Origin of the sequence: Dickeya aquatica, assembly GCF_900095885.1 — a bacterium.
In the GTDB taxonomy this organism is placed as follows: Bacteria; Pseudomonadota; Gammaproteobacteria; order Enterobacterales; family Enterobacteriaceae; genus Dickeya; species Dickeya aquatica.
This window is the reverse complement of the sequence record NZ_LT615367.1, coordinates 1037839-1153181: the sequence shown is the minus strand read 5'-3', so window position 1 is coordinate 1153181 and position 115343 is coordinate 1037839. Positions and strand designations below refer to the sequence as shown.

The 115343-nt window shown below is 52.2% G+C and carries 101 protein-coding genes, 1 tRNA gene, 1 pseudogene and 1 riboswitch (2 of these 104 only partly in view); of the genes and pseudogenes, 38 read left to right on the top strand and 65 right to left on the bottom strand.

The features are described 5' to 3' along the window. Window positions 1–233: the start of a phosphate ABC transporter permease PstA gene (pstA, locus tag DAQ1742_RS05285; RefSeq protein WP_035343462.1), read on the bottom strand. Its footprint begins 1414 nt before the window's first position; only the first 233 of its 1647 coding nucleotides appear in the window; it begins with the start codon at window positions 231–233; the stop codon falls past the left edge of the window. Next, the gene (locus tag DAQ1742_RS05280; protein WP_035343464.1) at window positions 230–2392 is read right to left on the bottom strand and encodes an ABC transporter permease subunit; all 2163 of its coding nucleotides are present in this window, start codon (window positions 2390–2392) and stop codon (window positions 230–232) included. Before DAQ1742_RS05280 ends, pstA begins: the two co-directional genes overlap by 4 nt. Before the next feature lie 295 nt (window positions 2393–2687). Between DAQ1742_RS05280 and ppk1 the strand changes: the two genes are divergently transcribed. The 3 genes from ppk1 (at window position 2688) to DAQ1742_RS05265 (ending at window position 6720) form a co-directional block, all read left to right on the top strand. Further along, window positions 2688–4757: a polyphosphate kinase 1 gene (ppk1, locus tag DAQ1742_RS05275; protein WP_035343466.1), complete on the top strand. Its 2070-nt coding sequence runs from the start codon at window positions 2688–2690 to the stop codon at window positions 4755–4757. A 4-nt stretch (window positions 4758–4761) separates the two neighbouring features. Continuing rightward, entirely contained in the window at window positions 4762–6291 is a 1530-nt protein-coding gene (gene ppx / locus DAQ1742_RS05270; RefSeq protein ID WP_035343468.1) for an exopolyphosphatase, read from the top strand. Window positions 6292–6501: 210 nt separating this feature from the next. Beyond that, entirely contained in the window at window positions 6502–6720 is a 219-nt protein-coding gene (locus tag DAQ1742_RS05265; RefSeq protein WP_071604101.1) for a YfgG family protein, read from the top strand. 136 nt (window positions 6721–6856) lie between these two features. On the opposite strand, the gene DAQ1742_RS05260 is transcribed toward DAQ1742_RS05265, so the two are convergent. Then, the gene (locus tag DAQ1742_RS05260) at window positions 6857–7285 is read right to left on the bottom strand and encodes a universal stress protein (protein WP_035343470.1); all 429 of its coding nucleotides are present in this window, start codon (window positions 7283–7285) and stop codon (window positions 6857–6859) included. A gap of 213 nt (window positions 7286–7498) precedes the next feature. Here DAQ1742_RS05260 and DAQ1742_RS05255 point away from each other — a divergent pair, with 213 nt between their 5' ends. Beyond that, window positions 7499–7900, top strand: coding sequence for a DUF4186 domain-containing protein (locus tag DAQ1742_RS05255; RefSeq protein WP_051124107.1), 402 nt, complete (start codon window positions 7499–7501; stop codon window positions 7898–7900). Between the two features lie 100 nt (window positions 7901–8000). Here the strand turns inward: DAQ1742_RS05255 and DAQ1742_RS05250 are convergent. Continuing rightward, window positions 8001–8088, bottom strand: a tRNA-Ser gene (locus tag DAQ1742_RS05250). Between the two features lie 226 nt (window positions 8089–8314). On the opposite strand from DAQ1742_RS05250, the gene yccA reads away from it, so the two are divergent. Together yccA and tusE are read left to right on the top strand one after the other, a co-directional pair. After that, window positions 8315–8983 (top strand): FtsH protease modulator YccA, encoded by a 669-nt coding sequence (gene yccA, locus DAQ1742_RS05245; RefSeq protein WP_035343472.1) that lies wholly within the window; start codon window positions 8315–8317, stop codon window positions 8981–8983. Window positions 8984–9131: 148 nt separating this feature from the next. Continuing rightward, entirely contained in the window at window positions 9132–9461 is a 330-nt protein-coding gene (gene tusE / locus DAQ1742_RS05240; RefSeq protein WP_035343474.1) for a sulfurtransferase TusE, read from the top strand. A gap of 50 nt (window positions 9462–9511) precedes the next feature. Here tusE and yccX read toward each other — a convergent pair whose 3' ends face one another. Further along, the gene (yccX, locus tag DAQ1742_RS05235; RefSeq protein WP_371327835.1) at window positions 9512–9826 is read right to left on the bottom strand and encodes an acylphosphatase; all 315 of its coding nucleotides are present in this window, start codon (window positions 9824–9826) and stop codon (window positions 9512–9514) included. A 190-nt stretch (window positions 9827–10016) separates the two neighbouring features. Between yccX and hspQ the strand changes: the two genes are divergently transcribed. Beyond that, window positions 10017–10325: a heat shock protein HspQ gene (hspQ, locus tag DAQ1742_RS05230; RefSeq protein WP_035343478.1), complete on the top strand. Its 309-nt coding sequence runs from the start codon at window positions 10017–10019 to the stop codon at window positions 10323–10325. A 76-nt stretch (window positions 10326–10401) separates the two neighbouring features. Here hspQ and DAQ1742_RS05225 read toward each other — a convergent pair whose 3' ends face one another. Continuing rightward, on the bottom strand, window positions 10402–10815 hold the full coding sequence (locus tag DAQ1742_RS05225; protein WP_035346247.1) for a CoA-binding protein: 414 nt from the start codon (window positions 10813–10815) through the stop codon (window positions 10402–10404). 237 nt (window positions 10816–11052) lie between these two features. Here DAQ1742_RS05225 and DAQ1742_RS05220 point away from each other — a divergent pair, with 237 nt between their 5' ends. Both DAQ1742_RS05220 and DAQ1742_RS05215 read left to right on the top strand, forming a co-directional pair. After that, window positions 11053–11700 (top strand): DUF2057 family protein, encoded by a 648-nt coding sequence (locus DAQ1742_RS05220; protein WP_035343480.1) that lies wholly within the window; start codon window positions 11053–11055, stop codon window positions 11698–11700. Window positions 11701–11852: 152 nt separating this feature from the next. After that, window positions 11853–12311 carry a methylglyoxal synthase gene (locus tag DAQ1742_RS05215; RefSeq protein ID WP_035343482.1) on the top strand — a complete coding sequence of 153 codons (459 nt, stop codon included), beginning with the start codon at window positions 11853–11855 and terminating at the stop codon, window positions 12309–12311. A gap of 164 nt (window positions 12312–12475) precedes the next feature. On the opposite strand, the gene helD is transcribed toward DAQ1742_RS05215, so the two are convergent. Next, the gene (gene helD, locus DAQ1742_RS05210) at window positions 12476–14533 is read right to left on the bottom strand and encodes a DNA helicase IV (RefSeq protein ID WP_035343484.1); all 2058 of its coding nucleotides are present in this window, start codon (window positions 14531–14533) and stop codon (window positions 12476–12478) included. A gap of 156 nt (window positions 14534–14689) precedes the next feature. Between helD and DAQ1742_RS05205 the strand changes: the two genes are divergently transcribed. Both DAQ1742_RS05205 and yccS read left to right on the top strand, forming a co-directional pair. Beyond that, entirely contained in the window at window positions 14690–15136 is a 447-nt protein-coding gene (locus tag DAQ1742_RS05205; RefSeq protein ID WP_035343485.1) for a YccF domain-containing protein, read from the top strand. Window positions 15137–15151: 15 nt separating this feature from the next. Then, the gene (gene yccS / locus DAQ1742_RS05200; RefSeq protein WP_145916205.1) at window positions 15152–17359 is read left to right on the top strand and encodes a YccS family putative transporter; all 2208 of its coding nucleotides are present in this window, start codon (window positions 15152–15154) and stop codon (window positions 17357–17359) included. Window positions 17360–17383: 24 nt separating this feature from the next. Here the strand turns inward: yccS and DAQ1742_RS05195 are convergent, their stop codons facing one another. Then, window positions 17384–18025 carry a TfoX/Sxy family DNA transformation protein gene (locus DAQ1742_RS05195; RefSeq protein ID WP_035343487.1) on the bottom strand — a complete coding sequence of 214 codons (642 nt, stop codon included), beginning with the start codon at window positions 18023–18025 and terminating at the stop codon, window positions 17384–17386. A 218-nt stretch (window positions 18026–18243) separates the two neighbouring features. Between DAQ1742_RS05195 and sulA the strand changes: the two genes are divergently transcribed. The 11 genes from sulA (at window position 18244) to trhP (ending at window position 35743) form a co-directional block, all read left to right on the top strand. Further along, window positions 18244–18738 (top strand): SOS-induced cell division inhibitor SulA, encoded by a 495-nt coding sequence (gene sulA, locus DAQ1742_RS05190; RefSeq protein WP_035343488.1) that lies wholly within the window; start codon window positions 18244–18246, stop codon window positions 18736–18738. Window positions 18739–19110: 372 nt separating this feature from the next. Further along, complete coding sequence (gene ompA / locus DAQ1742_RS05185; RefSeq protein WP_035343491.1) at window positions 19111–20175, top strand: porin OmpA; 1065 nt, start codon at window positions 19111–19113, stop codon at window positions 20173–20175. A gap of 361 nt (window positions 20176–20536) precedes the next feature. Then, on the top strand, window positions 20537–21718 hold the full coding sequence (locus tag DAQ1742_RS05180; protein ID WP_035343493.1) for a NupC/NupG family nucleoside CNT transporter: 1182 nt from the start codon (window positions 20537–20539) through the stop codon (window positions 21716–21718). Window positions 21719–21934: 216 nt separating this feature from the next. Next, window positions 21935–23176 (top strand): MdtA/MuxA family multidrug efflux RND transporter periplasmic adaptor subunit, encoded by a 1242-nt coding sequence (locus DAQ1742_RS05175; protein ID WP_035343495.1) that lies wholly within the window; start codon window positions 21935–21937, stop codon window positions 23174–23176. Beyond that, window positions 23176–26325: an MdtB/MuxB family multidrug efflux RND transporter permease subunit gene (locus tag DAQ1742_RS05170; protein WP_180706243.1), complete on the top strand. Its 3150-nt coding sequence runs from the start codon at window positions 23176–23178 to the stop codon at window positions 26323–26325. The genes DAQ1742_RS05175 and DAQ1742_RS05170 overlap by 1 nt, the downstream gene beginning before the upstream one ends. Further along, complete coding sequence (gene mdtC / locus DAQ1742_RS05165; RefSeq protein WP_035343498.1) at window positions 26322–29408, top strand: multidrug efflux RND transporter permease subunit MdtC; 3087 nt, start codon at window positions 26322–26324, stop codon at window positions 29406–29408. The genes DAQ1742_RS05170 and mdtC overlap by 4 nt, the downstream gene beginning before the upstream one ends. 142 nt (window positions 29409–29550) lie before the next feature. Then, window positions 29551–30966, top strand: a complete 1416-nt coding sequence (gene mdtD / locus DAQ1742_RS05160; protein ID WP_035343500.1) for a multidrug transporter subunit MdtD — start codon at window positions 29551–29553, stop codon at window positions 30964–30966. After that, on the top strand, window positions 30966–32333 hold the full coding sequence (gene baeS, locus DAQ1742_RS05155; RefSeq protein ID WP_035343502.1) for an envelope stress sensor histidine kinase BaeS: 1368 nt from the start codon (window positions 30966–30968) through the stop codon (window positions 32331–32333). Before mdtD ends, baeS begins: the two co-directional genes overlap by 1 nt. A 5-nt stretch (window positions 32334–32338) precedes the next feature. Then, window positions 32339–33076: an envelope stress response regulator BaeR gene (baeR, locus tag DAQ1742_RS05150; protein WP_035343503.1), complete on the top strand. Its 738-nt coding sequence runs from the start codon at window positions 32339–32341 to the stop codon at window positions 33074–33076. A 127-nt stretch (window positions 33077–33203) separates the two neighbouring features. Beyond that, window positions 33204–34166 (top strand): glutathione S-transferase family protein, encoded by a 963-nt coding sequence (locus DAQ1742_RS05145; RefSeq protein WP_035343504.1) that lies wholly within the window; start codon window positions 33204–33206, stop codon window positions 34164–34166. A gap of 200 nt (window positions 34167–34366) precedes the next feature. Beyond that, entirely contained in the window at window positions 34367–35743 is a 1377-nt protein-coding gene (gene trhP, locus DAQ1742_RS05140) for a prephenate-dependent tRNA uridine(34) hydroxylase TrhP (RefSeq protein WP_035343506.1), read from the top strand. Between the two features lie 221 nt (window positions 35744–35964). Here the strand turns inward: trhP and psiE are convergent, their stop codons facing one another. The 9 genes and pseudogenes from psiE to guaB form a co-directional block, all read right to left on the bottom strand. Continuing rightward, window positions 35965–36372: a phosphate-starvation-inducible protein PsiE gene (psiE, locus tag DAQ1742_RS05135; protein WP_035343509.1), complete on the bottom strand. Its 408-nt coding sequence runs from the start codon at window positions 36370–36372 to the stop codon at window positions 35965–35967. A 197-nt stretch (window positions 36373–36569) separates the two neighbouring features. Then, window positions 36570–37376 carry a bifunctional hydroxymethylpyrimidine kinase/phosphomethylpyrimidine kinase gene (thiD, locus tag DAQ1742_RS05130; protein ID WP_035343511.1) on the bottom strand — a complete coding sequence of 269 codons (807 nt, stop codon included), beginning with the start codon at window positions 37374–37376 and terminating at the stop codon, window positions 36570–36572. A gap of 160 nt (window positions 37377–37536) precedes the next feature. Continuing rightward, window positions 37537–37637, bottom strand: a riboswitch (TPP riboswitch). Window positions 37638–37744: 107 nt separating this feature from the next. Next, window positions 37745–38143 carry a VOC family protein gene (locus DAQ1742_RS05125; protein WP_035343513.1) on the bottom strand — a complete coding sequence of 133 codons (399 nt, stop codon included), beginning with the start codon at window positions 38141–38143 and terminating at the stop codon, window positions 37745–37747. Between the two features lie 219 nt (window positions 38144–38362). Continuing rightward, a pseudogene (locus DAQ1742_RS05120) lies at window positions 38363–38482 on the bottom strand (DUF2891 domain-containing protein); the annotation flags it as partial. Between the two features lie 236 nt (window positions 38483–38718). Beyond that, a complete protein-coding gene (locus DAQ1742_RS05115) occupies window positions 38719–39162 on the bottom strand; it encodes a hypothetical protein (RefSeq protein WP_035343515.1) in 444 nt (147 codons plus the stop codon). Window positions 39163–39245: 83 nt separating this feature from the next. Continuing rightward, window positions 39246–40001, bottom strand: a complete 756-nt coding sequence (locus tag DAQ1742_RS05110; protein WP_035343517.1) for a DUF3750 domain-containing protein — start codon at window positions 39999–40001, stop codon at window positions 39246–39248. 120 nt (window positions 40002–40121) lie between these two features. Then, window positions 40122–41807, bottom strand: coding sequence for an alginate lyase family protein (locus DAQ1742_RS05105; protein WP_232046590.1), 1686 nt, complete (start codon window positions 41805–41807; stop codon window positions 40122–40124). 540 nt (window positions 41808–42347) lie between these two features. Further along, window positions 42348–43925, bottom strand: a complete 1578-nt coding sequence (guaA, locus tag DAQ1742_RS05100; protein WP_035343520.1) for a glutamine-hydrolyzing GMP synthase — start codon at window positions 43923–43925, stop codon at window positions 42348–42350. Window positions 43926–44017: 92 nt separating this feature from the next. Further along, window positions 44018–45481 carry an IMP dehydrogenase gene (guaB, locus tag DAQ1742_RS05095; protein WP_035343522.1) on the bottom strand — a complete coding sequence of 488 codons (1464 nt, stop codon included), beginning with the start codon at window positions 45479–45481 and terminating at the stop codon, window positions 44018–44020. A 171-nt stretch (window positions 45482–45652) separates the two neighbouring features. On the opposite strand from guaB, the gene xseA reads away from it, so the two are divergent. Both xseA and DAQ1742_RS05085 read left to right on the top strand, forming a co-directional pair. Beyond that, a complete protein-coding gene (gene xseA / locus DAQ1742_RS05090; RefSeq protein WP_035346249.1) occupies window positions 45653–47038 on the top strand; it encodes an exodeoxyribonuclease VII large subunit in 1386 nt (461 codons plus the stop codon). A 108-nt stretch (window positions 47039–47146) separates the two neighbouring features. Continuing rightward, complete coding sequence (locus DAQ1742_RS05085) at window positions 47147–48196, top strand: M4 family metallopeptidase (protein WP_035343523.1); 1050 nt, start codon at window positions 47147–47149, stop codon at window positions 48194–48196. An 87-nt stretch (window positions 48197–48283) separates the two neighbouring features. Here the strand turns inward: DAQ1742_RS05085 and DAQ1742_RS05080 are convergent, their stop codons facing one another. The 10 genes from DAQ1742_RS05080 to ndk form a co-directional block, all read right to left on the bottom strand. Further along, the gene (locus tag DAQ1742_RS05080; RefSeq protein WP_071604102.1) at window positions 48284–48520 is read right to left on the bottom strand and encodes a zinc ribbon domain-containing protein; all 237 of its coding nucleotides are present in this window, start codon (window positions 48518–48520) and stop codon (window positions 48284–48286) included. Window positions 48521–48588: 68 nt separating this feature from the next. Further along, window positions 48589–50079: a ribosome biogenesis GTPase Der gene (gene der / locus DAQ1742_RS05075; RefSeq protein WP_035343524.1), complete on the bottom strand. Its 1491-nt coding sequence runs from the start codon at window positions 50077–50079 to the stop codon at window positions 48589–48591. A 130-nt stretch (window positions 50080–50209) separates the two neighbouring features. Continuing rightward, window positions 50210–51391, bottom strand: a complete 1182-nt coding sequence (bamB, locus tag DAQ1742_RS05070) for an outer membrane protein assembly factor BamB (protein ID WP_035343525.1) — start codon at window positions 51389–51391, stop codon at window positions 50210–50212. A 10-nt stretch (window positions 51392–51401) separates the two neighbouring features. After that, the gene (locus DAQ1742_RS05065) at window positions 51402–52022 is read right to left on the bottom strand and encodes a YfgM family protein (protein ID WP_035343526.1); all 621 of its coding nucleotides are present in this window, start codon (window positions 52020–52022) and stop codon (window positions 51402–51404) included. Window positions 52023–52035: 13 nt separating this feature from the next. After that, the gene (gene hisS / locus DAQ1742_RS05060; RefSeq protein WP_035343527.1) at window positions 52036–53310 is read right to left on the bottom strand and encodes a histidine--tRNA ligase; all 1275 of its coding nucleotides are present in this window, start codon (window positions 53308–53310) and stop codon (window positions 52036–52038) included. Window positions 53311–53490: 180 nt separating this feature from the next. Beyond that, the gene (ispG, locus tag DAQ1742_RS05055) at window positions 53491–54612 is read right to left on the bottom strand and encodes a flavodoxin-dependent (E)-4-hydroxy-3-methylbut-2-enyl-diphosphate synthase (protein WP_035343528.1); all 1122 of its coding nucleotides are present in this window, start codon (window positions 54610–54612) and stop codon (window positions 53491–53493) included. A gap of 31 nt (window positions 54613–54643) precedes the next feature. Beyond that, window positions 54644–55645, bottom strand: coding sequence for a cytoskeleton protein RodZ (gene rodZ / locus DAQ1742_RS05050; protein WP_035343530.1), 1002 nt, complete (start codon window positions 55643–55645; stop codon window positions 54644–54646). Continuing rightward, window positions 55635–56396 carry a type IV pilus biogenesis/stability protein PilW gene (gene pilW / locus DAQ1742_RS05045; RefSeq protein ID WP_035343532.1) on the bottom strand — a complete coding sequence of 254 codons (762 nt, stop codon included), beginning with the start codon at window positions 56394–56396 and terminating at the stop codon, window positions 55635–55637. Before pilW ends, rodZ begins: the two co-directional genes overlap by 11 nt. 221 nt (window positions 56397–56617) lie before the next feature. Continuing rightward, on the bottom strand, window positions 56618–57796 hold the full coding sequence (locus tag DAQ1742_RS05040; RefSeq protein ID WP_035343534.1) for a bifunctional tRNA (adenosine(37)-C2)-methyltransferase TrmG/ribosomal RNA large subunit methyltransferase RlmN: 1179 nt from the start codon (window positions 57794–57796) through the stop codon (window positions 56618–56620). Window positions 57797–57972: 176 nt separating this feature from the next. Next, the gene (ndk, locus tag DAQ1742_RS05035; protein WP_035343536.1) at window positions 57973–58404 is read right to left on the bottom strand and encodes a nucleoside-diphosphate kinase; all 432 of its coding nucleotides are present in this window, start codon (window positions 58402–58404) and stop codon (window positions 57973–57975) included. Between the two features lie 395 nt (window positions 58405–58799). Between ndk and sseA the strand changes: the two genes are divergently transcribed. Continuing rightward, a complete protein-coding gene (gene sseA, locus DAQ1742_RS05030) occupies window positions 58800–59651 on the top strand; it encodes a 3-mercaptopyruvate sulfurtransferase (RefSeq protein ID WP_035343537.1) in 852 nt (283 codons plus the stop codon). 41 nt (window positions 59652–59692) lie between these two features. Here sseA and sseB read toward each other — a convergent pair whose 3' ends face one another. From sseB to trmJ, 11 genes are all read right to left on the bottom strand, one after another. Beyond that, a complete protein-coding gene (gene sseB, locus DAQ1742_RS05025; RefSeq protein WP_035343539.1) occupies window positions 59693–60484 on the bottom strand; it encodes an enhanced serine sensitivity protein SseB in 792 nt (263 codons plus the stop codon). Between the two features lie 185 nt (window positions 60485–60669). Beyond that, the gene (pepB, locus tag DAQ1742_RS05020) at window positions 60670–61965 is read right to left on the bottom strand and encodes an aminopeptidase PepB (protein ID WP_035343541.1); all 1296 of its coding nucleotides are present in this window, start codon (window positions 61963–61965) and stop codon (window positions 60670–60672) included. A 98-nt stretch (window positions 61966–62063) separates the two neighbouring features. Continuing rightward, entirely contained in the window at window positions 62064–62264 is a 201-nt protein-coding gene (iscX, locus tag DAQ1742_RS05015) for a Fe-S cluster assembly protein IscX (protein WP_035343543.1), read from the bottom strand. Between the two features lie 11 nt (window positions 62265–62275). Then, window positions 62276–62611, bottom strand: coding sequence for an ISC system 2Fe-2S type ferredoxin (gene fdx / locus DAQ1742_RS05010; RefSeq protein WP_035343545.1), 336 nt, complete (start codon window positions 62609–62611; stop codon window positions 62276–62278). A gap of 1 nt (window position 62612) precedes the next feature. After that, complete coding sequence (gene hscA, locus DAQ1742_RS05005) at window positions 62613–64463, bottom strand: Fe-S protein assembly chaperone HscA (protein ID WP_035343547.1); 1851 nt, start codon at window positions 64461–64463, stop codon at window positions 62613–62615. Window positions 64464–64637: 174 nt separating this feature from the next. Further along, on the bottom strand, window positions 64638–65156 hold the full coding sequence (gene hscB, locus DAQ1742_RS05000; RefSeq protein ID WP_035343548.1) for a co-chaperone HscB: 519 nt from the start codon (window positions 65154–65156) through the stop codon (window positions 64638–64640). 185 nt (window positions 65157–65341) lie between these two features. Then, window positions 65342–65665, bottom strand: coding sequence for an iron-sulfur cluster assembly protein IscA (gene iscA, locus DAQ1742_RS04995; protein WP_035343551.1), 324 nt, complete (start codon window positions 65663–65665; stop codon window positions 65342–65344). Window positions 65666–65692: 27 nt separating this feature from the next. Next, window positions 65693–66079: a Fe-S cluster assembly scaffold IscU gene (gene iscU / locus DAQ1742_RS04990; RefSeq protein WP_035343553.1), complete on the bottom strand. Its 387-nt coding sequence runs from the start codon at window positions 66077–66079 to the stop codon at window positions 65693–65695. Between the two features lie 24 nt (window positions 66080–66103). Further along, window positions 66104–67318 carry an IscS subfamily cysteine desulfurase gene (locus DAQ1742_RS04985; protein WP_035343554.1) on the bottom strand — a complete coding sequence of 405 codons (1215 nt, stop codon included), beginning with the start codon at window positions 67316–67318 and terminating at the stop codon, window positions 66104–66106. Between the two features lie 78 nt (window positions 67319–67396). Further along, the gene (iscR, locus tag DAQ1742_RS04980; protein ID WP_035343556.1) at window positions 67397–67891 is read right to left on the bottom strand and encodes a Fe-S cluster assembly transcriptional regulator IscR; all 495 of its coding nucleotides are present in this window, start codon (window positions 67889–67891) and stop codon (window positions 67397–67399) included. A 154-nt stretch (window positions 67892–68045) separates the two neighbouring features. After that, on the bottom strand, window positions 68046–68783 hold the full coding sequence (gene trmJ / locus DAQ1742_RS04975) for a tRNA (cytosine(32)/uridine(32)-2'-O)-methyltransferase TrmJ (protein WP_035343558.1): 738 nt from the start codon (window positions 68781–68783) through the stop codon (window positions 68046–68048). Between the two features lie 131 nt (window positions 68784–68914). Between trmJ and suhB the strand changes: the two genes are divergently transcribed. From suhB to DAQ1742_RS04955, 4 genes are all read left to right on the top strand, one after another. Beyond that, complete coding sequence (suhB, locus tag DAQ1742_RS04970) at window positions 68915–69718, top strand: inositol-1-monophosphatase (RefSeq protein ID WP_180706242.1); 804 nt, start codon at window positions 68915–68917, stop codon at window positions 69716–69718. Window positions 69719–69886: 168 nt separating this feature from the next. Then, entirely contained in the window at window positions 69887–71011 is a 1125-nt protein-coding gene (locus tag DAQ1742_RS04965) for an ABC transporter substrate-binding protein (RefSeq protein ID WP_035343562.1), read from the top strand. A gap of 9 nt (window positions 71012–71020) precedes the next feature. After that, window positions 71021–72103: a FecCD family ABC transporter permease gene (locus DAQ1742_RS04960; RefSeq protein ID WP_035343564.1), complete on the top strand. Its 1083-nt coding sequence runs from the start codon at window positions 71021–71023 to the stop codon at window positions 72101–72103. Continuing rightward, window positions 72100–72888, top strand: a complete 789-nt coding sequence (locus DAQ1742_RS04955; protein ID WP_035343566.1) for an ABC transporter ATP-binding protein — start codon at window positions 72100–72102, stop codon at window positions 72886–72888. The genes DAQ1742_RS04960 and DAQ1742_RS04955 overlap by 4 nt, the downstream gene beginning before the upstream one ends. Before the next feature lie 109 nt (window positions 72889–72997). Here the strand turns inward: DAQ1742_RS04955 and DAQ1742_RS04950 are convergent, their stop codons facing one another. The 6 genes from DAQ1742_RS04950 to DAQ1742_RS04925 all read right to left on the bottom strand — a co-directional run bounded on the left by DAQ1742_RS04950 (window position 72998) and on the right by DAQ1742_RS04925 (window position 78805). After that, the gene (locus DAQ1742_RS04950; protein ID WP_035343568.1) at window positions 72998–74119 is read right to left on the bottom strand and encodes an ABC transporter substrate-binding protein; all 1122 of its coding nucleotides are present in this window, start codon (window positions 74117–74119) and stop codon (window positions 72998–73000) included. Between the two features lie 183 nt (window positions 74120–74302). Next, window positions 74303–75346, bottom strand: coding sequence for a nickel/cobalt transporter (locus DAQ1742_RS04945; RefSeq protein ID WP_035343570.1), 1044 nt, complete (start codon window positions 75344–75346; stop codon window positions 74303–74305). Next, window positions 75337–76002 (bottom strand): DUF1007 family protein, encoded by a 666-nt coding sequence (locus DAQ1742_RS04940; protein WP_035343572.1) that lies wholly within the window; start codon window positions 76000–76002, stop codon window positions 75337–75339. Before DAQ1742_RS04940 ends, DAQ1742_RS04945 begins: the two co-directional genes overlap by 10 nt. Before the next feature lie 8 nt (window positions 76003–76010). Then, window positions 76011–77192 (bottom strand): 3-phenylpropionate MFS transporter, encoded by a 1182-nt coding sequence (locus DAQ1742_RS04935; RefSeq protein ID WP_035343574.1) that lies wholly within the window; start codon window positions 77190–77192, stop codon window positions 76011–76013. A 131-nt stretch (window positions 77193–77323) separates the two neighbouring features. Further along, window positions 77324–78577, bottom strand: coding sequence for a serine hydroxymethyltransferase (gene glyA, locus DAQ1742_RS04930; RefSeq protein ID WP_035343576.1), 1254 nt, complete (start codon window positions 78575–78577; stop codon window positions 77324–77326). An 18-nt stretch (window positions 78578–78595) separates the two neighbouring features. Continuing rightward, window positions 78596–78805, bottom strand: coding sequence for a hypothetical protein (locus tag DAQ1742_RS04925; protein ID WP_145916207.1), 210 nt, complete (start codon window positions 78803–78805; stop codon window positions 78596–78598). Window positions 78806–78902: 97 nt separating this feature from the next. Between DAQ1742_RS04925 and hmpA the strand changes: the two genes are divergently transcribed. The 5 genes from hmpA to pemA all read left to right on the top strand — a co-directional run bounded on the left by hmpA (window position 78903) and on the right by pemA (window position 86604). Continuing rightward, window positions 78903–80099, top strand: a complete 1197-nt coding sequence (gene hmpA, locus DAQ1742_RS04920) for an NO-inducible flavohemoprotein (RefSeq protein WP_305790914.1) — start codon at window positions 78903–78905, stop codon at window positions 80097–80099. 615 nt (window positions 80100–80714) lie between these two features. Further along, window positions 80715–81890, top strand: a complete 1176-nt coding sequence (locus DAQ1742_RS04915) for a polysaccharide lyase (protein WP_304412294.1) — start codon at window positions 80715–80717, stop codon at window positions 81888–81890. 641 nt (window positions 81891–82531) lie between these two features. Continuing rightward, window positions 82532–83695 (top strand): polysaccharide lyase, encoded by a 1164-nt coding sequence (locus DAQ1742_RS04910; RefSeq protein ID WP_035343582.1) that lies wholly within the window; start codon window positions 82532–82534, stop codon window positions 83693–83695. A 91-nt stretch (window positions 83696–83786) separates the two neighbouring features. Continuing rightward, a complete protein-coding gene (gene paeY, locus DAQ1742_RS04905) occupies window positions 83787–85442 on the top strand; it encodes a pectin acetylesterase PaeY (RefSeq protein WP_035343584.1) in 1656 nt (551 codons plus the stop codon). Between the two features lie 61 nt (window positions 85443–85503). Continuing rightward, window positions 85504–86604, top strand: coding sequence for a pectinesterase PemA (gene pemA / locus DAQ1742_RS04900; protein WP_145916208.1), 1101 nt, complete (start codon window positions 85504–85506; stop codon window positions 86602–86604). A 114-nt stretch (window positions 86605–86718) separates the two neighbouring features. Here pemA and glnB read toward each other — a convergent pair whose 3' ends face one another. The 5 genes from glnB to purL form a co-directional block, all read right to left on the bottom strand. Then, the gene (glnB, locus tag DAQ1742_RS04895; RefSeq protein WP_067487232.1) at window positions 86719–87057 is read right to left on the bottom strand and encodes a nitrogen regulatory protein P-II; all 339 of its coding nucleotides are present in this window, start codon (window positions 87055–87057) and stop codon (window positions 86719–86721) included. Between the two features lie 85 nt (window positions 87058–87142). After that, complete coding sequence (gene glrR, locus DAQ1742_RS04890) at window positions 87143–88480, bottom strand: two-component system response regulator GlrR (RefSeq protein WP_035343592.1); 1338 nt, start codon at window positions 88478–88480, stop codon at window positions 87143–87145. After that, window positions 88477–89253, bottom strand: a complete 777-nt coding sequence (gene qseG / locus DAQ1742_RS04885; RefSeq protein ID WP_067487235.1) for a two-component system QseEF-associated lipoprotein QseG — start codon at window positions 89251–89253, stop codon at window positions 88477–88479. The genes glrR and qseG overlap by 4 nt, the downstream gene beginning before the upstream one ends. Then, window positions 89250–90689 (bottom strand): sensor histidine kinase, encoded by a 1440-nt coding sequence (locus DAQ1742_RS04880; RefSeq protein ID WP_035343595.1) that lies wholly within the window; start codon window positions 90687–90689, stop codon window positions 89250–89252. The genes qseG and DAQ1742_RS04880 overlap by 4 nt, the downstream gene beginning before the upstream one ends. A gap of 785 nt (window positions 90690–91474) precedes the next feature. Continuing rightward, window positions 91475–95359, bottom strand: coding sequence for a phosphoribosylformylglycinamidine synthase (gene purL, locus DAQ1742_RS04875; protein WP_180706314.1), 3885 nt, complete (start codon window positions 95357–95359; stop codon window positions 91475–91477). A 276-nt stretch (window positions 95360–95635) separates the two neighbouring features. Here purL and mltF point away from each other — a divergent pair, with 276 nt between their 5' ends. Continuing rightward, window positions 95636–97093 carry a membrane-bound lytic murein transglycosylase MltF gene (gene mltF, locus DAQ1742_RS04870; protein WP_083961088.1) on the top strand — a complete coding sequence of 486 codons (1458 nt, stop codon included), beginning with the start codon at window positions 95636–95638 and terminating at the stop codon, window positions 97091–97093. A 1-nt stretch (window position 97094) separates the two neighbouring features. On the opposite strand, the gene tadA is transcribed toward mltF, so the two are convergent. The 3 genes from tadA to DAQ1742_RS04855 all read right to left on the bottom strand — a co-directional run bounded on the left by tadA (window position 97095) and on the right by DAQ1742_RS04855 (window position 99092). Continuing rightward, window positions 97095–97595 carry a tRNA adenosine(34) deaminase TadA gene (tadA, locus tag DAQ1742_RS04865; RefSeq protein WP_035346253.1) on the bottom strand — a complete coding sequence of 167 codons (501 nt, stop codon included), beginning with the start codon at window positions 97593–97595 and terminating at the stop codon, window positions 97095–97097. Window positions 97596–97623: 28 nt separating this feature from the next. Beyond that, window positions 97624–98562: an N-acetylmuramic acid 6-phosphate etherase gene (gene murQ / locus DAQ1742_RS04860; protein ID WP_051124108.1), complete on the bottom strand. Its 939-nt coding sequence runs from the start codon at window positions 98560–98562 to the stop codon at window positions 97624–97626. A gap of 188 nt (window positions 98563–98750) precedes the next feature. Next, window positions 98751–99092 carry a hypothetical protein gene (locus DAQ1742_RS04855; RefSeq protein ID WP_035343603.1) on the bottom strand — a complete coding sequence of 114 codons (342 nt, stop codon included), beginning with the start codon at window positions 99090–99092 and terminating at the stop codon, window positions 98751–98753. A gap of 577 nt (window positions 99093–99669) precedes the next feature. Here DAQ1742_RS04855 and DAQ1742_RS04850 point away from each other — a divergent pair. Both DAQ1742_RS04850 and DAQ1742_RS04845 read left to right on the top strand, forming a co-directional pair. Further along, window positions 99670–101856, top strand: coding sequence for a type I secretion system permease/ATPase (locus tag DAQ1742_RS04850; RefSeq protein ID WP_035343605.1), 2187 nt, complete (start codon window positions 99670–99672; stop codon window positions 101854–101856). Further along, on the top strand, window positions 101843–102682 hold the full coding sequence (locus DAQ1742_RS04845; RefSeq protein ID WP_083961089.1) for an HlyD family efflux transporter periplasmic adaptor subunit: 840 nt from the start codon (window positions 101843–101845) through the stop codon (window positions 102680–102682). Before DAQ1742_RS04850 ends, DAQ1742_RS04845 begins: the two co-directional genes overlap by 14 nt. 29 nt (window positions 102683–102711) lie before the next feature. Here DAQ1742_RS04845 and DAQ1742_RS04840 read toward each other — a convergent pair whose 3' ends face one another. Both DAQ1742_RS04840 and pdeH read right to left on the bottom strand, forming a co-directional pair. Beyond that, entirely contained in the window at window positions 102712–104229 is a 1518-nt protein-coding gene (locus DAQ1742_RS04840) for a sensor domain-containing protein (RefSeq protein WP_035343607.1), read from the bottom strand. A gap of 766 nt (window positions 104230–104995) precedes the next feature. Next, a complete protein-coding gene (gene pdeH, locus DAQ1742_RS04835) occupies window positions 104996–105787 on the bottom strand; it encodes a cyclic-guanylate-specific phosphodiesterase (protein WP_071604104.1) in 792 nt (263 codons plus the stop codon). 348 nt (window positions 105788–106135) lie between these two features. Between pdeH and DAQ1742_RS04830 the strand changes: the two genes are divergently transcribed. Further along, window positions 106136–106396, top strand: coding sequence for a YfhL family 4Fe-4S dicluster ferredoxin (locus tag DAQ1742_RS04830; RefSeq protein ID WP_035343609.1), 261 nt, complete (start codon window positions 106136–106138; stop codon window positions 106394–106396). Window positions 106397–106448: 52 nt separating this feature from the next. On the opposite strand, the gene acpS is transcribed toward DAQ1742_RS04830, so the two are convergent. The 11 genes from acpS to rpoE form a co-directional block, all read right to left on the bottom strand. Then, on the bottom strand, window positions 106449–106829 hold the full coding sequence (acpS, locus tag DAQ1742_RS04825; RefSeq protein WP_035343611.1) for a holo-ACP synthase: 381 nt from the start codon (window positions 106827–106829) through the stop codon (window positions 106449–106451). Continuing rightward, window positions 106829–107560 (bottom strand): pyridoxine 5'-phosphate synthase, encoded by a 732-nt coding sequence (pdxJ, locus tag DAQ1742_RS04820; RefSeq protein WP_035343613.1) that lies wholly within the window; start codon window positions 107558–107560, stop codon window positions 106829–106831. Before pdxJ ends, acpS begins: the two co-directional genes overlap by 1 nt. A gap of 72 nt (window positions 107561–107632) precedes the next feature. After that, the gene (gene recO / locus DAQ1742_RS04815; RefSeq protein ID WP_035343615.1) at window positions 107633–108370 is read right to left on the bottom strand and encodes a DNA repair protein RecO; all 738 of its coding nucleotides are present in this window, start codon (window positions 108368–108370) and stop codon (window positions 107633–107635) included. Between the two features lie 11 nt (window positions 108371–108381). Next, on the bottom strand, window positions 108382–109287 hold the full coding sequence (gene era / locus DAQ1742_RS04810) for a GTPase Era (RefSeq protein WP_035343617.1): 906 nt from the start codon (window positions 109285–109287) through the stop codon (window positions 108382–108384). Next, on the bottom strand, window positions 109284–109964 hold the full coding sequence (rnc, locus tag DAQ1742_RS04805; RefSeq protein WP_035343619.1) for a ribonuclease III: 681 nt from the start codon (window positions 109962–109964) through the stop codon (window positions 109284–109286). Before rnc ends, era begins: the two co-directional genes overlap by 4 nt. Window positions 109965–110144: 180 nt before the next feature. Next, entirely contained in the window at window positions 110145–111083 is a 939-nt protein-coding gene (gene lepB, locus DAQ1742_RS04800) for a signal peptidase I (RefSeq protein WP_035343621.1), read from the bottom strand. A gap of 16 nt (window positions 111084–111099) precedes the next feature. Beyond that, on the bottom strand, window positions 111100–112899 hold the full coding sequence (gene lepA, locus DAQ1742_RS04795; protein ID WP_035343623.1) for a translation elongation factor 4: 1800 nt from the start codon (window positions 112897–112899) through the stop codon (window positions 111100–111102). 246 nt (window positions 112900–113145) lie between these two features. Beyond that, window positions 113146–113628, bottom strand: coding sequence for a SoxR-reducing system protein RseC (gene rseC / locus DAQ1742_RS04790; RefSeq protein ID WP_035343625.1), 483 nt, complete (start codon window positions 113626–113628; stop codon window positions 113146–113148). Then, window positions 113625–114575 (bottom strand): sigma-E factor regulatory protein RseB, encoded by a 951-nt coding sequence (gene rseB, locus DAQ1742_RS04785; protein WP_035343627.1) that lies wholly within the window; start codon window positions 114573–114575, stop codon window positions 113625–113627. Before rseB ends, rseC begins: the two co-directional genes overlap by 4 nt. Beyond that, window positions 114575–115249 (bottom strand): anti-sigma-E factor RseA, encoded by a 675-nt coding sequence (gene rseA, locus DAQ1742_RS04780; RefSeq protein WP_035343629.1) that lies wholly within the window; start codon window positions 115247–115249, stop codon window positions 114575–114577. The genes rseB and rseA overlap by 1 nt, the downstream gene beginning before the upstream one ends. A 48-nt stretch (window positions 115250–115297) precedes the next feature. After that, on the bottom strand, window positions 115298–115343 hold the end of the coding sequence (gene rpoE, locus DAQ1742_RS04775; protein ID WP_035343631.1) for an RNA polymerase sigma factor RpoE. It continues 530 nt past the right edge of the window; only the last 46 of its 576 coding nucleotides appear in the window; the start codon falls outside the window, past its right edge; its stop codon occupies window positions 115298–115300.

Here is a 115343-nt window from a genome sequence, read left to right as displayed (position 1 = left end):
TCCCGCAGTTGCTGATGTGTCAGCGGGTATGCATCGTAACGCTCCCCTAACCATTGCTGCACTGCCCCCTGTGCATCAAGCTGACTAAACAGCCACACCGGCTGCGGCCACAGGTAACGAGCGCTCTGGCTTATCAGCAAGGTGAACACCGCCGCCATTGCGACCAGGCTAAACGTGATGGCCGATGCCGTTAACCACACCCAGGGCGTCCCGGTTGCCAGCCAGCGCTTCATGACATCTCTCCTTCATCCCGGTAGCGACGTCGCAGCCGCTGGCGAATCACCTCCGCCAGCGAATTAACCAGAAAGGTGAAGACAAACAACACCAGCGCCGCTAAAAACAGCACCCGATAGTGGGCGCTGGCAATTGCCGCTTCCGGCATCTCTATCGCAATATTCGCCGCCAGCGATCGCAAACCTTGCAGCAGATTGTTATCGAACACCGGCGAATTACCGCTCGCCATCAGCACAATCATGGTTTCGCCAACCGCGCGGCCAAAACTCAGCATCAGTGCCGCAAAAATCCCCGAGCTGGCCGAGGGCAACACCACGCGCCAGAGGGTTTGCCAGGCGCTCGCGCCCAGCGCCAGCGAGCCTTGGGTTAAGCGGGCTGGCACGCTAAACAGCGCATCCTCCGCCAGTGAAAAAATCAGCGGTATCAGTGCGAAACCGAGTGCGATACCCGCCACCAGCGTATTGCGCTGACTAAAGTCCTCCCCGAGCCATTGCCAGAGGGGTTGACCAAGTAAACGCCACTCAAGCCACGGGCCCAGCGAGCCAGCCAGCGCCAGCATCAACACCATCGACGGAATCAGCCATAGCGCATCCCACCCGGCGCGACGGCCGCGCCATCGGGGCGGTAATTGCTCCAGTAACCAGCCACAACCGGGCACCATCACCCCCCACAAAAGCGGTATCAGTAACAGGGCGCTCAGGTACGTTGCCATATAGGGAGCCAGCCACAATGCGGCTATCAGGCCGACGACCACCGTCGGCAATGCGCCCATAACCTCCATTATCGGTTTAACCCACCGGCGCAGCGCGGCAGACATAAAACAGGCGGTATAGATAGCCCCGGCCAGCGCCAGCGGGGTGGCAAACACCATCGCACACAGCGCCGCTTTAAACGTTCCCGCCAATAAGGGAACCAGACTAAACTTGGCCTGATAACTGTCATCCGCAGCCGTTGGCTGCCACACATAATCAGGGGCGGGATAATTTTCATACCACAACCGTTGCCATAAGCCGCGCCAGCCAAGTTCGGGGTAGGCATTGTCAAGCAGATAGGGCTGCAAGGCCGTGTCGGTTTCCAGCAGCAGTGCACGTCCCTGCGCTGAAAATGCCCCGATCCGCACGCCTGCCACCAGGCGGGTGTTCAATAAAGCATCGGCGGGCTTGCTGGCAAACAGCGAGAAGTCACCTTGAGCATCCAGCGTGGCAAAAACCCGGCGGCGCGGTTCGGGCATCAAGCGGGCTTCGGGAGCGGATGAGGGGAAAGTCCGCGCCTGCCCGAGCCGCAATCCTTCAGCACCGGGCATGACAAACCACTGGCTGAGATGCCCATTGGCATCATGCAGCAGCAATGAATGCCCGCCGGCAAGTAACGACAATGACCAGGGAGCCTGGCCATTCAGAGAGACGCTATCGACCTCAGTAAGCGCTTGCTCACCCCGCTGCCACTGAGTCAGTCGGTTGCCGTTCAGGCTATACAGCGTGTGTCCATCCGGCGTCAGTTGCAGTTGTTCTGCCGCCGAAGCGGCCTGCCAGACCGTCACCTCACCGTCAGCATTCAGGCGGTACAAACGCACCCGCCCTTCTTCTGCGCGGGCCAGCCACAGTCCATCAGCCGCATCGGCTACGGCCAGCGCCGTTGGGCGCACCGGGGGAAGTGAGGATGCAGCCGTACCAAGGCGCAGCGGTAACTCGCCAAACGGATAACGCCATTGTGGTGTTCCCCCTCCTGAGACTGGCATCTCCGGGCGAACCACCTGTATTGCGCCATCAGCCAGAGCCCATGCCATGAGTGGGTGCTCACCCACACTGACCACGACCTGTGCCACCTCAGCCGACGCCAGCCGCTCCCGACTGACCGACTGACCTCGCTCAAGGTCGATAAACTCACCGTAACCGGCAGCAGTAATGCGGTACGCCCAGCGGGCGTTATCGCTCACGCCCAGCGCCCGTGTTGGCTCTGTGGTATTGACAGGTACAGGCATCAGCGGGCGGATGGCGGGCGACGAAAAAAGCGGAGCGACCACATACAGCAGATAACAAAAGATGGCGAGCAGCGCGAGCAACACCAGCCACGCACTTGCTACCACCATCCGGTGTGTCAGACGATCTATCCACACCCGCCGCCCGTCCCGATACGGTAAATCGCCTGTTTCTGCCATGTGCCGCTGTTGTTCCTGCTTATAACGTGAAATATCAGCCCCTATGATGCGACATCACAGGGGAAGTAAAACGCCTTTCCGGCCGTTTCCAGACGACTAGCACGTACCGTACTATCGTGGGTATCAGGGAGAGACATTCAATTTCCCGTCAATGACGGGAGAACATATGTTGCCTTTACCCCCGTAATATGACAATGGTAAGTCGATGCGCGCATTCGCTTTTACCGTCATGTGCGCGCCATAATAAATGTGGATAGTAGCTACACTTAAGTCAAAATAGTGTAACGGAGCGATAATGAGTCAGGACAAACTCTGCATAGACAAAGAGTTGAGTTGGTTATCTTTTAATGAACGTGTATTGCAGGAGGCCGCAGACAAAACCAATCCGTTAATCGAACGCATGCGGTTTCTCGGTATCTATTCCAGCAACCTGGATGAGTTCTATAAAGTCCGTTTTGCTGACCTGAAACGCCGCATCCTGATCAACGAAGAGCAAGGTTACGACGGCGATCTGCGCCACCTGCTCAACAAAATTCAAAGCCGGGTACTGAAAACCGACCAACTGTTTGACAATCTCTATAACGAATTGCTGCTGGAAATGGCCCGTAACCAGATTTTTCTGGTCAACGAACGACAGGTTTCGCCAAACCAGCAAATCTGGCTACGGGAGTATTTCCGGCAAAATCTGCGCCCGCACATCACGCCGATCCTCATCCTGCCGGAAACCAATCTGGTGGAGTTTTTAAAAGACGATTACACCTATCTGGCCATCGAGATCATTCGGGGTGATAAAACCGATTACGCGCTGCTGGAAATTCCGTCAGACAAAGTGCCGCGCTTTGTTGACCTGCCCCCCGAAGCGCCACATCGCCGCAAAACCATGATCCTCATCGATAATATCTTGCGTTATTGTCTGGATGATATCTTCCGTGGCTTTTTCGATTTCGATACGCTCAATGCCTACTCGATGAAAATGACCCGTGACGCCGAATACGACCTGGTCACAGAAATGGAATCAAGCCTGCTGGAACTGATGTCCTCCAGCCTGAAACAGCGACTGACCGCCAAACCGGTGCGTTTCGTTCACCAGCGCGATATGCCCGATGCAATGGTCGAATGCCTGCTGCACAAACTGGGCATCTCCTCCTATGATTCGGTGATTCCAGGCGGTCGTTACCATAACTTCAAGGATTTCATTGGTTTTCCGAATATTGGCCGGGCCAATTTGGTCAATAAACCCTTGCCTCGCCTGCGCCACCATTGGTTTAGTCAATTTCGCAACGGTTTCGATGCCATCCGCCACCGCGATGTGCTGCTCTATTACCCTTACCATACCTTTGAGCATGTGCTGGAGTTATTGCGTCAGGCCTCGTTCGACCCCAGTGTCTTATCGATAAAAATCAATATTTACCGTGTCGCGAAAGACTCACGCATCATCAATTCGATGATCCATGCGGCGCATAACGGCAAGAAAGTCACCGTGGTGGTGGAGTTGCAGGCCCGCTTTGACGAAGAAGCGAACATCCACTGGGCCAAGCGGCTGACGCAGGCTGGCGTGCATGTCATTTTTTCTGTGCCGGGGTTAAAAATCCATGCCAAACTGTTCCTTATCTCGCGCAAAGAGGGAGACAACGTGGTGCGTTATGCCCACATCGGCACGGGTAATTTCAATGAAAAAACCGCACGACTGTATACCGACTATTCTTTGCTAACCGCCGATGAGCGTATTACCAATGAGGTGCGGCGGGTATTCAACTTTATTGAAAACCCTTACCGGCCAGTCAGTTTTGACCATTTGCTGGTTTCACCGCAAAACTCCCGTGAGCGGTTGTACCAACTGATAGACACAGAAATTAACAACGCCCTTGCTGGCCAAGAAGCCAGAATCACTTTGAAAGTCAACAACCTGGTTGACAAAGGGTTAGTAGACCGGCTGTATGCGGCCTCGGGTGCCGGGGTGAAAATCAATCTGTTAGTGCGTGGCATGTGCTCCCTGATTCCAGAACTCCCTGGGATCAGCGATAATATTCGCGTCATCAGTATTCTCGACCGCTACCTTGAGCACGATCGTGTCTATGTGTTCCACAATGGCGGCGATCATAAGGTCTTTCTTTCTTCCGCTGACTGGATGACGCGCAATATTGATTACCGCATTGAAGTCGCGGTGGAAGTGCTGGACCTTCGTCTGAAGGGAAGGGTGCTGGACATTCTGGATATCTTGTTCAGTGATACGGTAAAAGCCCGTGTGGTCGACAAGGAAATGAGCAATCGCTATGTCACCCGGGGTAATCGGCGCAAGGTACGCGCCCAGACAGCCATCTATGACTATATCAAGGCGCTTGAGCAACCCGGAGAACAGGCCTGACCCGATGCCTTTAACAAACGAATATACCGAGCAACCCCAGGAATTTGCAGCCATTGACCTGGGTTCGAACAGTTTTCACATGGTCGTGGCCCGTGTGGTCAATGGCGCACTGCAAGTATTAAGCCGCCTGAAACAACGCGTCCATCTCGCTGATGGGCTGGACAGCCAGAATTACTTAAGCGAGGAGTCCATCCAACGCGGGCTAGGTTGTCTGGCGCTCTTTGCCGAACGCCTGCAAGGGTTTCCGGCAACTAATGTCTCGATTGTCGGCACCCATGCGCTACGACAGGCAGTGAACGCACAGGATTTTCTGCGCCGGGCGGCAAAAATCATTCCCTATCCCATTGAGATTATCTCTGGTCATGAAGAAGCGCGATTGATCTTCATGGGCGTAGAACACACGCAGCCGGAAAAGGGCCGCAAGCTGGTAATCGACATCGGCGGTGGTTCAACCGAACTGGTCATCGGTGAGGATTTCGAACCCATGCTGGTAGAAAGCCGTCGCATGGGGTGTGTCAGTTTTGCCCAGCAATTCTTTCCCAACGGCGAGATAACCGAAGCCAACTTCCGCCGCGCCCGTCTGGCTGCTGCCCAGAAACTGGAAACGCTGGCATGGGAATACCGTATCTATGGCTGGGATTACGCGCTGGGTGCCTCTGGCACCATCAAAGCGACGTGCGAAATTCTGGTAGCCATGGGAGAGAAAGACGGTTTTATCACGCCAGAACGGCTGGAAATGCTGCGTGAGCGCATTCTGCAATTCAAAAACTTTCGTGCACTGAGCCTGCCCGGTCTGACCGAAGATCGCCAGACGGTGCTGGTACCCGGCTTTGCCATTCTGTGCGGCGTGTTTGATGCACTGGCCATCAAGGAGCTTCGGTTGTCCGACGGTGCCCTACGCGAAGGGGTGCTGTATGAAATGGAAGGCCGTTTCCGCCATCAGGATATCCGTATTCGAACGGCGCAGAGCCTGGCAAGCCATTACAACATTGACCGAGAACAAGCCCGGCGAGTGCGTGAAACCACGGAGTTGCTATACGATCAATGGGCCCGGCAAAACGCAGCGCTGGTACACCCACAGTTAGAAGCGCTACTAAAATGGGCCGCCATGCTGCACGAGGTCGGCTTAGGGATCAACCACAGCGGAATGCACCGCCACTCTGCCTACATTCTGCAAAACACCAATCTGCCGGGGTTTAATCAGGAGCAACAGCAGCTACTGGCGCTGATGGTGCGGCTGCATCGAAAAGCCGTCAAACTTGAGGAGTTGCCACGCTTTAACCTGTTCAAAAAGAAACAGTATCTACCGATGGTACAATTACTGCGCCTGGCTACCCTGCTTAACAACCAGCGACAGGCCACGACCACGCCGAAAACGCTGCGTCTTATTGCCGGGGAAAGTAGCTGGACACTGTATTTTCCACCGGGGTTCTTTAGCCAAAACACGCTGGTACTGCTTGATCTGGAACGGGAGCAACTGTACTGGGAAGACGTCAGCGGCTGGAAACTGTCTATCGAAGAGGAGCCAGCCTGACGGACTGGCAAGTTGCCCGGTTACGCCATTTGTGGTTGCCGGGCACGCTTTGCTGCTGTTTTTTCTGTGCTATTCATCACATGTTGTGCACTAACCGCACATCCTGCCACCTTGCCAGCCGCTTTTTCTCCTCTGCGGATTGACCCATCCCCCCGCTTGTGCCTAAATAAAATACAGCGACTGTTCGCGAAAAACGGAGAAAGCCCTTTTATGACGACCTTAACCCATAAACGACGCATCGCTTTGCGTCAGCGACGACGGGCCGGTACGCGCATTGCACGTACTGTACTCATGATAAGTTTTTTGATTCTGTTTGGCCGTTTTGCCTACTCAGCTATTGGTGCGTTTTTTCATCACCAAAGCCTGTCTTCTCCCCGCGTTGAGCAACCTGTTGTCCCTGCACCAGCCGTCACTCCGCTGCGCGAATAGCAGCTGATGGTGGCTGCGTATGACTCACACCAGTGAATACACCCAGACTCAACGTCATTATTTCCATTACACCCCGGTTAGTTCGTGACGACGACATAACGGTAATACCATCACCCATAAATGAGGGTGTACTTTTTCATCTCACCACTAAGACTGAAGTTTGTGCATGACGAACGATCGCCGCGGCATTTGATCCCAACAGATAGGTTTTTACATTGGGGCGACGCGAACCAATCAATATTAGATCTGCGTCAATTTCCTTCGCCAGTGCCAGCACCTCATCCCGGGGAATACCAAAGCTAATACTGTGAGAAAGGCGCTCCGCCGGTAAATCAATGGTTTTTAGCAACGCATGTAACTTGCCATCCGCCTTGATAACCGCTTCATTCTCGAACTCTTTGATACCAAAAGAGTAGGCAGACATAAACGCCGAAGCGTCTGGAAGCACATGGAACAGGTGAAGTGTGGCAGTCGAGCTTTTTGCCAGGGCCATTGCATGTGATAACGCCTTTTGCGTCAGTTCGTCTTCTGCGATATCCACAGGGACTAAAATAGTGTTGTACATCATGACCACCTCGCACAATCAGCACATTGCTGTAGTAAAAGCGTAGTCCTGTTCGAGGCTATGGGCATCCGCTTTTTGCCCCATTTGTGAGGTAACCCAATATTAAAAAAATAAAAATTAGCAATTAAATACAGTAAGTTAGAAATCACTTGTGTGAGAATTATGACAAGAGTAGCCTAAAATTAATGTTGTCTTCTCCCGCTGGCTCCCGCTATGCCTGATTTTGATTTGCTGTTTTCACGCCTGTCACGCTCCCGTTTTCGTCAGCGTTTTCATCTAAAGCACCAGGAGCGTGAATATTGTATTAATAAAGGTAAAGCGGTGATTGCGGCCCATGCCGCCAGCTTTATTACACAACGGCTGATGCCAGCGACCCCCGCCAATGATGGCAAGCAAACCCCGATGCGCGGTCATCCGGTCTTTATTGCCCAACACGCCACAGCCACATGCTGTCGTCGCTGCCTGGAGAAATGGCACGGCATCCCACAGCACGCTGCATTAACCCTGAAACAGCAAGACTATATTGTGAATGCGATTCTGTATTGGCTGGAGCGTGAACTCTCACCATCAGTGCAAGGCCAGGCTGAAAGCAATATGTGGGAGGATACGCGTTGATGCGTTGGTAAAAGCAGTGGCGGCAGGAGCTGCATGCGTCATCACAACAGCGTATTTCAGAAACGAAAACGGGCCAGCGCTAGCTGACCCGTTGGAATTTTGGCGGAGGAGTAGAGATTCGAACTCTAGAACGCTTTCGCGTCGCCGGTTTTCAAGACCGGTGCCTTCAACCACTCGGCCACTCCTCCGCAACGACGCGAACTATAAACAGTGCGATGGTGGTTGTAAAGCACCATAGGGTTCAATCGTCTGAAAAACAGGCAAAACAACCGCGATTGCACATAAAATCATCGTTATATTTGGATTTGGCATCACGGAATAAGTAAAGAAGGGTAAAACGGCTTTAATAACATTGAGCAACTACCTATCTTTAAAGTTACAACAATAACCCCTTAGTGACAGAGAGTCGTTATTATGGATCGAATCATTACCTCTACTACCACGCACGCAGGCAAGCAATCGCTGCTTAATACCCATAAGGTGCTGCGTAATACCTATTTTCTGTTATCGATGACACTCGGGTTTTCCGCTGTCACCGCCACGCTCAGTACGGTACTGAAACTGCCTTCTCCCGGCCTGATTCTGACGCTGGTTGGCTTCTATGGCCTGATGTTTCTGACTTACCGTTTGGCCGAGCGCCCTGCGGGTATTCTGGCAACCTTCGCCCTGACCGGTTTTATGGGGTATACCCTTGGCCCGATGCTAAGTGCCCTGATTGCCGCTGGAGCCAGTGACATTATCATGCTGGCGCTCGGCGGCACCGCACTGGTGTTTTTCTGCTGCTCCGCTTATGTGCTGACCACCCGCAAAGACATGTCGTTCCTGTCCGGCATGTTGATGGCCGGTTTTGTGGTGTTGCTGGTAGCAACCATTGCCAACTTGTTCCTGAACCTGCCTGGCTTGCATCTGGCTATCAGTGCAATGTTTATTCTGTTCTCTGCCGGGGCGATTTTGTGGGAAACCAGCAATATCATCCATGGCGGTGAAACCAACTATATCCGGGCAACCGTCAGTTTGTACGTCTCTATCTACAATCTTTTTGTCAGCTTGCTGAGTCTGCTTGGGATGTCGCGCAGTGAATAACATTACGCGATCGCTTTAACCGCATTTCGAGCATACATCCATTATCAGGCACCGCTATCGGTGCCTTTTTCATTTGATCATCGCTTGCCATGTCACCCACCGCGTTTGCTAAACTACGCGGAGTGTTAGGTTATAAGACCGAGGCAATATGTTTGTGTTTGAAGGCCGGGATATCGAAACGGATGCTCAGGGATATCTGAAAAACAGCCATGACTGGCAAGACGCCATGGCACCGTTACTGGCGGAACAAGAAGGGATTACACTGAGCGAAGCGCATTGGGAAGTGGTGCGTTTCGTCCGGTCGTTTTATCTCGAATTCAATACCTCTCCGGCTATTCGTATGCTGGTTAAAGCTATGGCGCAAAAATATGGTGAAGAGAAAGGAAACAGCCGTTATCTCTATCGGCTGTTTCCCAAAGGCCCGGCCAAGCAAGCGACAAAAATTGCCGGGCTTCCCAAGCCCGTGAAATGTATTTAGTCGCCTATCTACAGGGCTGTTGGCACCGTTGCCAGACACAGACATCGTGCTTATTCACGGATAGAAAAGCCCTGAAAAGCCGCCGCTGGATGAGGTTCAATCAGTACCTTATCCACTCTGGCATACGGTGGGCCACCACATTTTAACCAGTCAATAAGCTGTTCTATCGCCTGTGCTTCACCACAGGCGACCAGCTCAACACTCCCCTCATCACAGTTACGTACATACCCTGTAATACCAAGCGCCTGAGCATGCTGGCGGGTGTGGTAGCGAAACCCAACACCTTGAACCAGACCGTATACCCAACCTTTTACAGAGACTATAGACACGCTATCCTCCCGCCTGACAAGGCTGCAAAATCGCATAAAAAACGCCATGACGCGCGCATTTTTACTACAAAAATGCCTATCATTACCTTATAGCGCATAGCGAAAGGATATCACCATTTGGCCGGATGAACCGGCGACGAAGTGGTAATGGCGTCTTTATCTGACAACTTGAAAAATGCCGGAGATGCCCCACTTAAGGGATGTAACACGTTTCTCAGGAGGTTATATGATTAACTGTAAATTTGCGATTGGACAGCAGATTCGTCATAAGCTACTGGGATTCCCCGGCGTTATCATTGATATAGACTCAGAGTATTCTCTGGCTAAGCCGAAATGGGAAGAACTGTCCGCTAGCGATACGCTACGTACCGCGCCCTGGTATCATGTGGTGATGGAGGATGAATATGGTCGCCCTGTTCATACCTATCTGGCAGAAGAACAGTTGGTCAATGAAGTCTCTAATCCTGTCGGACACCCGTCGCTGGATGCACTGGCAGAGACCATTAAACGCCGCACACCTCGCTTGCTGCACTAAACGCCTGCGGCGCTAAATTGCAGGGTGCGATTGAGCGCCGCAAAAAAGCGGCAATAACACTGCTGATTAAGTATCGTTATTTCTCAAGCCCCAGCCTGGGGATTTCAATTTTAGGGCAGCGATCCATGATGACCGCCAGCCCGGCACTGTGTGCTAATACGGCGGCGGCTTCATTAATCACACCTATCTGTAACCACAACACCTTTGCCCCGACGGCTATGGCTGATTGTGCAACATCAAAAGCCGCGTCAGATTGGCGAAACACATCCACCATATCGACTGGCTCAGCGATTTCCTCAAGCGAAGCGTACGCCAGTTGTCCGAGCACCGTTTGCCCCGCCAGACGAGGGCTAACCGGAATCACACGATATCCCTGCTCAATCAGATAAGCCATAACACCGTAACTAGGCCGGTTTGGCTTCTCACTGGCACCAACAACCGCAACGGTTTTCACCGAACTCAGCACGTTTATCAGTTCACTATCTTGCATCATCATTTCCCCTCGTTATCCGGCCTGCTCATGGTTGCTGACTTCCCGCGTGAACCTTAGGTTGTTCTCAGTGTAACGTAAAACCTCACGATGGGTGCCGACCTCGTGCACGCCATGGCGCTGTCTGGTGCAGCAGGCGGCTTGCCTAATTAATAACCAAATATTTCATTTTTAAAATTTTGACACATTCTGTGCATTACTGAACAATACAGCGATGAAATTCATTACGGGGCCGCTATGAAAACTCTTTCCGTTATCGCTACCACAACACTGTGGTTATTGATGCTGAGTACGCAGGCGATAGCGACCACGCTCAAGCTCAGGCCCGATGTTGAATTAATCATGGTGGATGGAAAAAGAGTCTCGAGCTTGTTGCTCAACGGCGCAGAGAGCCTGGAGCTGGAAAAAGGCTACCATCAGCTTGTTTTTCAGGTTTTACGCCCTCTTTCCTCATCACCCGGAGAAAAACAACTCTACCGCTCCCCGGGCCTCATTGCCGTATTTGATACACGTTATTTAAGTGAGGTGGCAATACGCCTGCCCGCGCTCGACACACGAGAAGCACAAGAGCGCTTTACTCAATTACCTGACTATCAACTGCTGGATAGTAAAAAACTGCCCATTCCAATGCGTATGGATGTGTTGCGCATAAACGACGCCACACCCGGCAGAGAAATAGAAAGACTGATGGCAGAGTATAATCAGGCCAGTCAGCCTGCTTCGGTGAGTGCGTTTGCATTCTCGACCAACCAGCAAGACGCCGCCATGCCTCCCACCACATCTCATCCACTCGATCCGCTCGGTATTATGCAGTATTGGTTCCAGCAGGCAGATAAAGAAACCCGCCAGCGTTTTCTTGAATGGGCACAAAAGGAAAGCCGATAAAACGCGTATCAGCGAAAACGGCTCAGCATGCTGATTTAACAGACAAAAAACACCGTTTTTGGAGAGCTGTTCGCATTTTTTCAGTCTGTCACTTTTCTCTGAAACAGTGTTTCCGTAATCTGTAGCAACCTCACTGTTTTAAGGATGTCACCATGGAGTACACCACCCGCACAATCGAGGTGCATAAGCACATCGCTTTGGTTGCGCACGATCACTGCAAAGAGTCATTACTGGAATGGGTTGCCGCCAACAAAACCCAACTGGCAGAACATCACCTGTATGCAACAGGTACGACCGGAAACCTGATTCAGTTGCATACCGGCCTGCCCGTCAGGAGCATGCTGAGTGGTCCGATGGGGGGTGATCAGCAGGTGGGTGCGCTGATCTCCGAGGGGAAAATCGACATGTTGATTTTTTTCTGGGATCCGCTAAACGCAGTACCACATGATCCTGATGTCAAAGCGTTGCTGCGCCTGGCGACTGTCTGGAATATTCCGGTTGCAACCAATCGCTCCACGGCGGATTTCCTGATTAACTCCGGGCTGTTTGGCAAATCGCTCGAGGTCACCATTCCCGACTATCAGCGCTATCTTCAGGGGCGTTTGAAGTAACATCATCCAGCAACACGGCCAGCGCAAGGGCAACGCCGCCTGCGTTGGTTGTGTGAGTTCATTCCATTCAGGCCTTAACTCTGCGGCCCACAAACATTAATTAATTTCACAAACATTAATCAATTTATTGATATGTTTGAATTCACATCTAAAAGCCATGCCCGTTACCCCGGTTTACGCTGTATAGGCACACCAAGCTGATGCAATTCATCGACAAATATTGAGGGGGCATCGCGCTCAAATAACAGCCAGACCTGCTGCTTTGCCCGGGTCAGGGCCACATACAACAGCCGTCGCTCTTCTGCGTCAGGAAAGGGCTCTGGTTGTGGTAGCAACACAGCGTCGAGGACAGACTCACATGCCGGTGCAGGGAAGCCATCGTGCCCGTCACACAGTCCCAGCACAATAACATAATCCGCCTGCTGTCCTTTGCTGGCATGGATCGTCATGAAATCCAAATGCAGGTGCGGCCAGCGGGTTTTCGCCTTCTGTAACACAGACGGGCGCAGGTGATGGTAACGCGCCAGAATCAAAATTCGCTCACTGGTCGTGACATAGCCACTCATTTTATCCAATAGCGCATCAAGTTGATGTTGCTCCAGCAAAACCACCGACTTCTTGTTGCCACTGCATAAACTGTTGAGTGTTTTCTTCATTTGCAGCGGGTTTTGCTGAATAAAGCGGTTGGCAATATCCGCAATACGTTGATTGAAACGATACGTCGTATCCAGCATGCACTGCGCCCCTTCACCAGCAAGGTGCGTAAATGTGCGGGTTGCCGAGAGTGCGGCACCGCTAAAGCGATAAATCGACTGCCAGTCATCCCCCACGGCAAACAGCGATGTGCCGGGAGAATGCTGTCGCAGAGCGTCCAGCAGCCGGGCTCGCTGCGGTGACATATCCTGAAACTCATCCACCAGAATGTGCTGCCACGGGCTGACAAAACGCCCTTTATTGAGATAATTAACAGCCTGATGAATCAGGCCGGAGAAATCCACCGCACCTTCATCTTTTAGCGCTTTTTTCCAGGCTTTCAGTAAAGGAGCCATCAGGCGCAGGCGCTGCTGAAACACCGGGCGGGTTTCCTCATCAGCCAGCGCCAGCAGTTCGCTTTGTGTTCCACCATGCATGCGGATTAATTCCAGCCAGCGTACCAAACGACTGACGATTCGCGCCGCAATCAACGCATCATGCCAAAAATCACCATCAGGTAACGTCCAGCCCAGCTCTTCACTTAACCACTGACGCCATCCTTTCGCCTGTGCTTTTTTCTCATCACATTGTTGCTGCCACTGTTGCAGTAAAAATGCATGCCGGTCATCATCCTGCGTCTCCAGTTTGCTGATTACCGGCACGTTACGGCTACATTGCTGAATAATCTGTAATGCCAGTGCATGAAACGTTTTGGCCTGGATATCATCTGTCTGTAAGCGCTCACGCATACGCTCACTCATTTCCTGAGCCGCCTGTCGGCCAAAGGCCAACAGCAGAATCTGCGCTGGTAATACTCCCGCTTGTTGCATGAGCCATCCGGCCCGAGCCACCAGCACCGATGTCTTGCCACTGCCGGCTCCCGCCAGCACCAAAACCGCATTCTCGCCATTAACAACGGCATGACACTGGCTGCGATTGAGGGGCGAGCGCTCAACGGTATCGAAAAACATTTTCTGATGAATAATCACCGTCTCGGTCCACTGTTGATTGGCTCGCTGTCGCAGGCTTTCCCCCTTCTCCAGCCATTCCAGACAACACCGGTAATGCTCCCGACAGTTGGCAAACTCCTCAAGGCGTTCTTGCAGCAACGGCAATGCCGCCAGACCAGCGCGAATATTTTGCTGCAAAGCGGCAAGCGCCGCGCGATCAAACCAACACTCTGCACTCGCCTGCTGGGTGACCGCCTCAGCCAGCGGCTGCAAAACCGCGGCACACACCTCGCTCATCTGCTGGCTCCAGTTCTGCCAGATGTTGAAAACATGGCGGAAAAACTGCTGCGTCTGCGGCCACGGTGTACCATGCAGCCGGACAACCTGATGTCCTGGCAGCTCAAACTCCAGCTCTCCCCAAATCAGCCCTTTTTTGCAATGAATTGCCAGTAACTGATTAAAAGGAATAAGATATTCATGTTTTTCGCCACTCACCTGAATACCAGCATTGAGCAACTGCACACGGTTATAGGGATGCTGCGCCAAATGCTTCCCCAATACGGTTGATTTCAGTTCCATGAGCCTTACGCCATTTTTCTGTGAAGAGACTTCAGAGTTGTAGTTTAACCGTTATCCGACCACACGCTCTAGCCGGAAAAACACGTTACAATAACCCGACTAACCATGTGATAATTCGTTTCCCATCATTTGTGTACGACCTGGAGCAGTCGGATTATGCGTACCGTACTCAACGTTTTAAATTTTGTGCTGGGGGGGTTCTTCACAACACTGGCCTGGTTGCTGGCAACCTTTGTCAGCCTCGTATTGGTGTTTACACTGCCCTTGACGCGTTCATGCTGGGAAATAACCAAACTGTCTTTACTTCCTTACGGCAACGAAGCCCTTCATGTTGATGAATTACAGCCTGAACAAAAAAACACCTTACTTAATGCCGGCGGTACGTTGCTCAATCTTTTCTGGGTCATCTTCTTTGGCTGGTGGCTCTGCCTGTCTCATATTCTCAGTGGCATAGCCCAATGCCTGACGATAATCGGCATTCCTGTCGGGATTGCGAATTTCAAGATAGCGGCCATTGCGCTCTGGCCTGTCGGGCGTCGAGTGGTGTCCGTTGAAGAAGCTCGCGCCGCCAGGCAAGCCAACGCCCGTCGGCGTTACCCGTAATCAGAGCAAATCATCATGGTGCAATCGTTTGTGAATACCGGTGTACGACGCTTCTTCTACAACAGCGGTTGGCTGTATAACCTGCGTATTTTGGTCGCGCTTACGGGCACAGCGGTACTGCCCTGGTGGCTCGGTGTCACCACCAGCACCATCCCGCTGACGCTTGGCGTTGTTGCCGCCGCATTAACCGACCTGGATGACCGCTTATCAGGAAGGCTATTTAACTTATTGATTACTTTGGTTTGCTTTCTACTCGCGTCGGTATCCATTGAGTTGCTTTATCCTTACCCTTGGTTATTCATTATCGGGCTGGCACTCTCTACCTGGAGTTTTATCCTGCTGGGTTCGCTGGGTCAGCGCTATGCCACTATTGCTTTTGGCGCACTGCTGATTGCCATTTACACAATGCTTGGGGTCTCGCTTTACAGCAGTTGGTACCAACAGCCGTTTTTACTGTTATTGGGTGCGCTGTGGTACAACCTGTTAACCTTGCTGGGGCACGTCATTTTTCCTATCCGGCCGTTGCAAGACAGTCTGGCTCGTTGCTACCAGCAATTGGCACACTATCTGGAAATCAAATCCAGCCTGTTTGATCCTGACATTGAAGATAACGATCGACCGTTAATCGACGTAGCAATGGCGAATGGTCAACTCGTTGAAACGCTAAATCAGGCCAAAGCCTCGCTGCTTACGCGACTGCGCGGCGATCGCGGCCAACGCGGCACCCGCCGTACACTGCACTATTACTTTGTTGCGCAAGATATTCATGAGCGCGCCAGTTCCGCACATATTCAGTATGATCAATTGCGGCACGCACTGCGCTACAGCGATGTCCCTTTCCGTTTTCAACGCCTGCTATTCATCTTGTCGCAGGCTTGCCTGCGGGTGTCCCAGTCAATTTTGTTGCAGCAAAAATACCAGCACGACCACCGTATTGAACGGGCATTTTTCCATCTCAACGCCGCCCTCGACCGGCTGGAGGAACAGGGAAAAGATTTATTATCAATCAAAGCATTACGTCATCTTTTAAATAATCTGCGCGCCATTGAAGCTCAGTTGGTTAACATCCAGTCAGAACAAACGCTGGAACGCCACAACCACCGCCTCTCTTCAGAAAACAGGCTGTCCGAGGATAAAATCACTGGCTGGAGCGATGTCTGGCTGCGCATTTGTCGGCACCTCACGCCTCAATCTGCACTGTTTCGCCATGCAGTCAGGATGTCTCTGGTGCTATGCACCGGCTACAGCATTATCCAGTTGGCTGGCCTGCAACACGGCTACTGGATTTTGCTAACCAGCCTGTTTGTTTGCCAGCCAAACTACAGCGCCACGCGCCGTCGTCTCGCATTACGTATTATCGGCACGCTTGGTGGCGTGCTGTTCGGGGTTCCGTTGCTGTACATCGTCCCGTCACAAGAAGGGCAACTGGCACTGATTGTGGTAAGTGGGGTACTGTTTTTTGCTCTGCGAACGGTGCAATATGCCCAGGCCACACTGTTTATTACCCTGCTGGTATTAATGTGCTTTAACTTGCTGGGTGAAGGGTTGGAAGTCGCCATCCCGCGCGTTGTGGATACGCTGCTGGGCTGCGCCATCGCCTGGGCTGCGGTGAGTTTTATCTGGCCAGACTGGAAATTCCGTCGTCTGGATGTGGTTATCAGCAAAGCGGTAGAAAATAATTGCCGCTACCTTGATGCCATCATGGTGCAATACCATCAGGGTAAAGACAACGGTTTGACTTACCGCATCGCCCGGCGGGATGCCCACAACAGTGATGCAGAACTGGCATCGGTGGTGTCAAATATGTCTGCCGAACCGCGTACACGAGCAGATACGCTGGAACAGGCTTTCAGACTGATGTGCCTTAATCATACGTTGCTTGGTTATATCTCAACCCTTGGGGCCCATCGAGAGCGCATGGTCTTGGCTGAAACACTGCAACTGCTCAATGATGCGGTCTGTTATGTTAGCGATGCACTATACCAAAATCTTTATCAATCAGGCGATTATGAAGACGCGCTCACCAAAGAGCTGGATGCGCTTAAACGTCGCATCCACGCACAATCACCAGAGCAAGACAGTCAGGAACAACTGGTATTGCAGCAAATTCATTTAATAACCGGTTTGTTGCCTGAATTAGTGCAATTAAAAAAACAGCTTATCCGCGATACACATCAGGCACAGGCATCAACATTCTCTCCCGCATCCCGCATCGACGAATAATCGTTAGCGCCATTCAGCCACCGCCTAACGTTCCGGGCGCGTGGCTGTACGCAACGGGCGACATGATGGTGCATGCCGCTCAAACCATTCAATCAGTTCGCTGCGCACGCCCTGGGGTAATGCCGCCTGATGTACGCCACAAATCGCGCCGGCAAGTGCCAGCAAGACGTTGACGCTCAGATGCTGGCTGACAGCCCTCAATTTGAGATAGCTGGTTTTCGCCCCTAATCGATGCAATTCATCGATATTTCTGATCCCTACTTTCCAGAGCAAACGCTCCAGATCGTGATTGATATTAGGCAAATCCTTTAGTCTGGCACAGCGCTTTCTGGCTGCTTTATCATGCTGCGCCCCCTGCAAAGATTGCATGCCCAATGCCAATAACGACGCTTCACGTTGCCACAGCGCTTCAGTCACCAGATAGTAATTAAGCGGGACAGGTATTCCACGTTTGGTGTACACCAGCTTTGGAGTCTGCCGGGCAAGAAAAAAGTCTTCATTATCAGGCGATGCACGCAAATAGAGCTCGCCCGCTGACACCAGCGCGAAAATGACGCCATCTGCCGCAATACTGTAGCCCCCGAACTGAGAGCGTGAAAGGATATGACCTAATGGGGCGAATACGCTTTTGGCTTGTAAAATCCTTTTTTCACATAGGTTTTTCATTACTCATTCCTTGTATTGAAAATTTATTCCTGTTTTTCAGATACATCCATATTCTTAACAATTAATTAAACACAGCCTTAGCGCGTCTTCAAAGACAAAATGTGTCATGAAGGCCATGACATACTGATTATGCGAAGCGCTTTCAGAAATTCTGGTTGATCTTTACCCATACAAAAGATACTGTACATAAATACAGTGTCACTGTGAGGGTAGTAACTATGCGTATCCAAACCATCCATGCTCCACGCGTTTGCCATGCATCCCCTTCTGCACATAGCACAATGCCAAAAGCGTCTTCTGGCGGTGTCATTAGCGAAATTGTTTACTGTGATGGGCATCCCATGTTAACACCGCTGTTACTGCCGCTATTGCAGCAATTAGGAACACAGGCACGCTGGTTACTCTGGTTATCGCCGCAGCAGAAACTGAGCCGTTTATGGTTACAACAGGCAGGTTTACCACTGGAAAAAATGATTGAGCTTTATCGCGTAAAATCGATATCCATTGTTGAAGCGATGGAGAAAGCGTTAATGACAGGTAACTACAGTGCGGTGCTTTGCTGGCTGGACGATGAGCTGGATAATGAACAAAAAATGCGATTACAGCGTGCCGCGTTGCATGGCAATACCTATGGATTCATTCTGCGTCCGGAGGAAAAAACGACCATAGGACACTTTTCCACGCTAAGAATTCACTCTGGTTTGTATCATTAAGTGAATATTGGGATTTTTCTTATCCATGTACTATGGCCTGACCCTATACCGCGCATAGTCCCTGAAAATACAGCGGCTGTGTTGTCATGACGAAGTTTTAATATTAAGAAATTTCGGAATAATCAGACAAATTCGCCCATTATTTGTTAGTAATTATGTATGAACGGCTGGTTTTTTCATGGTGTCAGTCACATCATACTTGTAACTTTCTCACCACGTTGTAGACTTTAGCACGCTGGAGTTGCCCTTCATAACGTCAGTTAACTGGCAGCAGTTATTACACCAAGGGCAATGTCTCCGTGAAAGGATTTTAACCAAAGGCGAATTAGCGTTCAGAGTTAATTGCCGATTTGGATGATAATGAGGCGTAAAATGAAAAAAACAGCTATCGCGATTGCAGTGGCACTGGCTGGCTTTGCTACCGTAGCACAAGCCGCACCGAACGATAACACCTGGTACGCAGGCGGTAAACTGGGTTGGTCCCAGTATCACGATACCAACCTGACTGGTAATGGCTACAATGTAACTAATCCTGCCAAGAATCAACTGGGCGCAGGTGCATTTGGTGGCTATCAGGCAAACCAGTACCTGGGTTTTGAAATGGGCTATGACTGGCTGGGTCGTATGAAATACACCGAAGGCAACCATGGCAGTTTCAAAGCTCAGGGCGTTCAGTTGGCCGCTAAACTGAGCTACCCGATCGTTGACGATCTGGATGTCTACACCCGTCTTGGCGGTTTCGTATGGCGCGCTGACAGCAAAGACAGCACTGGCCCGAGCAACCATGACACCGGCGTTTCTCCGCTGGCCGCTGTGGGTGTGGAATACGCTGTGACCAAAAACTGGGCAACTCGTCTGGACTACCAGTGGGTAAACAACATTGGTGATGCGGCAACTGTTGGTGGTCGCCCTGACAATGGCCTGCTGAGCGTTGGTGTTTCTTACCGTTTCGGTCAGGAAACTGCTGCCCCGGCTCCGGCTCCGGTTGCTGCTCCGGCCCCGGTTGCCGCTCCGGCTCCGGTTGTACAGACCAAACGTTTCACCCTGAAGTCTGACGTACTGTTCAACTTCAACAAAGCGACTCTGAAACCGGAAGGTCAGCGTTCTCTGGATCAATTGTACACCCAGTTGAGCACTCTGGATCCGAAAGACGGTTCTGTGGTCGTTCTGGGCTTCAGTGACCGTTTAGGTTCTGACCAGTACAACCTGACCCTATCTACCAAACGTGCACAGACTGTTGTTGACTACCTGGTACACAAAGGTATTCCGTCTAACAAGATCTCTGCTCGTGGTATGGGCAAAGCGAACCCGGTTACTGGCTCTACCTGTGCCAACACCAAAGCTCGCGCTGCGCTGATCGATTGCCTGGCTCCAGATCGTCGCGTTGAAATCGAAGTTAAAGGCATCAAAGACGTAGTGACTCAGCCTCAGGCGTAATTGCCCTGATGCTATAACTTGATGTCATAATGAAAGGGCTGTTCCATTGTTTTGCTGATAAAACAGCAGTTATGAGAGAAACAGACACCTTTTAAGAAAAAACAGCCCTTGCTTTAGGGCTGTTTTTTTATTGTCCGATATATACCGTAAACCCTGCGCGTGTCGGGCGGTGAAATGTTCCCAAACACCTTACTCATAGGCGCTATCACTCAGGCAGAAGTGAATGCTATGAGACCTGAGCTTCAATTTCGGTTAATTTCCAAGATATAATTTAATTTTTGCGTCTTACATCTCATTTTAAGCGCAACCGTTACATAAAATGACGACCAAAAATCGGCCCCTATCATAATTTGGAGCAAACATGTCCAACATTCTGCAATTTATCCTGGCTCTGATTGTTGTCGCCGGCTTGTCACTGCTGGTGTGCCGCGATCGCAAAAGCATTCGCGTCAGGTATATTATTCAGCTCTTAGTCATCGAGATCCTGCTCGCTTACTTCTTCCTCTATTCAAGCGCCGGGCTGGGGTTTGTTCAGGGGTTTGCGGGGTTGTTTGATAAACTGCTTGCCTTTGCTGGTGAAGGCACAGGGTTTGTCTTTGGTAATATCGGTAATAATGGTTTCGTCTTCTTCCTGAAAGTGTTGTGCCCAATCGTCTTTATTTCCGCCCTGATTGGTATTTTGCAACACATCAAGCTGTTACCGCTTGTCATCCGTCTTATCGGTACGGTGCTTTCCAAAATCAACGGCATGGGGAAACTGGAATCATTTAATGCGGTCAGTTCACTGATCCTTGGTCAGTCAGAAAACTTCATCGCCTACAAAGACATATTGGGTCAAATGTCCGAAAAGCGCATGTACACCATGGCGGCTACCGCGATGTCTACGGTGTCTATGTCAATTGTCGGTGCGTATATGTCGATGCTGGAAGCCAAATATGTCGTCGCCGCGCTGGTGCTTAATATGTTTAGCACTTTCATCGTCCTGTCGCTGATTAACCCTTACCAAACCAGTGAAGAAAAAGAGCTGCACTTAAATGATCTTCATGAAGGGCAAAGCTTCTTTGAGATGCTGGGCGAATACATTCTGGCAGGCTTCAAAGTGGCGATTATCGTCGCCGCAATGTTGATTGGTTTTATCGCCCTGATTGCCGCCATCAACGCCCTGTTCAGCGCGGTATTTGGCATGAGTTTTCAGGAAATCCTGGGCTATGTATTCTATCCGTTTGCCTGGATAGTCGGGGTTCCTAAAGCTGAAGCATTGCAAGTCGGTAGTATTATGGCCACCAAGCTGGTTTCCAACGAATTTGTTGCCATGATTGAGATGCAGAAAATCGCCGCCCAACTGTCACCACGCAGTGTTGGCATCTTGTCGGTATTCCTGGTTTCATTCGCCAACTTTGCCTCTATCGGTATCGTTGCCGGGGCCATCAAAGGCCTTAATGAGATGCAAGGCAATACCGTTTCCCGCTTTGGTCTGAAGCTGGTTTACGGCTCTACGCTGGTGAGCCTGCTTTCTGCCGCCGTCGCAGGGTTGGTGTTGTAATACACTGATTTACCCCGCGTCACGCGCGCGGCTTCAGATTGGTTTATCGCGTCCCCGATGTGGTTTACATCGGGGACTTTTTTCTACAAACCCTGACATATCTTCCATATTTCCTCCATCTTTTGTCCTCCAGTTGATGTTTAAACTAGTATCATAATATTCAGTGTTTCATGGGCTTATGTTTGCCTGTGCTGATTGGAGGTTCCGTTCATTATTATGAATGCCACACGCTTATTTCGTTTAGTTATGCTGGCTGCTGTGATTATTGCAGCATTCTTTATCTGGCGGCACGTTACGCCATCAGAAGAGGCGACCAGCACAGCGGCAACTGCACAGCAAACAACGCGTCAGGGTCAAAATCGTAACGGGGGTGGTCGCCGGGGTTCCTCTGCACCACCGCCAGTACAAGCGGCGCTATCCTCTTCTTCTTCAGTGCCTTATTACCTGTCTGCGCTGGGCACCGTGACCGCAGCGAACACCGTTACGGTACATAGCCGCGTCAGCGGTCAACTGATGGCCATTCACTTTCAGGAAGGACAACAGGTAAATGCCGGTGACTTACTGGCAGAGATTGACCCGCGGCCATTCGAGGTCGCACTGACACAGGCTCAAGGACAGTTGGCCAAAGATCAGGCGCTGTTGGTTAACGCCAGGCAAGACGCCTCCCGCTATCAGCAGTTATCCAAAACAGGTCTGGTTTCTCGCCAGCAATTGGATACTCAGGAATCACTGGTGCGCCAGTATGAGGCCACGGTGAAATCAGACCAGGGCTCAGTTGCCAGCGCCCAGTTACAACTCGACTATAGCCGCATTACCGCACCGTTTAGCGGCCGCGTCGGTCTGCGGCAGATAGATATCGGTAACTATGTCACCAGCACCGATAACCTGCTGGTACTGACACAAACTCACCCCATCGATACGGTGTTTACCGTGCCTGAAAGCGATATCGCCACGGTACTGAAAGCACAAAAATCGGGCCAGCCAATACCGGTGGAAGCCTGGGATCGCGCAAATCGTCAGCGCCTTTCTCAGGGGCGCTTGCTGAGTATGGATAACCAGATAGACACCACCACCGGCACCGTCAAACTGAAAGCCCGCTTTGAAAATAACGATGACACGCTGTTCCCCAACCAGTTTGTGAATATCAAAATGAAAGTCGATACGCTGCAAAATGTGGTGGTCGCCCCTTCCGCTGCCATTCAGATGGGCAATGAAGGTCATTTCGTCTGGGTCTTGAACGACAAAGATCAGGTCAGCAAACACATCATTACAACCAGCATTCAGTACGGGCCACAAACGGTCGTCACCAGCGGTCTTAACGCCGGTGAGCGAGTGGTCACTGACGGTATAGACAGGCTAACGGAAGGGGCTCGTGTTGAGGTGCTGGCTCCCGCAGCGGCTGAGCCCCATGCCACCGCCGGCGGCGAGAAACATCAGCGTAATGCGGAGAAATCCTGATGCAGGAGACGACTACGCCGATACAAGACCCCACCCCCGTGACCGGTGGGGGGCCGTCTCGCCTGTTTATTCTCAGGCCGATTGCGACAACGTTACTGATGGTAGCCATTTTGCTGGCCGGGATTGTCGGCTACCGTGCGCTGCCCGTTTCCGCACTGCCGGAAGTTGATTATCCCACCATTCAGGTTGTTACCTTATATCCCGGTGCCAGCCCGGATGTCATGACCTCAGCCGTCACCGCGCCGCTGGAGCACCAGTTTGGCAGTATGTCTGGCCTGAAACAGATGTCGAGCCAGAGCGCGGGCGGGGCTTCGGTGATAACCCTGCAATTTCAGCTCTCACTTTCGCTGGATGTCGCCGAGCAGGATGTGCAGGCAGCCATTAACGCTGCGACCAATTTGCTGCCAACCGACCTGCCTTTTCCGCCAACCTATAGCAAAGTCAACCCTGCCGACCCGCCCATCATGACACTGGCGGTCACGTCAACGGCGCTGCCGATGACGCAGGTACAAGACATGATAGAAACGCGCATCGCGCAAAAAATCTCGCAAGTGGAAGGCGTCGGGCTGGTAACACTGGCAGGAGGTCAACGTCCGTCAGTGCGGGTGAAAATGAACCCTGGGGCACTGGCAGCCTATGGCCTTAGCAGCGAGAATGTGCGCACCGCTATTACCGCCGCCAACGTCAACACGCCGAAGGGCAGCTTTGATGGCCCGGCTCGATCGGTCACCTTATCGGCCAACGATCAAATGCGTTCACTGGATGACTACCGCCAGCTCATCATTAGCTGGAAAAACGGTGCGCCAGTGCGGTTACAAGATGTCGCTGACGTTGAACAGGAGCCGGAAAACACCCGTCTGGCAGCCTGGTCTAATCAACATCAGGCCATCATTTTGAATATTCAGCGTCAGCCTGGCGCTAACGTTATCGCCACCGCAGACCATATCCGCAGCCTGCTGCCTGCGCTAAAAGCGAGCCTGCCCAAATCGGTAGACATCAGCCTGCTGACCGATCGCACGACCACCATCCGCGCTTCGGTAGACGACGTGCAGTTCGAGTTGCTGCTGGCCATCGCGTTGGTGGTGATGGTGATTTACCTGTTCTTGCGTAACGCAGTCGCCACACTGATCCCAAGTATTGCCGTGCCGCTGTCGCTGGTTGGCACCTTTGCCGCAATGTATTTTCTCGGTTTTTCCATCAACAACCTGACGCTGATGGCATTAACCATCGCCACCGGTTTCGTGGTCGATGATGCGATTGTGGTCATCGAAAACATTGCCCGCTATATCGAAAAAGGGGAAAAACCGTTACAGGCCGCGCTAAAAGGGGCCGGAGAAATCGGTTTTACCATCATCTCACTGACCTTCTCGTTGATTGCGGTACTGATCCCTCTGCTGTTTATGGGAGATATTATTGGCCGGCTGTTCCGTGAGTTTGCGGTCACGCTGGCGGTTTCTATTCTTATCTCGGCGGTCGTATCACTCACACTCACACCAATGATGTGCGCCCGCCTGCTTAGCCATCAGGCGCTTACGCACCAAAACCGCTTCACGCGTGCCAGCGAGCGCTTTTTTGATGCGGTTATTGCCCTTTATGGCCGCGGCCTGACCCGGGTGTTAAGCCATCCCTGGCTGACGCTTGGGGTAGCCATTGGCACACTGGCCCTGACGGTGGTGTTGTATATCGTTATCCCAAAAGGTTTTTTCCCGATTCAGGACAACGGCATCATTCAAGGCAGCGTGCAGGCGTCACAAACCATCTCCTTTAGCGGCATGGTGGATAAACAACAGCAAGTCAGCCGCCTGATTCTAAAAGACCCGGCGGTCGAGAGTATCTCTTCGTTTATTGGTGTCGATGGCACGAACCCATCGCTCAATAGCGGGCGGCTGCAAATCAACCTCAAACCGCTGGATGAACGTCACGATCGCATTCAGGCAGTGATCGCGCGCTTGCAGCAGCAAACAGCCGCACTACCTGGCGTGCAACTCTATCTGCAACCGGTGCAAGATCTCACCATCGACACGCAAGTCAGCCGGACACAGTACCAGTTTACGCTGCAAACCATGTCGCTCGGCGAGCTCAGCACCTGGGTACCGAAACTGACCGCCGAATTGCAAAAGCTGCCGCAGTTGCAGGATGTCAGCAGTGACTGGCAAGAAGGCGGCGCGGTCGCGTATGTCAAAGTGAACCGGGACAGCGCCAGCCGCCTGGGCATCACCATGTCACAGATAGACAGCGCGCTGTACAACGCTTTCGGCCAGCGGCTTATCTCAACCATTTATACCCAGTCAAACCAGTACCGGGTGGTGCTGGAACAGCAGCATGACAACAATGACGGCCTGGCCTCGCTCAATGCTGTCCGGCTGATTAACAGCACCGGCGGCAGCGTTCCCCTTAGCAGCATCGCCACCCTTGAAGAGCGCCAGGGGCCTTTGTCGATAAACCATATTGACCAGTTCCCCTCTACCACCATTTCATTCAATGTGGCACCCGGTTATGCACTGGGCGATGCCGTGAGCGCTATTGCACAAACCCAGCAACAAATGCAGTTGCCAAGCGACATCATCACCCGCTTTCAGGGCAGTACGCTGGCATTTCAGTCAGCCCTGACCAGCACCATCTGGCTGGTGGTCGCCGCGATTGTGGCGATGTATATCGTGCTCGGGGTGTTGTATGAAAGCTTTATTCATCCGGTTACTATCCTCTCCACCTTGCCTACCGCCGGGGTGGGGGCGCTGCTGGCATTGATGCTGGCAGGCAGTGATCTGAATATTATCGCTATCATCGGTATCATCCTGCTGATTGGTATTGTGAAGAAAAATGCCATCATGATGATCGACTTTGCGCTGGCCGCAGAGCGTGAGCAGGGCATGCCGCCATATCAGGCGATTTATCAAGCCTGTCTGCTGCGTTTTCGCCCGATCCTGATGACGACGATGGCCGCCTTGCTCAGTGCCGTACCGCTCATGTTCAGCACCGGTGTTGGCGCAGAACTGCGCCGCCCGCTCGGCATCTGTATGGTGGGCGGGCTGGTGATGAGTCAGGTATTGACCCTATTTACCACCCCGGTGATTTACCTGCTGTTTGACCGGCTGGCTCACCGTTTACGCCGCCGCCAGGCACAAAAACAGGAAGGGGAAATACAGTGAAGTTCTTCGCGCTGTTTATCCACCGTCCGGTCGCCACCACGTTGCTGGCGCTGGCGATAGCCTTGTGCGGTCTGCTTGGCTATCAGTTGCTGCCGGTTTCACCGCTGCCACAGGTCGATTATCCGGTGATTTCCGTCACCGCCTCAATGCCGGGTGCCTCACCGGAAACCATGGCCTCCTCGGTCGCAACACCGCTTGAGCGCTCGCTGGGGCGCATTGCGGGCGTGAACGAAATGACGTCCATGAGCTCCCTTGGCAGTACCCGTATTATTATGCAATTTGCGCTGGAGCGAGATATCAACGGGGCCGCTCGTGATGTTCAGGCGGCGATCAACGCCGCCCAGAGTCTGTTGCCAAGTAACATGCCAAGCCGCCCTTATTATCGCAAGGTCAACCCGTCAGATGCGCCGGTGGTGATAATGACGTTGACCTCAGATACCTACAGCCCCGGCCAGCTCTACGACTATGCCTCAACTCAAATCGCTCAGCGGGTATCACAAATTGAAGGGGTGGGTGATGTCACTATTGGTGGCAGCTCACTGCCCGCCGTGCGGGTATCCCTCAATCCTCAGGCGCTTTTTAATCAAGGGGTTTCACTCGATGAAGTGCGCCAGTCGATTGCGCAGGCCAATGTGCGACAGCCCGTTGGCAGTGTGGACAGCGACAGTAAGCACTATCAACTCCAGACCAATGATGCGCTGAAAACCGCCGATGCGTATAAACCGCTGATTATCCATTACAATAATGGTGCCGCAGTGCGACTGAGCGATGTGGCCACGGTTAAGGATTCGGTACAAAACGTACTCAATGCCGGGATGACCAATGCCAAACCGGCGATTCTGGTGCTGATTCGCCGGGCACCGGATGCCAACATTATTGCCACCGTCGATGCCATTCGCGCCGCCATGCCAGAATTACGCGCGATGGTGCCTGCATCGATTAATCTGGACATTGCACAAGACCGCTCGCCGACTATACGTACCTCGCTGCGCGATGTGGAGCGCTCGCTGACTATTGCCGTATCGCTGGTGATCCTGGTGGTCTTTTTATTTCTGCGCTCGGCCCGCGCCACCCTGATTCCAGCTATTGCCGTGCCCGTATCACTGATTGGCACCTTTTCTGCCATGTACTTGTGTGGCTTTAGTCTGAATAACCTGTCGCTGATGGCGTTAACGGTCGCCACGGGCTTTGTGGTGGATGACGCCATAGTGGTGCTGGAAAATATTTCCCGCCATATTGAAGCGGGTATGAAACCGTTGCCGGCCTCATTGCAAGGGGTACGGGAAGTCGGTTTCACCGTCGTATCCATGAGTCTGTCACTGATTGCGGTGTTTATTCCTTTGCTGTTTATGGATGGCCTGCCGGGGCGGTTATTTAGAGAGTTCTCAATTACGCTCTCGGTAGCGATTCTGATTTCACTGCTGGTTTCCATTACCCTGACCCCCATGATGTGCGCGCGACTGTTACGTACACATGCACCGCGCAGCCAGCCACGCACCCGCGGTTTTAACCGGCTGCTGCTGGGATTACAGCAAGGATATGGTCGCAGCTTGCGCTGGGTGCTTAACCATACTCGCTGGGTGATGCTGGTGTTGCTGGGCACCATCAGCCTCAGTGTCTGGCTCTATATCACCATTCCCAAAACGTTTTTCCCTGAGCAAGACACCGGGCGACTGATGGGCTTTATTCAAGCCGACCAGAGCATCTCGTTTCAGGCAATGAAACAAAAGCTACAGGATTTTATGACCATCGTGCGTGCTGACCCGGCTGTTGATAATGTCACGGGTTTTACCGGCGGTATGCGCACCAATAGCGGTTCGATGTTTATCAGCCTCAAGCCGCTTGCAGAGCGCGATGTCAGCGCACAACAGGTGATAACACGGTTACGCGCGAAACTGGCCAAAGAGCCGGGGGCAAACCTGTACCTGATGGCTGTGCAGGATGTGCGCATCGGCGGGCGCGAGGCCAACGCCGGGTATCAGTATTCACTGTTGTCGGATGACCTGGCGGTACTGCGTACCTGGGAGCCAAAAATCCGCGACGCCCTGACCAAGCTGCCAGAGCTGGCGGATGTCAGTTCCGATCAGCAAGACAAAGGCGCTGAGCTGATGATGGAATACGATCGCGATGCCATGGCACGTCTGGGCGTTAATGTTTCCGGGGTGAATGCGCTACTGAATAACGCCTTCGGTCAGCGGCAAATTTCCACCATCTATCAGCCCATGAACCAATACAAAGTGGTGATGGAGGTTGACCCGGCCTATACCCAGGATCCGACATCGCTCGACAAAATGTTTGTGATTAACAATGACAACAAGCCGATCCCGTTGTCATTTTTTGCCCACTGGCGGCCCGCCAATACACCGCTTGCTGTTAACCATCAGGGGCTTTCCGCTGCCGCGACCCTCTCGTTTAACCTGCCGGAAGGTGCCAGCCTGTCAGATGCCACAACAGCGATTGAACGCACCATGACCTCACTGGGCGTGCCGTCCTCCATTCGCGGCCAGTTTGCGGGTACGGCGCTGGCCTTCCAGCAATCACAGCACTCACAAATCGTGCTGATTATCGCCGCCATTATCACGGTCTACATCGTGCTGGGCATTTTGTATGAGAATGTGGCGCACCCGCTCACCATTCTCTCCACACTGCCTTCCGCCGGTGTCGGGGCATTGCTGGCGCTGGAGCTGTTTAACAAGCCGTTTAGCCTGATTGCGCTGATAGGTATCTTGCTGCTGATAGGTATCGTGAAGAAAAACGCCATCATGATGGTGGATTTTGCGCTGGTGGCGCAGCGTGAAGGCAAACTATCAGCGCACGAGGCCATTTTCCGCGCCTGTATGCTGCGCTTTCGCCCGATAATGATGACCACCATGGCCGCACTCTTTGGCGCGCTACCGCTGGTGCTCGGCAGCGGCGATGGCTCGGAACTGCGTCAGCCGCTGGGTATTACCATTGTTGGCGGGCTGGTAATGAGCCAGTTGCTGACTATCTATACCACCCCGGTGGTATATCTGTTCTTTGATAGTCTCGGGCAGCGGCTACGCCGGTCAAAAGCCCGCAAGCAACACGTCCCTTTGGCCTGAAACCATCGTAATGGCATTATGCGATAGCCTCTTATTCGGCCGTACCTCGCTGTCATATAATGCCTTTTATTATTCAATACTTCGCCGGGGCTAAGCCCCGGCAGCATCAGGGAGCCGAGCCCTCCCAGGAGTTGCCCCGAGCATGACCAGTCAGCCGCCTGCCTCCGTTCGCTGGCAATTGTGGATTGTGGCCTTCGGTTTTTTCATGCAGACGCTGGATACCACCATCGTCAACACCGCCCTGCCCTCCATGGCAGTCAGCCTTAATGAAAGCCCGCTGAATATGCATGCGGTGATTGTCGCCTATGTGCTGACGGTCGCCATGGTACTGCCTGCCAGCGGCTGGCTGGCCGACCGGCTGGGCGTGCGCAATATCTTCTTTTGCGCCATTGTATTGTTCAGTTTCGGCTCGTTACTCTGCGCCCGCTCGCAAACGCTCGATGCATTACTGTGCTCACGGGTAATTCAGGGAATTGGCGGTGCGATGATGGTGCCGATTGGTCGCCTGACGGTGATGAAACTGGTGCCGCGCGATCAATACATGGCGGCGATGACATTCGTGACGCTGCCAGGGCAGATTGGGCCACTGATGGGGCCAACCCTGGGCGGGTTTCTGGTGCAGTACGCCAGTTGGCACTGGATTTTCCTGATTAACATCCCGGTCGGTGTGATGGGTGCCATCGCCACCTGGTTACTGATGCCCAATTTTACCCTGCCCGCCCGCCGCTTTGATGTGCCGGGTTTTCTCTATCTGGTCGTGGCCATGGGCAGCCTGACGCTGGCGCTTGATGGGCAAAAAAGCCTTGGCTTATCCACACTGGCATTATCGGCACTGGTAGTGACCGGGCTGCTGGCGCTGCTTATCTACTGGAGGCATGCCACAGAGAATGAGCACGCATTGTTTAATCTGCGCTTGTTTGAGACGCGCAGCTTTAGCATCGGGCTGTTTGGCGGCTGGCTGGCGCGTATTGGCAGCGGCATGCTGCCGTTCATGACGCCGGTGTTTTTACAGCTCGGGCTCGGTTACTCACCGTTTCATGCCGGCATGATGATGATCCCTTTAGTGCTCGGCAATATGGGCATGAAACGGCTGGTGGTGATGGTGGTAAACCGCTTTGGCTATCGCAATGTATTGGTCGCCTCTACGCTGATGCTGGCGCTGGCGACGCTGCTGTTTGCATTGGTCGCCATGATGAACTGGCACTGGATGATGCCGGTGGTGCTGCTACTGGTCGGCATGGTAAACGGCATCCGGTTTTCTACGATGAACACGCTGACACTCAAAGACCTGCCCGACACACTGGCCAGCGGTGGCAATAGTCTGCTGTCGATGTCGATGCAGCTCTCGACCAGTATGGGCGTCACGCTCGCTGGCATGTTACTGGGCCTGTTCGCTCATACGCATCTGGTGGCAGGCGCGCAGCAAACCCACAGCGTGTTTCTTTATACCTACCTCTGCATGGTGGCGGTGATGGCCTTTCCGGCGCTGATTTTCATCCGTGCGCCTAAAGAGGTCGTTCCCCAGACGACGCTGACACGCACTTCCCGAGGCCAATAATGCGATTCGGTATCACTGCCAGAATGTTTCTGGCGATTTTTTCCACCTGCATGCTGGTGCTTATCATCATGCATTTCGGTGTCAGGCTCAGTTTTGAAAAGGGTTTTATCGACTACATTCGCCACGGCAATGAACAGCGCGCGACCCAAATTAAAGAGTTGCTGGAAGAACAATATCAGTTGCACGGTGACTGGGAATTTCTGCGCAGCCGGGATCAAGGCATTTTTTCGATGATCCGCACCCTTGATCAAAACAGCAATGAAGCATTACAAGGCTGGCGTACCCGCTTTTGGGTGCTCGATGAAAACCGTAACCGACTGCTCGGCCCTCCGGTACCACTTCCTGGCGATAGCACAACGTTACCGTTGGTCGTCCGGCAACGCACCGTTGGCTGGATTGTCAGCGCGCCGGTCGAAGGGCTCACCCGCAGCGCTGATATCAACTTTGACCAGCAACAGCAACGAACCAGTTGGCTGATAGTGGCCTTCACTACCTTGCTGGCTGCCGTCGTCACCTGGCTCTTGTCACGCGGCTTGCTGGCCCCGGTGAAACGGCTGGTTAACGGTATTCATCAGTTAGCCGGCGGTGACTTTAGTACCCGGGTCTGCGGCAATGAACGCGATGAACTGGGGCGTCTGGCGCAGGACTTTAACCAACTGGCCTCGGCGCTGGAGAAAAACGAGCAGTCTCGCCGGGCGTTTATGGCTGATATCTCCCATGAGTTGCGAACGCCGCTGGCGGTGCTGCGCGGTGAGCTCGAAGCCTTGCAAGATGGTGTGCGCAAACCCGATACGGCCGCATTCAGTTCGTTGCAGGCGGAAGTGGTGATGCTGGCCAAGCTGGTCGATGACCTGCACCAGCTATCGCTCTCGGATGTGGGCGCACTGGCTTACCGTAAAAGTGCGGTGAACGTCACGACACTGTTACAGGTTTCGCTCGCCGCGTTTAACGAACGTTTTCACCATAAACAGATTGCCCTTCACACCTGCCTGCACCCACAGGCTGTGGTATTTGGCGACCCGGATCGCCTGAGCCAATTGTTCAATAATTTGCTGGAAAACAGCCTGCGCTATACTGATGAAGGCGGTCGGCTGGAAGTCGAGACTGAATTACGCCCGCAGTGGCTGGTTATTCACTGGCACGACAGCGCCCCCGGCATTACGGATGAGCAGTTATCGCTCATTTTTGAGCGTTTCTACCGCGCCGAAAGCTCCCGTAACCGCGCCAGCGGTGGGTCAGGCCTTGGGCTTGCCATTTGCGCCAACATCATTGAGGCACACGAAGGACGCCTGTATGCTGGCCACTCACCGCTTGGCGGCGTACACCTCACCGTCGAGCTGCCCTTACACCTCTACCAGAACAGGTAAGTCACATGACCGCATCGTCTCTTGTCCCCGCAGGTGATGACACCCAGCCGGTACTGATAGTAGAAGATGAACCCAAACTTGGGCAGTTGCTGGTGGATTACCTGCAAGCTTCGGGATATTCCACCCATTGGTTAACCCAGGGCGATGAGGTTGAACCCTGGGTACGCGAGCACCCCTGCCAGTTAATCCTGCTGGATTTAATGCTGCCGGGACGCGACGGGTTAACACTGTGCCGCGCAATCCGTGGCTTTTCCAACGTCCCCATTATTATGGTGACAGCACGCAGCGATGAAATTGACCGGCTGCTTGGGCTGGAAATTGGCGCTGATGATTACATTTGTAAACCCTACAGCCCGCGTGAAGTGGTTGCCCGGGTGAAAACCTTGCTACGCCGCTGCCGCTGGCAACATGAGCCTAAAGCCAATGATGCGGTGTCTGCTTTGCTCATCGACCAGCATCGCTATCAGGCAAGCTATCTGGGCCGACAGCTCGATTTAACCCCTGCCGAATTTCGGTTGTTAAAAACCCTGTCGGCCGAACCGGGCCGGGTGTTCTCACGCGAGCAGTTGCTTGATCATCTGTATGATGACTACCGGGTTGTGACAGACCGCACCATTGATAGCCATATCAAGAACCTGCGGCGTAAACTGGAGATGTTTGACCGGGAAACCTCGTTCATCCGCACCGTGTACGGTATTGGCTATCGCTGGGAGGCAGCGGCCAGCCAGGAAACACCGGAGTAGTGCAGCCGCTGTTTCCCGACAAACTACCATCAAAGAAACTGTCCGACTCCGTTAAAAATTTGCAATTTCCACCTTGTTTCCACCTGCTAGCATAGGCATCAGTATCATAACCATGATGAGGGTGAGCATGTCGGGATTAGTGAATGGCAAATGGGTGAATGGCGACGTCGCCGCCGAAGAGATCAAAGGCGGGGCGTTTCATCGCCAGGAAACCCGGTTTCGTGACACCGAACTCTCCCCCGAAGCGGGGCGGTACCAGTTGTTTGTCTCCTACCTGTGCCCGTGGGCATCACGCACGCTGATTTTTCGCAATCTGAAAGGGTTGCAGCAAGCCGTGCACCTGTCGGTGGCCGAACCCCGTATCGGCGATCAGGGCTGGGAGTTCAGCACACCGCAAGAAGCGGGCGATAAAGTCGAGCCGGTGCGTTACCTGCATCAGTTGTATACCGCCAGCGATGCGCACTACACGGGGAAAGTCTCCGTCCCGGTACTGTGGGACAGGCAAGAAGGCCGCATCGTCAACAATGAATCGGCAGAGATTATTCGCCTGTTCAACCATGCGTTTAATTCACTGACAGGCAACACGCTGGATTTCTACCCACCCACGCTGCAACCAGCCATCGACCACTGGAATAGCCTGATTTATGACCATATCAACAATGGGGTCTACAAAACCGGTTTTGCCAAAACACAGGAACACTACGAACACGCTGTCGTCAATCTGTTTACAGCGCTTGATACCGTAGAGGCACACCTTGAGCAACACCGTTATCTGGCCGGTGATACCGTGACCGAAGCCGACTGGCGCTTGTTCGTCACACTGATTCGTTTTGATGCCGCTTACCATGGCGCATTTAAATGTAACTTGCGCCGCCTCGAAGACTACCCGCAGCTCGCCGGGTATTTGCGCGAGCTCTACCAATGGCCGGGCGTGAAAGAGACGGTCAACATCGGGCACATCAAAACCGGTTACTACAGTATCTTGTGGCTGAACCCGACCGGGATCATCCCCAAAGGGCCGCTAGTGGACTTTGAACGCCCCCACGGGCGTGAACAGATTGGCCCCTCTGCCGGGGTCGCCCGGTATTAAGTGGCATCAGTCATGAAAATGACGCCCCGGCACCGGTCACTGCGTGCCCGACACCCCGAGAGCCCCCGGCGGTTCCTCATACAAGGCCTACTTTTTGTAAGCTGACTACTGATTTTTACTGCCGTTGGCGCTAGAATCGGCCGCCTTTAACTGCTCCCTGACGGGAGCAGCCTGACCTGTGATCAGACTCGAGAGAAATCATGTTCAAACCAGAATTACTGTCTCCGGCCGGTACGCTGAAAAATATGCGTTACGCCTTTGCTTACGGCGCAGATGCGATTTACGCCGGCCAGCCCCGTTACAGCCTGCGGGTGCGTAACAATGAATTCAACCACCAGACGCTGGCGCAAGCCATCAGCGAGGCGCATGCGCTGGGGAAAAAGTTCTATGTGGTGGTGAATATTGCCCCTCATAACGCCAAGCTGAAAACGTTCTTGCGTGACTTGCAGCCCGTTATCGACATGCAGCCGGATGCGCTCATCATGTCTGACCCAGGGCTCATCATGCTGGTGCGGGAAAACTTTCCACAGATGCCGGTTCACCTGTCAGTACAGGCCAATGCGGTAAACTGGGCGACGGTGAAATTCTGGCAGCAGATGGGGTTGAGCCGGGTCATCCTCTCACGCGAGCTGTCGCTTGAGGAAATTGAGGAAATCCGCACTCAGGTGCCGGAAATGGAGCTGGAGATTTTCGTGCACGGGGCATTGTGTATGGCCTACTCCGGGCGCTGCCTGCTCTCTGGTTATATCAACAAGCGCGACCCAAACCAGGGCACCTGCACCAACGCCTGCCGCTGGGAGTATAACGTGCAGGAGGGCAAAGAGGATGACACCGGTAACATCGTGCATCTTCATGACCCGATTGCCATCAAAGAGATAGACAGTGCCACCGTTGAACCGACGCTCGGCATCGGCGCACCAACGGATAAAGTGTTCATGCTCGAAGAGAGCCAGCGGCCGGGCGAGTACATGAGTGCTTTTGAAGACGAGCACGGTACCTACATCATGAACTCCCGCGACCTGCGCGCCATTCAGCATGTCGAGCGGTTGACCAAAATGGGCGTCCATTCACTGAAAATTGAAGGCCGCACCAAATCGTTCTACTACTGTGCCCGCACAGCGCAGGTTTATCGTCAGGCCATCGATGATGCCGCCGCGGGCAAACCCTTTGACCCGACCCTGCTGCAAACGCTGGAAGGGCTGGCGCACCGCGGTTACACCGAAGGTTTCTTGCGCCGCCATGTGCATGAAGATTACCAGACTTACGAGTACGGTTATTCTGTCTCCGATCGCCAGCAGTTCGTCGGGGAATTTACCGGCCAGCGCCGCGACGGCTTAGCCGAAGTCGCCGTCAAAAACAAGTTTGCGTGTGGCGACAGCGTGGAGATGATGACACCGGGCGGTAATATCCAGTTTACCGTGACGACCTTGCTCAATAAGAAAGGTCAGCCGGTTGACGTTGCACCAGGAGATGGCCACATCGTTTATTTGCCCGTCCCTGATGACATCGCGCTGGAATACGCCTTGCTGCTGCGTAACTTACCTGGCACCAGCACCCGCAATCCGCACGCTCAGTGAGAAACCCTGTGAAAAAGATGACAGTTTCACCGCTAATGTGACATTTTTTAGAATCTGGTCACATCAATCGCACGGTCAACTGGTTATTATTGCAGCGCTGAGAAAATACAGAACAAAAAAATTAAGCGTAGTGACATCGTCCTACATTAGGAACCACCTCCTTAGGCCAGCTCAATCTCCCTTGAGTTGGCCCTTTTCTTTGTACCAGCCCAAACCCATCGCTACTCCCGTTTCAGGCGCGGGCTGTTTACCAGATATAACGTGACGACCAGGATCAGGATGGCCCCGGAATAGGTGAAAGTGTCAGCCGGGTTTTTATGGTCAACAATAATCAGGCGCACAATCGCCGTAATGCCGATATAGATAAAATAGCGCAGCGGGAAGTGATAGCCCGACAAAAAATACTTCACGATCAGCGCCAAAAACTCAAAATAAAGAAAATAAATCACCAGGCTTTCAATCAGCATATAGGAGGACTCTTTCTCATTGCTGACCAGCAACACCGTCGCCAAATGCCAGGTCTCCTTGCCGAGAAACACCACCAAAATCACCGCCAGCACCAGCAAACCGACATTGAGTATGGTCTGCAACCCCCTGGCGACCATCACCGCGCGTGCCGAACCTGCCATAATTCTTATTCCTCCAAAAACTAAACAGCCGGGCAGCCATATCGCCCAGCCGACAGACAAAACGCCGTAAAACCGGTGAGCTTTTTGGGTACACCGTCGGCAATAACATGATACAGATCACAAATTACTCAGCCCATGTCAGGCTGTCTATGCAATATTCCTCAACCGGCATCGAATTTTCTTATCTCAGACAGTTCTTACCACCAGCGGTGAAAATGGTGTACCGGGCCAATCCCCTGCCCCACCTCCAGCGCATCAGCCTGCTCGAGTGCACCGTGCAAATAGGCTTTCGCCGCAGCGAGTGTCTGTAACCAATTATCATGACGAGGGCGTAATGCCGCCAGCGCAGCAGAGAGCGTACAGCCAGTGCCGTGGGTGTGACGGGTGTTAACACGCACACCGTTGCACCTGACAGGCCCGGCATCAGGTAAGAACAGCCAGTCCGGGCTATCCGGCTGATTAAGGTGCCCGCCTTTCATCAGCACCGCCTGGCAGCCCATTGCCAGCAACGCCTCTCCTTGCTGGCACATCTCATGCTCATTATCGGCAATCTGGCAGCGCAACAGTGCCGCAGCCTCTGGCAGGTTAGGGGTAATAAGCGAAACCTGCGGCAGCAAAAGCTGGCGCAGAGCCGCAACAGCGTCGTCTGTCAGTAGCGGATCGCCACTTTTGGCCAGCATCACGGTATCAAGCACCACATACGGCAACGCATAGCCCTGCAACGCGTGCGCAACCACCTCAACTATCGCGGTGTGCGACAACATACCAATTTTTGCGCTATCGATACGCACATCGCTGAGTACCGAATCCAGTTGGGCCGCCACAAAGGCAGCTTCAATGCGGTACACCGACTGCACGCCGCGTGTATTTTGCGCCACCAGTGCCGTAATAACACTGGTGCCGTAGGCACCGAGTGCCGAAAAGGTTTTCAGGTCAGCCTGAATGCCCGCGCCGCCGCTGGGATCCGTTCCGGCAATAGTCAGTGCATTAATCGGGGTTTTCATCAGCACACCACCGGGGCAACAGTAACAACATCAGCGTGAATGCGGCAGAAAAACACAGGCCGAAGCACCCCGGCAGACAAAGGAAAAAGCGTGGTGAGCACAAAAAAGACAGGTCGAGCGAACATAAACCTCCCAACCGGCGTGAAAGAAGGCGGTAGCCGGTGGGATACCGTGACTTCCCTACGCTGGCATTATCCAGTTCAGGTAATACGGGTATTTCTCAGCCGTTCTGAATAGGAAGCGGCACCCCGAGTCAACGGAGCCATTATTGGAAGCCTTGGTCATAAAGGTCAAGGCTGAAAAATAGAGCGCGGGCGTAAAGGTGATAAGCAACGCGGCTAAACCCTGCCCCCGGACACACCACACAGTTATGCCATCGCTGCCTGACAGCACACCACGGCGACCGTGTAGCCATCGGGATCACACACAAAAGCGGCGTACTCATCAGGATGGCGCGAGGTCTGTACACCGGGTTTCCCCTTATCCTGCCCGCCAGCGGCAAGGGCTGCGCTAAAAAAGGCATCCACTACGGCTTTTGATGAGACACCAAAGACAACCTGCGCCGCAGGCCGCGTACTCACTTCCCCTTGAAATAGCCAAAACTCGACGCCAGAGTCAGCCACCAGACCATAGCCGCCCAACACGGAAAAACTCACGGCAAATTTCATGTCTTTGATCTGCTCATACCCCAGCGGCTTGAGCGCCTGCTGATAAAAGCGCTGACTGCGATATAAATCGGACACCGGGATACTCAATTGCTCCTGCATATTTATTCCCCCTGACTACAGCCTGTGATGGCGCTTCACCGGTGATAACGCCTCACCGATGATAACACTGCTCCCGTGATAACACCTCGCCAGAAGACAAGCTATCTGCCAGGCACATTCACCAGTGAATCATCAACATAGTCAGGTTTGCTGAGGGAAATCCTGATCCAGATCGAAAAAAAACAATTATTTATGCATTAAAAGTGATTTTTTATTAAATCAACCTTGAGTGTCTGGCACGGGATCCAGCGCCAGCATCGCAAAGCTTGCCAGCCTATGCCCGCCGCCATAGTGGCTTCCCACCACATGATTGATACTGGCCGCCAGATGATGCCCGGCACTGGCAATCACCATCACGTCTTTTTATCGCTAACCTACTGAACTAAAATATTATTTCCAATAAAAACATTAGGTTAAAAAATGAATCAACGGTTTTGTCGCAAAGAGGGGAAATAATCCGTTTCAATAGGTTACGTTGCCCCTCAACGAGAGAAACGTTTTGGGTGGAAGGTGAGAGAGAAAACGGGGTGAAATGAGAAAGCACAGCCTGGTGGCCAGACCATGCTGCGCACGGGTTAGTACTGCAAACGATCGACAATCGAACCATTGGCATTACGGTACGTTTTTCTGCCGCTGCTGTCCGAGGTGGAGCTCCCGACTATCTTGCCGTTTCTGTCACGGTAGGTGGTGGTGCCCGTCATGCCTGTTGACGCTGACCCCACTATCCCGCCATTTGGGTTTCGGTATGTTGTTTCACCACTATTACTGGTATTGGCGCTCCCGACGATAGAGCCGTTAGCATTACGGTACGTGGTGTTTCCGCTGGTGTTATCCGTCGAGGCTGACCCAAGCATCCGGCCATTTTTGTCCCGATAGGTCGTATTGCCCATGCTATCGGTGGTCGCATTCATGCCCTGATAACTCATGCTGTCAGCATTCCCCTGCGTTTTGGCATTAGCATACGCCGACACACTCATCAACAGGCACAACAGCGCTATGGCTTTTTTTCGTACTAGCATCAATATCCTCTCACCAGGCTGGCAAATCGATTAAGCAGACACCCTTCCCGCAACACATCACTTGTGCCCACCAGAAAAACGCCTTAGTCATACCCGAGGCGGCCAATAAACGGCAACCGCAATGCCGGAGGGTTTAGGTCTACACCAAGATTAACCCCCAGCACATTCACCTCAATCCCCTCTTCTATGCCAAGATTAAGGCCAAGCATCCCCAACACGGACACCTGCACACCTTTACCCGATGAAGAGAGCCCCACCGGGTTCGTCAGAGCCCGAAAGTCTTTGCCTATCGCATTAGCGGGCAAATCTAGCTTCAGCTCCGGCACTTCACGGCCGATATGCGCCATAAACGTGTTGCTGTTAGGGCCGGGCCAGGCATGGTAAGTGTGAGGCCAGGGGTAGCTTTTCACCGCCTGCTCAATGTTGGGGATCATCGCCTCTGCGGCCTTGCCCCGGTGCGTCACCAGCACATGGGGCTGCGAGCCGAACCAGTAGCCATCAGGCACCGGCGTAGAGTTACGACGAACCACATCCCCTTCACCCCAGCCTATCACTTCATAGCGCTGATACTGGGTTTCCCCGGCTTTCTTGATGATAATCCACGGATGTACCGCCACCAGGCCGCGCCAGCCATAGGTGGCGGCGGTATACACCTGCACAATCGCCGTCTGGCTGTTCGCTACCGGGTCGGGTGCCAGTTTGGCTGAATCACGCCGTGCAGACAAATAATCCTTCCCGCCCATTTGCTCTGCGCTGTGTGCCGCGCGTATCAGGCTTTGACCAAATGAAAAGATCAATACGCCGCTCATCATCAGACCGGCCACCTTGAGGAATTTCATTAATGCGGGTCACTCCATGATTATCGTGAGAAGAGATAATCATCTCTTTGATTTTTATGATGCTATCCCAGCCACAACACCGTGATACGAGCCATAACGCGATGGCTCGTCTCTCAGGCATTAATTGATGACGCCCAGATCTGTTGGGTTAGGGTAGAGAATTGTCCAGCGGACGCTATCATCATTCACGCCGGTTGCCGTTGCGGAAATCTGATATGTCCCGGCATTCATGACAATATAACGTCCATTAGACAGCGCCTGCAATGTGCCGCTGCCATTTCCCGAGTCGTTATAGGCAAATGACTCACTGTTCGTTACCGCATCTGCCGTTGCCAGCACCGTGCCGTCAGCCGCGACTGACAGATATTTTCCGGTTTGCAGCGAACGAAAAGCAAATCTATTTTTTGCCAGATACACAGCCTGAAAACCATTTATCACCGATGGGCTTATTCCATTGACAACCGCAGGAGAGGACGTATTTATCACGGTTACCAGTGCGCCACTGTTATCCGCATTGATATATTTCTTTACCGATTGCAGTACAACATACATGTTATTTGATGCCGCAAGTGTATTGCCTGCCAGCACGCCCTCATAAGAAGGATGATCAAAATAAAACTTCCCTATTGGCATTCTGCCGATCACCTCTCGGGTATAAGAAAGTTTCTTTTTATCAACGCCTGCTGCCGTAAATAAATTCAGGATACCCTGATAAATGGGACGGAATTCACCACGAAAACGCGAAGACACCGTCAGCCCTGGCATCCATGAATAGCCTCTACGCATATCATCAAGCATATATCCTTTTCCCGGAATCGGTGTATAAGGAACATCATAGCCAAGATTATATTTGGCAATATATTCGGCAGCTTTAACCAGAGGATAACTATTATCGGGATAACTCACCAGATCTGCGCCTGCTTGCTGATATTGACGCTGATTATAACCAATCTGAGCGGCCATGACCAACAACCCCAAACCGCCTTGGGCATGAGCCTGGTCACGACCACTTTCCTGTAACTGACCGCTATCATTCTGTACATAATGAATGACTGAACCATTACCCTCGCCGTTTTTAAAATAATTCACGGCATCATTATAAATAACAGAATCATTTAACCAGATGCCCAGGCTCAAATGAAATACCGTATCAGCGGCATCCCAGTTACCGTTCGCCCATCCCCCATTGACCTGACCATAGGTGTGGGTGAGCGGGTAAAATACCGTCGTCATCATCGCACTAAAGCGCTCAATATCCGCAGCCGCCCAACCGCTATCGCTATAACGCAGAATTTCCGCCGCATTCAGTAATTTATATCCATAGAGACTGGCTGCAAGCTGCGCATCTTTTCCTTTAATAGACTGTAAAGTCGAAGACCAGCCATTAAGGATTTTAATTGCTGCGCTGGCATAAGCCGGGTCTCGTGTAATTGACCATTCAATGGCGAGTAATAATGCCGACGAAGCACTGGTTTGTAACTCACCGTTTCCAGAGCTGCCATAAACAGGGTCGTTCCTGTACACCACACTCTTCGGTGTAACCGAATAGCTGGCCCCGGCCAGATAATGCATTTGTAATATTTGCCAATCCCGAAACCAAGGATCTTTTTTATTATTCACGCCTGCTCTCATTTTATTGAGATCAGTAGACGTATACAGCATACCAGGATGAAGGAAAGTTGGATCATTCGTTGCCGCATAACTGAATACCGCCCCCATCAGGCATATCACCACCACGATGAAGGTTGAACCCCCCTGCCATACTCTTTTATATAAAGATACATTCATACATTTTTTCCTTTCCATAGCACTCTCCTTTTCATCGTATTTTCCTTTCCATAATTGCTTCCTTGCTATTTATGAAGGATACCGCTCCTCCCTGCTACAGAATAAAATATCACAGGCTGATTTTTAACGTGCCTATACCTATTCTGTACCAATAGTGATATTGGTCATAGCTACAGAGCGAGAGCAACACATGTATAAAATACAAATAACGTAACGACACTATACCCAATCTATCAGTAATCGTTTATGGGCGATAAAACGCTTTCCCCACGGCTCCTGTTAAAATCTGATAGCAATATTCGGTGTTCAAACCAAGAGGTATTTACAACGCCAAAACACATGCGCTGAACGTCTATTACTGCGCATGTCAGTGATTTCCTTCCTACTTGTGATGAGTAAGAGAAAAGCTTCAGGCATAGGATTTTCTTCAGGCGATAGCCTCACAAAAATAATCATCACCTCCCGAGATGGTGGTTTAACGCTGAAAAAAAGTCCGCTATTACGCGGACTTACGCTTGATTGAGTACCTGTCAGTACCAGACGTTTTCGGTTGGAAAATCATTCCCACTCGATCGTAGCTGGCGGTTTGCCGGAGACGTCATACACCACGCGGGAGATGCCATCAACTTCGTTGATGATGCGGTTGGAGACGCGGCCGAGGAATTCGTACGGCAGGTGTGCCCAGTGCGCGGTCATAAAATCAATGGTTTCGACAGCACGCAGCGAGACAACCCAGTCATATTTCCGGCCATCGCCCATTACGCCAACGGAGCGTACCGGCAGGAATACCGTGAATGCCTGGCTGACTTTGTCGTACAGCTCGGCTTTGTGCAATTCTTCAATGAAGATAGCATCAGCGCGGCGCAGCAGGTCGCAATACTCTTTTTTCACTTCGCCTAATACGCGCACGCCAAGGCCCGGCCCCGGGAACGGGTGACGGTAGAGCATGTTGTACGGCAGGCCGAGCTCCAGACCAATCTTGCGTACCTCGTCCTTGAACAGCTCTTTGAGCGGCTCAACCAGCCCCAGCGCCATGTCATCCGGCAAACCACCCACGTTATGGTGAGACTTGATAACGTGTGCTTTGCCAGTGGCAGAAGCCGCAGACTCGATAACATCCGGGTAAATCGTGCCTTGCGCCAGCCATTTGACATCGGTCAGCTTGCCAGCTTCTTCATCAAACACCTCGATGAAGACTCGGCCAATAGTTTTACGCTTGGCTTCCGGGTCGTTAATGCCTGCCAGCGCTGACAGGAAACGGTTTTCCGCCTGAACATGCACAATGTTGAGGCCAAACTGGTCGCCAAACATTTCCATCACCTGTTCGGCCTCGTTCAGGCGCAGCAGACCATTATCCACAAATACGCAGGTCAGGCGCTCGCCAATGGCACGGTGCAGCAACAGCGCCGTTACCGAGGAATCCACTCCGCCGGACAGGCCGAGGATCACTTTGTCTTCCCCCACCTGCTCACGAATACGCGCAACGGCATCATCAATAATTTTTGCCGGTGTCCACAGGGCGTTGCACTGGCAGATATCGCGTACAAAACGCTCAAGCATCTGCTGGCCCTGACGCGTATGGGTCACTTCCGGGTGGAACTGTACGCCATAGAAGCGTTTTTCTTCATTCGCCATAATGGCGTACGGGCAGGTATCGGTGCTGGCCACCGTCACGAAATCAGCCGGAATAGCGGTGACTTTATCACCGTGGCTCATCCACACATCCAGCAACGGCGCACCATTAGCACTCACGGCGTCCTGAATATCACGGATCAACGCACTGTTGGCTTTAACTTCCACTTGCGCATAACCAAATTCGCGCTCGCTGGAGCCTTCCACTTTGCCACCTAACTGCATCGCCATGGTTTGCATACCGTAGCATACGCCCAGCACCGGCACGCCGGCCTGGAAAACATATTCCGGCGCGCGCGGGCTATTAAACTCGGTGGTACTCTCCGGGCCGCCGGAAAGGATAATGCCATTCGGGTTGAACTCGCGAATCTGCGCTTCGGTGACATCCCATGCCCACAGTTCGCAGTATACGCCCAGCTCACGCACGCGGCGGGCGACCAGTTGTGTATATTGCGAACCGAAATCCAGAATAAGAATGCGATGTTGATGAATGTTTTCTGTCATGAGAGGCGTATTCCACTACGGATAGAAGCAAAAGAAAAATTGAACCCGGCGAGTTTACCGGGTTCGTTGCATTAAATCAGCCGATAACGCGCTTAACCCATGCGGTAGTTCGGCGACTCTTTGGTAATGGTGACGTCATGGACGTGGCTTTCCTGAATGCCAGCGCCGCTGATGCGCACGAATTCGGCTTTGGTACGCAGCGCATCGATAGTCTGACAGCCCGTCAGGCCCATGCAAGAGCGCAGGCCCCCCATCTGCTGGTGCACTATCTCTTTCAGGCGGCCTTTATAAGCGACGCGACCCTCGATACCTTCCGGCACCAGTTTGTCAGCCGCATTGTCAGACTGGAAATAACGGTCGGATGAGCCTTTCGACATTGCTCCCAGTGAGCCCATACCACGGTATGATTTGAACGCACGGCCCTGATAAAGCTCGATCTCCCCTGGAGATTCCTCCGTACCGGCCAGCATTGAGCCCACCATCACGCAAGCCGCGCCTGCCGCAATGGCTTTGGCAATGTCACCAGAAAAGCGAATACCGCCATCGGCAATGACCGGGATCCCGGTGCCTTCCAGCGCATCAACCGCATCAGCAATTGCGGTAATTTGCGGCACACCGACACCCGTGACGATACGAGTCGTACAGATAGAACCCGGGCCAATACCGACTTTAACCGCGCTGACGCCAGCTTCTGCCAGCGCACGAGCGCCAGCGCCCGTCGCCACGTTACCGCCGATTATCTGCAAATCAGGGTATTTGGCACGCGTTTCACGAATGCGCTGCAACACGCCTTCGGAGTGGCCGTGGGAAGAGTCAATCAGCAACACATCAACACCCGCGGCCACCAGCGCATCAATACGCTCTTCATTGCCTGCACCGGCACCCACTGCGGCACCCACACGCAGACGGCCATGCTCGTCTTTGCAGGCGTTGGGTTTACGTTCAGCTTTCTGGAAATCTTTTACGGTGATCATCCCGACCAGACGGAACTGATCGTCGACCACCAGCGCTTTTTCAATACGGCGTTCATGCATTCTTTGCAGCACGACTTCACGCGCTTCACCCTCTTTCACCGTTACCAGACGCTCTTTAGGTGTCATTACGGCACTGACCGGGCGATCCAGATCGGTGACGAAACGCACATCACGCCCCGTAATGATCCCGACCAATTCATTACCGGTAGTCACCACCGGATAACCGGCAAAACCATTACGTTCGGTCAACGCTTTTACCTGACGCAAGGTGGTTTCAGGGGTAACCGTTTGTGGGTCAACCACCACACCACTTTCATGGCGCTTCACGCGGCTCACTTCTTCTGCCTGCCGTTCGATAGGCATATTTTTGTGAATGAAGCCAATCCCCCCTTCCTGAGCCAATGCAATGGCAAGCCCGGACTCCGTTACGGTGTCCATCGCAGCAGAAAGCATCGGAATATTCAGGCGAATACGCTGGGTCAGTTGGGTACTCAGATCTGCCGTGTTGGGCAAAACAGTGGAGTGGGCAGGAACGAGAAGAACGTCATCGAAGGTCAGAGCTTCTTTTACAATACGTAGCATGGCAATATCTCACCGGAATTGGGATAGGTTTTAGATAAAATATTGCCGTGGCATTATACAGGCCGAAATCGATTGCCTCCAGCATTTTTTTATAAAAATGCTTGCGAACCACCGGATGCCCGGTAATATCGATTGATTAACTCCCTGTTTTTCTATTTGATCCAGGTCACAATGTCCTCATTGCCTTCATCCACTATCTTTACCGTCAGCCGCCTGAATCAGACGGTAAAACAGTTGCTGGAAGCAGAAATGGGCCAAGTCTGGCTCTCTGGCGAAATTTCCAATCTCTCCCAGCCCTCTTCTGGTCATTGGTACTTTACGCTGAAAGATGAACGCGCTCAGGTGCGTTGTGCCATGTTCCGTAACAGTAACCGGCGTGTCACCTTTCGAGTGCAAAATGGACTACAGGTGCTGGTACGCGCCACGCTCACGCTGTATGAGCCACGCGGTGACTATCAGCTACTGGCTGAAAGTATGCACCCGGCAGGCGACGGCGCATTACAACAGCAATTCGAACAGTTGAAACAACGCCTGTCCGCACAAGGGTTATTTGATGTCCAGCACAAACAGCCGCTGCCCAAACCGGCACGTCAGGTTGGCGTCATTACCTCGGCCAGCGGTGCAGCACTGCATGATGTTCTCCATATTCTGCAACGTCGAGACCCATCACTACCGGTCGTTATCTACCCGACGGCAGTACAGGGAAGCGAAGCGCCTGCGCAAATTGTTCGGGCGATTGAGCTGGCTAACCTGCGCAGAGAGTGCGATGTGCTTATCGTCGGGCGCGGAGGCGGCTCGCTGGAAGACCTGTGGAGTTTCAATGATGAACGTGTGGCTCACGCCATTTTTGCCAGTCGCATCCCTATCGTCAGCGCCGTCGGGCACGAAACGGATGTCACCATTGCCGATTTTGTGGCCGACTTGCGCGCGCCCACGCCATCAGCAGCCGCAGAGCTGGTCAGCCGTAATCAGCAAGAATTACTCAGGCAGCTCCAGGCACAGCGTCAGCGGCTGGAGATGGCGCTCGACTACTATCTGGCGCAGCGTCAGCAACAGTTGGCACGCCTGCAACACCGGCTGCATCAGCAACATCCGCAATTGCGCCTGGCGCGCCAGCAAACGCAGCTTATTCGCATGAAGCAGCGACTAAACGATGCCATTCAGCAGCAGTTGCGCCGGCAAAAACACCAGCAGGAACGCCTGAATCAACGCTTAACACAGCAGCATCCACAGCCCCGCCTGCACCGGGCACAACAGCACATACAACAGTGTCGTTACCGGCTGCAACACGCTCTGGAAAAACAGCTTAACCAGCAGAAACAACGCTTTGGTGAAGCCTGTTCACATCTCGAAGCCGTTAGCCCCTTGGCTACCCTGGCTCGTGGTTATAGTGTAACCACTACCGCGACTGGTCAGGTCATGAAGAAAACGACGCAGATAGCCCCCGGCGATAAACTGAAAACCCGCTTGCGTGATGGTTGGGTAGAAAGTCAGGTAACTGAAATAAAAAAAGAATCTTCACTTTCCCGCACCGTAAAGCGGGAAAAAAATATTTAATGATTAGGCTATACTTATCGTGTCGTCACTGTGGTAGATCAATCAGGGTAAAACAATGTTGATAATATGTTGCAACCCATATTTGAGCCCGGCATAAGGAGATGAAGTATGAAGTTCGCTCGTAGCATTATTCCGCCCTATATATTGCATCGTATTATCAATAACGGATCCGATGAAGAGCGTCGGTGCGCACAACAAACGCTGATGCACGTACAGTCGTTGATGGTCACGGCAGTTACGCATCCTGTCAGCCATGAAGAACGCGCTGACACGCAAGTGCTGCGTGAAATTTATGATGCAGCTCACCAGCAAACGTTACCCGGCAGCGTTATCAGAAAAGAAGGTCAGTCCGGTAATGGCGATACTGCGGCTGATGAAGCCTATAATGCGTTGGCCGTTGTGCATGATTTTTTCTGGAAGGTATTTGGCCGTAACTCACTTGATAACAAAGGATTACCGCTGCTTGCCAGCGTGCATTACGGTAAAAACTACCAAAATGCGTTCTGGGACGGTAAGCAGATGGTGTTTGGCGATGGCGACGGCAAAATATTCAACCGGTTTACCCTGTCGCTGGATGTCATTGCACATGAAATGTCACACGGAGTTATCGAAAGCGAGAGTAACCTGCTCTATTTTCGCCAGTCTGGTGCGCTGAGTGAATCCCTGGCTGATGTGTTTGGATCGATGATTAAACAGTATCATCGCAACCAGAAAGTTCAGCAGGCCGACTGGATTATCGGTGAAGGCCTGTTGAGTGATGATATCGATGGCAAAGGATTACGTTCACTGGCACGCCCCGGTACCGCCTACGACGATCTGCTACTTGGTACGGACCCACAGCCCGCCCACATGCGTGACTTCGTCAACACCCGTGAGGATAACGGCGGCGTGCACCTGAACTCGGGTATTCCAAACCGTGCGTTTTACCTCACTGCTATCGCACTGGGGGGTTATGCCTGGGAAAAAGCGGGCCAGATTTGGTATGACGCAATATGCGACAAAGAGTTACCACAGAATGCCGATTTCTCTATTTTTGCCCGTTTCACCGTTGAGCATGCAAAAAAACGCTTTAATGCGGCCGTTGCTGAAGCCGTTATGCGCTCCTGGCATCAGGTTGGCATTGATACGGGTATCCTTCATGAACATGAGCTGGAGTAATTTACGGACGCTTGCAAATACCAGAAGGTTTACCCGGGCTGTACACATCAGGGGCTCAAAGCACATGCGGCCAGTGCCTTATTGTGGTTATGCCAGATCCTGATAATGAACGTGTATTCGTGTGCGTGATATCAAGCCATGCCCGTTAGCACACCAATAGCTTTTCGAGCCACAGCCAGCCAATACCTGCAACGGCTGTGCGCAATCAGGGCACAGAAACACCCGCCGATACTGACGTTTGCAGCGCTCACACCGATACTGCGCCTCGGCCATTTCGCTCATGGGCTGCTGGCATGAAGGGCAGTGGGTCTCGCTTAACACCATGTTTTCCCTACTCGATTCGACAATAAGGCGGGATTTCTCCCGCCTTCGAGTCACTCTGCAATAAGTGATTATTTGCTTTTCTTGATATGTTGCATCAGGCGTTTACGTTTACGCAACTGAGTTGGCGTCAGCGTGTTTCGCTTGTTGGCAAACGGGTTTTCCCCTTCCTTGAACTGGATACGGATTGGGGTTCCCATCACATCGAGTGAGCGCCGATAGTAGTTCATCAAATAGCGTTTGTAAGAATCGGGCAAGTCTTTAACCTGATTCCCATGGATGACTACGATCGGCGGGTTATAGCCGCCTGCATGCGCATATTTCAGCTTAACGCGACGGCCACGCACCAGCGGCGGCTGATGATCGTCCACCGCCATTTGCATAATGCGGGTCAACATCGCGGTGCCGACACGGCGCGTCGAACACTCATAAGCCTCATTCACTGACTCAAACAGATTACCCACGCCACTGCCATGCAGGGCCGAAATAAAGTGGATGCGCGCGAAATCAATAAAACCAAGGCGCAGATCCAGCGTTTCTTTAACCTGTTCTTTCACTTCCTGTGATAAGCCATCCCACTTGTTCACCACGATGACTAATGAACGGCCAGAGTTGAGAATAAAGCCCAACAGCGACAAGTCCTGATCGGAAATCCCTTCACGGGCATCAATCACCAGCAGCACCACGTTAGCATCTTCAATCGCTTGTAATGTCTTGATAACAGAAAACTTTTCAACAGTATCTGTTATCTTGCCACGCTTACGAACCCCGGCGGTGTCTATCAAGACATAATCACGACCGTCACGCTCCATAGGGATATAGATGCTGTCACGCGTGGTGCCCGGCATGTCGTAGACCACCACCCTGTCTTCACCGAGGATCCGGTTAGTCAGCGTTGATTTACCGACATTTGGCCGCCCGACGATAGCAAGCTTGATAGGCAATCCTTCCAGATTGGGAGCCTCATTTTCTGACTCATCGTCATCAAGGGCTTGCGCCTGCGCCAACTGCTCCCAATACGCTGCATTCTCTTCTTCTTCAGTCAGTTCACGCGCCTCTTCCTGAGGGTCAGTTGCGAACGGCAACAGCACCTTTTCCAGCAACGCAGTGACCCCCCGGCCATGGGATGCGGCAATAGGGTAGACCTCCCCCAGGCCAAGCGAGTAAAAATCTGCAACACCGGTATCGATATCGATACCATCGATTTTATTTGCGACCAGAAAGGTATCTTTTTCACGGGTGCGCAGGTGTTGGGCAATAGCGTGATCGGCAGGCATCAGCCCATCGCGGGCATCCACCAAAAACAGCACGATGTCGGCCTCTTCAATCGCCAGCAACGACTGTGCGGCCATTCGGGTTTCAACACCATCTTCATTGCCATCAATACCACCGGTATCGATGATGATGAACTCATTGCCTTCGACTTCAGCACGACCATACTTGCGGTCACGCGTCAGCCCAGGGAAATCCGCCACCAAGGCGTCACGGGTGCGCGTCAGGCGGTTAAACAGCGTGGATTTACCCACATTCGGGCGCCCGACAAGCGCGACGACAGGTATCATTGTTACAACCTCATTGCTTATAATTCAACTTGTTACAGCAGAATTCTCTGCTGATGATAAAAGACGAAACGGCCCCTGATGATATCAGGAGCCGTTATCAGGGCAGTTGGCTGCCCGGGCACAGAAAGGGTTAACGGGTAAAGGCGTAAACTTCACCGCCTTTCGCCTGCACCAGCAGCTTATCGCTGGCCACCACTGGCTTACTCAGCAGACCTGAGCTGTCCACTTTCTGCTGGGAAACAAAGCGGCCATCGACGGTGTCTATCCAGTGGAGATAGCCTTCCGCATCACCCACCACCAGATAACCGTTATACAGCACTGGCGCAGTCAGGTTACGGTGCAACAAATCTCCCTGCTTCCAGACGACCACACCACCGCTGGTATTCAGCGCCACGACACGATCGTCCTGATCCACCAGATAGATGCGCGAACCATCAACAATAAAATCATTGACCGAACCGATTTCGCGCTTCCAGCTTACCTGACCAGAACGCAGATCAAGTGCCGTCAGGTTGCCGTTATAGCCAAGCGCATAAACCACATCCCCCGCTACAACTGGCGTGGTATCAACGTCGTTAAGGCGTGCTATCTCGGTTGCTCCACCGGGCTGGGAGATACGTTGCTGCCAAATCAACTGCCCTTGATTAATCATCACTGCGCTAACGCGGCCATTATCGCCACCGACAATAGCTGCACCAAAAGCGGCGACCGGTGCTGATTCACCACGCAGTGAAAGCGCAGGCATGTCCAGGTTCACCGTCCATTTGATGGCACCGTCAGATTCGCCAAGCGCCTGTAACATACCATTACTGGTGTGCACCAGTACCACACCATCGCTGATTACCGGACGAGACAGCACCTCGCCTGCAACTTTGGTCTGCCATAACACAGAGCCATCATCGGCATTAAGCGCAAACAACTGCGCACGCTCGCTACCGACATACACATGGTTGCCCGATACGGACACACCACCAGAGAGCAACGCAGGAACATTGCTGGAGAGCAAACCGGTTTTCTGTGATAAATCAGCCCGCCATTTCTCTTCGCCGCTGTTAAGATCCAGGGCTTTTACCATGCCATGACGATCGGCGGCATAAACGCGGTTATCCTGCCATGCGGGGCGCAGGTTTGAGTAAAACTCTCCTGTACCACCGCCAACAGAGCGACTCCAGACTTTGGCTGGCGTAAACTGGCTATTCACCTGCGGCAGTGGCGACATTTTTACCACATCTTCTTCACGATCAAACAGCGAACAACCGCTTAACAGGGTTACAGCAACCAGTCCGACCAACAGTGTTTTACGCAATTGCATGAAGTCCCTCTTAACTGGGCAGATTATTCAGTTTGATACGTAACAGAGATTGCAGTCCCTGAGAAGGTTTCGCTGCCATGGCTTTATTGTAAGCCTCGCGCGCACCCTGACTATCACCTTTACTGACCAGCACATCGCCACGCACATCGGCAACCATTGCCACCCAGCTTTCAGATTTGACAGACTCGAGTGTTTTGAGTGCATCATCCGGTTTTTTCTGCTGTAGCTGAACACGAGCCAGACGCAGCGTGATTAGCGCTTGCAAATCACCATCTTTAGTCTGCCCCTGTGCCTGACGCAGTTGCTGTTCAGCCTTGGTGATATCATTTTTTTCTACAAACTGGTGCGCCAGAGCCAGCGACGTTAACGCACCATAATTGCCATGATCACCGGCCGCAAACTGCTCTGCGCCTGCAACACCTTCTGTTGTGCCAGCAGACAGAGACTCCGTAACCTGTTGATAAGCAGCAGACGTTGCCATCGTGCTGCTCTCCTGGTGGTTCTGCCAGAAACGCCAGCCCACCAGAGCACCAATGCCCAGCACAACGCCGATAGCCAATGCTTTGCCATTCTCAACAAAGAAACGGCGAAGTGCATCAATCTGTTCATTCTCAGTGGTATAGACTTCCACGCTGCCTTTCTCCTTAATTCAGTAACGCCACCAGACGCGCTGCCACATCCGCTTGTACCAGGGTTTCCTGTTCGCCGCTGGTGAGGTTTTTCACCACCACCTGTCCGGCAGCCACTTCATTTTCACCCAGCACCAGCGCCACCCGGGCACCACTCTTATCCGCACGGGTAAACTGTTTTTTGAAATTACCGCCACCGTAATTGGTCATCAGCTTTAACTGCGGCAACTCATCACGCACTTTCTCTGCCAGTTGAATTGCCGCATGTTGCGTGCCGCTGCCTGAGGCGATGAGGTACACATCAACACCGGCTTGAGCCACAAATGACGGATTAACGGTTTGTACCAGCAGTACCAGGCGCTCAAGACCCATGGCAAAGCCCACAGCAGGCGTAGCAGAGCCACCCAACTGTTCCACCATGCCATCGTAACGGCCACCACCACACACTGTACCTTGTGAACCAAGGCTACTGGTTACCCATTCAAACACGGTACGGTTGTAATAATCCAACCCACGAACCAGTCTCGAATTGACCTTATATGGGATACCTGAGAGGGTTAAAAGTTCACACAATTCATTGAAATGTGCTCGGGACTCATCATCCAGATAATCCGTCAGCACCGGCGCATCATTAAGCAAGGCTTGCACCTGTGCATTTTTAGAGTCGAGCACGCGCAATGGGTTGGTGTACATGCGGCGTAAGCAGTCTTCATCAAGCTTATCTTTATGCTGCTCCAGAAAAGCGATCAGAGCCTCACGATAACGGGCTCGAGCCTCAAGGGAACCGATAGAGTTGAGCTCCAGACTAACGTGCTGGTCAATGCCCAACACTCGCCACCAACGCGCGGTCATCAGGATCAATTCCGCGTCAATATCCGGCCCTTTTAAACCGAACACCTCACATCCTAACTGATGAAACTGACGATAACGCCCCTTTTGAGGACGCTCATGTCGGAACATCGGCCCGATATACCACAGGCGCTGCTCCTGATTATACAAAATGCCATGTTCAATTCCGGCTCGCACACACCCGGCTGTCCCCTCGGGTCGCAGCGTCAGGCTGTCGCCGTTGCGGTCTTCAAACGTGTACATTTCTTTTTCGACCACATCGGTCACTTCACCAATCGCACGTTTGAACAGCGAAGTCTGCTCGACAATCGGCACACGGATTTCGTTATAACCGTAACCACGAAGTACCTGTTTCAGGCTGTCCTCAATGCGCTGCCACAATGCCGTTTCGGCTGGCAGATAGTCGTTCATGCCACGGATGGCTTGAATATTCTTTGCCACGTCAATTCTCTATGTGTGATTCGAAATGGTGTATTTTCGAAATAATGATGTGTTTTGCCAAAACAGACCCGATTATAGGAGCAACAATCGCATCTCTTCAATGTGCCGCGCCTTACTGAGCCTGTAGCGGGCCTGTCGATTCAGGCAGAAACAGCGCACGCCGCCTGCCTGCATCGTCGGTCACTTTTCCACGACATTGATAGCAATACGCTGGGTTTCATCCAGCATTGCCGCTTTGGCACGAATTTTCGCTTCCAGCTGTTCTATCATATCATCGTTATCAAAACGCTCTTTTTGCCGTACACCATCTTCATAAAAGCCGCTTTTCTTGTTGCCACCAGTCACGCCAAGCGTTGACACCAGCGCCTCACCCGGCCCGTTGACAACACAGCCAATGATTGACACATCCATTGGTGTAATGATGTCTTCAAGGCGCTGTTCCAGCGCGTTGACCGTACCTATGACATCGAACTCCTGACGGGAACAGGTTGGGCAGGCAATAAAGTTGATACCCCGGGAGCGAATACGCAGTGATTTGAGAATATCAAAACCGACTTTGACTTCTTCCACCGGGTCTGCGGCCAGCGAAATACGCAACGTGTCACCAATGCCTTCTGAAAGCAGCAGGCCAAGACCAATGGCGGATTTAACCGCACCACTGCGTGCACCACCGGCTTCGGTAATGCCAAGGTGCAACGGTTGCTCAATCTGAGCGGCCAGCAGGCGATAAGACTCTACGGCAAGAAACACATCCGAGGCTTTGACGCTGACTTTAAACGTATGAAAATTCAAACGATCAAGAATATCCACATGCCGCATTGCCGATTCCAGCAATGCCTGTGGCGTCGGCTCGCCGTATTTTTCCTGCAAGTCTTTTTCCAGCGAACCTGCATTAACACCGATACGAATGGGGATATTTTTATCCCGCGCACAATCGACAACCGAACGAATGCGCTCTTCATTGCCGATGTTACCGGGGTTAATACGCAAGCAGTCCACCCCGTATTCGGCCACTTTCAGCGCAATACGGTAGTCAAAATGGATATCCGCCACCAGCGGAACATTCACCTGCTGTTTGATGAGTCGAAACGCTTCGGCTGCGTCCATAGTCGGTACGGAAACTCGCACGATATCCACACCAACCCGCTCTAATGCTTTTATCTGCCTGACAGTCGCGTCAACGTCGGTAGTGCGGGTGTTGGTCATGGATTGCACCGCAATGGGCGCACCATCACCGACCGGCACCTTGCCGACGTAAATCCGGGTTGATTTTCGGCGGTTGATGGGTGCTGGATTATGCATTACTTCTTCTCCACATTGCCTGTACGACAGATCACTCAGCCGTTAGCGTCAAACGCGCCACCTGATGGCTTTTCACAAAACGGCTCAGATCCACCGGTTTACCCTGGAACTCTATCTGTAATGCACCGGGAGCCCCAATCTTCAAACGATACGGAGCCTGGCCGGATACACTCAGCGCAGACCCGCCACGCTGTACACCACTTAACAGTTTCTTGCCCGTGGCATCCACCACTTCCAGCCAGCAATCGGCAGTGAAGCGCAGGGAAAGCGCGCCGGGTTCATTGGCGGCTTGGGTTGCCGCAAGCGTACTGGCAGGTGCCGTAGCCGACTGTTCCAACAGCGGTTGTGAGGCAGGTGTAGCGGAAGGCGATGTGGCAGTTGCGCTCACCGCCGCGCCTGCTGATGAGGCTGGCGTTGCAGGCGTGCCAGTTGACGAACCGCTTGCTGATGCAACAGAATTTGTCGCGGCCACACCACCCGCAGCCCCTAAAGCAGCATCAGCGGCGACACCGTCATCGTCCACCGGCTCAGCATCATCACCAGTCTGTGCCGCTTTGCGGTTCTGCGGGGCATTGGCATGATCCACCATGGAATTGATTTCCTGCTGCTGAGCCTGATGGTTTTGCCACCACCACGCCACCGTCAACCCCAACACACCTATCAGGATAAGCCAGGTAAACAGCATCAGCCAGCCGTCGCGCTTTTTGCGGCTTTTACCCAACGCAAGACGCTGCATTGGTGCAACATTCGCAACACGGCTTGGCACAACCTGCTTTTCCAGCATCGGCAGCAGTTCGTCTTCAGGAAGGTGAACCAGACGAGCGTAAGAACGGATGTAACCACGCAGGAACGTCGGGGCGAGGCCAGCAGGCGTATTATTGTCTTCTATCTCTCGAACGGTCGATATTTTCAGACACAACCGCTCGGCAACAACCTGTTGCGTCAGTCCCAAACGCTCACGCGCATCACGTAAACGCTCACCGGGGGTCATTATTGTTGCTACAGTATTATCTTGAGTGGCTTCAGTATTCATTAGCTAAGAACTGCTGGTACTGTTTGGATTGTGGAAAACTTCGCGCCAGCTGCTTGCCATAACGTTCAACATCGTCATGTTTTTCAGCCCGCGCGGCGAAACGAATCTGTAACCACAGGCTTTCGGCGCTGGCCGCAAGCCGTGGCTGATAAACCCTCAGGAGCAGCATCTGCGCCTGCTCATAATCCCCGGCAGCAAAACGACTGTTTGCTTCTGCCAACAGTCGATTCCCTTTACCCGGCTCATACCTCAGCGCACGACCAAGCCACTGTGCTGCATCTTGCGTACGACCGGCGTTGAGAAAACAATATCCTGCATTCTCAAGCGCATCAGCAACCTGATGGTAATCAGCAAGTTGCACAGCAGCATCAAACTGCTGTTGCGCCGCTACATACTGCCCTAAACGGCAGAGAAACGCACCGTAATTATTCAGCACACTGCCGTTTGCCGGTGACTGTTGTAACAAACGCCGGTAGCGCTTTTCAGCCGCCTGATTTTCACCAATATGCTGCTCATAAAGAGCCATTCCGAGTTGCACCTGAACATCCATGGGGGCCACGCGCTCTGCTTTTTGCAGATTATCTCGGGCGGCTTCAACATGATCACGAACCAGATACTCCAGCCCCAGTTGCAATCGCGTTTGAGCAGCTCCAGAACCAGAAGGCGCGGAGGACAACGACGCACACCCTGCAATCATCAAGGCAACACTCATGATGCCAATGCGTACGGCACTGGCTGATATCCTTATCATTGTGACTCCCGCTATGCCATCCTGGCATGTTAAGGCTGCAACATCATAGCGCACTTTCGCCCAATCTGTTTGCGGCAACTGTCTGACTCTTTTCGGCTGATGTCCCTCAGCCAGGCAGCAATGCCAGCACAGCTATGTGCCGGAACATGCGGATATGATAAGCCCCACAAGGGGATTTATCACCTGCTTTCCGGCGCAAGCAGGTTGATTTGGCATCGGTTTCAGACGCTTTTTACTGCAATCGTCTCGCGTTGCATTTTTTTCTTGAGCGTGCGCTTGGTTCTGTCCACCACTTCACCAGCCAGCTGTCCACAGGCGGCATCGATGTCATCACCTCGGGTCTTACGCACGATAGTGGTAAAACCATACTCCATCAGTACCTTGGAAAATCTGTCTACGCGGCTATTCGAGCTGCGACCATAAGGCGCACCGGGGAACGGGTTCCAGGGGATAAGGTTAATTTTACATGGTGTGTCTTTCAGGCATTCCGCCAGTTGATGGGCGTGCTCAGTACCATCATTGATGTGGTCTAACATCACGTACTCCACCGTCACTCGCCCCTGATTGGCATTGGATTTATCCAGATAGCGTCGTACGGCAGCCAGGAAGGTTTCGATGTTATATTTTTTATTGATTGGCATGATTTCATTGCGGATTTCATCCGTCGGCGCATGCAGCGATATCGCCAGCGCAACATCAATCATGTCACCCAGCTTATCCAAAGCAGGCACCACACCGGAGGTAGAAAGCGTCACCCGGCGCTTGGAGAGACCAAACCCAAAATCATCCAGCATTATCTCCATCGCAGGCACCACATTGGTCAAATTCAGCAACGGCTCGCCCATGCCCATCATCACCACGTTGGTGATGGGGCGCTGGCCGGTTACTTTGGCCGCACCGATAATTTTCGCTGCTCGCCACACCTGGCCGATAATCTCGGAAACGCGCAGGTTACGGTTGAACCCCTGCTGAGCCGTCGAACAAAATTTGCACTCCAGTGCACAACCGACCTGCGATGACACACACAGCGTCGCTCGTTCTTCTTCGGGTATGTACACCGTTTCCACCCGCTGACCATCAACCAAAATAGCCCACTTGATGGTGCCATCAGAAGATCGCTGCTCATCCACCACCTCTGGCGCACGGATTTCTGCTATCTCCTGTAACTTACCGCGCAGCACCTTATTGATGTCGGTCATTTGATTAAAATCATCACAACAGTAGTGATAAATCCATTTCATGACTTGATCGGCACGGAACGGTTTTTCACCCAGCTCGGCAAAAAACAGGCGCATTTGCTGACGATTAAAATCCAGCAGGTTGATTTTTTGCTGGCCGCTACGGGCAGCCGTAATGGCATCGGACACGACGATTGCAGGAGATACAGTTTGCTCTGACATAAATTGACTCATGGCCTCGTTGTTACACGTTATGGCGCGAAAGGGATGATAGATAATTGAGAAAGAAACGCCCCGATTGAGCAACACTCAACCGGGGCGCGGCATTGTACAAATTTTATAACACCCGCGCTACCTCAGCCGCATTTTTTACTGAGCAGGCGGATATTGAGGCGCTATCAACGGCTGCGCGGAAAAATTTCGTCGGCACTGAAGAAATACGCGATTTCACGCTCGGCCGACGCGACAGAATCTGAGCCATGAACCGCGTTGGCCGTAAAGCTATCGGCATAATCCGCACGCAGCGTTCCAGCCAGCGCATTGGCAGGATTGGTGGCCCCCATGATATCGCGGTTACGCTGCACGGCATTTTCCGCCTGCAACACCTGTACCATGATTGGGCCTGAAGTCATAAAATCGACCAGTCCGTCAAAGAACGGTTTGCCTTGATGCTCGGCGTAGAAACCTTCTGCCTGCTCACGGCTTAAGTGCAGCATTTTAGACCCAATGATGGTGAAGCCTGCGCTTTCAAAACGGGCATAAATCGCACCAATTGCGTTTTTAGCAACGGCATTGGGTTTAATAATGGAGAAAGTGCGTTCTATCGTCATAATTTTCTCATCCAACAGTGTTCGATAATGGCGAGAGATATAAAGCACGCGAACGTTGATGGTTTCCGGCTTGCATCGTATTGCGCTTTCAGCGGTTCGTGCTCATCAGGAAAGTAGCGGCTATCTCTGCGCCTGCGTAAGGGTGGCGCAGATTATAGGGGGACAAATGCAACTTTCCCACCGGGGAAATAACATTTTCGTAAAAAATTTTTATCCTGATTACCCATAAGGAAATAACAACCGCGATGGCCGTATTCGCCGGATTACGCTCATCTTGCCAAATGCCGATGATGTTCCGATAAGAAACGCATTTTCATTACGCTGCGATTGCGGCGAAATCACGTATCCTGATAAGCCACGATCCCAAACCGGACTTATTATTCAAGGGAGATTCTATGTCTACAGCGGTCAATTTATTTGTGAGCGCTTCCTGGCTGAATGCACACCTTCATGATGAGGATGTGCGACTCATCGACGCACGCATGCTGCCACCGGGCAACGAAACGCGAGATGTTCATGCGGAATACCGGGCGGCGCACCTGCCTGATGCGGTGTTCTTTGATATTGAAGCGCTTTCTGAACCACAAACCTCACTGCCACACATGATGCCCGATGCCATAACTTTCGCAAATGCACTCGGTCAGCTCGGCCTGAATGAGCAACAGCATGTGGTGATTTATGATGAAGGCAACCTGTTTTCCGCCCCGCGCGCCTGGTGGATGTTACGGCTGGCGGGCGCACAGCGCGTCTCCATCCTCAGCGGCGGGTTAGCGGGCTGGAAGCAACAGGGTTTCGCTCTGCAACAAGGCGATGTTGCCGTCACACCTCAAACATTTCAGGTGCAGACTTACGCCAGCGGCGCTATCCGTTCTCAGGAAGAGGTGTTGGCCGTCAGCCAACGCGGTGATGAGCAAATCGTTGATGCCCGTGCCGCTGCTCGCTTTTTCGGACAAGCCGATGAGCCACGGCCAGGGCTGCGTCGCGGCCATATTCCCGGTAGTTTCAACGTCCCCTGGAATCTGCTGGTCACTGAGGGGGCGCTCAAATCAACCGAAGAGCTGGCGGCAATATTTCATCAGGCTGGCGTTGATATCCAGCGACCGATTATTGCCAGTTGCGGCTCGGGTGTCACTGCATCGGTAGTCATACTGGCGCTGTTTGCCCTGAATGCATCCAGCGTCTCCCTGTACGACGGCTCGTGGAGCGAATGGGGCGCACGCAGCGACCTGCCTGTCGCTACGGCGTAACAGCTGGCAGGCACAGGTGTGACACCTGTGCCTGTGCTGTGCTAGCTCGTTTTTTTAAAATCGCGCAGAAAACTGCCCCACTTGCGTTCGTAAAACGGCGTCGTGTGACGAATCAGAAAATGGCTGATCCCCGGCTCATTTTCGCTGACCACACACAAATCCACCGGCTTGTCGTCCGGTTGTGTGTCGGTTGCAACGGCACCGGCTTCCTGAATCAGCGCGTCCAGCGCATCCCCCTGCGCGTCCAGTCCTATCAGCCAATGTGGCTCGGTTTCATCGGGCTCCTGAATATGCGCCATAAATGCACGCTTCACGTAACCGTGTTTCTTGAACAGCTCCGTCAACGAGTGGGTCATTTGCGCTGGCAGCGCGTCGGGTACGCTAATTTTTAACGCCACATCACCATCAAGGATTTGCTGTTGCGCCAGACTATTACCTGATTCACCGGCGAGCAGATGCTCAATTTCCTGGGGTAAAAACTCTTTACCGTAAGGCAACTTCGGGTTGAGAAATAACGTGGCACCACGGGTGGTTTCAAACAATGTGCGGGTTGGCAACGCCAGAAACGCCTGCTCCTCACTCACCGCCTGCTGCAATGCCGCCAGCGAAGAGAAAAAGACAATCGCGGAGCTACCATCCGGTTTTTCCCAATGCTGCAATTGCAACCCGCTGCCTGCACGCAGGCTATGCTCAGTTAAGGTTTCCTCCTCACTGTGACCCAGCACATACACCGTTGCCTCCAGCAATTCACGAAAGAACTCAGGCCGGTGCGCCGGTTCCGAGGTGGCCTGTACCAGTACCTCTTCCAGTCGGTTTTGGGGTGAAAACGCCATCGCATTCCTCATTATGCAATACGCCAGCACTGAGCCTGTTGGCAGGCTGCACGCATCATGACCTCAGCAGTCATGGCTTCTGGCGCATGGGATAAAATTCTATTTGATCAAACAGAGTTGGATAAACCGTATTCGATAAAACAACAGGGCACGTTGGTGCCCTGTTAGCGGTTGTCGCGCGGCGGTTAACCCGCCTTACTTAGCAGAAAATCCGCCAGCGTGCGCACGCCAACGCCTGTCGCGCCCGCCGCCCATTGTTCTACTGCCGATTTACGGTACGTCGCCGAACAGTCAATGTGCAGCCAGCCTTGCTGGTAACGTTTGACAAAGTGCGACAAGAAGGCCGCCGCAGTGCTGGCTCCGGCGGTATGCGCCGCACCCGCTACGTTATTCAGCTCAGCAAAGTTGGACGGCAAATGCTGACGGTGGAACTCTTCCAGCGGTAAACGCCAGAACGGTTCACCTTCACGGCGCGCACTGTCCATCAATGAGTCAATCATGGCATCGTCAAAACTGAACAAGGCATGGTAATCATTGCCCAGGGCAGTTTTAGCCGCACCGGTCAAGGTCGCACAATCGATGAGCCACTGCGGGTTTTGCTCTGAGGCATCGATCAAACCATCGGCCAGTACCAGACGCCCTTCCGCATCGGTATTCATCACTTCGACGGTTTTTCCATTGCGATAACGGATGATGTCACCCAGCCGGAACGCATTGCCACTGACCATATTGTCCGCACAACACAGGTAGAGCTTCACGCGCTGTTTCAGCCCGCGCGCCGCCGCCAGCGCCAGTGCACCCGTTACCAGTGCCGCACCGCCCATGTCGGACTTCATGGAATCCATGAAGCTGCTGCCTTTCAAGCTATAGCCACCAGAGTCAAACGTAATCCCTTTGCCAACCAGACACGCCAGCACCGGCGCATCCGCCTTGCCGGTGGGGTTAAAATCAAGCGCCAGTAACACCGGTTGACGCTCAGAACCGCGTCCCACGGTATGCAGCCCGCTATAGTTTTGCTCGCGCAGGTCTTCACCTTTGGTGATACGGTAAGATATCGCCTCGCCTGCAACACTGCACAGAAGGTCAATCGCGCGAGTGGCCAGCTGTTCCGGGCCGAGGTCTTCAGCAGGCAGGTTGATGGTATCGCGCACCCAGTCAACAACCTTCAACCGGTGTTGCAGCTCTTGCTGTTGTTCGTCTGGCAGCGTTGCCCACTCTACGGTGCGCTTGCCTTTCGGCCCACGAAATCCCTGCCAGAATGCCCAGCTATGCTCCAGGCTCCAGCCCTCACCCGCCAGTTTGACATGCCGAATGCCCTGTCCGTCGATTTTACGGGCGGCGCGCTGAATGATAGCCTGCGGCTTCTCGCCAGACAGGTGAATGGTAAACCCCTGTTCATGCGCCGTTAATGTGGCTTTTTCACCCCAGCGGGCATCCGCTGGCTGATGGGAAAGGGTAATCAGCATCGCTTCAGTTGTCATATCTACTCCATAAAGGGTCTGCTCATCGAGAGTCAGCCCATTATCGCTATGATAAAAAAGAGAAAACGGGCTATTTCAAAGTAGCCCGTTCACCCGATTTACTGCGCTTCGTCAAGCCACACTAGCAGGATAGCTTCGAGAATCTTTTCGTTTGAGGCTTCAGGTTCATCGTCAAACTCATCCAGTTCACAAATCCAGCGGTGCAGGTCAGTAAAGCGTACCGTTTTCGGGTCAATATCAGGGTAAAGATCGTATAGCGTTTCGCCGATTTCACGGCTGTCAGTCCATTTCAGTCCCATACATGACTCCATTAATGCTCACGCGCATGGTTAATGGTATAGCGTGGGATTTCAACCACCAGGTCTTCATCGGTCACACGCGCCTGACATCCCAGGCGGCTTTCCGGCTCCAGCCCCCAGGCTTTATCCAGCATATCATCTTCATCTTCGGTACTTTCTGCGAGAGAATCAAACCCCTCACGAACAATACAATGGCAGGTGGTACAAGCGCAGGATTTTTCACACGCGTGCTCAATTTCAATACCATTGCGCAGTGCGACATCCAGAATGGTTTCACCACGCTTTGCTTCCAGCACCGCCCCTTGCGGACACAAATCCTGATGCGGCAGAAAAACAATCTTGGGCATGTTATACCTCGTCCACGGAATGACCGGCCAGCGCACGCCGAATGGACTCATCCATACGACGGGCCGCAAATTCCTGGGTTTGTTGGTCTAATGTTTTAATCGCGGCTTCAATAGCCGAAGCATCGCTTCCCTGTGCGGCCTGCTGTAATTGCAGGCTGGCTGCGTCAATCGCCGCCCGCTCTTGCTCACTCAATAGTGCCGCATCCGAGGCCAGCGCGCCGCCGAGGCTTTCCAGCACGCGCGCGGCATCTACCCGTTGCTCAGCCAGCATGCGAGCGCCAATATCGCTTTGCGCATTCTGCATTGAGTCTTTGATCATGGTGGCGATTTCATCATCGCTCAATCCATAAGAGGGTTTGACGGTAATCGAGGCTTCCACGCCGGTGGATTTCTCCATCGCCGTCACACTCAGTAACCCATCGGCATCAACCTGAAATGTCACTCTGATGTGCGCACCGCCTGCCGGCATCGGTGGAATGCCGCGCAAGGTAAAGCGTCCGAGTGAACGGCAGTCCTGCACCAATTCACGTTCACCTTGCAAAACATGAATCATCATACCGGTCTGACCATCTTTAAAGGTGGTAAACTCCTGCGCTCGCGCCACCGGAATCGTGGTATTACGGGGAATCACCTTTTCCACCAGTCCGCCCATGGTTTCCAGCCCTAATGACAGCGGGATAACATCGAGCAACAGCATTTCGCTGTCCGGCTTATTGCCCACCAGAATATCGGCCTGAATAGCGGCACCAATAGCCACCACGCGGTCTGGGTCAATGGCAGTGAGCGGTGTGCGGCCAAAAAACTCGCCGACCTGCTCACGCACCAGCGGTACACGGGTCGAGCCACCGACCATCACCACTTCTTTGACCTCATCTGCCTCAATACCCGCATCTTTTAGCGTACGGCGACAAGACAACAAGGTCCGTTTCACCAAAGGCGTGATTAATGCATTGAACTGCTCACGGCTGATATCGCCCTGCCAGCCTGCCACCGATACCGCCACACGTTGGGCTTCACTCAGGGCAATTTTGGTGTCTATGGCCGTATTGAGCAGCGCCTGCTGTAATTGGTGATCGCCGCGATCGGTGATTCCCGCCTGTTCACGTATCCACTCCACCAGCAGGTGATCAAAATCATCGCCGCCGAGCGCAGAATCCCCGCCGGTAGCCAGCACTTCAAACACCCCCCGGCTCAGGCGCAAAATAGAAATATCAAAGGTGCCGCCGCCCAGATCATAGACCGCGATAATACCTTCCTGCCCCGAATCCAGCCCGTAGGCTATCGCCGCCGCCGTGGGCTCATTAAGCAAACGCAGCACATGCAACCCGGCCAGCCGGGCGGCATCTTTCGTGCCCTGACGCTGGGCATCATCAAAATAGGCCGGTACGGTGATGACCACGCCATCAGGCAGGCCATTGAGCGCCGCCTCAGCACGCAGGGTGAGTGCGCTCAGGATATCGGCAGAAACCTGAAGCGGGTTACGTGGGCCTTCTGCGGTCTGTAACACCGGTAAGCCGTTGTCACTGGCCTCAAACTGATAAGGAAGATGGGGATAACGCTGTTGAATATCAGCCAGTGAGCGCCCTATCAACCGTTTAACTGAACTGATGGTATTAACCGGATCGGCTGCCGCCTGCTGACGAGCCTCCCAGCCGACCTGGTGCCCATCGGCACGATAATGTACGACCGATGGCAGCAAGTGACGCCCGTTATGGTCAGGCAACGTCTGCGCTTCACCGCTGCGCACTGTGGCAACCAGGGAGTGTGTCGTGCCCAGATCAATCCCCACCGCCAGGCGACGCTGATGCGGCGCGGCGCTCAGCCCAGGTTCACTGATTTGTAATAAGGCCATATTGAGCTTCCATCCATTAGCAGAAAGCCTGTTTATCACATGTCCACCGGATTGGTGTTCACATCAACAGGCTTGTGCCAGACTGTATTGGCATAAATGATATTGGCGTAATGTGTTGTATGGTAAATCGTGTATCGCTCACGCATGTTAAGCGCCGAGGCGCAGCGCGCAAACTTACCGCTCCAGCCATTGATCTTCAAGCTGTTCAACTTGCTGACGAAGCCGGTCAAAGAAGCGTAGTTTCCGCACGATATCGGCGGCCTGCACCCAGTCCGTCGCATCAAGCGCTGACTGCATCTGCTCACTGCGCTGGCGTATCATGGCCTTCAGACGCTGCTCAAATGCCACCAGTGCGGATTCGGCATCAGGCCGGTGTTCAATCTCATCGAGCTCTTCGCGCAGTTCCATTTGCTCCATCAGAAAGGCGGTGTCATGCAGCGTATGCTGTTCATTACCTAAATCAAAACCGTGCAAAGATAGCATATACTCCGCACGTTTCAGTGGATGTTTCAGCGCCTGATAAGCGTTATTGATGGTCGCAGCCTGCTGTAATGCCAGCATACGCTCACGTTCCGGGCTCGCGGCAAAGCGGTCGGGGTGGAACTGGCGTTGCAGTTCCTGAAAGCGGGAAGCAAGCAGGCTGCCATCCACGTTGTAGTGAATTGGCAGCCCGAATAAAGTAAAGTAATCCATAATGCGCTCTGAGTTTCACAGACAAGTGATGCGAGCCCGCCACGTTATCTGTCGGCACAATCGCTTGCACCAACAACCTGTCAGCGCAAATAACGCAGCGAACGTCGGGTCAACACGTTGACCGCCTGTCAACCCCGTATCAACTGAACGAGCACGGAGAGACAGGCATAGTTAAACGGCAGCGGTTAAACATTAAAGCTTTCGCCGCAACCACACTCACTGGTGACATTCGGGTTATTAAATTTGAAGCCCTCATTAAGGCCTTCTTTGACGAAATCCAACTGGGTACCATCGAGGTAGACCAGGCTCTTGCCATCAATAATAACCTTCACGCCCTTGTCTTCGAACACCACATCATCGGTGTTCAGTTCATCAACAAATTCCAGCACATACGCCATACCGGAACAGCCGGACGTTCTCACACCCAGACGCAGGCCGACGCCTTTGCCACGGTTGGCCATAAAGGCGTTGACGCGTTGCGCAGCACTGTCGCTCAGGGTAATCGACATACCAAAACCTCTTACTTCGTCTGTCTGTTATTTATCGCCGCGTTTGCTCTTGTAATCAGCAATGGCTGCTTTGATGGCATCTTCAGCCAAAATAGAGCAGTGAATTTTCACTGGCGGTAACTCTAGTTCTTCAGCAATTTGGGTGTTTTTAATGGATTCAGCTTCGTTCAGACTTTTTCCCTTAACCCACTCGGTGACCAGTGAACTCGAAGCAATCGCCGATCCACAACCGTAAGTTTTAAAGCGGGCATCTTCAATAATACCCTGCTCATTGACTTTGATCTGTAGCTTCATCACATCGCCACAGGCCGGTGCCCCTACCATACCGCTACCGATATTTGGATCGGAGGAGTCGAACGAACCGACATTGCGCGGATTTTCATAGTGATCAATTACTTTTTCGCTGTAAGCCATAATATGTGTCCTGATTCTTGCGAATTAATGATGCGCCCATTCGATGCTGTTGATATCCACGCCAGACTTGAACATCTCCCACAGCGGGGAAAGGTCACGCAGACGGCCGATGGATTTACGAACCAGATCGATGGTGTAGTCAATCTCTTCTTCTGTCGTAAAGCGACCCAGCGAGAAACGAATCGAACTGTGTGCCAGTTCATCGCTCATCCCCAGCGCCCGCAGGACATAGGAAGGTTCCAGGCTGGCTGAGGTACAAGCCGAACCGGAAGACACCGCCAAATCTTTTAGCGCCATAATCAACGATTCGCCTTCAACATAGTTGAAGCTGACGTTGAGAATGTTTGGCACACCCTGTTGCAGGTCACCATTCAGGTACACTTCTTCTATATCTTTAATGCCACTCCACAACCGGTCACGCAGGGCGCGTAAACGCGCAGACTCTTGCGCCATCTCGTCTTTGGCAATCCGGTAGGCTTCGCCCATGCCGACGATTTGATGCACCGGCAACGTGCCCGAACGCATTCCTCGCTCGTGGCCACCGCCATGCATTTGCGCCTCAATACGCACACGCGGTTTGCGGCGAACGTAGAGCGCACCAATCCCTTTCGGGCCATAAATTTTGTGGCCCGAAAACGACATCAAATCCACTTTTAACTGGCTTAAGTCAATCGGCAGTTTGCCAACACTTTGTGTCGCATCTACGTGAAAAATAATGCCACGGCTGCGACACATTTCACCGATAGTGGCAATATCCTGCACTACGCCTATCTCATTGTTAACATGCATAATAGACACCAGAATAGTGTCATCACGCATGGCGGCTTCCAGCTCGGTCAACGAGATAATCCCGTTGCGCTGCGGTGCCAGATAGGTCACCTCAAAGCCTTCGCGCTCTAACTGGCGGCAAGTATCCAGCACGGCTTTGTGCTCGGTCTTGCTGGTGATAATGTGCTTGCCTTTCTTCTGGTAGAAGTTCGCCGCACCTTTGATGCCCAGGTTGTTAGATTCCGTTGCGCCAGAGGTAAAGACGATTTCACGCGGATCGGCACCAACCAGCTCAGCTATCTGATTACGGGCGATATCGACAGCCTCTTCGGCCTGCCAGCCAAAACGGTGGGAACGGGAGGCCGGGTTGCCAAAAGTGCCATCCAGCGTCAGACACTGCATCATTTTCTCCGCCACTCGCGGGTCAACCGGCGTAGTAGCAGAATAATCCAGATAAATGGGTAACTTCATTGCTCTTAAACTCCGTACATCACTTCAAAACGTTCAAGGCGTTTTGTTCTTGATTTCGTTCGGCACGCAAGACTTCGTTCAGGCACGCAAATTGACGTTGATGGTTTCTTGTATGCGACCATTAGCAGTACGGCGCGTGTCAGCATCCTGACGATCCGCGACGTCCAAAACCTCTTTGTTATTCACCAGCTCATCCAGCGTGATGTTATTCAGAAACTCACTGATTCGCTCGCTTAAATCACGCCACAGAGTGTGCGTCAGGCAGCGATCGCCCCCTTGACACCCTTCTTTACCCTGGCAGCGAGTGGCATCGACGGATTCATCAACCGCAGAAATTACTGAACCAATCGCGATTTGCGTGGCATCTTTACCCAACAGATAACCGCCACCTGGACCACGAACGCTGGCCACTAACCCATGCTTACGCAGGCGTGAAAACAACTGTTCCAGATAAGAAAGCGAAATACCCTGACGTTCAGAGATGTCAGCCAGCGGAACAGGGCCTTCTTTTGAGTGCAACGCCACATCCAGCATGGCGGTAACGGCGTAGCGGCCTTTCGATGTCAGTCTCATGTTAGTGGTATCCGTAAGATAAACATGTATTATTAAGACAAGTATGATGAATCAAGCATACATAGCACGAAGATGAGTCTGACATTCCCGAGTGTTTTAGTCAACTATTTAACCAAGTAAATTACTCAACTATTACTCGCCGCATTCAGCCCGTTCAGTCAGTGTCGTTTGGCGGGTCGTTTTTATTGATGGCACTCAACACCCCACGCAATATATTGAGCTCCTGCGCTTCCGGGCGGGCACGCGTAAATAATCGACGCAGCTTGTTCATCACCAGCCCCTGATGAGCCTGACGAATAAAGCCGGTTTGTAGCAGTGTGGCTTCCAGATGCTGATAAAAACGCTCCAGATCATCCACCAAGGGATAAGGGCTTTCTTCATGCGGCGGTTGCCCTTGCTGTTGCCAGTCCAGCCAGGCAACACGAATCTCGTAGGCCAGAATCTGCACCGCCATCGCCAGATTCAGCGAGCTGTATTCAGGATTGGCGGGAATGGCCACATGGTAGTGACATTTCTGCAATTCATCGTTCGTTAGCCCGACACGTTCACGGCCGAAAACCAGTGCGACTGGCGCGTGCTGGACTTCCTGAATACTGCGCACGCCACATTCGCGTGGTTCCAGCATCGGCCAGGGTAAGGTTCGTGAGCGAGCACTGGTACCAATCACCAGACCACAGCCTTCCAGCGCCTCATCGAGTGTATCGACAAGGGTAGCATTACCAATGACATCACTGGCTCCCGCCGACAGCGAAATAGCCTGTGAGTCAGGTTTCACCAGCGGATTAACCAGCCAGAGGTTCGTCAACCCCATGGTTTTCATTGCTCTGGCCGTTGACCCCATATTGCCGGTATGGGAGGTCTCCACCAGCACAATGCGTATATTCTCTAACATGTGGACTCTGTCATGCGAAGTGAAAAAAATATCGCGGTATATTAACACAAACTTTGCTGTTTTCTCTTGCTTGCGCAATCTGCTATACTGCGCGCCGCTTTCTGTTCTTTAACATTCTTCTGGACGATACCATGCATCCGATGCTTAACATCGCCGTGCGCGCTGCGCGTAAAGGCGGTAACCTGATAGCTAAAAACTACGAAACACCCGACGCCGTCGAAGCCAGCCAAAAAGGCAGTAATGATTTTGTCACCAATGTTGATCGTGATGCAGAACGTCTGATTATCGAGGTAATCCGTAAAGCCTACCCGCAGCACACCATCATTGGTGAAGAGGGGGGGAAATGGGCCGGTGAAGATAATGACGTTCAATGGATTATCGATCCGCTGGATGGCACGACCAACTTTATCAAACGTCTCCCGCATTTCGCGGTTTCCATTGCTGTGCGCGTGAAAGGCCGCACAGAAGTCGCTGTTGTCTATGATCCTATGCGTAACGAGCTATTTACAGCAACCCGGGGTCAGGGGGCGCAGTTAAACGGCTATCGTCTGCGCGGCAGCAATGCCCGCGATCTGGACGGTACAATTCTGGCAACAGGCTTCCCGTTCAAACAAAAACAGCACAGCGCCAGTTATCTGCGTATGCTGGAAGCCTTGTTTGGCCAGTGTGCCGATTTCCGCCGTACCGGCTCAGCGGCACTGGATTTGGCCTATGTTGCCGCTGGCCGCGTCGATGGTTTCTTTGAAATCGGCCTCAAGCCCTGGGATTTTGCCGGTGGCGAACTGCTGGTGCGCGAAGCCGGTGGCATCGTTACCGATTTCATCGGCGGCCATAACTCCTTCTCTTCCGGCAACATTGTTGCGGGCAACCCCCGAGTGGTGAAAGCCCTGCTGTCCACCATCCGCGATCAGTTAAGTGACGCGTTAAAGCGCTAATTCTGCCTTTTGGGCATGTTCGCCTTGTGCAACATGCCCTCGCTGTTATTTTTCCTTACAACTCTTCCCTATTGAGTAAATACCGAAGTTTATATGATAATAATTATTAAACTCATTCATTTACTGCGGGGTCATTCCCGCCAGTAGCCGTTAATGGCAGGGAAAATCATGCTCAAAAAATCATGGCGTCATGTCGTATTGGCGACCTCACTGACACTCTCTTTCAGCAGTTTGGCCACGCAATATCCGCTGACGCTGACCGACATTGACGGCCAGAACGTCACCATCAACCAAGAGCCACAGCGTATCGTGCTACAGGATGGGCGAGATATCATGTCGCTGGCCTTGCTCGACAGGGATAACCCTTTTAGCCGCCTGATTGCCTGGAATAATCTGCCGAAAAAGCAAGACAGCGCCACCTGGGAATTGCTGAAAGGCAAATGGCCACAGGCTGACAGCATTCTGGATATGGGCTTTGGTGATAAAGGTGATATTGAGCTGGAAAGCATTCTGGCGAAAAAACCAGATTTGATGATAGCGCAACTGCGTGCCAAGGTATCGCTGGAGAGCAATGGTGTTGTCAGCAAGCTGAAATCGCTAGGCATTCCACTGTTATTTGTTGACTACGAAATCGACCCGGCGAAAAACACCGCCGTGAGCGTTGATTTGCTCGGTAAAGTGCTCAACCGGGAAGATAACGCCAAAGCCTATACCGATTTCTACCGCCAGCATTTTGCCGACATCCAAAAAATCACAGCGGCACAAACCAGCAAACCCAAGGTGTTTATTGAACCCATCGCTGGTAATAGCGAAGCCTGCTGCTTTAGCCACGCGCATAACGGCTGGGGCGGTCTGCTGGAAGCGATTGGTGCGAAAAATATTGGTTCTGAACTGCTGCCGGGTGCCACAGGTTTTGTATCGCTGGAGAAAGTGATCAGCGAAAAACCGGATGCTTACATCATGACAGGTTCTAAACGCGGTAACGGTACCAGTAAAGTTCTGCCATTCGGTTACGGAGCCAGCGCAGACGATATTCAGGATAAAGCCAAAGCACTGTTGAGCCGCACGGGGGTTGATCAGGTACCCGCCATCAAGGCCGGGCAAGTCTATGGTGTTTATCACCATTTCTATAACCACCCTTACAATATTGTCGGCATGGAATATCTGGCTAAAGCGGTATACCCGAAAGCGTTCACCAGCCTGAATCCTGATGATACTTACCACTATATTGTGCGTCATTTCACCACCCTGCCTGACAGCAACTTTATTTTTGCCCGCAAACTGGCCGAGTAATCATCATCCATGAGCGTAACCACTGAACCCTCTCTCAGCCGTGTCAGCACGGCTGAAAACAGCGCGATAAGCCACTATCGCCATGTTATTCGCCATCGCCTGATAATTATGGGCCTGTTGGCTGCCGCCATTGTGGCGTCTCTGCTGCTGGATTTCGTGCTTGGCCCATCCGGCCTGCCGTTGCATGTGCTGTGGCAAACCCTGACAGACCCGGCCAACGCCGATGCCGGTAGCCGGGTTATCGTCTGGGATATTCGATTGCCGTATGCGCTGATGGCGGTAGTGGTAGGCCTGGCGTTGGGGTTGGCAGGTGCGGAAATGCAAACCATCCTTAATAACCCGCTGGCCAGCCCATTTACGCTCGGGGTGTCATCGGCGGCGGCGTTTGGTGCTGCGCTGGCGATTGTACTGGGCATTGGCATTCCCGGTATTCCGGCACAGTGGTTTATTTCTGCTAACGCCTTTGTGTTTGCGCTGTTGGCAGCCTTGTTGCTGGATGGGATTACCCGCTGGACCAAGGTGGCGACCTCCGGTGTGGTGCTGTTTGGTATCGCGCTGGTGTTTACCTTTAACGCACTGGTTTCCATTCTGCAATTTATCGCCAACGAGGATACCTTGCAGGGACTGGTGTTCTGGACGATGGGGAGCCTGGCGCGTTCTTCCTGGGAAAAGCTCGGCATTCTGCTATTGGTGCTGGCGATTGTGATGCCGCTGTCAATGATGAGTGCCTGGAAGTTGACGGCGCTGCGCTTAGGCGAAGATCGCGCCATCAGTTTCGGTATTAATGTGCGCCGCCTGCGGCTGGCCACATTGCTGCGCATCAGTCTGTTATCGGCGCTGTCGGTAGCGTTTGTCGGCCCAATCGGTTTTATCGGGCTGGTGGCCCCACATATCGCGCGGCTGATTTTCGGCGAAGATCATCGCTTTTATCTGCCAGCCAGCGCATTAACTGGTGCATTAGTGTTGTCGCTGGCGTCGGTGGCCTCCAAAAACCTGCTGCCGGGCGTCATTATTCCTGTCGGAATCGTCACCTCACTGGTTGGTGTGCCCTTCTTTCTTAGCATTATTTTACGCAACCGGGGGAACGTATGAGTCGTCACGGTTTATCCATCGCCGGTTTTTCAGCAGGTTACCCCAAACGTCGTGTTATCAGCCAACTCTCGGTGCCCTTATTGCCCCGGGGCAAGATAACGGTACTGCTCGGGCCAAACGGCAGTGGCAAATCAACGCTGCTGCGGGCTCTGGCCGGTTTGGGTCAGGCCCAGGGCGATTTGCTGCTTGATGATGATAACCTGATGCAGTTGCCGTTCGCCAAACGGGCAGAAAAAGTGGTGTATCTGCCGCAATCCCTTCCGGCAGGAGTACATCTGCATGTGCTGGAATCCATTATCGTTGCCCAGCGTGCCAGCGGGGCGCACCACCATGATAGCGAGCAGGATGTCATGACGCTGCTGCGTCAGTTGGGTATCGAACATCTGGCAATGAGCTATCTTGATCAGTTATCCGGCGGTCAGAAACAACTGGTTGGTCTGGCGCAATCGCTGATTCGTCAACCCTCACTGCTGTTACTTGACGAACCACTCAGTGCGCTTGACCTTAATTATCAGTTTCATGTGATGGATTTGGTGCGTCAGGAAACCCGCAAGCGCAACATCGTCACCGTGGTGGTGGTGCATGATATCAACATCGCGCTGCGCCACGGCGACCATGTGCTGATGCTCAAAGACGGCAGGCTGATTGCCGACGGCGAGCCTGCTGAGGTCATCAGCGAGCAAAGCCTGGCTCAGGTCTACGGCGTGCGCGGGCGCATTGAACGCTGCTCGCGCGGCATACCACAGGTAATGATTGACGGGCTGGTTGCAGAACCCACCTTCTGAAGGCCTGCCAGCCACCATAAACATAAAAAAGCCCCGCTCAGCTTGCTGCGGGGCTTTTTATTATGGCATCGCTCCGTTATTGATACGCGGCGATGCCATAGCGCGATTGTCAGGATTTGGCGGGCAACGTCACCCAATATCCCGGCTGGTAAGGCAGCGGCAGGAATTTCTCATGGAAGGTACGGAAAGTCGCATCAGGGTCGATGTCTTTAAACAAGTCAGGGTGCAGCCATTTAGCCATCACCTGAATCGCCACAAACTGATAAGGGCTGTCATAGAACTGATGCCAGATGGCATGAGCATTACCGTTTGTTGCCACCGGTAACGTTTTAAATGCCGAACGGGTCATCAGTTTCTGCAAACGTTGCAGCGCTTGTGCCGCATCAGCGCCGGGGCCTACGCCAACCCAGCCGTTAGCGGTATTGTAGTTCTTCCAGTTCGCCCCGGTCACAATCACCACATCAGGACGCGCGCTAATAATCTGCTCCGGGTTCAGCGTGCCAAACGTGCCGGGAATAATCCCTTTGGCAATATTAGTGCCGCCAGCCGCCTCAACCATTTTGCCAAAGTTCTCATTGCCAAATGACATGCAGCACTCTTCGTCATAGCCACCGGCGCGGTCAATCATCACCTTGGGGCGAGTGCCCTGATAGTGTTTCAGGCGTTCTGTTACCAGCTCAATCTGTTGGCGACGGAACTGGATAATCTCATTGGCGCGTTCAGGTTTCCCCAGCAACTGCCCCATGATATGAATGCTCTTCTCAGCATTTTCAAACGGCTTTTCACGAAAATCGATAAAGACGACCGGAATACCCAGTCCGTTAAGCTTCTCGATAAGCTTGGCTTCATCGGTCGCGGCTTTGGCCTCCAGATTCATCAACACCAAATCCGGCTTCAGGTTTACAGCCTGTTCAACATTGAACGTACCGTCTTTGGCACCACCGAACGTGGGTAATTTTTTGATCTGCGGATATGTATTTTCATAGGCAACATAGCCGTCATAATCTGCTTTTGGCAAATCATCACGCCAGCCAACCACCCGCTGGAACGGCGCTTCGGTATCAAACGCAGCCAGCAAATAAATCTGCCGCCCTTCCCCCAAAATGATGCGCTTGACCTCAGATTTTATCTCGACTGTTCTGCCACTGACATCATTGATCACTATCGGTGCCGCTTTCACCGCTGAAACCAGACCGAGTACCATGCCGACGGCACAAAACCATTTCTTCATTCTTTATTCCCTGCGAATATTATGGATAATGAGAGTTATTATCATTCAATGCAAATAATAAAGTTGTGCACAGATTCGGGCAATCTTTTTTACATCCAGAAGTGAGATATCGACGGCACGCGGTAGCAGGATATCGCTGACAGGCAAATCAAAGCAGAAAACCCAGGTCAAAACGGGATGGGGCTAGCCCATAATTGGACGAATGCCTCCCATCATATCTGGCTGAGTCGTGAGGTAGAGCACGATACCCGCCAGCGTTAATGCCACGCCACCCAATAAAGACAGCACTGACCCAATAACCGGCTGCCAGCGAGATGGCGTGCCACGGCGGCTCAGGCGCTCAAACTGCCGGCGGAAAAACTGCACTGCAACGCCGAGCAAAGACACAGTCAGCGCAGTGCCCAATGCCATAGCCAGCGCGGAAACTACGCCCCAGACAAACACATTCAGCACTTTGGCAAACAGCAGCACCATAATTGCCCCAGAGCAGGGGCGTAACCCCATCGTCACGATCACCATCAGACGAGTACGCCAGCCCTCGCTGTCGTTAAGGGCTTCCGCCGTCGGCACATGCTGATGACCGCAACCACACAGAGCATCGTGGCGATGATAGCGGACTGGCGCGGCAAGACGTCGGGCTGGCAGAGCAGGCTCCAGCGGCGTGAGGCGGTGAACCTGCGGTTTTGCTCGCTCTGCGCCTAAAGCCAGCAAACGCCGACAGGCACGTAAACACAGCCACCCGCCCAGGGCCATCACCAGCACAAAACTGCTTTTTTCTATCCAGAAACTGCTGATATGCAGCATCCGGCTGGACAGTTGCAGCACCGTCAACATCAGCGTTACCAGCCCGATGGCCATCCCGCCTTGCAGTAACGCCGCAGCGAACGTTAGCTTAAGGCTGCTTTTCAGCCGTGCCGGGTGGGTGGCCAGATAGGTTGCAATCACCATTTTGCCATGCCCCGGCCCAACCGCATGTACGATGCCATAAACCAGACTAAACCCCACCAACGCCCACCCTGCCTGATGAGGCTGGGCATGTACCTGTTGCAACAGATTCGCCATTTGCTGGTGCAAGATGCGCTGCCATTCAACGCATTGCAGCAACAGTGTTGGCCAAAGCGCGCTCACAAGCCACACGCCCCCCGCCAGCAATACGCCAGACAACAGCACTGACCAGACAAGCAACACAGGCCGGGGCATACGGTGTGCCGGTGTGATTACTGACATTGCAGCGTGACCTGTTGGGCAAACTGCTTGCCCAGTTCCATGTCTTTGTCCGGCCCCGCATCCTTATCCAGCGCCTGAGCATAAGACTGAAGTGAAGCATCTGGTTTTGGCGTCACCAGCGTGGTTTTACAGCGGCCGGTTAATGCCGCAGACAGCCGAATAGCGTTGCCATCTTTATAAGACATATCAACAAAATAAGTAGGGTCGTAAGTGGAAATTTGCAGCGCAGGGCCAGCCAGTGGTTGCGGGTGCGCGAACGGTAACACAAACGCCAGCACCGCTTTGTTGCCTTCGCGCGACAGGTGATATTCCGTTGGCAGCGGCTGATATTTCACCGCTTTTCCGTCACGATAGACATCGGTAAAGTAATGCTGCCCCAGCACATTCGCCATCACCTCTGCTGCCAGTTTTTTCCAGATTTCAGCATCATTGCTGGCGTTGGCGGCGTCATACAATAAATCTGCCGAGGTTATCGGGTCCATCGTCCAATTCATGCGCAATCCGGTTACCTGAGTATCGCTGCCTTCAACAGTGGTTTTCATGTCGATGAAGCTGTGCGGATGTGCCAACGCCTGATGCCCCCACAGCACTCCCATGACCATTAGCAGGTAGCTTAACCAACGTAACGAAAAGCCAGAATTGTTATAATGTAACATTTTCTGTCTCACCTGTTTAGCCTGTCGTCGGCAGCACAGGGTTTACTCCTGTGAGCGCTAACGACAGGTCGCAGCACCCATACCGGCAGCGACAACGCCGCCATTACCCAGAACGTTCCGCCCTGAAGGTAATCAAACAGAAAACCCGATACCACCGTCATAACCGCGATCGCCCCACCGCTGGCTAACGCCGAGTAGGCGGCCTGCAACCGTAAAACATCCGCATCATGCCGGGCAGAAATGAACCGCATCACAGCCAAATGGCACACCGTGAAGGTACCGCAATGCAAAATCTGTATCACGATAAGCCAGGGAAGCGACACGGTATATCCCATCAGGCTCCAGCGCACCAAACCGCACACCGCAGAGAGCAGCAACAGGCCGGATGCGCTCCAGCGCCGGAATAACCGCTGACTTAAGGCGAAGACCACAATTTCGGCTACGACACCAAGCGACCATAGATAGCCAATAACCGCCGCTGAGTACCCTGCCTGCTGCCAGTAAATCACGCTAAAACCGTAATACGCAGCATGGGCTCCTTGTAATAGCGCTACACACAGCAACAAACGCCAGACGGCCGGCTCTCGCAACAGCACAAGCCAGGGCGTGGCAATGTGTTGCACTGGCGCGCGCTTATGCCCTCCCGGCATCACATGGGGTTGCAATAGCATGCCAAACAGCATGGATAAAACCCCAAGGGTCAGTACCAGTAAAATTACCGGATGCCCCCATACGGAAACCATCTGCCCGGTGACAGCCGACCCAATAACAAAGGCAATTGACCCCCATAGCCTCACCCGGCCATAATCGAGTGTGATTTGCTTTTGCCAGGTCGCGGCCAGTGCATCGCTTAATGGCATCAAGGGCGCAAAGAACAGGTTAAAACCGGTCATCACCAGTACCAGCCAAAGCCAGGTGCTACCGAACCAAAAACCGATAACCGTCAATAGCGATAACAGCGCCAGCACACGTAATGCGGTAATCAAACGCGCCGGATCATTCACCAACGGCGTAATAAACAGACTCCCAATAAAACGTGCGGCCAGCCCTATTCCCAGCAAGCCGCCGATAGCTTCAGCGGATAAACCTTCGCCCTTAAGCCAGCCGCCCCAAAACGGCAGAAAAACGCCGTAACTGAAAAAATAGGTGAAATAACCAAGCGCCAGCCAGTATGTTGATTGCAGAACCATATTGCCCCCTTACGGTTGGCTACTCTGTCAGAGAGCCAGGACTGACGCAACTAACGCAACGAAAAGTACCAAAAGAAAACGCCAGCCCGAAGGCTGGCGCTAGCGCATTTGCTGACATCAGCAGGTAACTATCAGGCATAAACCGGGAAGCGGGCGCAAATTTCCAGCACTTTCTGCTTGGTACGCTCAATCACGGCTTCATCATTGATGTTATCCAGCACATCACAGATCCAACCGGCCAGTTCACGCACTTCCGCTTCTTTAAAGCCGCGACGGGTGGCCGCCGGCGTGCCGATACGGATACCGGAAGTGACGAACGGACTTTTCGGATCGTTCGGCACGCTGTTTTTGTTAACCGTGATGTTGGCACGGCCCAGCGCAGCATCCGCTTCTTTACCGGTCAGGTTTTTACTCACTAAATCGAGCAGAAACAGGTGGTTATCTGTACCGCCAGACACCACATTGAAACCACGGGACAGGAACACTTCCACCATCGCCTTGGCATTTTTCGCCACTTGTTGCTGGTAGGCTTTGAATTCTGGCTCCATCGCTTCTTTCAGTGCAACAGCTTTACCGGCGATGACGTGCATCAGCGGGCCGCCCTGTCCGCCTGGGAACACCGCAGAATTCAGTTTTTTGTACAGCTCTTCATCGCCGCCTTTAGCCAGGATCAGGCCGCCACGCGGACCAGCCAGCGTTTTATGCGTGGTGGTGGTGACGATATGTGCGTGCGGAATCGGGGTCGGGTAAACGTCTGCGGCCACCAGACCGGCGATATGCGCCATGTCAACAAACAGATAAGCACCGATGCTGTCAGCAATTTCACGCATCTTCGCCCAGTCAACAATACCGGAATAGGCAGAGAAGCCACCGACGATCATTTTCGGTTTGTGGGTACGGGCCAGTTCAGCCATCTCGTCGTAGTTAATCTTACCGGTTTCATCAATGCCATAAGGCACAACGTTATACAGTTTGCCCGACAAGTTAACCGGAGAGCCGTGAGTCAGGTGGCCGCCGTGAGCCAGGTTCATCCCCAGAATGGTATCACCCGGCTGTAACAACGCGGTATACACAGCAAAGTTAGCCTGAGAGCCGGAATGCGGCTGTACGTTGGCATAGTCAGCACCAAACAGCGCTTTGGCACGGTCAATCGCCAGTTGTTCAACCACATCAACGTACTCGCAACCACCGTAGTAACGTTTTCCCGGGTACCCTTCGGCATATTTGTTGGTTAGCTGAGACCCCTGAGCCTGCATGACGCGCGGGCTGGTATAGTTTTCTGACGCAATCAGTTCAATGTGCTCTTCCTGACGCACCACTTCTTGCTGCATTGCTTGCCATAGCTCGGCATCGTAATCGGCAATGTTCATTTCACGCTTTAACATCCGCATCTCCTGACTCAGCTAACTTGCTTCTTTATTAAAATCACCCCAAAGGGCCGTGGGTACATAGTGTAAACCGTTTTGGAGTGGCGATGATAGGGCTTGACAGAGGTTTTTACGCAAACGATTAGCTACAGGTGCTACAAGGCTTTGCACCGACAAAAACATCAACACTCCGGCTGACATTTTCTCATCTGCAACCTGCGATTTTTTCATTTTTCCATCAAGCATATCAGCACAGTTTCAGGCCAAGTGCATCTGGAAAAGGTTTACAGATGGCCTGCCTTCCAATAACATGCATTATAAATGCAACTTATAAACCAACCGAATGAGGTTAGACATGCTGGACAAACAAACCATCGCTACCATCCAATCAACCATCCCCCTGCTGGCGGAAACCGGCCCTGCGTTAACCGCACATTTCTATCAACGCATGTTCCAGCATAATCCTGAGCTGAAAGAGATCTTCAACATGAGCAATCAGCGTAATGGCGATCAGCGCGAAGCGCTGTTCAATGCCATTTGTGCTTATGCCACGCACATTGAGGACTTACCCGCGTTGCTGCCTGCGGTAGAGCGCATCGCTCAAAAACACGCCAGTTTTAATATTCAGCCCGAACAATATCAGATAGTAGGCACTCACTTGCTGGCAACGCTGGATGAAATGTTCAACCCCGGGCAAGCGGTACTGGATGCCTGGGGTAAGGCTTATCAAGTGTTGGCGGATGTTTTCATTCAGCGCGAAAGTGATATTTATCAGCAAAGTGCCGCTCAGGAAGGCGGCTGGCGTGGAACGCGCCCCTTTCGCATTGTGTCAAAACAAGTGCAAAGCAGCGTGATAACAAGCTTTATTTTGGAACCGGTAGATGGAGGCCCGGTTGCCGTATTCCGCCCTGGACAATATCTGGCGCTTTACCTGCGTTCGGCGAGCTTTGCCAATCAGGAGATTCGTCAGTACTCACTAACTCATGCACCACATGCTCGCCACTACCGCATTGCCGTCAAGCGCGAAACACAGGGAACCGTTTCCGGCTATTTACACGACGTCAGCCGTGAAGGTGATGTAATTGAACTGGCCGCTCCGCATGGTGATTTCTTTCTCGACCTTCATCCAGCCACACCGGTCGCGCTGATTTCCGCCGGCGTCGGCCAGACGCCCATGCTCAGTATGCTAGATAGCCTGAAACAGCAGCAGCATCAGGCAGATATTTTCTGGTTACACGCCTGTGAAAATGCGCAGGCCCATGCGTTTGCTGATGAAGTCGCCGATATCGCGACTGATTTACCCCAGTTACAACGTTATGTCTGGTATCGCGATACGCCTGCTGACCCCACCGTTTCAGCACTTACGGGTCTGATGGTATTAAAAGACATACCGGTTACGCTGCCGGTTAATGACCTGCATTGCTACGTATGCGGGCCTGTGGCATTTATGCAGTTCGCCATTCGGCAGTTACTTGAACTGGGGATCCCCCGTTCACAGATTCACTATGAATCTTTTGGCCCGCATAAAATGATTGAATAATTTGACTAAATGTATTTTCTTGTCTGATATTTCCAGGTTATCGACGCCCCGGCGATCGCGATAACCTGGTTTATCTATTTTCCACTGAAAAAAAATACAGCACCTGTCTCAACATATACCCTACCCCGATGACAATGAGGCACACTGCTAAATATCAGCATGTATATATGCAGACTCCATCACATTATCGGGAATTTTACTCACTTTCATCCCCTTCCTTCATTCTAAAATGATAGACAAGCGATAAGAAAATAACATAATGTTACATTTAAAACGATGTTTCATTAATTCGATTTATTGAAATTAAAATAAATAGATTGTATTCATTGACGGCCGTTAAACGGTGGTTTTTTTTGCTGAAAATATAAAGACCAACACAAAATTTACCATTTCATGGTGAAACTAACGGCAACATGAAAATATCCCTTAGTCCTGCTGTCATCTGCAACAATGACAGCAAAAGGAGGATATTATCCGCCTTTAATGCTGGCATTAGGACATAAGCAGAGAGCATCAGGAAAGCCAGTAAACCTGTTATTAGGAATATAATGGGAAAATAGGGAAATTATTTTCAATAATCAACACAGGACTCAAGGACTTATCGTAATGAAAATGATGATGAACAAATTCTCTGGATGTTCTTTGGCTGGCAAAACGCTGCTGGCAGTGCTAATTACCGGTGCGATGGTTTCTGGGGCTTCAGCTGCTGCGCTGCTTAATGCCACAGCTCGGGACGCGGCACCGACTATCGGCTGGGCTTCACAGAACGGCTCCACAACGGGCGGGGCTGCAGCGACCAGTGACAATATCTCAATTGTGACCAATATCAGTGAATTCACTAACGCCCTGAGCGCCGGTACTACCGCCAAAATTATTCAGATAAAAGGGACTATCGACATCAGCGGTGGTACGCCTTATTCCAATTTTGCTGACCAGAAAGCCCGCAGCCAAATTCTGATTCCGGCCAATACCACCATTTTTGGTCTTGGTACAGATGCCAAGTTTATCAATGGCTCATTAATCGTTGATGGCACAGATGGAACCAATAACGTTATTATCCGTAACGTATATATCCAAACGCCGATTGATGTTGAACCGCATTATGAATCCGGTGATGGCTGGAACGCAGAATGGGATGCCATGAATATCACCAATGGTGCACACCACATTTGGGTCGATCATGTCACAATCAGCGACGGCACCTTTACCGATGACATGTACACCACCAAAGATGGCGAAACCTATGTCCAGCATGATGGCGCACTGGATATCAAACGCGGCTCTGATTACGTCACGATTTCCAACAGCCTGATTGATCAACATGACAAAACCATGCTGATTGGCCACAGCGACACGAACTCCGCGCAGGACAAAGGCAAACTGCACGTCACGCTGTTTAACAACGTGTTCAACCGCGTCACCGAGCGCGCGCCACGCGTGCGCTACGGCAGTATCCACAGCTTTAACAACGTGTTTAAAGGCGATGCGAAAGATCCGGTCTATCGTTACCTGTACAGCTTTGGCATCGGCACCAGCGGCAGCGTGCTGTCTGAAGGCAACAGCTTCACTATCGCTAATCTCAGCGCCAGCAAAGCGTGTAAAGTGGTGAAAAAATTCAACGGCTCTATCTTCTCTGACAACGGCTCAACATTTAATGGCAGCGCCGTTGATTTATCAGGCTGTGGATTTAGCGCTTATACCAGCAAAATCCCTTACACCTATACGGTTCAGCCGATGACAGACAGTCTGGCTCAGTCGATTACTGACAAAGCGGGCGCAGGAAAACTGTAATCACCGCTTTTTTCATCTCGTTTATGCTATTACGGCTGCACTCATGCAGCCGTTTTTTGTTTGGCTGACAGCACATGAACGATATCACTGATGCTGCATTATCGAAGATTTACTGTATTTCCTGCCAAAGCCGCCTGCATTGCTAATTTTTTATCAATATATCGATATTATTGTTATAAAGTCATTGCTCCGGCCAGATGTACTCGCGGAAAATATCACCCAAACGGTATCTCATATCGTCATAATAGATAAGCCTGATAGTATGTTTACTCAGTGCTCTTCACACATAGAAATCAGCCGGTTACACCGATAAGAAATACAGATTAATAAATTTTTATTTAATAAATATCGAATCATTTGTTAATGGTTTTACTTAGAACAACCCAAAACACTAATTCAATCGATTGAAATTAATATAAAAATTAATTCAACAACTGTAATCAAAAGTTACCGGTCTCGATCACACTTTAAATAAAATTAACACCCACCATTTAAATAACGAGATTTAGCTCACAAAACGATCACCGCAAAATGCTTAAAAATCCACCTTGCCAGAAGATAAAATGGCATTTCATTTTTAAAAGAAACACTTTTCAATCACCGCTAATTGGACAAGCGCTTTTAGCGCAAGGACACTGTTTATGAAAAACACGCGTGTACATTCTATCGGAACCAAAAGTTTACTGGCCGCTGTTGTAACAGCTGCACTGATGACCTCCACCGCTTATGCAGCAGGGGAAACCGATGCTGCAACCACTGGCTGGGCCACACAAAACGGCGGCACCACCGGGGGTGCAAAAGCAACAGCAGCCAAAGCCATTGAAGTAAAAAATATCGCCGACTTTAAAAAAGCGCTGAACGGGACTGATGCGTCACCCAAAATCATCAAAGTCACAGGGCCGATTGATATCAGCGGCGGTAAGGCTTACACCGATACGACAGATCAGAAAACCCGTAGTCAGATCAGCATTCCTTCCAATACCACCATTATCGGTGTTGGCAGCAATGGTAAATTCACCAACGGTTCTCTGGTTATCAAAGGTGTGAGCAACGTTATTCTGCGCAACCTGTATATTGAAACACCGGTAGATATCGCACCGAAATATGAAACCGGTGACGGCTGGAACGCCGAGTGGGATGCCGCGGTTATCGACAGCTCCACTAACGTTTGGGTTGACCATGTAACCATCAGTGACGGTAGCTTCACTGATGACAAATACACCACAAAAAATGGCGAAAAATACGTTCAGCATGACGGCGCGCTGGATATCAAAAAAGGCTCTGACTATGTCACCGTCTCTAACAGCCGCTTTGAACTGCATGACAAAACCATCCTGATCGGCCATAGCGACGGCAACGGTGCACAGGACTCCGGCAAACTGCACGTGACCTTCCACAACAACGTGTTTGACCGCGTGACTGAACGTACCCCGCGTGTACGCTTCGGTAGCATCCATGCTTACAACAACGTCTATCTGGGTGATGTGAAGCACAGTGTATACCCGTACCTGTACAGCTTCGGTCTTGGCACCAGCGGCAGCATTCTGTCTGAATCTAACTCATTTACCCTTGCTAATCTGAAGAGCATTGACGGTCAGAACCCTGAGTGCAGCATCGTGAAATCCTTCAACAGTAAGGTATTCTCCGATAAAGGCTCTCTGGTGAATGGTTCCACAACCACCAAACTGGATACCTGTGGCCTGACCGCTTACAAACCGACTCTGCCATACAAATATAGCGCTCAAACGATGACGACCAGCCTGGCTAACAGCATCGTCAGCAGCGCAGGTTACGGCAAACTGTAATTCTGCCTGCACCAAACCGCGGCCACTTGCAAAAGTGGCCGTTTTTTCGTCCATTTAACCGCTCGGTGTAGACTGAATTGAGATAGAGGCCATGACCAAACGCACAACCATCACTAAAAATGTGTTCTTACTCATATCACTGTGCTTTCTGCCAACGCTCGCTCAGGCAGAAAGCACCACACCAGCGACAACCACCGTCTCCTCTCAGGCAACATTTGATGTTGTTACTCTGGCGCAAAATACCCAGATCCGTGGCAGAGTGGCCTATCGTGATATCCGCTTCCCGGCAACCGTGGTTATCAAAGACCAGCATGGCACACAGCGGGAAATCAAAACCGATATCCAGGGACGGTTTTATGCCGATGTTTCCTCTATGGTTGCCCCTTTACGCCTGTCAGCCACGGAAGCTGGCGAGAGAAACTGTATTGCAAGTAATCAGTTACGGAGCATTTGCCTGAGTGCACTCGCTACCACACTGCGCAGTGGGTCAGAGAACCGCATTAATATCAACCCATTGACCGATCGTATTGCCTCTGATGTTGCGTCATCAGCGGGATATCTTGGCCCCCAGCAATTGATTGACGCCGACACGCTGCCGCCGCTGTCAATCTCTGCCTGGGACACGGCATATCACGAGTTTCACCTCGGTTTTGACGACGCCTTAAAGCAGGCGGGTCTCTCCGGCCAGTTCGACCCGCTCACCTATGCAGAAACGCTCACCCCTGCATTCAGCCGCGTACTGCAACTGATAACACACGCCCGTAATTACGATAACAACACCGGGCAGGCTGGCCACGCGGTACTGACCGACATCGCATTTCGGCCAATTGTCGGCCTGAATGCCACCGGAAGTTATGAAGCGCTCGATTTCGACAGCGCCACTCAACAGCGTAAAGCGCTGGAGCAGGCACGTACACGTATCTTTATCGTGAGCGATTCAACCGCCGCCACTTACGAACGAGCGCGCTTCCCCCGAATGGGATGGGGACAGCTTTTTGACCAGCAGTTCCGCCCAGAGAGTCATGTGGTTATCGTCAATGGAGCCCGTTCCGGGCGAAGCTCTCGTGATTTTTACTACGAAGGCTGGTTCCGCCAAATGGAGCCTTTTATGCGTCCAGGGGATTATCTGTTTATCGGGATGGGGCATAACGACCAAAATTGCGATAGCCAAAAAGCGGTGAGAGGGGCTGCGGATGTTGCCAACTTATGCACCTATCCGAATGATGCTAGTGGTCACCCACAGTATCCGGCCGGGAAGCCTGATATGTCGTTCCAGATTTCACTGGAGCGTTACATTCGCTATGCCCGGTCACACCGGCTGATACCGGTGTTACTCACACCAACGGCACGGGTGAAAACCGCAGAAGGGAAAAATGGCACGCCAGCGGTTCACAGCCATCTGACCAAACAGAATAAAAGTGGTGGCTATGCGTTTGTTGGCGACTACACCCAGACTATTCGTGACACGGCCAGTAAAAATAACATCCCGCTTCTGGATGTAGAAACCGCCACGCTGGCATTGGCAAATCAAGGCGATGGCCAACAATGGCAACAATACTGGCTGGCCGTTGACCCGGCTCGTTACCCTTATTATCTCGATCAAACCGGCAGTATCGATAAACCCGATACCACCCACTTTCAACAAAAAGGGGCTCAGGCCGTTGCCGCCATCGTTGCCGGGCAAATTCGCTCAACACCCGTGCTACGCAATCTGGCTGATAAATTACAACGGGTTGAGAAAAAATAAAGACGTTACTCGTGCATGACGCACCTGGACACAGCCACTCTACCACTAAAGGAATATGTGTATGACTAAAACGCTCTCTGGCGCTCTGGCGCTGTCATTAATTATCGCCGCCAGCGTTCATCACGCTCAGGCGGCTACCACGTATAATGCGGTAGTTTCTAAATCCAGCAGCGACAGCAAGGCCTTCAAAACCATTGCTGATGCCATTGCCAGCGCCCCCGCAGGCAGTACGCCATTCGTTATTCTGGTAAAAAACGGCGTCTATAATGAACGGCTGACGATTACCCGCAGTAACCTGCATCTGAAAGGGGAAAGCCGTAGCGGCACCATCATCGCCGCCACCACGGCAGCCGGAACACTGAAATCTGACGGCACCAAATGGGGCACCGCGGGCAGCAGCACCGTGACCATTACCGCAAAAGACTTTAGCGCCGAGTCATTGACGATTCGTAACGACTTTGATTTCCCGGCTAATCAGGCTAAAAGCGACACCGATACCACAAAAATTAAAGATACTCAGGCGGTGGCACTCTATGTCACCAAAGGCAGCGACCGTGTTTACTTTAAAGATATCAGCCTGACGGGCTATCAGGATACGCTGTATGTCTCAGGCGGGCGCAGCTTCTTCTCTGATTGCAGAATTAGCGGCACGGTTGATTTCATCTTTGGTGACGGCACCGCCTTTATCAACAACTGTGATCTGGTCGCTCGCTATCGTGCCGATGTAAAAAGCGGTAATGTCTCAGGCTATCTGACCGCCCCCAGCACCAATATCAATCAAAAATACGGTCTGGTTATTGCTAACAGCCGTGTTGTGAAAGAAAGTGACTCCGTCGCGGCAAAAACCTATGGCCTGGGACGCCCTTGGCATCCAACCACTACCTTCTCGGATGGCCGTTATGCCGATCCTAACGCTATCGGGCAGACCGTATTTCTGAATACCAGTATGGATAACCATATTTACGGGTGGGACAAAATGTCCGGTAAAGATAAAAACGGCAATACCATTTACTTCTTACCCGAAGACTCACGCTTTTTTGAGTACAAGTCGTATGGCGCAGGTGCCGCAGTCAGTAAAGATCGTCGTCAGTTAACCGACGCTCAGGCAGCAGAATACACCCAGAGCAAAGTTCTGGGGGACTGGTCACCGACACTGCCGTAATCATTACCGCATTCAGTGAGGGTGATTAACGTCATTACGCTAAATACCGATCGCTTGTGCGATCGGTATTGTTTCAATCATGCACTCGCCATCTGCACACGAGTCGCTCGCCAGTTAGATAGCTTCCTCGTCTTCTTCACCGGTACGAATGCGGATCACGCGGGCAACATCAAATACAAAAATCTTGCCATCGCCAATTTTCCCGGTTTGTGCAGTACGCATAATGGTTTCCACACAGGTATCGACAATATCGTCAGACACCACGATTTCTATCTTCACTTTCGGCAGGAAATCCACCATGTACTCAGCACCACGGTACAGTTCAGTATGGCCTTTCTGACGGCCAAACCCCTTAACTTCGGTGACTGTCATACCGGTAATCCCGACTTCTGCCAGTGCTTCACGCACATCGTCCAGCTTGAAGGGTTTAATAATCGCATCAATTTTTTTCATGGTGAAATCCTAATTATCACGCTGTCATGGGCTGGGGCCGCACGGCGAAGTCATGGCCCATCATGTAATTTACAATATGTTAACACTATTCTTTAAAATCGTTGGCATCCAGCTCATGACGTGCCAGCAACTTATAAAATTCGGTACGGTTACGCCCCGCCATACGGGCTGCCTGCGTCACATTACCTTTAGCAATCTGCAACAGTTTACGCAGATAGTTTAATTCAAATTGATTCCGGGCTTCGACAAAGGTGGGTAATGCGGTATTTTCGCCTTCCAGAGCCTGTTCAACCAGCGTATCACCAATGACTGGAGCCGTTGTCAGCGCCACACACTGCTCGATGACATTCACCAACTGTCGCACATTTCCAGGCCAGTTAGCCGCTATCAACCGCTTCATGGCATCCGTTGAGAAACTGCGCACAAACGGTTTATGTCGTGCTGCGGCTTCTCGCAGCAAATGATTGGCTAACAAAGGAATATCTTCAGCACGGTCGTGCAAAGCCGGTAATTTCAGGCTCACCACATTCAGCCGATAATAAAGATCTTCGCGAAATTCCCCTTTTTCCATCGCCTTGGGCAAATCACGGTGTGTGGCGGAGATAATCCGCACATTAATATCGATATCCCGGTTACTCCCAAGCGGCCTGACCTTACGCTCTTGCAAGACACGCAATAGCTTCACCTGTAAAGCAAGGGGCATATCGCCAATCTCATCGAGAAACAGCGTGCCGCCCTCTGCCGCCTGAAATAACCCTTCCCGCTGACTCACCGCGCCGGTAAATGCTCCTTTCGCATGGCCAAACAGCTCTGACTCCAGTAACGGCTCAGGAAGCGCACCGCAGTTAATCGCAATAAAAGGCTGTCGCGCTCTGGGGCTCGCGGCGTGAATCGCCTGAGCCAGTACCTCCTTTCCTGTGCCGCTCTGACCACCGATCAACACACTGACATCAGACTGAGCCACCATCTTAGCCTGCTCAAGCAAACGTAGCATGATGGGACTGCGTGTCACCACGGCGGCCCGCCACCGCTCATCGCCGGCGGGGGGTGACAATGTTAATGCATCATCGATAGCCTGATACAAGGCATCCCTGTCAACCGGTTTGGTCAGAAAACTGAACACCCCTTTTTGCGTGGCGGCAACTGCCTCGGGAATGGAACCGTGTGCCGTCAGGATGATTACCGGTATCCCCGGCTGATTACGCTGGACTTCAGCAAACAAGGCTAAACCGTCCATTTCATCCATTCGCAAATCGCTGATAACCACATCTATTTTTTCGCGCGCCAATAAACGTAACGCGTCCTGACCATTGGTTGCCGTCGTCACGCTAAACCCTTCACTCGTCAGTCTCATTCCCAGTAATTTCAATAAACTAGGGTCATCATCGACTAACAGCAGGCTGGCAGATTTTCGGGTGGTCATTCGCTTTTCATTCCTTTTTTCACCGCAGTGGCTGACGAGTCACTCTCACTATTTTTCGCAGGCCGCCGCCCCTCTTCCGGCAAGTCTCCCGGTATCATTTTGCGAGACGAGAGCTGGCGTTCAATATCCGTCAGGTTCTCCAGTTTACGGGTGGTAGTTTCTAACTGAGATTGCAACTGGGTTTGCTGTTCACGCATCGCATCAAGCTGCCGGTCACTGTTTTCCTGAGCCCGCTGGAAGCGCTGGCGTTCATCATCGAGTGTCAACATCAGATTTTGTTTGTCCAGCCACACCTGAAACAACGGCAGCAACGTTGGCGGCACATTCAAACGGTGGCGATTAAGTTGGTCAATAATTTGATGGCGTTCTTGTACCGTGGTGCCCGCATTATCCAGCAAAATAGCCTGACGAAACAAACCACTCCAGTCGTTCTCCCCCACCAGTAAGGTTTGCTCACGCGCCTGAACAGGCGTCATGCGCGAAGCGCATTCCATCGCACGCAGCCAGTACAACCCATTGTTCATCGCGTCAATATTATGAAGCGGCCACAGTCGCTCACACGGCATGGTGCGATAATCAGCCACCTGTTCTTTTGGCGGATTGATAACCTCAATCCCCCGACGCTCGGCAGGTGGCGTCGGCTGAGGAGCACACCCGATAAGCCCCAACAAGGCCACCACTGGCCATAGGCTCAACACAGAAAGGCTGCCAGCGCCAGTCAACAACCTGACCAGGCCACGACACAATACAAAGGCAGGAAACCGTGCAATCATGGTGAAGTCTCAATATTCAAGGGTAATTCAATACGAAAGCAGACATCCGCATATTCAACCGTTGCCAGGTTTAATTCTCCTTGCATACGACGAATGCAATCTTGTGCGATACTCAACCCCAATCCACTGCCCTTCACTGCACCTTTGCGTTGGTGAGCACCTTGATAAAAAGGCTCAAAAATCAAATTTTTGTCTGATTCAGGGATCGGTGTACCGCTGTTAGCGACCTCAATGTACACGCGTTCTGCGGCCTGGTAGCTGCGAATCCAAATGTTACCGGATTCCCGGCCGTAGTGCACCGCATTGGAATAGAGATTATCCATAACACGCATCAGCAATGTCGTTTCAGCACGGCATGTCTTCGCGTCTAATTGCAACTGTGTGTGCATCATTTTTGCACGCGCAGGCAAACTGTGGGCTGCCACAACCATCGCCACAATCTCGCTAATATCAACCTGCTCAAGCCCCGTCGGGGCATCGGCTAGCTTACGGTTATAATCAAGTAATTGCTCAATAAGCTGTTGCAGATGGCGACTGCTGCTGTCCAAAATAGCCACCACCTCTTTTTGGTCGGCGGTTAACGTGCCAACCACCTCATCCGCCAGCAAAGCAGCGCCTTCACGCAGGCTTGCCAGCGGTGTTTTCAGCTCATGCGACAAATGGCGCAAAAACTCATGGCGCTGCGCTTCCAGCCACGACAATCGCTCACTCAACCAGAGAATTCGCTGCGCTAATGAACGGATCTCGGTCGGCCCTTTAAACTGGCTGAGATGGCCCGGCACTTTCCCTTCGCCCAGTCGATTAATCATGCGCTCGACGCCTTTTACCGGGCCGATGATCATACGAGTGAACAACATGACCAACAAAACGCTGACCAAAAATAGAACCAGTGCCTGCCAGCCAAAAAAACGCCCCCGTTCGGCGATATTTTGTTGCAATTGCTGCCCACGGGAAAAGATGACTTCCCTTGTGGCCTGTACCATTTGTGCATTGGTGCGAGAGAACGCGTCCAGCGCCGCGACAGAAACAGCGTCCGGGCCAGTATTTTGACAATGAATGTCGGACAACTGCGCCAGATATTGGCGCAGGTTCTGGTAATACTCAGGTGCAGGCAAAATTGCCGCATGGGCATCAAGCATCTGGGCATATTGCTTACGTTGATTTTGATACAGTTGCGCCAGCGTTTGGTCACCCAAGACACAAAATTGCCGATAACTGCGCTCCATACTGACCGCGATCCCCGTCATGGCTTCACTGCGTCTGGCATCCGCCAGTGTTGTCGCATTGATACCGGCAGCCTGTTCACTAAGATGATCCAAACTTTCATAAGCTTGATAGGCCAGTACCAGTAAAGGCAGCAGCACCAGCAGAAAAGCCATAACCACCAACTGGCGCAAAGAGCGGGGGAAAATTCGCCATCGTTTTAACGAAATCATGTCGTTACCTGTCAGAGTATTCCATCCTGCATACGATAGCGTGCCATTGTACGCATGATAGTTATCGTCTCAACAGCACACTGGCGCGAATACCGGGCAGTATTGCGAGAGCGCCCCGATTTATTGGTGCAATGCCCTGTTTTTTGCACCACCATACGACATCACTGGCAGGCAGGAATAACACGATGTGGTGGGTTTACGCGCAGGCTAAAAGAACAAAACCCGGCCACACAAGATATGTCTGGCCGGGTTTCTGAATAGGCGGTGCCTCACTCAACGTGTCGCCCGATGTGTGATAAAGCCTTGAGAGCAGTTATCAAAAAGCTGGACGATAGGCACCTTATCTTTCGGCATCATTCCAGATGTTATGGGCTTCGTGTGCATGACACAACGCAAACATAACCAGTTGAATGAGCAGCGGCGTATATTATGCACAATCTATGCCAACATTAAAGTTATTTTTCAAGTGACTGATATTAAATAAAAATAAACCGATGCTGTTTTTCGTACTGCCACAGAAGTGCGCAAAAAACGCATAACCGGGAAAACACTGTGCTTTTATGTCGCCAAAAACAGACACCCCAAGGAGACAAAAAGTATCTTATTAAAAATCAAGCAATTAAACGTCTCCTTTTGGAGACATAAAAACACAACATTGTCGCCTATCAGAGACACCCCTGACAGGGGGCAGGAAAATGGCAATGGAGCCATGAAAAAGGGGCCGAAGCCCCTGAAAGAGTGGTAAGTTGACCGCGCGGTTTGTTATACCGCGCCTCACAAACCATTTAGCCTAACTGACGTCGTGCGTTACGGAACATACGCATCCACGGGCTATCCTCACCCCACTCCTGCGGATGCCAGGAGTTGCTGACCGTACGGAATACGCGCTCAGGATGCGGCATCATGACGGTTACCCGGCCATCGGTGCTGGTCACGGCGGTAATACCGTTTGGTGAGCCGTTCGGGTTAGCGGGGTAATCTTGTGCGACCTGACCGTAGTTGTTGACATAACGTAATGCCACCAGATGGTGCTGCTCCAATGCCGCCAGGTGGCTGTCATCGCGCACTTCCACACGCCCTTCACCGTGTGATACCGCAATCGGCATACGTGAGCCGGCCATATCCTGCATGAATACAGAGGCACTTTTCACCACTTCCACCAGACTAAAGCGCGCTTCAAAACGATCGGATTTGTTACGCACAAAACGCGGCCAATACTCGGCTCCCGGGATTAACTCACGCAGGTTCGACATCATCTGGCAACCGTTACAAACCCCGAGCGCCAGCGTCTGCGGACGCAGGAAGAAGGCAGAAAACTCATCACGAACCCGCTCGTTGAACAAAATGGACTTCGCCCAGCCCTCTCCGGCCCCCAACACGTCACCGTAAGAGAAACCACCGCAGGCAACCAGTGCCTGGAAGTCTTGTAGATCGCGACGACCCGCCAGCAGGTCGCTCATATGAATATCGATGGCATCAAAACCGGCACGGTGGAATGCCGCCGCCATTTCCACATGTGAGTTCACCCCTTGCTCGCGTAATACCGCGATTTTCGGGCGAGCCTGACGGCTGATGAACGGTGCGGCAATGTCTTCACGCACGTCAAACGTCAATGCGACATTCAGCCCCGGATCGTTATCATCCGATTTGGCATGGTGTTCCTGATCGGCACACTGTGGGTTATCACGCAGACGTTGCATCTGCCAGGTGGTTTCTGCCCACCAATTACGCAGTGTGGTGCGGCTTTCGTGGTACACAACGTCCTTGCCGCTATGGATGGCAAAGTGGTTGCCCGCCTCAGCCTGACCGAGGTAATGCACGCACTCCGCCAGACCGTGCTCAGCCAGAATCTGTTCCACTTCATTGCGACGGGTGGCTTCAATTTGAATCACCGCCCCCAGCTCTTCGTTGAACAGCACCGCCAGCGCGTCTTCCCCCATCGAGCTGATGTCTACGTTCAGGCCACAATGCCCGGCAAATGCCATCTCCGCCAGCGTCACCACCAAACCACCATCAGAGCGGTCGTGGTAGGCTAACAAGGCTTGTCTGGCAACCAGTGCCTGCATGGCGTTAAAGAAGCCTGCCAGTTGAGCCGGATTGCGAACATCAGCAGTCTTGCGCCCTAACTGACGATAGACCTGAGCCAATGCGGTTGCTCCCAGCGCGTGGTGACCGGCCCCCAAATCAATCATCAACAGCACGTTGTCTTTATCGGTGTGCAGTTGCGGCGTCACGGTGTGGCGCACATCTTCAACGCGGGCAAACGCCGAAATCACCAAAGATAAAGGCGCAGTGACCGCTTTTTCCTCACCATTTTCCTGCCAGCGGGTTTTCATCGACATGGAGTCTTTACCCACCGGGATAGTCAGCCCCAGTGCCGGACACAACTCTTCGCCTATCGCCCGCACCGCCTCATACAACCCCGCATCTTCCCCCGGATGGCCGGCAGCGGCCATCCAGTTGGCAGAAAGTTTCACCCGTTTCAGATCGCCAATATGCGTCGCGGCGATATTGGTGAGTGCCTCACCGACAGCCAACCGGGCGGACGCCGCAAAGTTACGCAGCGCAACCGGGGCACGTTCGCCAATCGACATCGCTTCGCCGTAATAACTGTCCAGGCTGGCGGTGGTCACCGCGCAGTCTGCAACCGGTACCTGCCAGGGGCCGACCATTTGATCGCGGGCCACCATACCGGTAACAGAACGGTCGCCAATGGTAATCAGGAAGGTTTTTTCCGCAACAACCGGTAAGTGCAGGACGCGCTCAACTGCTTCGGCCAAATAGATCCCATCACGATTAAGCGGTGTGCCCACCACGTCTTTGCGCTCAACATCACGCAGCATTTTAGGCGTCTTGCCCAGCAGGACATCAAGCGGCAGGTCGATAGGTTTGTTATTAAAGTGACGGTCATTCAGCGTCAGGTGCTGTTCTTCCGTGGCTTCGCCAATCACCGCATAAGGTGCACGCTCGCGGCGGCAAATCGCATCAAATAACGAAAGTTGTTCCGGTGCAACAGCCAGGACATAGCGCTCCTGCGACTCATTACACCACACTTCCAGCGGGCTCATACCCGGCTCATCGTTGAGGATGTCGCGCAGTTCGAAACGTTCCCCCCGGCCACCATCGCTCACCAGCTCAGGCATTGCGTTAGACAAACCACCTGCGCCCACATCATGGATAAACAGGATAGGGTTCTGCTCACCCAACTGCCAGCAACGATCGATAACTTCCTGACAACGGCGCTCCATTTCCGGGTTATCACGCTGCACGGAAGCAAAATCCAAATCCGCATCAGACTGGCCGGATGCCATCGATGATGCGGCACCACCACCGAGGCCGATATTCATCGCCGGGCCGCCCAGCACAATAAGCTTGGCACCAATGCTGATGTCGCCTTTCTTCACATGCCCATCACAAATATTGCCGATACCACCGGCCAGCATAATGGGTTTGTGATAGCCCCGCACTTCGACACCGTTATGGCTATCCACGATTTCCTCATAGGTACGGAAATAGCCAGTCAGTGCCGGGCGACCAAATTCGTTATTAAATGCTGCGCCGCCAAGCGGCCCGTCTGTCATGATATCCAGCGCACTGACGATACGGTCCGGCTTACCGAAATCCTGCTCCCAGGGCTGAATAAAGTCGGGAATACGCAGGTTGGAGACCGAAAAACCGACCAGCCCCGCTTTGGGTTTGGCACCACGACCGGTCGCGCCCTCGTCACGAATTTCACCGCCAGAGCCGGTTGCAGCGCCAGGCCAGGGTGAAATCGCCGTCGGGTGGTTATGGGTTTCCACTTTCATCAGGATATGAGCATCTTCCTGATGGTATTCATATACGCCCTGAGGATTAGGGAAAAAACGGCCAACAGCCGAGCCTTCCATCACCGCCGCGTTATCTTTATAGGCAGACAGCACATGATCCGGCGTGTGCTCGAAGGTGTTTTTAATCATTTTAAACAGCGACTTAGGCTGTTCTTCGCCATTGATAACCCAGTCGGCGTTAAAAATCTTGTGACGGCAGTGTTCAGAGTTTGCCTGAGCAAACATATAGAGCTCGATGTCCGTCGGGTTACGCCCTAATGCCGTAAACGCCTCCAGCAGATAGTCAATTTCATCCTCTGCCAGCGCCAGCCCCAGGCGCAGGTTAGCCGCTTCCAGCGCGGCGCGCCCTTCAAGCAGAATCTCAATACGTTTAAACGGCGCAGGTTGATGCTGGGAAAATAGCAGGTTAGCCTGCTGCATATCATCAAACACGCACTCCATCATGCGATCATGCAACAGTGCCGCCAGCGCCTGCCACTGAGCATGGCTCAGGGTTGGCGCATGGATATAAAACGCCAGCCCTCGCTCCAGTCGGCGAATTTTTTGCAAACCACAATTATGTGCAATATCCGTGGCTTTAGAAGACCAGGGAGAAATAGTACCAGGACGTGGAGTAACCAGAATCAGGCGACCACCGGGCTCATGCTCTGCCAGCGAAGGACCGTATTTTAGCAAGCGACTCAGTCGTGACTGTTCTTCATGGTTTAGCGGAGCGTTCACATCGGCGAAATGGACGTATTCGGCGTAAATATCGCTGACAGGCAGATGGTATTCCTTACACCGGGTCAACAGTTTATTGATACGAAAAGCCGATAGGGCGGGTGAACCACGCAAGATTTCCATCATCTAAATTTCTCTCGTCTTCGAGGCACCGGAGACAGTGCGTCAGGGCGCTACAGGGGGGAAACGCGCATTATTATAGAGAATAGTAAGGCGTGACGAAACCGTTTGCGTAGCGATAGTTAAACTTTGCGGAAAACGTGCGGTTAATCAGTAGGCAAACTAATAACTGTTGCACACTGGCGGTTTGTTAAGCAAAATGCCCCGACTCTGGGAAAGAAAGCACAAAAAACTGCCGAAACAGACAGACAGGCCAACCGGCCGCCGAGAGACAACTCATTGAAGCGTTTAACGATAAATTATTTTTTCATCGGGGTTATCGCTTTGCTGTTAACGCTGGCACTGTGGCCAAACATCCCCTGGCGCAGTCATCCAGACGATCAGCTAAGGCAGATTCTTTCACGCGGTGAACTGCGTATCAGCACCGTGACCTCTCCGCTGACTTATACACTCAGCGAGGGCTCCCCCACCGGATTAGATTATGAACTGGCCAAACGTTTCGCCGATTACCTCGGCGTGAAGCTGGTTATCTCCGTGCGCCAAAATGTCGATGACCTGTTTGGCGATCTGGATCATGACGATGCCGACTTGCTCGCCGCAGGACTTATCTATAATCGCGAGCGTTTAAGCCGTTTTCGTGCCGGGCCCGCTTATTATTCCGTGTCGCAGCAGTTGGTCTATCGTATGGGTATGCCGCGCCCCAGCGCGCTGGATAAACTGCAAGGTAAACTGACGGTATTATCCGGTTCTGCCCATGCCGCCACGCTACGTGATTTAAAAGCCACACGCTACCCGCAACTGGGCTGGGAGCTCACCACCGACCAGTCAGAGCAGGAAGTGCTCAAAAAAGTGGCTGACGGAACACTCGATTACACCATCGCGGATTCCATCACTATTGGCCTGATACAGCGCATCCACCCGCAACTGGCGGTTGCTTTTGACTTGAGCGATGAAGAGCCCGTTACCTGGTATCTGCGTCAGGGCCGTGATGACAGTATCGCCGCCGCCTTGCTTGACTTTTTCAGTCAGGCGGCCGAAGACGGCTCACTGGCGCGTCTGGAAGAGAAATACCTCGGGCATGTTGGCGAGTTTGATTATGTGGATACCACGGTATTTTTAAGCGCCATTGATAACACACTGCCGGTTTTTCGCCCCTTGTTTGAAAAATATGCCCAGGACATAGACTGGAAACTACTGGCCGCTATCTCTTATCAGGAATCACACTGGAATCCGCTGGCAACCTCACCGACCGGCGTGCGCGGGCTGATGATGTTAACCCGTAACACCGCCGACAGTCTGGATGTAACAGACAGGCTTGACCCGCAAGAGAGTGTGCGGGGCGGGGCGAAATACCTCTCTTTGATGATGCAACAGGTGCCAGCGTCCATCCCGCAAGATGAGCGTATCTGGTTTGCGCTGGCGGCGTATAACATGGGGTATGCCCACATGATGGACGCGCGAAAACTGACTGAGAAACAGCAAGGCAATCCAGACAGTTGGGCTGATGTCAAAATACGCTTACCCATGCTGAGCGAAAAACGCTACTACAGCCAAACCGCCAATGGCTATGCGCGGGGTCAGGAAGCCTATAACTATGTAGAAAATATCCGACGTTATAGGATTAGCCTGGTCGGCCATCTGTCTGAAAAAGAGAGCCGCTCACGTCAAGAGCAGCTCACCGCCAGCGCCTATCCGGCTGTTCCACCGGACAGGCTTGTTGCCAATACGCAGCGCTGAGTCACCCGGATAACGGGCGTGACAGTCGTGCTTCACGCTGCTGTTGACGCCGCATTTTGAAAAAGCGGCTCAGTAGCGAGGCGCACTCCTCAGCCAGTACCCCATCAGTAATCGTGATGTGATGATTCATTCCGGGGTGGCGTAAAATGTCCACCAGCGACCCGGCTGCACCGGTTTTGGCATCCGCCGCGCCGTATACCAGACGGCCAATCCGGCTGTGGATCATCGCACCGGCACACATCACACAGGGTTCCAGCGTGATATATAAGGTCGTATCCAGCAGACGATAGTTTTGCAACACCGCGCCACCCTGCTGTAAGGCCATGATCTCTGCGTGTGCCGTCGGGTCATGGCGGCCAATCGGGCGATTCCACCCTTCACCGATAATACGTTCTCCCTGAACCAAAACTGCCCCTACCGGCACTTCACCTTCATCCCAGGCACGCTGTGCCAGCATCAGGGCATGGCGCATCCAGAATTCATCATCAATTGAACCATTCATCATATCGCTTGCTCTGGTATTGAAAGCCTCAGGCCGTATCGCCACGTAATGCGTCTCGCAGATAACCGTTACTGGCCTGTAATCGCTGCCTGGCCTCGGGAGCCTCACAGCCGATGACCACCATCACGATGGCAGGCTTGACGTCATAGTCCGTTTGCCTGAGGTAGTGTTCTGCACTGTGACGGTCGATTCCTGTGGCATCCATGACAATCCGGCAGGCGCGATCGATAAGCTTTACATTGGTGGCTTTCATATCCACCATCAAATTTTGATACACCTTGCCAAGGCGTACCATGGCACCGGTAGAAATCATATTTAAGACCAGTTTCTGCGCCGTTCCAGATTTCAGCCGGGTTGAGCCAGTTAGCACTTCCGCTCCCACTTCAGGCGAAATGGCAATGCTGGCCTCTTGAGCAATCGGTGAATGCGGGTTACAGGAAATGGCCGCCGTACGGCACCCTATGCGGCGGGCATAGCGCAGGCCGCCTATCACATAAGGTGTGCGCCCGGATGCCGCCAGCCCTATCACCATATCGCGCGGATGAAGATCCAGCGCCACCAGATCGGCTTCGCCAAGAGGAGCAGAATCTTCAGCCCCTTCGACCGCCTTTAGTAATGCACCGGGCCCGCCAGCAATCAGGCCTATCACCCGATCCGGCGACACGCCAAAAGTCGGCGGGCATTCAGAGGCATCCAGCACCCCGAGACGCCCGCTGGTGCCCGCGCCCTGATAAATAAGCCGTCCCCCCGCTTTCAGGCAGGCTGCGGCGGCATCTACGGCTTGTGCGATAGCAGGCAGCACATCTCGAATGGCCTGTGGCACTCGCTGATCTTCCTGATTAAAAAGCGTGACCATTTCCAGGGTTGACAATGTATCAAGATGCAGTGAAGCCGGATTGCGTCGTTCTGAGATCAATGCCGCAAGTTCCGGCTCGCCGTGTTGTTCATCCGCGTGATTGTCATTCATTTATTTCGCTACCTTACCTGTGAATCCCGAGATTCTTTTCATATCCGTGCCAGCACTCTGCACCGACATTGATGCTTTACGACTCTGCTCAGCATGAGTGCCCTGTGCACCATCGCCATACCCGCACCAGACATAAAAAAACGGCTTGCAAGAACGCTCCGGCAAGCCGTTTTTCTCTACAGCAGGCATTAGAACATCTTGTCCTCATCTTCACGGATAAGCGAGTCCAACCCACCTAACGCTTCGCGCGTTCGGGCGCGATCGATCAGTTTTAACTGTGCTGCTGCCGGAAGATCCGTAATATTAATTTGCCCTTTGGTTATCAACACCTGAATCAAGTCTTCCAATACACGAACCATTTCCAGATCGCTACTGCGCAAACGCTCAATATTAGCCAAAATAGCCTGCTGATTGTTCAACCATGCCATCGCCTCTGGTGAGTCATCTGGCAACTGGTCGCTCATTTCTGGAAACGGCGCTTTTTCTACCCTGATAAGATGGCCGTTGCTATCACGCAAAATATAAAACATACCAAGCCCTTTTTATTCACAAAAAGAGAGCCTCCCAGACAGGGTAAGCTCCGTTCCTGATTAGGATATCGTTATGGTAGCGCATCTGTGGGACGCTGAAAAAAACATTCCCCTGCCAGCACAGTTCATCGGATATATGTCATGGCGATGATATGCCTGCACATTCCGCCCAGCCTGAAAATACAGCCAAGGCAAGGGGCCACATCGCACTCCCCCGCCCACTCATTGTCGTCAGGCAGGCGATACGTCAGTACAGGCCAACCGTCAGCATGTCATTTTCATCTGCATGGAGCAAGTCAGCCGTTCCCCCACCCGGCAACCGCGGTATTACATAGCAAATCGGTTTACTTTTGCTTCTCTTTGGTTGCTATCTGGCTTCTATTTCATACTTATTTGACCATCCGGCTCGTATGAATGAAATCAAGGGTTGCGTCCGGCGAGGTTCGCCATGAATAATGCTTGCCGGTCTTAAGCTGAAAACACAACAAAATCAGGCATTCTTGCTTACTTCTTTCTATTTTGTACTAATTTTCATCTTAAAACAGGCGATCATAAAAGCTAAGGAACGCGTAGCGACATGAATACACATCATGCTCATCCTCCCGGTAGTGAAGAACGTCGTCCCTCTTCGCCGCATCAGGACCCACGGGGCCGTCATGACGACCCACTGCTTGATAGCCTGCTGGTTCTCTGCCAGCTACAGGGTAAACCTGTTAGCCGCACGACACTAACGGCGGGGCTGCCTCTGGAAGAACATCGCCTACCGTCTCATTTGCTGCCGCGTGCTGCCGGGCGTGCAGGATTACGCGCCCGTATACTCAAACGCTCACTGCATGATATTCCGGTCATGTCACTGCCGGCCATGCTGCTGTTGCGTGAGGGGCGCGCGGCCATTCTCGTCGGCTGGGCAAGCGATGGCTCGGCACGGCTCATGACCGGAGAAACCGACGGTGGGGAAATCAGGGTCGATCACAACACATTACAGCAGAATTACCTCGGACTAGTGATGTTTGCCCAGCCCGCTCACCGGGTTGAAACGGCGCGCCCTTCACAACGGGTACACGGTCGCCACTGGCTGCGCCATATGCTCGGTTTTTCCCGAGGGCTGTACCTGGATGCACTCGCCGCCAGCCTGCTGATTAATCTTATTGCCCTCTTTATCCCGCTGTTTGTGATGCAAGTCTATGACCGGATCATTCCCAATCAAACCCTGACTTCGCTGTGGGTACTGGCCTGTGGCATCGGCATTGCTCTGTTGTTTGACGTTATCCTGCGAACACTGCGCAGTCTGTGCATTGATATTGCCAGCAAAAAAACCGACCTGATGCTCTCTGCTACGCTGTTTGAGCGGGTTCTCGGTATGATGCTGGCAGCTCGCCCGGCCCGAACCGGTGTGCTGACACATCAAATTCGTACTTTTCAGACGCTGCGAGAAACCTTATCGCCCACCCTATTGGGTGCGGTGCTCGACATGCCGTTTATGCTGTTAAGTCTCATGTTGCTATGGATATTAGGTGGTGTGCTGGTTTGGGTTCCGCTACTGGCTGCGGTGGCTATTTTGCTGATGAACTGGCTAATACAACACCGTGATAGCCACATTCAGGCTGACATACAGCAGTTGGCAAACGCGCGTCAGGCCGTGCTGACTGAAAGCCTCAACAGTCTGGATATGCTCAAAATCAATAATGCGCAGGGTGAACAACAATACCAATGGGAACAAGCCTGTGCGGCACTCAATCAGTTAAGTTACCGCGCCAGAATCTGGGCTGCGCTGGCGCTTCATCTGACACAATACGTACAACGTCTTGCCAGCGTGTTGGTCATTATTTTTGGCGTCTATCTGCTTTGGGATAATAAACTCACGCCTGGCTCACTGGTTGCCTGCTACCTGCTGACGAACCGGGCACTATTAACGCTAGAGCCGTTGTCTGAACTGTTGGGCCGCTATCGACATATTCGTTATTCGCTGGAAGAAGCCCACCATCTGATGCAACTGCCGCAGGAACACAACACAAACGCCTACCCGCTTAAACGCGAGCGCATTCAAGGCAGCATCGAATTTCGCGATGTCACTTTCAGCTATCCAGAGCAAAAAAACCGCGCGCTAATCGATATCAACCTGTCTATCTCCCCTGGAGAGAAGGTCGGGATTATTGGTCGTACCGGTTCGGGCAAAAGCTCACTGGAAAAACTGGCCGTTAACCTTTACACGCCAACGCATGGCAATCTGTTGGTTGACGGCCTCGATGCCAGACAACTTGATATTGCCGACTTACGCCATCATGTCGGTTATGTCCCACAGGATATCCAGCTTTTTTATGGCACATTGCGAGATAACCTGCTTTGTGGAGCTCGATATATCGATGACGACACCATGCTACGCGTGGCGGAAATGGCTGGAGTTAACGACTTTGCCCGGCTGCACCCTGATGGCTACAACCTTCAGGTCGGTGAGCGGGGAATGCACCTGTCCGGTGGGCAGCGTCAGGCCGTTGCCATCGCCAGAGCGCTGCTTTTAGACCCACCCATCCTGATTATGGATGAACCAACCAGCGCGATGGATAACAGCAGTGAAGACCGTTTCAAACAAGCGCTGCACCCTTATCTTGTGGATAAAACCCTGCTGCTGGTCACTCACCGGGTTTCCATGCTAACCCTGGTAGACCGGCTAGTCATTCTGGACAAAGGGCGCATTATTGCCGATGGCCCAAAAGCGATTGTTCTGGATGCATTAAGAAAAGGGCAAATCAATGCGTCGCACTAATGTTTTTCACAAACTCTGCATCTATTTTTCCGGCCGCCAAAGCCGATGTGTTGACGACTTACCGGATGTCATAAAGAACCAGCGGGAAGACACGCCCTACCTTATCCGGCTTTCGGTGTGGGTGATGCTGGCTTTTGTTGTATTTTTGATAAGCTGGTCTGCGTTTATCAATATCGATGAAGTGGTTCGTGCTCAGGGAAAAACCGTTTATCAATTGCAGCGTTACAGCGTACAGGCATCACAAAGCGGCGAGCTGAGTGATATGTATGTACACGAAGGGCAAATCGTGAATATCGGTGATCCGCTGATGCGCCTTGAACACAATCAGCAAGCGCTTTCCGGCACAAGTCAGAATAGAACGGATCAGCTATTTCTGGTGATGTCTCCTATCAAAGGCATCATCAGTCGTATTTTGGTCAACAGCACAGCGGGCCGGATTCAGCGTGGCCAGACGCTGGCTGAAATCACACCACTGGATGACAAATTGCAAATTGAAGCATATGTGCGCCCACAAGATATCGCTTTTTTGCGCCCCGGCCAGAATGCAACGGTCACTTTTACCGCTTATGACTACACCACTTACGGTGGCCTGAAAGCCTTCGTTGATTTGATTCATACAGAGATGATGACTGGCCAGTCAGGCGATAATTTTTATCTTGTCAGACTGCATGCAGAAAAAAATTACCTGGGAAATATCGATAAACCGTTACTGATTCTACCGGGCATGACCGCCAACATTGATATTATCAGCGGAAGAAAAACACTACTCAGTTACGTGTTTAAACCTATCAAACAGGTGCAAAAAGAAGCGTTACGGGAAAGGTAGTCATTGACCCTGATGAGCCGCTGACTACGCTACTGATGTGTGTTCAAATCATGGTAAATCTGGGTCTGGCTGCGTCCCAGTGCTTTCGCCTGGTACATCGCTGCATCCGCATTGATGGCCAGAGTGAGCGAATCGGTGCCGTGCTCAGGATACAGCGCAATACCAATACTACATGAGATATCGAGCTTTTTACCTTCAATATAAAACGACTCATTTAACGCATGATGAATTTTGTCTGCCACATATAACGTGTTCTCCACCTCTTTAATTCCCTGAAGCAGGATAATGAACTCATCGCCACTGCGTCGGTATACGGTATCGGTCTCACGCACCGCGCCACGCATGCGCGCCGCCGCTTCTTTTAATAATAAATCCCCTGTGGCATGGCCGAAGGTATCATTGATTTGTTTAAATTTATCCAGATCAAGGAACATCAGCGCAATCTTTCTGCCAGTCTGCCGTGAAAGCTGGATAGCCTGCTCCATTTGTTCGGCAAATGTCAGGCCGTTCGCCAGCGAGGTCAACGAGTCGTAATGCGCCAGTTGACGATAGTGCTCTTCACTGCGGCGCAGCATATCAATTGCACGATAGCGCTCGATCGCAACTGAAACCAACTGCGCCGATTTTTCGATTGACGCAATTTCATCTTCAGTCGGTGAATAAACCTTACGGTGGTAAACGCTCAACACGCCAAGAATCTCTTTGTTCTGACCAAAAATAGGCTCAGACCAACAAGAACGCAGCCCGGCATACAACGCCAGACCTTTATAGAGTGTCCAGTGCGGATGCGTGGAGATATCTTCAGCAATAACACGCTTACCACTGTACGCTGCGGTACCAAATGAGGCCGCACCATCGGCAATTTTGACGTTGTGGATAGCATTTTTGTAAAAACCGGGCAGACTTGGCGCAGAACCGAGAGTCAGGCAACGTTTCTCTTTATCTACCAGCAACACTGAGCACACTATCCGGCCGGGATTTTTCTCCTCAACGCTAAAAATTATCGCATCCAGAATATCTTTCAGCGGAGCGCCACTGGATAGGAGTTCCAAAGCACGGTTGTAAGAGTTGTCATGATGCTCCTGGGTTTTACGCTCAGTAATGTCCATTTTGATGCTGACGTACTGAACCGCATCGCTGGCTTTATTATAGATTTTGACAATGCTGGCTTTTTCCCAATACAACTGCCCATTTTTTTTACGGTTAATAAACTCACCGTTCCAGATTTCACCTTTATTGAGCGTGCTCCACAACTCTTCATACACGCTCGCATTGGTCATTCCAGAACTTAATATATTTGTCTTGCGCCCTATCACCTCTTCGGGTTCATAGCCTGACATCACTGTGAACTGCCGGTTTACGTACACAATTTCGCTGCTTTCATTAGCGATCATAATGGATGAAGGGCTGTATTCAGCGGCGAAAAACACCATGTTCAGGAAGTCCTGCTTTTTTTGCTCTGCGTTAGCTTTTTCCTGAAATTTGCGAGTCCTTGCAGACGAAATCCCCAAGAGTACTATTAATAGGGTTATTATAATTTCATACACAATAACACTCTCCTCAGGCCCAGAGCGGTCCTGATCGTACAAATCGCATCACTGAAGACGAAAAATTCCCGGTAATAACTCCCCGCATATGGGTTTTTAGGGTTGGCGCATTTCCGGAGAGTAGGAAGGATGAATGAAAGAACTATCCAGCTCTGCTGCGGGACAGGTTCATAACCATGAGAACGACAGCATAAAGCCTCCATTATATCGCCGTGTGCAGACCTGAATAATAGATTCAAGAGAATTAGCTTAATCAATTATATTAATGATAGTTATAGACATAAGCCTGGCTAATATTTTGATACAGCTCTTTACAGATTTCGTAGCGCTGTATTTTGACTATCAATTTTTTGTAAGCAAATCAATTATACCGATAAGTCCCACTATTTTAATCAAAAATAACTATCACCTGCTGCTTTTTGATCGTTAGTAGCGAACATTATTTTTTTTATCCTTACAAATCAGATAATTAAAATACAAAAATGCTAATATCTACTTTCCTTATGGCTGGCTATTTTTCAGGCACGTAACTGAGTAATGGCGTTAGAAAAACGCTGTCTTTGCCACATAAAACACTATATTTATATAAAAAACAAGGTATAAAAAATGAAAAGTACAACATTAGCGCGCTAATCATTTATTTTATATCGTATGTGGCTGAAATATGAATTTTATTTTATGCCATCTGAAGACATGAAAAGAAACAGCGGTGCATAAAAAGGCTGATCGCCTGAGATCTGGCTGCATCGCGAGGCGAGAGAACGAATTAAAGCTCTGAGCGCAGGGCATCAAGGTTTTCAAATGGCTGGGGACGTGACAGGAAATACCCTTGAGCCGCAGAGGCATGAGATTGCCGGACAACATCCCACTCCTCTTGTGTCTCGACCCCTTCAATCACAACATCATTGCAATATGTCGACAGCAGTGTCACCAGTGAGGGAAAAAGTTGCCTTCCCTGATGGCTCTCCAGCAGCATAATAAAAAGTTCACGCGCAATCTTGATGCAATCATACTTTGCCAGGGGCAGCGATGAAAAATTAGCCACTCCGCAACCAAAATCATCCAGCCAAAGCTGACTGGCTTCCGGCAGCATTGACAGCGTATCATTAGGAAGGCTGGCCAGACTTTCAACCAATTCGAAGCGCAACCACGGCATACCTGAAAGTAACTTCTTGGCTTCACGGTTTTCCTGCAATGCCAGCAATGTGACACCATCGATATTTACCGATGCTCTCAAACCATCGCGCACAAAGCGCTCATGCCATTGACGCAACAAACGCAGTTGCTCAATCACTATGTTTAAACGCTCATCGACATTAAGGTGGGTGAAATATATTTCAGGGGAAAGAAACTTTTGTGGCGCAGATGGATGAAAAACAGCGGTCAACAATTCAATGCCCATTAGCCGACCCGACGTGCGGTAAATGGGCTGAAATCTGTAACGTCGGTGACAGCTATGCCAATAATCAACATCCGTTAACTGGACCTCCTGAGTGAAGGGGGCTTCAGAGCCGGGCTGATTAATATGACTGTTTTGCTGCACTGTATGTCCCGCCATTAAAGGAGATGCTTACGCGTAAAAGTATACCACATGCACATATGAGTTTATCGCTTCACCTCAGACAAACCGCACTCAGGTTAACTGTAATGCGAGTTACAGTACAAAGCGAATATGACGGATACATTGCATGAGAAATTTTGTTTTTTTATATCAAAAAACTATGAAAAATTATGCACTACAATCGCATAATAGTGATTAATAACCCTGTCGTATAGTCTCTCAATCAAAAGAATAGACTCTTTTTTTAGGCTTTTCTCGGTGAGCGTTGCTCATTTATTACCGGGTCTGTGTAAGCCGACCAGAGAAGGGTATAATCAGCGGCTGGTTTATGAAAGGAAAGAAAACATGGCGCTACTGATTACCGCAAAATGCATTAACTGCGATATGTGTGAGCCGGAATGCCCGAATCAAGCTATCTCTATGGGTGCTGAAATCTATGAGATAGACCCAAACCGTTGTACCGAATGCGTAGGCCACTACGATATTCCCACCTGCCAGAAAGTATGCCCTATCGACAACACGATTCTTGGCGATCCAGCCTATCAGGAAAGTCAGGATCAGTTATGGGAAAAATTTGTCCTGCTGCATCACGCTAACCAACTCTGACTATAATGTTGATTCGTTCGTCATCGACCCACCGCGCCGAGGCCTCGTCTTCTCAACGCTCGATAATGACCGTAGCGCAGGCATAATGCCGCTCGTCTGCCAATGATACATGGATATGCCGTGCTCCCATCGACTCGGCAAGTTCTGCGGCACGAGCAAGCAAACGCAGGCCAGGTTTACCCAGCGCATCATTGACCACTTCAAACTGCGCAAACGCCAGGCCATGACGAATGCCAGTACCGAGCGCTTTTGCCGCCGCTTCCTTTACGGCAAACCGCTTGGCCAGAAAGCGGACAGGCTGAGTATGCGCCTGATATTGCAGCCACTCTTGTTCACTTAATACACGCCGGGCAAGGCGATCGCCAGAACGACTGACAATCGCCTCTATGCGGGAAATCTCAACAATATCCGTACCGAGCCCCACAATCGCCATCAGCGACGAGCTTCCCGCATCAGCGTTTTCATCTCGGCAACAGCGGGAGCCAAGCCACTCATGACCGCACGCCCAATAATAGCGTGACCAATATTTAACTCGTGCATTTCTGGTAATGCCGCAATGGGCTGCACATTATGGTACGTCAGCCCATGACCAGCATTCACTTTCAGCCCGCGTTCTGACGCATAACGCGCGGCATCACGGATACGCTCAAATTCCTGCTGGCGCACTATCTCATTCGGTGCATCGGCATACGCACCGGTATGAATCTCGATATAAGGTGCGTTACTCGCAATAGCGGCATCAATCTGCGCCCGGTCAGCATCGATAAACAGTGAAACCAGAATCCCCGCGTCATTTAACCGAGCCACCGCAGCACTAATGCGCTCAATTTGCCCGGCGACATCCAACCCGCCTTCGGTCGTCACCTCCTGGCGTTTCTCTGGCACCAGGCAACAAAAATGTGGTCTGAGATCACAGGCAATCGCCAGCATTTCCTCTGTCACGGCCATTTCAAGATTCATGCGGGTTTGAATGGTTTGCCGCAACAGTTGGACATCGCGATCGGTAATATGGCGGCGATCTTCACGCAAATGCACGGTAATACCGTCTGCGCCCGCCTGTTCAGCGACAAAAGCGGCCTGAACCGGATCGGGGTACGCCGTGCCACGCGCATTACGCAAGGTGGCGATGTGATCAATATTTACACCTAACAACAATTCAGCCATAACCCTCACTCTCTCATCCATCACTGACCAACACGGGCTACACCGTCTGTCAGCATACGTTAGCGCCTCACATTACCGCGTTATTTTGCCGGGAACCACCTTAGACAAAACGGGCAAGCCTTGACGAAATAGCTCGCGGCTTTTTAATGGTTTCCCACCAAGATAGGGTTTCAATGCGATACGGGTGAAACGTTTGGCGGCACGCAGTGTCACTGCATCAGGAAACTCTCTTGCGGCCAGTGCCTGTAACTCTCGCCCGGTAAAACTACTATTATCCACCACCAGGCTGGCAATAAACCCTTTTTCTTCCCGGTAACGATACGTCATGGTGTCAGCAACAGGCTCTCCGCTCCCGGCACAGTGCAAAAAATCCACGCCATACCCGAGATGTTCCAGCAACGCGAGCTCAAAACGGCGCAGAGCGGGTTCTGGCGAACCGCTCGCAGCCGCCAGATGTTGCAAACAATAAAGATAATCAAAAAACAGCGCAGAATAGTTGGTTTCCAGCTCCAGCACCCGCATCAGCAACTCATTCACATATAACCCGCTGTATAACAGCGGGCCATAGAGCGGTAATGCCAGAGAAACCGGTTCGGCATTGCGCAGGGTTTTAACGTCACCTCGCCCACCCCAACGCACCAGAAGTGGCGTGAACGGCTGGAGACTCCCCTTAAGGCTAGAGCGCCGAGCCCTTGCGCCTTTTGCCAGCACCCGGATGCGGCCTTCATTTTCAGAAAACAGATCCAGCAGCAGGCTGGTTTCGCTGTAAGGTCGCCCATGTAAGACAAACGCACGCTGCCAGCCTTCCATCGGCGCAGACCTTATAGATCGTCGATATAGCCCAGACTACGCAGCGCTCGTTCATCGTCTGCCCAGCCTGATTTCACCTTCACCCACAGTTCCAGGTGCACCTTGGCCTCAAACATCTGCTCCATATCCTGACGCGCTTCAATACCGATGGTTTTGATTTTGGCTCCTTTATTGCCAATCACCATCTTTTTCTGGCCTTCACGTTCAACCAGAATCAGGCCGTTGATATCGTAGCCACCGCGCTCATTGGTAACAAAACGTTCAATTTCCACCGTCACCGAATACGGCAGTTCTTCTCCCAGAAAACGCATCAGTTTTTCACGGATAATCTCAGAGGCCATAAAACGCTGCGAACGATCGGTAATGTACTCTTCGGGAAAATGGTGCACAGCTTGTGGCAAATGCTTGCGCACAATAGAGGCAATGGCATCAAGATTCATGCCTTTTTCCGCAGAGATTGGCACCACATCGAGGAAGTTCATTTTTTCACTCAATGTCTGAATATGTGGCAACAACTGGGTTTTATCCGCCACATTGTCAACTTTATTGATAGCCAGTAATACCGGTACTTTTTGGTCACGCAGTTTGTTGATGACCATTTCGTCATCGTCTGTCCAGTGGGTGCCTTCCACCACGAAGATAACCAGCTCAACATCACCAATCGAACTGCTGGCCGCACGGTTCATCAGGCGGTTGATAGCCCGTTTTTCTTCAATATGTAGCCCAGGCGTATCCACATAAATCGCCTGATAGGGACCTTCCGTATGGATGCCCATGATACGGTGACGAGTGGTTTGCGGTTTACGCGAGGTGATAGACACTTTCTGCCCCAATAACTGGTTCAGCAAGGTTGATTTACCGACGTTAGGTCGGCCAACAATCGCGACAAAGCCGCAGTAGGTCTGTTCTTCGCTCATTCAAGCTCCAGCTTTTTCAGGGCCTGTTCCGCCGCAGCCTGTTCAGCTTTACGACGGCTTGACCCGGTACCCACTACCGGCTCGCTAACCCCGCTGACCTGGCAATGAATGGTAAATTCCTGATCGTGCGCCTCACCACGCACCTGCACGACTAAGTAAGTAGGTAACGGCAGATGGCGTCCTTGCAGAAATTCCTGCAAACGCGTTTTCGGATCTTTTTGTTTATCCCCTGGGCTGATTTCATCCAGACGGGTTTGATACCATTGCAAAATCATTCGCTCGACGGTCTGAATATTACTATCCAGAAATACCCCGCCAATCAGTGCTTCAACGGTATCCGCCAAAATAGACTCGCGCCGGAATCCCCCGCTTTTTAATTCGCCGGGGCCAAGACGCAGGCATTCTCCCAGTTCGAATTCACGGGCAATTTCAGCCAGTGTATTTCCCCGCACCAGGGTCGCGCGCATCCGGCTCATATCGCCTTCATCAACGCGGGGGAAACGATGGTACAACGCATTGGCTATGACAAAACTCAGGATGGAATCACCAAGGAACTCCAGCCGTTCATTATGTTTACTACTGGCGCTACGGTGTGTCAGTGCCTGCAATAAAAGATCATATTGTTGGAAAGTATAGCCCAGTTTTTTTTGTAAACGATTTATCAGGATGGGGTTCATGTGCTACCAATAGCTCTATAATGCCTTTTCAAACAACAGCATACGGAACAGCCCTGCCTTGCCACCAAAAAGTCAAAACTGTTTCGTTTGCAGTGGCTCCCGCCCGGGAGCCTGCATTTATTATTCAGAAATATTCTACAACGGAAGTCGCAAATTTGCTGCGAGTTTATTTACATTCGATTAATGAATACCGCCAATTCGGCTTAAACGAACACCGGTTGGCCACTCGCCTTCCTGTTTTTCAAAACTCATCCAGATAGCCGTCGCTTTACCCACCAGATTACGCTCTGGCACAAACCCCCAATAGCGGCTGTCTGCACTGTTGTCACGGTTATCACCCATCATAAAATAATGGCCCGCAGGGACAACCCAGCTCCCCAGCGGCTGACGAGCCTGCTGATAATAGAGTCCTAATTGATCCTGAGCACCTGGCACGGAGAGAATATTGTGTGTCACCTCGCCCAGCGATTCTTTACGGATCGCCATACGAATGCCTTCACTTTTTTGACCCACCGGGATCGGGTAAAAACCGCTGGTCATCTCACGCCCGGTACCGCTGAATGTCTGCACAAAGTCACTCGGCTCCACATTGCTGTAGGTAACCGGCACTGCGCTGCTACAGCTCGGCTTATCCCCACAGCCTGGCTGAATAGTGACCTGTTTGGCTATCGGATCGTAGCTGACGCGATCCCCAGGCAAACCAACGGCACGCTTAATGTAATCAAGACGCGGGTTTTCGGGATATTTGAACACCACAATATCGCCACGCTGAGGATGACCTGTTTCAATCAAGGTGGTCTGCGTTATTGGATCCTTAATACCGTAGGCAAACTTTTCCACCAGAATAAAGTCGCCTATCAGCAATGTCGGCATCATCGAACCTGATGGAATCTGAAACGGTTCAAAAATAAAAGAACGCACCACAAACACCAATGCCAGCACCGGAAATACGGACGCGACAGTCTCAACCCAGCCAGGCTGTTTTAGGTTCTTTTCACCCGCACCGCCAGCAGCGGCTTTAGCACGCCGGGCCGGAGCCCACTTAAAGCGCTCCAGACACCAGACTAAACCTGTCACCAGCGTTGCCAGTGCCAGAATCAGGGCGAACATATTGGCCATGCAAACTCCTCAGGATTTATTTGCTTTCTTTGCCGACGTGCAGAATGGCCAAAAACGCTTCCTGCGGCAGCTCAACATTCCCTACCTGCTTCATGCGCTTCTTCCCATCTTTCTGTTTTTGCAGCAGTTTTTTCTTACGACTGACGTCACCACCATAGCACTTCGCCAACACGTTCTTACGCAACTGTTTCACGGTAGAACGCGCGATAATGTGATTGCCAATTGCCGCCTGAATCGCGATGTCGAATTGCTGACGCGGGATCAGGTCTTTCATTTTTTCCACCAGTTCACGACCACGATACATTGAGTTATCACGGTGAGTGATCAATGCCAACGCATCAACACGTTCGCTGTTGATCAATACGTCAACACGCACCATATCCGATGCCTGGAAACGCTTAAAGCTGTAATCCAATGAAGCATAACCTCGGGACGTAGACTTAAGGCGGTCAAAGAAATCGAGCACGACCTCAGCCATTGGAATCTCATAAGTCAGTGCCACCTGATTACCGTGATAGACCATGTTGGTCTGCACACCGCGTTTTTCCACACATAACGTAATCACGTTACCGAGGTATTCCTGCGGCAGTAGCATATGACACTCGGCAATGGGCTCACGCAGCTCTTCAATATTGTTGACCGGGGGCAGTTTGGAGGGGCTATCAACGTAGATAACCTCATTGCTGGTGGTCTTTACCTCATACACCACTGTTGGTGCGGTAGTGATGAGGTCGAGATCATATTCACGTTCCAGACGCTCCTGAATGATCTCCATATGCAGCAAGCCGAGGAAACCACAACGGAAACCAAAGCCCAGCGCGGTGGAACTTTCCGGTTCATAGAATAAGGAGGCATCATTCAGGCTAAGTTTACCCAGCGCATCACGAAACGCTTCATAGTCATCAGAACTTATCGGGAACAGACCGGCATAGACCTGAGGTTTTACCTTTTTGAACCCCGGCAGCGGCTTTTCGGCCGGTTTACGCGCCAGCGTTAACGTATCGCCCACCGGCGCGCCAAGAATGTCTTTGATGGCGCACACCAGCCAGCCGACTTCGCCACATTGCAGGCTGTCACGGTCAACTTGCTTAGGCGTGAAAATACCCAGACGTTCGGCGTTATACACCTGACCGGTACTCATCACTTTGACTTTATCGCCTTTACGCAGCGTACCGTTCTTGATACGAATAAGCGAAACCACACCCAGATAGTTATCAAACCAGGAGTCAATAATAAGCGCCTGCAATGGGGCTTCAGGGTCACCTTGCGGTGCTGGAATTTCCCGCACCAAACGCTCCAGGACATCCGGCACGCCGACTCCGGTTTTGGCTGAACAGCGCACCGCATCCGTGGCATCAATGCCGACAATATCTTCAATTTCTTGGCTGACTCGGTCAGGATCGGCGGCAGGCAGGTCTATTTTGTTCAGCACCGGCACCACTTCCAGATCCATTTCGAGCGCGGTGTAGCAGTTAGCCAGAGTTTGAGCTTCTACGCCCTGCCCGGCATCCACAACCAGCAGCGCACCCTCACAGGCCGCGAGCGAGCGCGAAACTTCATACGAGAAGTCGACATGCCCTGGGGTGTCGATGAAGTTCAACTGGTAGACCTGGCCATCAGAGGCTTTAAAGTCCAGCGTAACGCTCTGTGCTTTGATAGTAATGCCACGCTCACGCTCCAGATCCATGGAGTCCAGCACTTGCGCCTCCATTTCCCGTTCAGACAAACCACCGCAAATTTGAATAATGCGGTCAGAGAGCGTCGACTTACCGTGGTCGATGTGAGCAATAATGGAGAAATTTCGTATATGCTTCATTATAAAAGTTTTTCTACCTTGGTATTTCTGAATTCTTGCCGAACGGCATGCGCAATGTGATGACAGCCATAGCCACTGTCATATCCTGAATCGCAGCATTCTACATGCCAGACGGTGTAAAACCTAGTCATGACGCACGGAATCCATGGCCTGGTTATCGCGGCATATCAGATGAAAAGAGGAAAGCAGGAGCAAATTCTGATTAAACCCCGCAAAACACCGTGGCAAAAGCGGCTGATACCAGGCTTAACCCTGCGGTTCATGGGGTGACAACATCGTGGTACGTAGCTGGCTTCCTGGCAGGGCGACCTGTAAAATCACTGGCTTATAGCGTGGATTGTTGGCCATTGCCGGCGAAAAATACCTCAGCGCCACGAAACTCACCATCATCCCCACAATCGCTCCGGCTACGGCGGCCAGTTCACTTGCCAGCCAGTATTGCAGCAACGCCGCCCCCAGTATTAGCCCAAGTAAAGGAAGCAGATAGACCAGCATTGCCGAGCGCAGCAGGCTCGCTTCGGCCAGCCCAATCTCAACCCGCTGGCCGGGCTCTAAGGGATGTGGATAATCCAGCGACAGTTGATGCGAAACAGGCCCGCCTATCTTGCTTAGCACGCCGGTGGCACAAGAAGACTGGGATTGGCACCCCTGGCAGCCAGAACGCTGCTCGCAATGCAATATCGCTATGCCATCCTGCCATGACACCACGGTCGCCCATTCTTTAATCATGGTTGCGCCTTGAAGATGACGTTATCGGCAATACGCTTGGCGGTAGCCAGAGGCAGTTCACCAATAACGGTAATTTCTCGATTATCACGCACTTCGGTATGAATCGTTTTACGACCTAGTGAGGCATTTTGGTCGGGGTGACTTTCTCCCAGTGGACTGACATTCACCGAAAAGCTAAAGAGTCCATCGCTGTAAAAACGCGACTCCGCAAGCCCGGTCGCACCGGGGAGCGGGCGCTGACTCCGTGACACTTCAGCCATGCCAACCGGCAACCATTCAGACACCCAGCTAAAATCCCCCGCGGAATTCACCGGCACACTGAGTAACGGCGGTGGATTGATTTTGTCCATCGGCTTCATGACGGTCGTAATGTTTTTATCCACGGAGATAGATATCGCGCGGTATTGTTCAAGTAACTCGCCATTCTGGTCGAGCAAGTCAACCCGCAGCGGCAAACGCGACTCCGCATCCAGACAAACAATATAACTGAAACGAGTCCCATCACGAGACACGACCCGCACCACATCGCCCTGACGATCGGCCAAACGAATACGGCCGGTTGGGATAAAATCATAATAGGCGGACAACCGCGAAACATCAGCGAAAATCAACGCAGGAAGGGAATCTACGATGTGATCGCCAGATAGGGTGAAGGGCTCGGCGTCAGACTCAAAATAACTGATGTCATTTCCGCGCTGAATTACCTCACGTTTGGGGCCATCCAGATGAATTAATTCGGCGAGAGTGTCATCCCCCTGTCGCGAGTGACGATAGCGGAGGGACTCAATGCCTTGCCGGGAGACATTGATGTAGTAAATTTCGTACGTTAACGAACGGCCAACGGTACTCATTTGCTGCAACAACGCCCCGGAATCGCTTGCCGGGGCGAGAGAGGAGTAAGACAGGCTACCCAGCAATAAACCGGCTGCCAAGCAAAAACGCTTCATTACTGCGGCTGAATTCCTAATGACTGAGTCCCCGGTACCTGAACAGCCGCTTGCTGCTGGCTTCCCTGTTGTTGCAGTTGCAACTGGTCAGAATGAACGCGACGCTGCAACTCATAATCTTGCAACAGCGCATTGATACGCTCATGCTGAGCCTGCATCTGACGCTGACCAGCGTGCGCTACGCTATTTTCAGCTGGCACACTGAGGCTGACAGGGGATGCAGACCCTCCCATACCCATCACGGGCAGGGTGCTTAATACCGGCGCATTTTCTGCCACACCACTGTCACTGACGGCGTTATTTTGCTGGTAGTGCTGAACACCGACAATCACTGCCAGCGAAACACAGGCCGCGATACCAATCTGAGCCAATTGACCAGCCAATGGGCGAATTGCACTCCAGAATGGCAACGCCTGCCAGCTACGAGGATGAGGTTGTGACTCAGTTACGGCTTGCGGGTTGAAGTGAACCGGCTCTTGCTCAAGCGCGGCGGCGACACGCGCAGCGATATCCACTTGCATCAGCGGTTCATTGACATCACCGCGCAACACATCACGCACCAGATGATAACGCTGCCACTCTTGCTGCAATTTTTCGTCTTTCAGTAACGAGCCCAGCACGCCCTGATCAACAGCTTCACCATCCATAAAAGCGGAAAGTTTCTCTTTCTGCATAACTCACCTTACCTTGTCAAACCCGTCATGAGTAACGTTAAGAACAAGCTAACGCTGAATAAGCGGTTGCACTTTGTTATCAATCGCTTCCCGT

Coding starts and splice junctions, on each gene's coding strand:
- era (WP_035343617.1), bottom strand. CDS start 109,287: ATGAGCGAAGAACAGACCTACTGCGGCTTTGTCGCGATTGTTGGCCGA.
- DAQ1742_RS04955 (WP_035343566.1), top strand. CDS start 72,100: ATGAGTCGTCACGGTTTATCCATCGCCGGTTTTTCAGCAGGTTACCCC.
- DAQ1742_RS05255 (WP_051124107.1), top strand. CDS start 7,499: ATGCCTGATTTTGATTTGCTGTTTTCACGCCTGTCACGCTCCCGTTTT.
- iscX (WP_035343543.1), bottom strand. CDS start 62,264: ATGGGACTGAAATGGACTGACAGCCGTGAAATCGGCGAAACGCTATAC.
- tadA (WP_035346253.1), bottom strand. CDS start 97,595: ATGAATGGTTCAATTGATGATGAATTCTGGATGCGCCATGCCCTGATG.
- guaB (WP_035343522.1), bottom strand. CDS start 45,481: ATGCTACGTATTGTAAAAGAAGCTCTGACCTTCGATGACGTTCTTCTC.
- tusE (WP_035343474.1), top strand. CDS start 9,132: ATGTTTGTGTTTGAAGGCCGGGATATCGAAACGGATGCTCAGGGATAT.
- trhP (WP_035343506.1), top strand. CDS start 34,367: ATGTTCAAACCAGAATTACTGTCTCCGGCCGGTACGCTGAAAAATATG.
- paeY (WP_035343584.1), top strand. CDS start 83,787: ATGACCAAACGCACAACCATCACTAAAAATGTGTTCTTACTCATATCA.
- glnB (WP_067487232.1), bottom strand. CDS start 87,057: ATGAAAAAAATTGATGCGATTATTAAACCCTTCAAGCTGGACGATGTG.
- baeR (WP_035343503.1), top strand. CDS start 32,339: ATGACCGCATCGTCTCTTGTCCCCGCAGGTGATGACACCCAGCCGGTA.
- rseB (WP_035343627.1), bottom strand. CDS start 114,575: ATGAAGCGTTTTTGCTTGGCAGCCGGTTTATTGCTGGGTAGCCTGTCT.
- DAQ1742_RS05280 (WP_035343464.1), bottom strand. CDS start 2,392: ATGGCAGAAACAGGCGATTTACCGTATCGGGACGGGCGGCGGGTGTGG.
- sseA (WP_035343537.1), top strand. CDS start 58,800: ATGTCTACAGCGGTCAATTTATTTGTGAGCGCTTCCTGGCTGAATGCA.
- DAQ1742_RS04910 (WP_035343582.1), top strand. CDS start 82,532: ATGAAAAACACGCGTGTACATTCTATCGGAACCAAAAGTTTACTGGCC.
- purL (WP_180706314.1), bottom strand. CDS start 95,359: ATGGAAATCTTGCGTGGTTCACCCGCCCTATCGGCTTTTCGTATCAAT.
- DAQ1742_RS05170 (WP_180706243.1), top strand. CDS start 23,176: ATGCAGGAGACGACTACGCCGATACAAGACCCCACCCCCGTGACCGGT.
- qseG (WP_067487235.1), bottom strand. CDS start 89,253: ATGATTGCACGGTTTCCTGCCTTTGTATTGTGTCGTGGCCTGGTCAGG.
- DAQ1742_RS05265 (WP_071604101.1), top strand. CDS start 6,502: ATGACGACCTTAACCCATAAACGACGCATCGCTTTGCGTCAGCGACGA.
- hscB (WP_035343548.1), bottom strand. CDS start 65,156: ATGGATTACTTTACTTTATTCGGGCTGCCAATTCACTACAACGTGGAT.
- DAQ1742_RS05110 (WP_035343517.1), bottom strand. CDS start 40,001: ATGAAATTCCTCAAGGTGGCCGGTCTGATGATGAGCGGCGTATTGATC.
- baeS (WP_035343502.1), top strand. CDS start 30,966: ATGCGATTCGGTATCACTGCCAGAATGTTTCTGGCGATTTTTTCCACC.
- DAQ1742_RS05125 (WP_035343513.1), bottom strand. CDS start 38,143: ATGCAGGAGCAATTGAGTATCCCGGTGTCCGATTTATATCGCAGTCAG.
- yccX (WP_371327835.1), bottom strand. CDS start 9,826: ATGCGATTTTGCAGCCTTGTCAGGCGGGAGGATAGCGTGTCTATAGTC.
- DAQ1742_RS04880 (WP_035343595.1), bottom strand. CDS start 90,689: ATGATTTCGTTAAAACGATGGCGAATTTTCCCCCGCTCTTTGCGCCAG.
- DAQ1742_RS04945 (WP_035343570.1), bottom strand. CDS start 75,346: ATGTCAGTAATCACACCGGCACACCGTATGCCCCGGCCTGTGTTGCTT.
- DAQ1742_RS04935 (WP_035343574.1), bottom strand. CDS start 77,192: ATGGTTCTGCAATCAACATACTGGCTGGCGCTTGGTTATTTCACCTAT.
- DAQ1742_RS04925 (WP_145916207.1), bottom strand. CDS start 78,805: ATGCTTGATGGAAAAATGAAAAAATCGCAGGTTGCAGATGAGAAAATG.
- yccA (WP_035343472.1), top strand. CDS start 8,315: ATGGATCGAATCATTACCTCTACTACCACGCACGCAGGCAAGCAATCG.
- DAQ1742_RS05225 (WP_035346247.1), bottom strand. CDS start 10,815: ATGCAAGATAGTGAACTGATAAACGTGCTGAGTTCGGTGAAAACCGTT.
- iscU (WP_035343553.1), bottom strand. CDS start 66,079: ATGGCTTACAGCGAAAAAGTAATTGATCACTATGAAAATCCGCGCAAT.
- helD (WP_035343484.1), bottom strand. CDS start 14,533: ATGGAACTGAAATCAACCGTATTGGGGAAGCATTTGGCGCAGCATCCC.
- DAQ1742_RS05085 (WP_035343523.1), top strand. CDS start 47,147: ATGAAGTTCGCTCGTAGCATTATTCCGCCCTATATATTGCATCGTATT.
- iscR (WP_035343556.1), bottom strand. CDS start 67,891: ATGAGACTGACATCGAAAGGCCGCTACGCCGTTACCGCCATGCTGGAT.
- DAQ1742_RS04850 (WP_035343605.1), top strand. CDS start 99,670: ATGAATACACATCATGCTCATCCTCCCGGTAGTGAAGAACGTCGTCCC.
- DAQ1742_RS04940 (WP_035343572.1), bottom strand. CDS start 76,002: ATGTTACATTATAACAATTCTGGCTTTTCGTTACGTTGGTTAAGCTAC.
- pepB (WP_035343541.1), bottom strand. CDS start 61,965: ATGACAACTGAAGCGATGCTGATTACCCTTTCCCATCAGCCAGCGGAT.
- sseB (WP_035343539.1), bottom strand. CDS start 60,484: ATGGCGTTTTCACCCCAAAACCGACTGGAAGAGGTACTGGTACAGGCC.
- trmJ (WP_035343558.1), bottom strand. CDS start 68,783: ATGTTAGAGAATATACGCATTGTGCTGGTGGAGACCTCCCATACCGGC.
- DAQ1742_RS04965 (WP_035343562.1), top strand. CDS start 69,887: ATGCTCAAAAAATCATGGCGTCATGTCGTATTGGCGACCTCACTGACA.
- DAQ1742_RS05105 (WP_232046590.1), bottom strand. CDS start 41,807: ATGGAAAGGAAAAAATGTATGAATGTATCTTTATATAAAAGAGTATGG.
- pdxJ (WP_035343613.1), bottom strand. CDS start 107,560: ATGGCTGAATTGTTGTTAGGTGTAAATATTGATCACATCGCCACCTTG.
- yccS (WP_145916205.1), top strand. CDS start 15,152: ATGGTGCAATCGTTTGTGAATACCGGTGTACGACGCTTCTTCTACAAC.
- DAQ1742_RS05115 (WP_035343515.1), bottom strand. CDS start 39,162: ATGCTAGTACGAAAAAAAGCCATAGCGCTGTTGTGCCTGTTGATGAGT.
- rseA (WP_035343629.1), bottom strand. CDS start 115,249: ATGCAGAAAGAGAAACTTTCCGCTTTTATGGATGGTGAAGCTGTTGAT.
- guaA (WP_035343520.1), bottom strand. CDS start 43,925: ATGACAGAAAACATTCATCAACATCGCATTCTTATTCTGGATTTCGGT.
- der (WP_035343524.1), bottom strand. CDS start 50,079: ATGATACCTGTCGTCGCGCTTGTCGGGCGCCCGAATGTGGGTAAATCC.
- DAQ1742_RS05220 (WP_035343480.1), top strand. CDS start 11,053: ATGAAAACTCTTTCCGTTATCGCTACCACAACACTGTGGTTATTGATG.
- rodZ (WP_035343530.1), bottom strand. CDS start 55,645: ATGAATACTGAAGCCACTCAAGATAATACTGTAGCAACAATAATGACC.
- lepB (WP_035343621.1), bottom strand. CDS start 111,083: ATGGCCAATATGTTCGCCCTGATTCTGGCACTGGCAACGCTGGTGACA.
- DAQ1742_RS05205 (WP_035343485.1), top strand. CDS start 14,690: ATGCGTACCGTACTCAACGTTTTAAATTTTGTGCTGGGGGGGTTCTTC.
- DAQ1742_RS05175 (WP_035343495.1), top strand. CDS start 21,935: ATGAATGCCACACGCTTATTTCGTTTAGTTATGCTGGCTGCTGTGATT.
- ppx (WP_035343468.1), top strand. CDS start 4,762: ATGCCTTTAACAAACGAATATACCGAGCAACCCCAGGAATTTGCAGCC.
- sulA (WP_035343488.1), top strand. CDS start 18,244: ATGCGTATCCAAACCATCCATGCTCCACGCGTTTGCCATGCATCCCCT.
- DAQ1742_RS05040 (WP_035343534.1), bottom strand. CDS start 57,796: ATGTCAGAGCAAACTGTATCTCCTGCAATCGTCGTGTCCGATGCCATT.
- pdeH (WP_071604104.1), bottom strand. CDS start 105,787: ATGGCGGGACATACAGTGCAGCAAAACAGTCATATTAATCAGCCCGGC.
- hscA (WP_035343547.1), bottom strand. CDS start 64,463: ATGGCCTTATTACAAATCAGTGAACCTGGGCTGAGCGCCGCGCCGCAT.
- pemA (WP_145916208.1), top strand. CDS start 85,504: ATGACTAAAACGCTCTCTGGCGCTCTGGCGCTGTCATTAATTATCGCC.
- ispG (WP_035343528.1), bottom strand. CDS start 54,612: ATGCATAATCCAGCACCCATCAACCGCCGAAAATCAACCCGGATTTAC.
- hspQ (WP_035343478.1), top strand. CDS start 10,017: ATGATTAACTGTAAATTTGCGATTGGACAGCAGATTCGTCATAAGCTA.
- psiE (WP_035343509.1), bottom strand. CDS start 36,372: ATGGCAGGTTCGGCACGCGCGGTGATGGTCGCCAGGGGGTTGCAGACC.
- bamB (WP_035343525.1), bottom strand. CDS start 51,391: ATGCAATTGCGTAAAACACTGTTGGTCGGACTGGTTGCTGTAACCCTG.
- murQ (WP_051124108.1), bottom strand. CDS start 98,562: ATGAATGACAATCACGCGGATGAACAACACGGCGAGCCGGAACTTGCG.
- xseA (WP_035346249.1), top strand. CDS start 45,653: ATGTCCTCATTGCCTTCATCCACTATCTTTACCGTCAGCCGCCTGAAT.
- acpS (WP_035343611.1), bottom strand. CDS start 106,829: ATGGCGATTGTGGGGCTCGGTACGGATATTGTTGAGATTTCCCGCATA.
- iscA (WP_035343551.1), bottom strand. CDS start 65,665: ATGTCGATTACCCTGAGCGACAGTGCTGCGCAACGCGTCAACGCCTTT.
- DAQ1742_RS04950 (WP_035343568.1), bottom strand. CDS start 74,119: ATGAAGAAATGGTTTTGTGCCGTCGGCATGGTACTCGGTCTGGTTTCA.
- DAQ1742_RS05180 (WP_035343493.1), top strand. CDS start 20,537: ATGTCCAACATTCTGCAATTTATCCTGGCTCTGATTGTTGTCGCCGGC.
- DAQ1742_RS04830 (WP_035343609.1), top strand. CDS start 106,136: ATGGCGCTACTGATTACCGCAAAATGCATTAACTGCGATATGTGTGAG.
- glyA (WP_035343576.1), bottom strand. CDS start 78,577: ATGTTAAAGCGTGAAATGAACATTGCCGATTACGATGCCGAGCTATGG.
- ompA (WP_035343491.1), top strand. CDS start 19,111: ATGAAAAAAACAGCTATCGCGATTGCAGTGGCACTGGCTGGCTTTGCT.
- mdtD (WP_035343500.1), top strand. CDS start 29,551: ATGACCAGTCAGCCGCCTGCCTCCGTTCGCTGGCAATTGTGGATTGTG.
- fdx (WP_035343545.1), bottom strand. CDS start 62,611: ATGCCCAAGATTGTTTTTCTGCCGCATCAGGATTTGTGTCCGCAAGGG.
- suhB (WP_180706242.1), top strand. CDS start 68,915: ATGCATCCGATGCTTAACATCGCCGTGCGCGCTGCGCGTAAAGGCGGT.
- rseC (WP_035343625.1), bottom strand. CDS start 113,628: ATGATTAAAGAATGGGCGACCGTGGTGTCATGGCAGGATGGCATAGCG.
- DAQ1742_RS04985 (WP_035343554.1), bottom strand. CDS start 67,318: ATGAAGTTACCCATTTATCTGGATTATTCTGCTACTACGCCGGTTGAC.
- ppk1 (WP_035343466.1), top strand. CDS start 2,688: ATGAGTCAGGACAAACTCTGCATAGACAAAGAGTTGAGTTGGTTATCT.
- lepA (WP_035343623.1), bottom strand. CDS start 112,899: ATGAAGCATATACGAAATTTCTCCATTATTGCTCACATCGACCACGGT.
- DAQ1742_RS05080 (WP_071604102.1), bottom strand. CDS start 48,520: ATGGTGTTAAGCGAGACCCACTGCCCTTCATGCCAGCAGCCCATGAGC.
- DAQ1742_RS05195 (WP_035343487.1), bottom strand. CDS start 18,025: ATGAAAAACCTATGTGAAAAAAGGATTTTACAAGCCAAAAGCGTATTC.
- DAQ1742_RS04915 (WP_304412294.1), top strand. CDS start 80,715: ATGATGAACAAATTCTCTGGATGTTCTTTGGCTGGCAAAACGCTGCTG.
- hmpA (WP_305790914.1), top strand. CDS start 78,903: ATGAGGTTAGACATGCTGGACAAACAAACCATCGCTACCATCCAATCA.
- DAQ1742_RS05145 (WP_035343504.1), top strand. CDS start 33,204: ATGTCGGGATTAGTGAATGGCAAATGGGTGAATGGCGACGTCGCCGCC.
- DAQ1742_RS04960 (WP_035343564.1), top strand. CDS start 71,021: ATGAGCGTAACCACTGAACCCTCTCTCAGCCGTGTCAGCACGGCTGAA.
- DAQ1742_RS05215 (WP_035343482.1), top strand. CDS start 11,853: ATGGAGTACACCACCCGCACAATCGAGGTGCATAAGCACATCGCTTTG.
- ndk (WP_035343536.1), bottom strand. CDS start 58,404: ATGACGATAGAACGCACTTTCTCCATTATTAAACCCAATGCCGTTGCT.
- thiD (WP_035343511.1), bottom strand. CDS start 37,376: ATGAAAACCCCGATTAATGCACTGACTATTGCCGGAACGGATCCCAGC.
- recO (WP_035343615.1), bottom strand. CDS start 108,370: ATGGAAGGCTGGCAGCGTGCGTTTGTCTTACATGGGCGACCTTACAGC.
- DAQ1742_RS04845 (WP_083961089.1), top strand. CDS start 101,843: ATGCGTCGCACTAATGTTTTTCACAAACTCTGCATCTATTTTTCCGGC.
- rnc (WP_035343619.1), bottom strand. CDS start 109,964: ATGAACCCCATCCTGATAAATCGTTTACAAAAAAAACTGGGCTATACT.
- DAQ1742_RS04855 (WP_035343603.1), bottom strand. CDS start 99,092: ATGTTTTATATTTTGCGTGATAGCAACGGCCATCTTATCAGGGTAGAA.
- glrR (WP_035343592.1), bottom strand. CDS start 88,480: ATGACCACCCGAAAATCTGCCAGCCTGCTGTTAGTCGATGATGACCCT.
- DAQ1742_RS05260 (WP_035343470.1), bottom strand. CDS start 7,285: ATGTACAACACTATTTTAGTCCCTGTGGATATCGCAGAAGACGAACTG.
- pilW (WP_035343532.1), bottom strand. CDS start 56,396: ATGATAAGGATATCAGCCAGTGCCGTACGCATTGGCATCATGAGTGTT.